This window comes from Sphingomonas sediminicola (genome assembly GCF_049991885.1).
In the GTDB taxonomy this organism is placed as follows: Bacteria; Pseudomonadota; Alphaproteobacteria; order Sphingomonadales; family Sphingomonadaceae; genus Sphingomicrobium; species Sphingomicrobium sediminicola.
Genome location: NZ_CP178916.1, coordinates 445,770 through 554,045, shown reverse-complemented (window position 1 = coordinate 554,045; position 108,276 = coordinate 445,770). Strand labels below are relative to the sequence as shown.

115 protein-coding genes, 2 tRNA genes, 1 other RNA gene and 2 pseudogenes (2 of these 120 running past the window's edge) are annotated in these 108,276 nt (G+C 63.1%); 55 read left to right on the top strand and 65 right to left on the bottom strand.

Features of this window, described 5'->3' with window-relative positions:
* Positions 1 to 444 carry the 5' portion of a hypothetical protein gene (locus tag ACMC5O_RS02950; protein WP_187707778.1) on the bottom strand. 87 nt of this gene lie to the left of the window's left edge, so the window shows 444 of its 531 coding nt (coding positions 1-444); its start codon is at positions 442 to 444; its stop codon lies off the left edge, out of view.
* A 36-nt stretch (positions 445 to 480) separates the two neighbouring features.
* The gene (locus ACMC5O_RS02945) at positions 481 to 1,044 is read right to left on the bottom strand and encodes a DJ-1/PfpI/YhbO family deglycase/protease (RefSeq protein WP_187707779.1); all 564 of its coding nucleotides are present in this window, start codon (positions 1,042 to 1,044) and stop codon (positions 481 to 483) included.
* A 75-nt stretch (positions 1,045 to 1,119) separates the two neighbouring features.
* Here ACMC5O_RS02945 and ACMC5O_RS02940 point away from each other — a divergent pair, with 75 nt between their 5' ends.
* Positions 1,120 to 2,145 (top strand): DNA topoisomerase IB, encoded by a 1,026-nt coding sequence (locus ACMC5O_RS02940; protein WP_187709928.1) that lies wholly within the window; start codon positions 1,120 to 1,122, stop codon positions 2,143 to 2,145.
* A complete protein-coding gene (locus ACMC5O_RS02935; RefSeq protein WP_187707780.1) occupies positions 2,142 to 3,356 on the top strand; it encodes a mechanosensitive ion channel family protein in 1,215 nt (404 codons plus the stop codon). Before ACMC5O_RS02940 ends, ACMC5O_RS02935 begins: the two co-directional genes overlap by 4 nt.
* A 3-nt stretch (positions 3,357 to 3,359) precedes the next feature.
* On the opposite strand, the gene ACMC5O_RS02930 is transcribed toward ACMC5O_RS02935, so the two are convergent.
* Positions 3,360 to 3,866 (bottom strand): hypothetical protein, encoded by a 507-nt coding sequence (locus ACMC5O_RS02930; protein WP_426693235.1) that lies wholly within the window; start codon positions 3,864 to 3,866, stop codon positions 3,360 to 3,362.
* A gap of 58 nt (positions 3,867 to 3,924) precedes the next feature.
* Here ACMC5O_RS02930 and ACMC5O_RS02925 point away from each other — a divergent pair, with 58 nt between their 5' ends.
* Both ACMC5O_RS02925 and ACMC5O_RS02920 read left to right on the top strand, forming a co-directional pair.
* Positions 3,925 to 4,380: a MaoC family dehydratase gene (locus ACMC5O_RS02925; RefSeq protein ID WP_187707783.1), complete on the top strand. Its 456-nt coding sequence runs from the start codon at positions 3,925 to 3,927 to the stop codon at positions 4,378 to 4,380.
* 10 nt (positions 4,381 to 4,390) lie between these two features.
* The gene (locus tag ACMC5O_RS02920; RefSeq protein WP_426693234.1) at positions 4,391 to 5,575 is read left to right on the top strand and encodes an acetyl-CoA C-acyltransferase; all 1,185 of its coding nucleotides are present in this window, start codon (positions 4,391 to 4,393) and stop codon (positions 5,573 to 5,575) included.
* Here the strand turns inward: ACMC5O_RS02920 and ACMC5O_RS02915 are convergent.
* Entirely contained in the window at positions 5,572 to 6,051 is a 480-nt protein-coding gene (locus ACMC5O_RS02915; RefSeq protein WP_187707784.1) for a hypothetical protein, read from the bottom strand. The two genes, ACMC5O_RS02920 and ACMC5O_RS02915, sit on opposite strands and share 4 nt — an antisense overlap.
* A 103-nt stretch (positions 6,052 to 6,154) precedes the next feature.
* On the opposite strand from ACMC5O_RS02915, the gene ACMC5O_RS02910 reads away from it, so the two are divergent.
* Genes ACMC5O_RS02910 through ACMC5O_RS02900 form a run of 3 tightly spaced genes read left to right on the top strand, consistent with a single transcriptional unit; the run spans position 6,155 to position 8,437 of the window.
* Complete coding sequence (locus ACMC5O_RS02910; protein WP_187707785.1) at positions 6,155 to 6,769, top strand: DUF4126 domain-containing protein; 615 nt, start codon at positions 6,155 to 6,157, stop codon at positions 6,767 to 6,769.
* A gap of 22 nt (positions 6,770 to 6,791) precedes the next feature.
* On the top strand, positions 6,792 to 7,052 hold the full coding sequence (locus ACMC5O_RS02905; protein WP_187707786.1) for a hypothetical protein: 261 nt from the start codon (positions 6,792 to 6,794) through the stop codon (positions 7,050 to 7,052).
* On the top strand, positions 7,049 to 8,437 hold the full coding sequence (locus ACMC5O_RS02900; RefSeq protein ID WP_426693233.1) for a DHA2 family efflux MFS transporter permease subunit: 1,389 nt from the start codon (positions 7,049 to 7,051) through the stop codon (positions 8,435 to 8,437). Before ACMC5O_RS02905 ends, ACMC5O_RS02900 begins: the two co-directional genes overlap by 4 nt.
* Before the next feature lie 7 nt (positions 8,438 to 8,444).
* On the opposite strand, the gene ACMC5O_RS02895 is transcribed toward ACMC5O_RS02900, so the two are convergent.
* Positions 8,445 to 9,677 carry a polyhydroxyalkanoate depolymerase gene (locus tag ACMC5O_RS02895; RefSeq protein WP_187707789.1) on the bottom strand — a complete coding sequence of 411 codons (1,233 nt, stop codon included), beginning with the start codon at positions 9,675 to 9,677 and terminating at the stop codon, positions 8,445 to 8,447.
* Between the two features lie 131 nt (positions 9,678 to 9,808).
* Here ACMC5O_RS02895 and ACMC5O_RS02890 point away from each other — a divergent pair, with 131 nt between their 5' ends.
* Positions 9,809 to 11,587: an ABC transporter transmembrane domain-containing protein gene (locus ACMC5O_RS02890; protein WP_426693232.1), complete on the top strand. Its 1,779-nt coding sequence runs from the start codon at positions 9,809 to 9,811 to the stop codon at positions 11,585 to 11,587.
* 3 nt (positions 11,588 to 11,590) lie between these two features.
* Here ACMC5O_RS02890 and ACMC5O_RS02885 read toward each other — a convergent pair whose 3' ends face one another.
* The 3 genes from ACMC5O_RS02885 to phaR form a co-directional block, all read right to left on the bottom strand.
* Positions 11,591 to 12,136 (bottom strand): hypothetical protein, encoded by a 546-nt coding sequence (locus ACMC5O_RS02885; protein WP_426693231.1) that lies wholly within the window; start codon positions 12,134 to 12,136, stop codon positions 11,591 to 11,593.
* Positions 12,137 to 12,492: 356 nt separating this feature from the next.
* Positions 12,493 to 12,981 (bottom strand): hypothetical protein, encoded by a 489-nt coding sequence (locus ACMC5O_RS02880; protein WP_426693230.1) that lies wholly within the window; start codon positions 12,979 to 12,981, stop codon positions 12,493 to 12,495.
* An 11-nt stretch (positions 12,982 to 12,992) separates the two neighbouring features.
* Positions 12,993 to 13,532 (bottom strand): polyhydroxyalkanoate synthesis repressor PhaR, encoded by a 540-nt coding sequence (gene phaR / locus ACMC5O_RS02875; RefSeq protein WP_187707792.1) that lies wholly within the window; start codon positions 13,530 to 13,532, stop codon positions 12,993 to 12,995.
* A 94-nt stretch (positions 13,533 to 13,626) separates the two neighbouring features.
* Here phaR and ACMC5O_RS02870 point away from each other — a divergent pair, with 94 nt between their 5' ends.
* Together ACMC5O_RS02870 and ACMC5O_RS02865 are read left to right on the top strand one after the other, a co-directional pair.
* The gene (locus ACMC5O_RS02870; protein ID WP_187707793.1) at positions 13,627 to 14,613 is read left to right on the top strand and encodes an alpha/beta hydrolase; all 987 of its coding nucleotides are present in this window, start codon (positions 13,627 to 13,629) and stop codon (positions 14,611 to 14,613) included.
* Positions 14,614 to 14,633: 20 nt separating this feature from the next.
* Positions 14,634 to 14,710: transfer RNA gene (locus ACMC5O_RS02865), tRNA-Arg, on the top strand.
* A 70-nt stretch (positions 14,711 to 14,780) separates the two neighbouring features.
* Here the strand turns inward: ACMC5O_RS02865 and ACMC5O_RS02860 are convergent.
* Positions 14,781 to 15,263 (bottom strand): hypothetical protein, encoded by a 483-nt coding sequence (locus tag ACMC5O_RS02860; RefSeq protein WP_187707794.1) that lies wholly within the window; start codon positions 15,261 to 15,263, stop codon positions 14,781 to 14,783.
* Positions 15,264 to 15,275: 12 nt separating this feature from the next.
* Entirely contained in the window at positions 15,276 to 17,390 is a 2,115-nt protein-coding gene (locus ACMC5O_RS02855; RefSeq protein WP_426693229.1) for a TIR domain-containing protein, read from the bottom strand.
* A 203-nt stretch (positions 17,391 to 17,593) separates the two neighbouring features.
* Between ACMC5O_RS02855 and ACMC5O_RS02850 the strand changes: the two genes are divergently transcribed.
* The 4 genes from ACMC5O_RS02850 (at position 17,594) to ACMC5O_RS02835 (ending at position 20,979) form a co-directional block, all read left to right on the top strand.
* Entirely contained in the window at positions 17,594 to 18,562 is a 969-nt protein-coding gene (locus ACMC5O_RS02850) for a hypothetical protein (protein ID WP_426693228.1), read from the top strand.
* Positions 18,563 to 18,581: 19 nt separating this feature from the next.
* Positions 18,582 to 19,415, top strand: coding sequence for a hypothetical protein (locus tag ACMC5O_RS02845; protein WP_187707799.1), 834 nt, complete (start codon positions 18,582 to 18,584; stop codon positions 19,413 to 19,415).
* 72 nt (positions 19,416 to 19,487) lie between these two features.
* Positions 19,488 to 20,267, top strand: a complete 780-nt coding sequence (locus tag ACMC5O_RS02840; RefSeq protein ID WP_187707800.1) for a hypothetical protein — start codon at positions 19,488 to 19,490, stop codon at positions 20,265 to 20,267.
* On the top strand, positions 20,254 to 20,979 hold the full coding sequence (locus ACMC5O_RS02835; protein ID WP_187707801.1) for a metallophosphoesterase family protein: 726 nt from the start codon (positions 20,254 to 20,256) through the stop codon (positions 20,977 to 20,979). Before ACMC5O_RS02840 ends, ACMC5O_RS02835 begins: the two co-directional genes overlap by 14 nt.
* Here ACMC5O_RS02835 and ACMC5O_RS02830 read toward each other — a convergent pair.
* The 10 genes from ACMC5O_RS02830 to paaI form a co-directional block, all read right to left on the bottom strand.
* Entirely contained in the window at positions 20,976 to 22,028 is a 1,053-nt protein-coding gene (locus ACMC5O_RS02830; protein WP_187707802.1) for an AI-2E family transporter, read from the bottom strand. The genes ACMC5O_RS02835 and ACMC5O_RS02830 overlap by 4 nt on opposite strands.
* Positions 22,028 to 23,215, bottom strand: coding sequence for a dihydrolipoamide acetyltransferase family protein (locus ACMC5O_RS02825; protein ID WP_187707803.1), 1,188 nt, complete (start codon positions 23,213 to 23,215; stop codon positions 22,028 to 22,030). The genes ACMC5O_RS02830 and ACMC5O_RS02825 overlap by 1 nt, the downstream gene beginning before the upstream one ends.
* Position 23,216: 1 nt before the next feature.
* Positions 23,217 to 25,274: an alpha-ketoacid dehydrogenase subunit alpha/beta gene (locus ACMC5O_RS02820; protein ID WP_426693227.1), complete on the bottom strand. Its 2,058-nt coding sequence runs from the start codon at positions 25,272 to 25,274 to the stop codon at positions 23,217 to 23,219.
* A gap of 6 nt (positions 25,275 to 25,280) precedes the next feature.
* Positions 25,281 to 26,480 carry an aromatic amino acid transaminase gene (locus tag ACMC5O_RS02815; RefSeq protein ID WP_187707804.1) on the bottom strand — a complete coding sequence of 400 codons (1,200 nt, stop codon included), beginning with the start codon at positions 26,478 to 26,480 and terminating at the stop codon, positions 25,281 to 25,283.
* An 18-nt stretch (positions 26,481 to 26,498) separates the two neighbouring features.
* Positions 26,499 to 27,572, bottom strand: coding sequence for a 2Fe-2S iron-sulfur cluster-binding protein (locus ACMC5O_RS02810; RefSeq protein WP_187707805.1), 1,074 nt, complete (start codon positions 27,570 to 27,572; stop codon positions 26,499 to 26,501).
* Positions 27,572 to 28,339, bottom strand: coding sequence for a 1,2-phenylacetyl-CoA epoxidase subunit PaaC (gene paaC, locus ACMC5O_RS02805; RefSeq protein ID WP_187707806.1), 768 nt, complete (start codon positions 28,337 to 28,339; stop codon positions 27,572 to 27,574). Before paaC ends, ACMC5O_RS02810 begins: the two co-directional genes overlap by 1 nt.
* Complete coding sequence (gene paaB, locus ACMC5O_RS02800) at positions 28,339 to 28,623, bottom strand: 1,2-phenylacetyl-CoA epoxidase subunit PaaB (protein ID WP_187707807.1); 285 nt, start codon at positions 28,621 to 28,623, stop codon at positions 28,339 to 28,341. Before paaB ends, paaC begins: the two co-directional genes overlap by 1 nt.
* Positions 28,620 to 29,600: a 1,2-phenylacetyl-CoA epoxidase subunit PaaA gene (gene paaA, locus ACMC5O_RS02795; RefSeq protein WP_187707808.1), complete on the bottom strand. Its 981-nt coding sequence runs from the start codon at positions 29,598 to 29,600 to the stop codon at positions 28,620 to 28,622. Before paaA ends, paaB begins: the two co-directional genes overlap by 4 nt.
* A 49-nt stretch (positions 29,601 to 29,649) precedes the next feature.
* On the bottom strand, positions 29,650 to 30,108 hold the full coding sequence (locus ACMC5O_RS02790; RefSeq protein WP_426693226.1) for a hypothetical protein: 459 nt from the start codon (positions 30,106 to 30,108) through the stop codon (positions 29,650 to 29,652).
* 72 nt (positions 30,109 to 30,180) lie between these two features.
* Positions 30,181 to 30,618 carry a hydroxyphenylacetyl-CoA thioesterase PaaI gene (gene paaI, locus ACMC5O_RS02785; RefSeq protein WP_187707810.1) on the bottom strand — a complete coding sequence of 146 codons (438 nt, stop codon included), beginning with the start codon at positions 30,616 to 30,618 and terminating at the stop codon, positions 30,181 to 30,183.
* 65 nt (positions 30,619 to 30,683) lie between these two features.
* On the opposite strand from paaI, the gene paaG reads away from it, so the two are divergent.
* A complete protein-coding gene (gene paaG, locus ACMC5O_RS02780; RefSeq protein ID WP_187707811.1) occupies positions 30,684 to 31,469 on the top strand; it encodes a 2-(1,2-epoxy-1,2-dihydrophenyl)acetyl-CoA isomerase PaaG in 786 nt (261 codons plus the stop codon).
* 7 nt (positions 31,470 to 31,476) lie between these two features.
* Here the strand turns inward: paaG and ACMC5O_RS02775 are convergent, their stop codons facing one another.
* Positions 31,477 to 32,049, bottom strand: coding sequence for a L,D-transpeptidase family protein (locus tag ACMC5O_RS02775; RefSeq protein ID WP_187707812.1), 573 nt, complete (start codon positions 32,047 to 32,049; stop codon positions 31,477 to 31,479).
* A gap of 74 nt (positions 32,050 to 32,123) precedes the next feature.
* Complete coding sequence (locus ACMC5O_RS02770) at positions 32,124 to 32,486, bottom strand: hypothetical protein (protein ID WP_187707813.1); 363 nt, start codon at positions 32,484 to 32,486, stop codon at positions 32,124 to 32,126.
* A gap of 59 nt (positions 32,487 to 32,545) precedes the next feature.
* Here ACMC5O_RS02770 and paaZ point away from each other — a divergent pair, with 59 nt between their 5' ends.
* Complete coding sequence (gene paaZ / locus ACMC5O_RS02765; protein ID WP_426693225.1) at positions 32,546 to 34,567, top strand: phenylacetic acid degradation bifunctional protein PaaZ; 2,022 nt, start codon at positions 32,546 to 32,548, stop codon at positions 34,565 to 34,567.
* A 60-nt stretch (positions 34,568 to 34,627) separates the two neighbouring features.
* Positions 34,628 to 35,056: a CBS domain-containing protein gene (locus ACMC5O_RS02760; protein ID WP_187707814.1), complete on the top strand. Its 429-nt coding sequence runs from the start codon at positions 34,628 to 34,630 to the stop codon at positions 35,054 to 35,056.
* 3 nt (positions 35,057 to 35,059) lie between these two features.
* Here the strand turns inward: ACMC5O_RS02760 and ACMC5O_RS02755 are convergent, their stop codons facing one another.
* Positions 35,060 to 35,626, bottom strand: coding sequence for a helix-turn-helix domain-containing protein (locus ACMC5O_RS02755; protein WP_187707815.1), 567 nt, complete (start codon positions 35,624 to 35,626; stop codon positions 35,060 to 35,062).
* 142 nt (positions 35,627 to 35,768) lie between these two features.
* Here ACMC5O_RS02755 and ACMC5O_RS02750 point away from each other — a divergent pair.
* Positions 35,769 to 36,226: pseudogene (locus tag ACMC5O_RS02750) on the top strand (DUF6456 domain-containing protein).
* Here the strand turns inward: ACMC5O_RS02750 and ACMC5O_RS02745 are convergent.
* Entirely contained in the window at positions 36,223 to 36,387 is a 165-nt protein-coding gene (locus ACMC5O_RS02745) for a hypothetical protein (protein ID WP_426693224.1), read from the bottom strand. The pseudogene ACMC5O_RS02750 and the gene ACMC5O_RS02745 sit on opposite strands and share 4 nt — an antisense overlap.
* 86 nt (positions 36,388 to 36,473) lie before the next feature.
* Here ACMC5O_RS02745 and ACMC5O_RS02740 point away from each other — a divergent pair, with 86 nt between their 5' ends.
* Positions 36,474 to 37,133 carry a glutathione S-transferase family protein gene (locus tag ACMC5O_RS02740; RefSeq protein ID WP_187707816.1) on the top strand — a complete coding sequence of 220 codons (660 nt, stop codon included), beginning with the start codon at positions 36,474 to 36,476 and terminating at the stop codon, positions 37,131 to 37,133.
* A 61-nt stretch (positions 37,134 to 37,194) separates the two neighbouring features.
* Here the strand turns inward: ACMC5O_RS02740 and ACMC5O_RS02735 are convergent, their stop codons facing one another.
* The 5 genes from ACMC5O_RS02735 to ACMC5O_RS02715 form a co-directional block, all read right to left on the bottom strand.
* Positions 37,195 to 37,560 (bottom strand): hypothetical protein, encoded by a 366-nt coding sequence (locus ACMC5O_RS02735; RefSeq protein WP_187707817.1) that lies wholly within the window; start codon positions 37,558 to 37,560, stop codon positions 37,195 to 37,197.
* A 200-nt stretch (positions 37,561 to 37,760) separates the two neighbouring features.
* The gene (gene rplI / locus ACMC5O_RS02730) at positions 37,761 to 38,378 is read right to left on the bottom strand and encodes a 50S ribosomal protein L9 (RefSeq protein WP_187707818.1); all 618 of its coding nucleotides are present in this window, start codon (positions 38,376 to 38,378) and stop codon (positions 37,761 to 37,763) included.
* A 12-nt stretch (positions 38,379 to 38,390) separates the two neighbouring features.
* Entirely contained in the window at positions 38,391 to 38,615 is a 225-nt protein-coding gene (gene rpsR / locus ACMC5O_RS02725; protein WP_187707819.1) for a 30S ribosomal protein S18, read from the bottom strand.
* Between the two features lie 3 nt (positions 38,616 to 38,618).
* Positions 38,619 to 39,068: a 30S ribosomal protein S6 gene (gene rpsF / locus ACMC5O_RS02720; protein ID WP_187707820.1), complete on the bottom strand. Its 450-nt coding sequence runs from the start codon at positions 39,066 to 39,068 to the stop codon at positions 38,619 to 38,621.
* 152 nt (positions 39,069 to 39,220) lie between these two features.
* Positions 39,221 to 39,691 (bottom strand): MarR family winged helix-turn-helix transcriptional regulator, encoded by a 471-nt coding sequence (locus tag ACMC5O_RS02715; RefSeq protein ID WP_426693223.1) that lies wholly within the window; start codon positions 39,689 to 39,691, stop codon positions 39,221 to 39,223.
* A gap of 99 nt (positions 39,692 to 39,790) precedes the next feature.
* On the opposite strand from ACMC5O_RS02715, the gene ACMC5O_RS02710 reads away from it, so the two are divergent.
* Positions 39,791 to 40,486 carry a glutathione S-transferase family protein gene (locus ACMC5O_RS02710; RefSeq protein ID WP_426693222.1) on the top strand — a complete coding sequence of 232 codons (696 nt, stop codon included), beginning with the start codon at positions 39,791 to 39,793 and terminating at the stop codon, positions 40,484 to 40,486.
* A gap of 101 nt (positions 40,487 to 40,587) precedes the next feature.
* Positions 40,588 to 41,760: an aromatic ring-hydroxylating oxygenase subunit alpha gene (locus ACMC5O_RS02705; RefSeq protein ID WP_187707821.1), complete on the top strand. Its 1,173-nt coding sequence runs from the start codon at positions 40,588 to 40,590 to the stop codon at positions 41,758 to 41,760.
* Here ACMC5O_RS02705 and ACMC5O_RS02700 read toward each other — a convergent pair.
* Together ACMC5O_RS02700 and ACMC5O_RS02695 are read right to left on the bottom strand one after the other, a co-directional pair.
* Complete coding sequence (locus tag ACMC5O_RS02700) at positions 41,690 to 43,018, bottom strand: APC family permease (protein ID WP_187707822.1); 1,329 nt, start codon at positions 43,016 to 43,018, stop codon at positions 41,690 to 41,692. The genes ACMC5O_RS02705 and ACMC5O_RS02700 overlap by 71 nt on opposite strands.
* A gap of 54 nt (positions 43,019 to 43,072) precedes the next feature.
* Positions 43,073 to 44,395: an amino acid permease gene (locus ACMC5O_RS02695; RefSeq protein ID WP_187707823.1), complete on the bottom strand. Its 1,323-nt coding sequence runs from the start codon at positions 44,393 to 44,395 to the stop codon at positions 43,073 to 43,075.
* 70 nt (positions 44,396 to 44,465) lie between these two features.
* Here ACMC5O_RS02695 and fabD point away from each other — a divergent pair, with 70 nt between their 5' ends.
* The gene (fabD, locus tag ACMC5O_RS02690; RefSeq protein ID WP_426693221.1) at positions 44,466 to 45,404 is read left to right on the top strand and encodes an ACP S-malonyltransferase; all 939 of its coding nucleotides are present in this window, start codon (positions 44,466 to 44,468) and stop codon (positions 45,402 to 45,404) included.
* A complete protein-coding gene (gene fabG, locus ACMC5O_RS02685) occupies positions 45,404 to 46,141 on the top strand; it encodes a 3-oxoacyl-[acyl-carrier-protein] reductase (protein WP_426693220.1) in 738 nt (245 codons plus the stop codon). Before fabD ends, fabG begins: the two co-directional genes overlap by 1 nt.
* On the opposite strand, the gene ACMC5O_RS02680 is transcribed toward fabG, so the two are convergent.
* Entirely contained in the window at positions 46,090 to 47,043 is a 954-nt protein-coding gene (locus ACMC5O_RS02680; protein ID WP_187707825.1) for a phosphatase PAP2 family protein, read from the bottom strand. The two genes, fabG and ACMC5O_RS02680, sit on opposite strands and share 52 nt — an antisense overlap.
* Positions 47,040 to 48,281 (bottom strand): glycosyltransferase family 87 protein, encoded by a 1,242-nt coding sequence (locus tag ACMC5O_RS02675; protein ID WP_426693219.1) that lies wholly within the window; start codon positions 48,279 to 48,281, stop codon positions 47,040 to 47,042. The genes ACMC5O_RS02680 and ACMC5O_RS02675 overlap by 4 nt, the downstream gene beginning before the upstream one ends.
* Before the next feature lie 159 nt (positions 48,282 to 48,440).
* Here ACMC5O_RS02675 and dnaK point away from each other — a divergent pair, with 159 nt between their 5' ends.
* Both dnaK and dnaJ read left to right on the top strand, forming a co-directional pair.
* The gene (gene dnaK, locus ACMC5O_RS02670; RefSeq protein WP_426693218.1) at positions 48,441 to 50,375 is read left to right on the top strand and encodes a molecular chaperone DnaK; all 1,935 of its coding nucleotides are present in this window, start codon (positions 48,441 to 48,443) and stop codon (positions 50,373 to 50,375) included.
* Between the two features lie 57 nt (positions 50,376 to 50,432).
* Positions 50,433 to 51,548: a molecular chaperone DnaJ gene (gene dnaJ / locus ACMC5O_RS02665; RefSeq protein WP_246444026.1), complete on the top strand. Its 1,116-nt coding sequence runs from the start codon at positions 50,433 to 50,435 to the stop codon at positions 51,546 to 51,548.
* A 61-nt stretch (positions 51,549 to 51,609) separates the two neighbouring features.
* Here the strand turns inward: dnaJ and purB are convergent, their stop codons facing one another.
* On the bottom strand, positions 51,610 to 52,938 hold the full coding sequence (gene purB / locus ACMC5O_RS02660) for an adenylosuccinate lyase (RefSeq protein WP_426693217.1): 1,329 nt from the start codon (positions 52,936 to 52,938) through the stop codon (positions 51,610 to 51,612).
* A gap of 88 nt (positions 52,939 to 53,026) precedes the next feature.
* Here purB and ACMC5O_RS02655 point away from each other — a divergent pair, with 88 nt between their 5' ends.
* The gene (locus ACMC5O_RS02655) at positions 53,027 to 53,281 is read left to right on the top strand and encodes a hypothetical protein (RefSeq protein WP_187707827.1); all 255 of its coding nucleotides are present in this window, start codon (positions 53,027 to 53,029) and stop codon (positions 53,279 to 53,281) included.
* Between the two features lie 13 nt (positions 53,282 to 53,294).
* Here the strand turns inward: ACMC5O_RS02655 and ACMC5O_RS02650 are convergent.
* Positions 53,295 to 53,949: pseudogene (locus tag ACMC5O_RS02650) on the bottom strand (JAB domain-containing protein); the annotation flags it as partial.
* A 165-nt stretch (positions 53,950 to 54,114) separates the two neighbouring features.
* On the opposite strand from ACMC5O_RS02650, the gene ACMC5O_RS02645 reads away from it, so the two are divergent.
* Genes ACMC5O_RS02645 through ACMC5O_RS02635 form a run of 3 tightly spaced genes read left to right on the top strand, consistent with a single transcriptional unit; the run spans position 54,115 to position 57,897 of the window.
* Positions 54,115 to 57,300 (top strand): intermembrane phospholipid transport protein YdbH family protein, encoded by a 3,186-nt coding sequence (locus ACMC5O_RS02645; RefSeq protein ID WP_222949798.1) that lies wholly within the window; start codon positions 54,115 to 54,117, stop codon positions 57,298 to 57,300.
* Between the two features lie 10 nt (positions 57,301 to 57,310).
* Positions 57,311 to 57,520, top strand: a complete 210-nt coding sequence (locus ACMC5O_RS02640; protein WP_187709932.1) for a YnbE family lipoprotein — start codon at positions 57,311 to 57,313, stop codon at positions 57,518 to 57,520.
* Positions 57,520 to 57,897: a YdbL family protein gene (locus ACMC5O_RS02635; protein ID WP_246444590.1), complete on the top strand. Its 378-nt coding sequence runs from the start codon at positions 57,520 to 57,522 to the stop codon at positions 57,895 to 57,897. Before ACMC5O_RS02640 ends, ACMC5O_RS02635 begins: the two co-directional genes overlap by 1 nt.
* A gap of 1 nt (position 57,898) precedes the next feature.
* Here ACMC5O_RS02635 and ACMC5O_RS02630 read toward each other — a convergent pair whose 3' ends face one another.
* On the bottom strand, positions 57,899 to 58,714 hold the full coding sequence (locus ACMC5O_RS02630) for a PdaC/SigV domain-containing protein (RefSeq protein WP_426693216.1): 816 nt from the start codon (positions 58,712 to 58,714) through the stop codon (positions 57,899 to 57,901).
* Between the two features lie 169 nt (positions 58,715 to 58,883).
* Here ACMC5O_RS02630 and ACMC5O_RS02625 point away from each other — a divergent pair, with 169 nt between their 5' ends.
* The 6 genes from ACMC5O_RS02625 (at position 58,884) to ACMC5O_RS02600 (ending at position 61,481) form a co-directional block, all read left to right on the top strand.
* Positions 58,884 to 59,219: an AtpZ/AtpI family protein gene (locus tag ACMC5O_RS02625; RefSeq protein ID WP_426693215.1), complete on the top strand. Its 336-nt coding sequence runs from the start codon at positions 58,884 to 58,886 to the stop codon at positions 59,217 to 59,219.
* A gap of 42 nt (positions 59,220 to 59,261) precedes the next feature.
* Positions 59,262 to 60,011 (top strand): F0F1 ATP synthase subunit A, encoded by a 750-nt coding sequence (locus ACMC5O_RS02620; RefSeq protein WP_187707832.1) that lies wholly within the window; start codon positions 59,262 to 59,264, stop codon positions 60,009 to 60,011.
* A gap of 23 nt (positions 60,012 to 60,034) precedes the next feature.
* A complete protein-coding gene (locus ACMC5O_RS02615; RefSeq protein WP_187480483.1) occupies positions 60,035 to 60,262 on the top strand; it encodes a F0F1 ATP synthase subunit C in 228 nt (75 codons plus the stop codon).
* Between the two features lie 43 nt (positions 60,263 to 60,305).
* On the top strand, positions 60,306 to 60,797 hold the full coding sequence (locus ACMC5O_RS02610) for an ATPase (RefSeq protein WP_187707833.1): 492 nt from the start codon (positions 60,306 to 60,308) through the stop codon (positions 60,795 to 60,797).
* Positions 60,790 to 61,350: a F0F1 ATP synthase subunit B gene (locus ACMC5O_RS02605; RefSeq protein WP_187707834.1), complete on the top strand. Its 561-nt coding sequence runs from the start codon at positions 60,790 to 60,792 to the stop codon at positions 61,348 to 61,350. Before ACMC5O_RS02610 ends, ACMC5O_RS02605 begins: the two co-directional genes overlap by 8 nt.
* Before the next feature lie 55 nt (positions 61,351 to 61,405).
* Positions 61,406 to 61,481, top strand: a tRNA-Val gene (locus ACMC5O_RS02600).
* A gap of 3 nt (positions 61,482 to 61,484) precedes the next feature.
* On the opposite strand, the gene ACMC5O_RS02595 is transcribed toward ACMC5O_RS02600, so the two are convergent.
* The 8 genes from ACMC5O_RS02595 to ACMC5O_RS02560 all read right to left on the bottom strand — a co-directional run bounded on the left by ACMC5O_RS02595 (position 61,485) and on the right by ACMC5O_RS02560 (position 69,013).
* The gene (locus tag ACMC5O_RS02595; RefSeq protein WP_187707835.1) at positions 61,485 to 61,817 is read right to left on the bottom strand and encodes a hypothetical protein; all 333 of its coding nucleotides are present in this window, start codon (positions 61,815 to 61,817) and stop codon (positions 61,485 to 61,487) included.
* A gap of 117 nt (positions 61,818 to 61,934) precedes the next feature.
* A complete protein-coding gene (gene cysQ / locus ACMC5O_RS02590) occupies positions 61,935 to 62,759 on the bottom strand; it encodes a 3'(2'),5'-bisphosphate nucleotidase CysQ (RefSeq protein ID WP_187707836.1) in 825 nt (274 codons plus the stop codon).
* 39 nt (positions 62,760 to 62,798) lie between these two features.
* Positions 62,799 to 63,578 (bottom strand): SDR family NAD(P)-dependent oxidoreductase, encoded by a 780-nt coding sequence (locus tag ACMC5O_RS02585; protein WP_426693214.1) that lies wholly within the window; start codon positions 63,576 to 63,578, stop codon positions 62,799 to 62,801.
* A gap of 71 nt (positions 63,579 to 63,649) precedes the next feature.
* Positions 63,650 to 64,042 carry a GFA family protein gene (locus ACMC5O_RS02580; protein WP_187707837.1) on the bottom strand — a complete coding sequence of 131 codons (393 nt, stop codon included), beginning with the start codon at positions 64,040 to 64,042 and terminating at the stop codon, positions 63,650 to 63,652.
* A 42-nt stretch (positions 64,043 to 64,084) separates the two neighbouring features.
* Positions 64,085 to 65,959 carry an acetyl/propionyl/methylcrotonyl-CoA carboxylase subunit alpha gene (locus ACMC5O_RS02575; protein ID WP_426693213.1) on the bottom strand — a complete coding sequence of 625 codons (1,875 nt, stop codon included), beginning with the start codon at positions 65,957 to 65,959 and terminating at the stop codon, positions 64,085 to 64,087.
* On the bottom strand, positions 65,956 to 66,939 hold the full coding sequence (gene bioB / locus ACMC5O_RS02570; protein WP_426693212.1) for a biotin synthase BioB: 984 nt from the start codon (positions 66,937 to 66,939) through the stop codon (positions 65,956 to 65,958). Before bioB ends, ACMC5O_RS02575 begins: the two co-directional genes overlap by 4 nt.
* Positions 66,936 to 67,403, bottom strand: a complete 468-nt coding sequence (locus ACMC5O_RS02565) for a nuclear transport factor 2 family protein (protein ID WP_187707838.1) — start codon at positions 67,401 to 67,403, stop codon at positions 66,936 to 66,938. The genes bioB and ACMC5O_RS02565 overlap by 4 nt, the downstream gene beginning before the upstream one ends.
* A gap of 8 nt (positions 67,404 to 67,411) precedes the next feature.
* Positions 67,412 to 69,013 carry a carboxyl transferase domain-containing protein gene (locus tag ACMC5O_RS02560; RefSeq protein WP_187707839.1) on the bottom strand — a complete coding sequence of 534 codons (1,602 nt, stop codon included), beginning with the start codon at positions 69,011 to 69,013 and terminating at the stop codon, positions 67,412 to 67,414.
* A gap of 88 nt (positions 69,014 to 69,101) precedes the next feature.
* Here ACMC5O_RS02560 and ACMC5O_RS02555 point away from each other — a divergent pair, with 88 nt between their 5' ends.
* Positions 69,102 to 71,180 carry a M13 family metallopeptidase gene (locus ACMC5O_RS02555; protein WP_187707840.1) on the top strand — a complete coding sequence of 693 codons (2,079 nt, stop codon included), beginning with the start codon at positions 69,102 to 69,104 and terminating at the stop codon, positions 71,178 to 71,180.
* 369 nt (positions 71,181 to 71,549) lie between these two features.
* On the opposite strand, the gene ACMC5O_RS02550 is transcribed toward ACMC5O_RS02555, so the two are convergent.
* Complete coding sequence (locus tag ACMC5O_RS02550) at positions 71,550 to 72,701, bottom strand: isovaleryl-CoA dehydrogenase (protein ID WP_426693211.1); 1,152 nt, start codon at positions 72,699 to 72,701, stop codon at positions 71,550 to 71,552.
* A 105-nt stretch (positions 72,702 to 72,806) separates the two neighbouring features.
* Between ACMC5O_RS02550 and ACMC5O_RS02545 the strand changes: the two genes are divergently transcribed.
* On the top strand, positions 72,807 to 74,000 hold the full coding sequence (locus ACMC5O_RS02545) for an acetyl-CoA C-acyltransferase (RefSeq protein WP_187707841.1): 1,194 nt from the start codon (positions 72,807 to 72,809) through the stop codon (positions 73,998 to 74,000).
* Between the two features lie 65 nt (positions 74,001 to 74,065).
* Complete coding sequence (locus tag ACMC5O_RS02540) at positions 74,066 to 74,500, top strand: hypothetical protein (protein ID WP_187707842.1); 435 nt, start codon at positions 74,066 to 74,068, stop codon at positions 74,498 to 74,500.
* 25 nt (positions 74,501 to 74,525) lie between these two features.
* Here the strand turns inward: ACMC5O_RS02540 and ACMC5O_RS02535 are convergent, their stop codons facing one another.
* The 6 genes from ACMC5O_RS02535 to ACMC5O_RS02510 all read right to left on the bottom strand — a co-directional run bounded on the left by ACMC5O_RS02535 (position 74,526) and on the right by ACMC5O_RS02510 (position 79,443).
* A complete protein-coding gene (locus ACMC5O_RS02535) occupies positions 74,526 to 74,978 on the bottom strand; it encodes a RidA family protein (RefSeq protein ID WP_187707843.1) in 453 nt (150 codons plus the stop codon).
* A 14-nt stretch (positions 74,979 to 74,992) separates the two neighbouring features.
* Positions 74,993 to 75,466: an SH3 domain-containing protein gene (locus tag ACMC5O_RS02530; RefSeq protein ID WP_426693210.1), complete on the bottom strand. Its 474-nt coding sequence runs from the start codon at positions 75,464 to 75,466 to the stop codon at positions 74,993 to 74,995.
* Positions 75,467 to 75,471: 5 nt separating this feature from the next.
* Entirely contained in the window at positions 75,472 to 76,878 is a 1,407-nt protein-coding gene (locus tag ACMC5O_RS02525) for an NAD(P)H-dependent flavin oxidoreductase (RefSeq protein ID WP_187707844.1), read from the bottom strand.
* Between the two features lie 135 nt (positions 76,879 to 77,013).
* Positions 77,014 to 77,604 (bottom strand): glycine zipper 2TM domain-containing protein, encoded by a 591-nt coding sequence (locus tag ACMC5O_RS02520; protein ID WP_187707845.1) that lies wholly within the window; start codon positions 77,602 to 77,604, stop codon positions 77,014 to 77,016.
* A gap of 97 nt (positions 77,605 to 77,701) precedes the next feature.
* Complete coding sequence (nadC, locus tag ACMC5O_RS02515; RefSeq protein ID WP_187707846.1) at positions 77,702 to 78,559, bottom strand: carboxylating nicotinate-nucleotide diphosphorylase; 858 nt, start codon at positions 78,557 to 78,559, stop codon at positions 77,702 to 77,704.
* Positions 78,560 to 78,591: 32 nt separating this feature from the next.
* Positions 78,592 to 79,443 (bottom strand): metallophosphoesterase family protein, encoded by an 852-nt coding sequence (locus ACMC5O_RS02510; RefSeq protein WP_187707847.1) that lies wholly within the window; start codon positions 79,441 to 79,443, stop codon positions 78,592 to 78,594.
* Positions 79,444 to 79,493: 50 nt separating this feature from the next.
* On the opposite strand from ACMC5O_RS02510, the gene ACMC5O_RS02505 reads away from it, so the two are divergent.
* Positions 79,494 to 80,570, top strand: a complete 1,077-nt coding sequence (locus ACMC5O_RS02505) for a phosphotransferase family protein (protein ID WP_187707848.1) — start codon at positions 79,494 to 79,496, stop codon at positions 80,568 to 80,570.
* A gap of 61 nt (positions 80,571 to 80,631) precedes the next feature.
* Here ACMC5O_RS02505 and ACMC5O_RS02500 read toward each other — a convergent pair whose 3' ends face one another.
* Complete coding sequence (locus tag ACMC5O_RS02500) at positions 80,632 to 81,456, bottom strand: hypothetical protein (RefSeq protein ID WP_222949799.1); 825 nt, start codon at positions 81,454 to 81,456, stop codon at positions 80,632 to 80,634.
* Between the two features lie 212 nt (positions 81,457 to 81,668).
* Between ACMC5O_RS02500 and ACMC5O_RS02495 the strand changes: the two genes are divergently transcribed.
* The 9 genes from ACMC5O_RS02495 to ACMC5O_RS02455 all read left to right on the top strand — a co-directional run bounded on the left by ACMC5O_RS02495 (position 81,669) and on the right by ACMC5O_RS02455 (position 90,708).
* Positions 81,669 to 82,019: a DUF3147 family protein gene (locus ACMC5O_RS02495; RefSeq protein WP_187707850.1), complete on the top strand. Its 351-nt coding sequence runs from the start codon at positions 81,669 to 81,671 to the stop codon at positions 82,017 to 82,019.
* An 82-nt stretch (positions 82,020 to 82,101) separates the two neighbouring features.
* Entirely contained in the window at positions 82,102 to 82,704 is a 603-nt protein-coding gene (locus tag ACMC5O_RS02490) for an RNA polymerase sigma factor (RefSeq protein WP_187707851.1), read from the top strand.
* Positions 82,701 to 83,639, top strand: coding sequence for a FecR family protein (locus ACMC5O_RS02485; protein ID WP_426693209.1), 939 nt, complete (start codon positions 82,701 to 82,703; stop codon positions 83,637 to 83,639). The genes ACMC5O_RS02490 and ACMC5O_RS02485 overlap by 4 nt, the downstream gene beginning before the upstream one ends.
* A 151-nt stretch (positions 83,640 to 83,790) precedes the next feature.
* Positions 83,791 to 85,923, top strand: a complete 2,133-nt coding sequence (locus ACMC5O_RS02480) for a TonB-dependent receptor (protein WP_426693208.1) — start codon at positions 83,791 to 83,793, stop codon at positions 85,921 to 85,923.
* 83 nt (positions 85,924 to 86,006) lie between these two features.
* Positions 86,007 to 86,561, top strand: a complete 555-nt coding sequence (locus ACMC5O_RS02475) for a thermostable hemolysin (protein WP_187707853.1) — start codon at positions 86,007 to 86,009, stop codon at positions 86,559 to 86,561.
* A complete protein-coding gene (locus tag ACMC5O_RS02470; RefSeq protein WP_426693207.1) occupies positions 86,558 to 88,642 on the top strand; it encodes an AMP-binding protein in 2,085 nt (694 codons plus the stop codon). The genes ACMC5O_RS02475 and ACMC5O_RS02470 overlap by 4 nt, the downstream gene beginning before the upstream one ends.
* A complete protein-coding gene (locus tag ACMC5O_RS02465) occupies positions 88,632 to 89,387 on the top strand; it encodes an SDR family NAD(P)-dependent oxidoreductase (protein WP_426693206.1) in 756 nt (251 codons plus the stop codon). Before ACMC5O_RS02470 ends, ACMC5O_RS02465 begins: the two co-directional genes overlap by 11 nt.
* A gap of 20 nt (positions 89,388 to 89,407) precedes the next feature.
* Entirely contained in the window at positions 89,408 to 90,061 is a 654-nt protein-coding gene (locus tag ACMC5O_RS02460; protein WP_426693205.1) for a tetratricopeptide repeat protein, read from the top strand.
* The gene (locus tag ACMC5O_RS02455) at positions 90,058 to 90,708 is read left to right on the top strand and encodes a class I SAM-dependent methyltransferase (protein WP_426693204.1); all 651 of its coding nucleotides are present in this window, start codon (positions 90,058 to 90,060) and stop codon (positions 90,706 to 90,708) included. Before ACMC5O_RS02460 ends, ACMC5O_RS02455 begins: the two co-directional genes overlap by 4 nt.
* A 6-nt stretch (positions 90,709 to 90,714) precedes the next feature.
* On the opposite strand, the gene ACMC5O_RS02450 is transcribed toward ACMC5O_RS02455, so the two are convergent.
* Both ACMC5O_RS02450 and ACMC5O_RS02445 read right to left on the bottom strand, forming a co-directional pair.
* A complete protein-coding gene (locus ACMC5O_RS02450; protein ID WP_187707855.1) occupies positions 90,715 to 91,242 on the bottom strand; it encodes a superoxide dismutase family protein in 528 nt (175 codons plus the stop codon).
* A gap of 43 nt (positions 91,243 to 91,285) precedes the next feature.
* Positions 91,286 to 91,444, bottom strand: coding sequence for a hypothetical protein (locus ACMC5O_RS02445; protein ID WP_187707856.1), 159 nt, complete (start codon positions 91,442 to 91,444; stop codon positions 91,286 to 91,288).
* Positions 91,445 to 91,679: 235 nt separating this feature from the next.
* Here ACMC5O_RS02445 and asnB point away from each other — a divergent pair, with 235 nt between their 5' ends.
* Together asnB and ACMC5O_RS02435 are read left to right on the top strand one after the other, a co-directional pair.
* Complete coding sequence (asnB, locus tag ACMC5O_RS02440; RefSeq protein WP_426693203.1) at positions 91,680 to 93,602, top strand: asparagine synthase (glutamine-hydrolyzing); 1,923 nt, start codon at positions 91,680 to 91,682, stop codon at positions 93,600 to 93,602.
* Positions 93,595 to 95,688: an ELM1/GtrOC1 family putative glycosyltransferase gene (locus ACMC5O_RS02435; protein ID WP_426693202.1), complete on the top strand. Its 2,094-nt coding sequence runs from the start codon at positions 93,595 to 93,597 to the stop codon at positions 95,686 to 95,688. Before asnB ends, ACMC5O_RS02435 begins: the two co-directional genes overlap by 8 nt.
* Before the next feature lie 12 nt (positions 95,689 to 95,700).
* On the opposite strand, the gene ACMC5O_RS02430 is transcribed toward ACMC5O_RS02435, so the two are convergent.
* The 5 genes from ACMC5O_RS02430 to ACMC5O_RS02410 form a co-directional block, all read right to left on the bottom strand.
* Positions 95,701 to 97,866: a M3 family metallopeptidase gene (locus ACMC5O_RS02430; protein ID WP_246444041.1), complete on the bottom strand. Its 2,166-nt coding sequence runs from the start codon at positions 97,864 to 97,866 to the stop codon at positions 95,701 to 95,703.
* A 125-nt stretch (positions 97,867 to 97,991) separates the two neighbouring features.
* A complete protein-coding gene (locus tag ACMC5O_RS02425; protein WP_187707859.1) occupies positions 97,992 to 98,507 on the bottom strand; it encodes an NUDIX hydrolase in 516 nt (171 codons plus the stop codon).
* Positions 98,504 to 99,178: a TPM domain-containing protein gene (locus ACMC5O_RS02420; RefSeq protein WP_426693201.1), complete on the bottom strand. Its 675-nt coding sequence runs from the start codon at positions 99,176 to 99,178 to the stop codon at positions 98,504 to 98,506. The genes ACMC5O_RS02425 and ACMC5O_RS02420 overlap by 4 nt, the downstream gene beginning before the upstream one ends.
* Positions 99,178 to 99,999 carry a TPM domain-containing protein gene (locus ACMC5O_RS02415; RefSeq protein WP_426693200.1) on the bottom strand — a complete coding sequence of 274 codons (822 nt, stop codon included), beginning with the start codon at positions 99,997 to 99,999 and terminating at the stop codon, positions 99,178 to 99,180. Before ACMC5O_RS02415 ends, ACMC5O_RS02420 begins: the two co-directional genes overlap by 1 nt.
* A 1-nt stretch (position 100,000) precedes the next feature.
* Positions 100,001 to 100,597, bottom strand: a complete 597-nt coding sequence (locus ACMC5O_RS02410; protein WP_187707860.1) for a LemA family protein — start codon at positions 100,595 to 100,597, stop codon at positions 100,001 to 100,003.
* A gap of 141 nt (positions 100,598 to 100,738) precedes the next feature.
* Between ACMC5O_RS02410 and mscL the strand changes: the two genes are divergently transcribed.
* On the top strand, positions 100,739 to 101,158 hold the full coding sequence (gene mscL / locus ACMC5O_RS02405) for a large conductance mechanosensitive channel protein MscL (protein WP_187707861.1): 420 nt from the start codon (positions 100,739 to 100,741) through the stop codon (positions 101,156 to 101,158).
* A gap of 4 nt (positions 101,159 to 101,162) precedes the next feature.
* Positions 101,163 to 101,609 carry a hypothetical protein gene (locus tag ACMC5O_RS02400; protein ID WP_187707862.1) on the top strand — a complete coding sequence of 149 codons (447 nt, stop codon included), beginning with the start codon at positions 101,163 to 101,165 and terminating at the stop codon, positions 101,607 to 101,609.
* On the opposite strand, the gene ACMC5O_RS02395 is transcribed toward ACMC5O_RS02400, so the two are convergent.
* The 3 genes from ACMC5O_RS02395 to ssrA form a co-directional block, all read right to left on the bottom strand.
* The gene (locus tag ACMC5O_RS02395; RefSeq protein WP_187707863.1) at positions 101,610 to 103,643 is read right to left on the bottom strand and encodes an amidohydrolase family protein; all 2,034 of its coding nucleotides are present in this window, start codon (positions 103,641 to 103,643) and stop codon (positions 101,610 to 101,612) included.
* 79 nt (positions 103,644 to 103,722) lie between these two features.
* The gene (locus ACMC5O_RS02390) at positions 103,723 to 104,580 is read right to left on the bottom strand and encodes a hypothetical protein (protein ID WP_426693199.1); all 858 of its coding nucleotides are present in this window, start codon (positions 104,578 to 104,580) and stop codon (positions 103,723 to 103,725) included.
* A gap of 85 nt (positions 104,581 to 104,665) precedes the next feature.
* Positions 104,666 to 105,021: a transfer-messenger RNA gene (gene ssrA, locus ACMC5O_RS02385) on the bottom strand.
* A gap of 61 nt (positions 105,022 to 105,082) precedes the next feature.
* On the opposite strand from ssrA, the gene ACMC5O_RS02380 reads away from it, so the two are divergent.
* Complete coding sequence (locus ACMC5O_RS02380) at positions 105,083 to 105,361, top strand: hypothetical protein (protein WP_187707865.1); 279 nt, start codon at positions 105,083 to 105,085, stop codon at positions 105,359 to 105,361.
* Positions 105,362 to 105,448: 87 nt separating this feature from the next.
* Positions 105,449 to 106,195 carry an NUDIX hydrolase gene (locus ACMC5O_RS02375; protein WP_187707866.1) on the top strand — a complete coding sequence of 249 codons (747 nt, stop codon included), beginning with the start codon at positions 105,449 to 105,451 and terminating at the stop codon, positions 106,193 to 106,195.
* A gap of 195 nt (positions 106,196 to 106,390) precedes the next feature.
* Here ACMC5O_RS02375 and ACMC5O_RS02370 read toward each other — a convergent pair whose 3' ends face one another.
* The 3 genes from ACMC5O_RS02370 to ACMC5O_RS02360 all read right to left on the bottom strand — a co-directional run bounded on the left by ACMC5O_RS02370 (position 106,391) and on the right by ACMC5O_RS02360 (position 107,551).
* Complete coding sequence (locus tag ACMC5O_RS02370; RefSeq protein ID WP_187707867.1) at positions 106,391 to 106,666, bottom strand: SWIB/MDM2 domain-containing protein; 276 nt, start codon at positions 106,664 to 106,666, stop codon at positions 106,391 to 106,393.
* Between the two features lie 82 nt (positions 106,667 to 106,748).
* Positions 106,749 to 107,174: a hypothetical protein gene (locus tag ACMC5O_RS02365; protein ID WP_426693198.1), complete on the bottom strand. Its 426-nt coding sequence runs from the start codon at positions 107,172 to 107,174 to the stop codon at positions 106,749 to 106,751.
* Positions 107,123 to 107,551 (bottom strand): LD-carboxypeptidase, encoded by a 429-nt coding sequence (locus ACMC5O_RS02360; RefSeq protein ID WP_426693197.1) that lies wholly within the window; start codon positions 107,549 to 107,551, stop codon positions 107,123 to 107,125. The genes ACMC5O_RS02365 and ACMC5O_RS02360 overlap by 52 nt, the downstream gene beginning before the upstream one ends.
* 74 nt (positions 107,552 to 107,625) lie before the next feature.
* Between ACMC5O_RS02360 and ACMC5O_RS02355 the strand changes: the two genes are divergently transcribed.
* Positions 107,626 to 108,276: the 5' portion of an N-acyl-D-amino-acid deacylase family protein gene (locus tag ACMC5O_RS02355; protein WP_426693196.1), read on the top strand. Its footprint extends 1,068 nt past the window's final position; the window shows 651 of its 1,719 coding nt (coding positions 1-651); its start codon is at positions 107,626 to 107,628; its stop codon lies beyond the right edge, outside the window.

Genomic DNA, 108,276 nt, shown 5'->3' with positions numbered 1-108,276 from the left:
GTGGTCTTCAATGCGTGCGTGCATCTCTCCGGCCGTGTCGCTCGGCTCGAAGAGCCTGACGACCCGGGAGTCCTCCTCTACGGCGGCAAGCACATCGTCCAGGACGAGTTCTTCGGTGGACGTTTTGTCTCCAGAAGCACCGAGTTGCTCGACGATTCCGGCGACATCGGCTTGCTCGAGAAGCTCACCCAGAGAGGAGAGTTCGTACTCGACCGGAGTTTGCTCGAAGTCCGTGAGAGCGAATTGGCGCCTGGGCGATCCGAACTTGCCAAGTGCAAGCCAGATCCCGCCGAGTGCGGCAGCGCCTGCCGCAATTGGGGCGACGCTTACAGGCGGCTGGGCGAGATAGGTCGCGGAAGCAAAGGCTACCGCGCTTCCGAAGATCGCCGCCGGCACAAACTCGAATGCCAGTGCCCAGCCGATGCTTTCGTTCTCTCGCTGCATGAGGAAGAGATGTAAGCGAAAATCCTTTCCAGCCGGTTAGGCAGTTGCCTCGCTGGTTGCCTTCGCCTTTTCGACCAGCGCGATTACCGCCTCGGTAAAGGCAGCCACGTCGCCCGGATTGCGACTTGTGACGATGTTCCCGTCGGTCACCGCCGCCTGTTCGACCACATTCGCGCCGGCATTCTTGAGGTCGGTGCGAATCGACGGCCAGCTCGTCGCAGACTTTCCGCGCAGCAGATCCGCTTCCACGAGCAGCCACGGGCCATGGCAAATCGCCGCGACCGGCTTTCCTGAATCCGCGAAGGCGCGGATCAGGTCGATGGCGGCCTTGTTCGTGCGAAGCTGGTCGGGATTGCGGACCCCGCCAGGGAGGATCAGCGCGTCGAAGTCGTCCGCATGCGCCTGCTCGATCGTCATGTCGGGCCGGATCGTCTTGCCCGGATCGTCGTGGACCGTCGCCTGGATCGGCTTCAGGTCCGGCGATGCAAGCTTTACGTCCGCGCCGCGTTCCAGAAGGATTTCGCGGGGGCCGAAAAGCTCCGACTCCTCGAAGCCATCAGTCGCGACGATCAGGACGCTGGAGTTTGAAATTTCAGACACAGGCACCTCCTTTGGGCCTAATCAGGAACCCGCCCGCTTTCCGCTCGCTTAGTCGTGCCAATGAGCGAAGCAAAGATGAACGGCGGCAGGCTGAGGCACAGCAGCGACAGCGAGCCCGGCTACACGCGAAAGAAGCAGGGCCGCTACTGGGCCTATTTCGACGAGAAAGGGAAACGCGTCACCGACCGCGACACGATCGACCGGTTGAACTCGATCGCCTTGCCTCCAGCCTATGTCGACGCCTGGTTCTGCAAGGACGAGAACGGTCACCTGCAGGCGACCGGGACCGACGCGCGCGGCCGCAAGCAATATCGCTACCACCGGGCGTTTCGGGCCCGGCGCGACAAGAAGAAGTATAGCGGGACGCAGGAGTTTGGAGCTGCTCTTCCCAAGATCAGACGAAAGGTCGCGGCCGATCTCAAGACACGCGCCTTGAGCCGTGATGCAGTAATCGCGGCGGTCGTTCGCCTGCTCGACAGAGGGCATATGCGCGTCGGCAATGAGCAATATGCGCGGGACAACAAGAGCTTCGGCGCGACCACCCTTCGTTCCAGGCACGTGAAGCGGAACGGCAGTAAGCTCCTGATGCGCTTCACCGGCAAGCACGGAATCGTTCACGAGGTGCCGATCACGGATTCAAACCTCAAGCGGATCGTGTCCAAGTGCGACGACCTGCCGGGTCAACATCTGTTCCAGTATATCTCTGATGATGGCGAACCTTGTCCGATCACCTCCGCCGATGTGAACGACTATATCCGGGAAGCTTCGGGCGGTGATTTCACTGCCAAGAACTTCCGCACCTGGGGCGCGAGCGTCATCGCCTTCGAGCAGATGCTGACGGCATCCGAGCACGAGAAGGCGCGCATCAGTTTGAAAACGGTGCTCGAGCCGGTTGCCGAAGCGCTCGGCAACACTCCCGCGATCAGCCGCAAGTCCTACGTACACCCCAAGCTGATCGAGGCGGCCCGTGACAGGCCGCGCAACCCGTTGAACGGCCTTGAGCGTCCTCGCGAACGCAAGTGGCTCTCGTCTGGGGAAGTTGGGCTTCTCAAATTCCTCGCAGGCCGCAAACGAAGCTCTTCGCCTGACGCCACGGCTTGATCAGCCGTACCGGCGTCGCCACAAGCGGAGCGATGAAGCCGAACATCGACCCAATCCGGCCAACGCAGAGCGTTGTGGCTTGGCTAATCGACAATCGTGACGGCGTGGTCCTCGGCGCGGCCGTCGCGGGAGCGATTGTCGCGGTCATGCTAGTCGCCAAATTGATCGGTCAGCGCATAATCGCCCGCGAGACAGATGAGCAGCATCTGGGCTGGCGAAGCGTCGTTGGGCGCGTGCTCGCAAAGACGAGCATCTTCTTCATGGTCATGGCCGCGATCGACATCGTCGCGACCTATGCGCAGCCGCCGGCGCGGGCCCAGCACCTGGTCGATGTAGGTTTCACGATCGCCTTCGCCCTTCAGGGCGCGATATGGGCGCGAGAACTGATCCTTGCACTGATCGCCCGGCGCGTCGGCGACGGCACGACAGAGTCCGCGCTCGGCAATGCCAACGCAATCATTCGCGTGCTGGTCAGCGTCGCGCTCTTCGCCCTCGCGATCGTCGTCATCCTCGACAACCTCGGCGTCAACGTCACAGCGCTTGTCGCCGGCCTCGGCATCGGCGGCATCGCGATCGGCCTCGCCGCCCAGGGCATCTTCTCCGACCTGTTCGCGGCGCTCGCCATCCTGTTCGACAAGCCATTCCGGCGGGGCGACATCGTCCGCTACGGGACGACCACTGGAACCGTCGAGAAGATCGGCCTCAAGACCACCCGCCTGCGCGGCGTTGGCGGCGAGCAGGTCATCATGGCCAACACCAAGCTGCTCGAGCAGGAAGTGCATAACGTCACCGACGCACGCGTGCGGCGCACGTGGCTAACGTTCGGCCTGACCTACCAAACTCCATCGGAAACGATCGAGCGGCTGCCGGACGTGATCACGGAGCCGATTGAGGCGATCAAGAACTGCAAGCTGGTCCGCTGCTCCGCGACCGCATTCGGATCGAGCTCAATCGAATGTGAACTCGTCTATGACGATCGCAGCCGAGACCCCGACACGCTGGCGCGGCACAAGTCGGCGGTCATCCTCGCTGTGAAGCGAGCTTTCGAACGCGAAGGCATCGACTTCGCCTATCCGACCCAGACGACCTTCACCGCGGCGCCCGACGGCACGATGGTGATGCCCTATCCGCAGATCCAGCCTGTCGTCGCATTAGACAAACCTGTCGTCGCATTAGACAAAAAGGCGAAGGAGTCGCGTAAGGATCGCTGAATCTTAGGCGGCTACCGCGCCGTCGAGGGACTCTCCCTCCGGAGTAAGCTTCCAGACATTGGCCAGCATTGCCCGGAATCCGTCCGGCGTCACCGACCGCTGGTATTGCGCCTGCATTTCAGGCGTTAGCATTTCGACCATCTGAGCATTGTCGACCCAGAATTCGATCACGCGGAAGGGGCCACGATTGCACAGGATGGTGTGACAGCCATAGCGGCGGCCAATTTCTTCGACTTCCTCGATCGATAGGGGCGTTCCCACGGCGGCATGGAACGGACCATGGCGCGACACGGGCTCATTACGTTGATGCCCTTCTCCCGACTCATTGGGATAGAAGGCGAGATCGCGGGGATAGACCTCGATTGTCGTCCGCCGGTCGTCGCCTGCATGGGCGATCCAGCTGCCCTTTCCGACCATTGGAAAGTAGAAGACCTGGCCGCGCCAAAGCTCGGCGAACATGGTTGCGGTCCGCTTGGGATCGTCAGCGCTGATCGAGAAATGAAAGATCATTTGGAGTCCTCAGCTACGCGACTCTTGCCGCGCGTGCCGCGCCCGCTACAGCAGTTGCATGCCGGTCGCCAGTCTCGACGCAATCCGCTCTCGAATAGGCTCCGAAGTGGGCGTTTCGAGCTGGCTGACGATGGACCAGGAGCGGATCAACGAGTTCGCTGACGCAACCGAGGACCGGCAGTTCATCCACATCGATCCAGAGGCTGCCGCGCGCACTCCGTTCGGCGGAACTATCGGCCACGGCTTCCTGACCCTGTCGATGCTATCGCGGATGGCGGCGGAAGCCATGCTCGTTCCCGGCAGCATCAAGATGGCCGTGAACTACGGGCTCGACCGGGTGCGCTTCATTGCGCCGGTGCGAAGCGGCAAGCGAATCCGCGGCCGCTTCCGCCTTGACTCGGTCGACGAGAAAGCGCCGGGACAATTGTTATTGCGGCACACCGTGACCGTTGAAATCGAAGGCGAGGAAAAGCCCGCACTGACGGCCGAATGGCTCGGCCTTCTGTTCGTTTGAGGAGAGAAGAATGTCCGTCCGCGACGCCGTGATCGTTTCGACCGCGCGAACCCCGATCGGAAGAGCCTACAAGGGCGCCTTCAATGCGACTCCTGGCGCGACGCTGGGCGCGCTGTCGCTTGCTCCGGCAATCGAACGCGCGGGGATCGATGCGGGCGAGATCGACGACGTAGTCTGGGGCTGCGTCCTCACCCAAGGCGTTCAGGCGGGCAATATCGGCAGGCAGGTCGCACTGCGCGCGGGCTGTCCGGTTACCGTCAGCGCCCAGACGATCGATCGCCAGTGCGCCTCTGGGCTTATGGCCATCGCCACGGCGGCGAAGCAGGTGATCATCGACCGGATGGATATCGTCGCCGCAGGGGGCCAGGATTCGATCAGCCTCGTGCAGACCCCGGAAATGCGTATCGGTGGTGACACTTCGCTCATCGCCATGCACAAGGACGTGTACATGCCCATGCTCGGCACAGCGGAGACGGTTGCCCAGCGCTACAAGATCAGCCGCGAGGCGCAGGACGAATATGCGCTGCAGTCGCAGCAGCGCACCGCCGCCGCTCAGGCCGAAGGGCGGTTCGATGCAGAGATCGTCCCGGCGACCGTAACGATGACCATCAAGGACAAGGAAACCGGCGAGGTCTCGAAGAAGGAGATCACGCTTGCCAAGGACGAGGGCAACCGCGCGGATACGACGATCGAGGGCCTGGCTTCCCTTCAGCCCGTCCTTGGTCCCGGCACCCACATCACCGCGGGCAATGCCAGCCAGCTCAGCGACGGCTCGTCCGCCTGCGTCATCATGGATTCTTCCGTCGCCGAAAAGCGCGGCATCGAGCCGCTCGGCCGCTACATCGGCATGGCGGTTGCTGGAACGGAGCCGGACGAAATGGGAATCGGCCCTGTGTTCGCCGTGCCGAAGCTGCTCGAGAAGTTCGGCCTCAAGATGCAAGACATCGGGCTGTGGGAGCTTAACGAGGCGTTTGCAGTGCAGGTGCTCTACTGCCGCGACAAGCTCGGCATTCCCAACGACCTTCTCAACGTCGACGGCGGCGCGATATCGATCGGCCACCCCTACGGCATGTCGGGCGCGCGCCTGACCGGGCATGCGCTGATCGAAGGCAAGCGCCGTGGTGCAAGATATATCGTCACTACCATGTGCATCGGCGGCGGCATGGGCGCCGCCGGCCTGTTCGAGGTGTTCTAGGGAACGCGATTGAACTGGTTGGTTGTGATCTCCGGCTTGCCGTTGATGTTCAACCAGACAATCGTCTCGCTCATCGTCTTGCCGTCGCCGGAGACGGTGTAGATTCGCGTAGTGCGCGGCATGCCTTCCTTGTAGAATGCCATAACCAGCACGTTCGGCGCGGGCACCTTCGCAGCGACAGTGTCTACGTTGTTGTAGCCGGTGCTGGGCGCGGGTGAGCCGTCGAGCGGATAGGTGCCGGTCGCGTGGATTTCGCCGCTGCCGCTGCCGATGACGTCGACCTTCGAGTTCCACTTTCCGCCGCCCACGTCGCTGTAGGTGATGTTGACGCTCTTCGGCCGCTGGTCAGGCGGGATCTGCGAATGCTCCAGATCGAGTGTCCAGGTGCCAAGCAAGGGAGCCGCCGGCTCAGCGGCGAATGCCGGCGCGCCCGGAGCAAACGATGCCATCAGCCCAAGCAACACCAAGTACTTCATAAGACGCCTCCGATCCTTTTCAATCAAGACGTGTAATATTATCACATGCACGTCAAACGAAACTGATGTTGCGAAGGGCTGCGTTCTGCCTAGTCTGCCGCCCATGAGCGCCGCAGAAATTGTCGCGCTGGCTGCATCGGTCAGCCTGCTCGCCGGGTGGCGGCTTTATCTCGTCGTCTTCGCGACCGGGCTCGGGATGAAGTACGGCTGGGTCGCACTCCCCGACCAGCTCCGGGCGCTCGACGTTCTGGCGAACAACTGGATCGTCGGCATCGCAGGCGTTGGCGCCATCGCCGAATTCTTCGCGGACAAGATTGCGTGGGTCGATAGCGCCTGGGACGCGATCCACTCGGTCATCCGGCCGCTGGGCGGGGCGATGCTCAGCCTGGCTATCGTCGATTCCGCAGACCCCACCTGGCAGGTTGCGAGCTTCCTTCTTGGCGGAGGCGCAGCCTTCTTCGCTCATGCGGGCAAGGCCGGAGCACGCACGCTCGTCAACGCCAGTCCGGAGCCGTTTTCCAACGTCGTCGTGTCCGCCGGAGAAGATGTCGCGACAGCCGGGCTACTGGCGCTTGCCATCGCGAACCCGATTGCCGCCGCCCTGATCGCGCTGATCCTTGTGATCCTGTCGCTCTGGCTCGTGATTGCGGCGCGGCGGGCCTTGAAGCGGCTATTCAACCGTGTCGGAATGCAACCGAAGTCCGGCGGAACGGGTTGAATTCGCGAACAGGAGAAAGCCGATGCCCGTTTCCGATCAACCTCTCGTCGAACGCATTGCGCGCGTGCTTGCAGCGGCGTCGTTCAGCTCGAACGCGGAGGGCAGCGATCCCTCGGCTTCCGAAAAGGTTGATCGCACCTGGCCTGAGCATCTGAACCAGGCGCTCGCCGTGCTCCACACGGCGCGCGAGCCCGACACGCAGATGGCGACGGCCGGCGATGCAGAAATCTGGAAGCGGATGGTGGAAATCGCCATCGAGGAGGCGGAAGCAACCGCCGCATGAACGCTCGAGCGCGCGAAAAACCGCGCGCCGATCCGCGATGGACGCTCGCCGCCTGCGTCCTCGCTTCGAGCCTGTCGTTCGTCGAAGGCTCCGTCCTAAACGTCGCGCTTCCCGCTCTTCGCGCGAGCTACGGAGCCGGTGCTGCGGAAGTGCAGTGGGTCGTCAACGCTTACCTTCTCCCGCTATCTGCGCTGCTCCTTCTTGGAGGCGCGCTAGGCGATCACTTCGGACGACGCCGCCTGCTGCTCTTCGGTACCAGCCTGTTCACGGTCGCTTCGGTCCTTTGCGCGCTCGCACCCAGCCTCGGCCTGCTGTTCGCGGCCCGCGCAGCTCAAGGGATCGGCGCGGCGCTGCTGCTTCCCAACAGCCTCGCGCTTTTGAATGCCGCTTACGAGGGTGAGAAGCGTGGCCAGGCCGTCGGGATCTGGGCGGCAGCGGGTGCCGCAGCCGCTGCGGTCGCGCCCCTGATCGGCGGATGGCTGGTCGACAATGTCGGCTGGCCCGCAATCTTCTACATCAACATCCCGCTCGGGCTTGGCGCAATCCTGCTTGCGTTCATATTCGTAAGTGAGAGTAGCGACGCGAGCGCAGGCAGGACCGATTATAAAGGAGCGTTCCTCGCAACCGCCGGCCTCGGCGGAACCACCTATGGACTGACCCGATGGTCGTCCTCCGGCGAAGTAGACCTGGTGGTCGGCGCGACCGTCATCGCGGGGTTTGCGATGCTCGCGCTGTTCCTGTGGGTCGAAAGAGCACGCAGGGACCGCGCGATGATGCCGCTCGGCATGTTCGGTGATCGGTGTTTCATCGGCCTCAACCTGCTCACATTTCTCCTCTACGGGGCGTTCGGCGCGGCCATGCTGCTCGTACCTTATGTTCTGATCGAAGCGGGCGGTTACTCGCCCGTGCAGGCGGGATTGGCGCTCCTTCCGCTCCCGATCCTGATTTCGATCGGCTCGCCGATCATGGGTCAGCTAGCGATGCGCATCGGGCCGCGGACGCCGCTGGCGATCGGCCCGCTCGTCGTAGGCGCGGGCATGCTGCTCGGCCTGCGGATTGTGGATGACAGCCCCTATTGGACCGTCGTCATGCCCGCGATCGCCGTCATGGCGCTTGGAATGGCAATCGCGGTTGCCCCGCTCACCGCTTCCGTCCTTGGCTCGGTCGACCCGAAACACACAGGGATGGCATCAGGCTTCAACAGCGCCGTCGCCCGGATCGGCGGGCTCATCGCAACGGCGCTGCTCGGCGTGGTGCTGTCACGCCAGGGCGATCAATTGATCGACGGATTTCATTCCGCGCTGGTCGCATCGGCAATCGTCGGCGGCGCGGCGAGTCTCACCGCGATCACTCTGCTGGGCAGTGTGAAGATGCGCGAAAGCTGAGTGCCGTTTAGGCGTTCTTCGCGATCCAATCCTCAACGACCGGAGCGATCTTATCGCGCCACTTGCGGCCGTTGAAGATGCCGTAATGGCCGACGCCCTTGGCCATGAAATACTTCTTCTTCGCGTGCGGAACGCCGCTTGAGATATCGAGCGCCGCCTTGGTCTGGCCAATACCGGAGATGTCGTCGCGCTCACCCTCGATCGCAAGCAGTGCGGTGTCCTTGATGGCCTTCGGATCGACCTTGCTTCCGCGATGCATCAGCTGACCCTTGGGCAGAAGGTGGCGCTGGAAAACCACGTCGACGGTCTGAAGGTAGAATTCGGAGGTCATGTCCGCGACCGACCGATATTCGTCGTAGAACTTCTGGGTTGACGTCGCGCTCTCCTCGTCGCCCTCGACGAGGTGCTTGAACATCTCCCAATGGCTGACGAGGTGGCTGCCGAGGTTCATGGTCATGAAGCCGGCGAGCTGCAGGAAACCGGGATAAACCTTCCGGCCGGCACCGGGATAGTAGAGCGGAACGGTGGCGACTGCGTTCTTCTGGAACCAGCCAAGCGGCCGCTCCGTCGCCAGCGTGTTCACCGCCGTAGGCGCTTCGCGGCTGTCGACCGGTCCGCCCATCATCGTGAGCGTCTTGGGTCGCCACCGGTTGCGCGTGGAGTTCATCAGCGCGGTTGCAGCGTAGGCTGGAACCGACGGCTGACAGACGGCGAGGACGTGCGGGCGTTCGCCCCTTAGCTCGCCGATCGCCTCCATGAATTCAATCAAATAGTCGATGTAATCGTCGAGATCGAACGTGCCCTCGGTGAGCGGCACCGACTTCGCGTCTCGCCAGTCGGTGATGTAGACGTCGTGCTTCGGAAGCATCCGCTCGACGGTGCCGCGAAGAAGCGTGGCGTAGTGACCCGACATCGGAGCGACGATCAGAAGCGGCGGATCCTTGTCGGCCATTCCGGCGCGGACGAATCGCTTCAGCTGGCCGAATGGCTCGCGAACAAGGATTTCCTCGTGAACCTTGACCTTGCGGCCCTTCACAACCGTCTGGTGAAGGCCGAACTCCGGCTTTCCTCGCGGCGCTGCAGCATGAGCGAAGACGTCGAGCGCGGCGGCAATCAGAGGGCTACCAGACGCGTAAGCAACTGGGTTTGCTGGATTATTCAGCCATCCTGCACTCATGCCCGCCAATTTGCTCGCGCCCGCGAGAAACGAGCGCTGAACTTCATAGGCGTCATACAGCATTTAGGGGCACCCTCATCACCACGTACCAACTGATGTGGACCCCATTTGGTCCAACGGCAAGGGCCGTTGTTGCACCGCACTCATTGCGGTGCGCAATTGAGGGACAGGCCTACGGCTGCTAGTCGACGGGCATGGCTAATGCCCCGAACCGCCCGCCGGGCCGCTCCCTCAAGAACCTGCGGATGATCTGGAGCTTCGCCTCGCATTACCGGGGGCACATCCTGGGCGCGGCCGCGGCGCTGCTCGTTGCGGCTGGCGCGACGTCCGGCGTGCCCTATGCGTTCAAGCTGATAATTGACAAAGGCTTCGCCGCCGGCAGTTCCACGCAGGATATCGCCCGCTGGTTCGAATATCTGCTGATGCTGGTCGGCGTGATGGCGCTTGCGACGGCGTTCCGCTTCTTCTTCGTATCGTGGTTGGGCGAACGGACCGTGGCGGACATCCGTCTTGCGGTGCATCGGAACCTGCTTCGCTTATCGCCCGGTTTCTTCGAAGAGAATCGGCCGGCGGAGATTACGTCGCGCATCACCGTCGACACGACGATCATCGAGCAGGTCGTCGGCACGACGGTCTCGGTTGCCCTGCGCAACGTCGTCCTTGCGGTCGCTTGCATCGTCATTCTCTTCGTCCTGTCGCCCAAGCTCGCAGGAATGATGCTGCTCGGCCTCCCGGTCGCACTCGGGCCGATCATCATCCTCGGCCGCAAGGTGCGAGCGATTTCCACGCGCAGCCAGGACCGCATCGCCGACGTCGGCGCGGTGACCAGCGAAGTGCTCGGCGCGATGAAGATCGTGCAGGCATTCGGACAGCAGGATCGCGAGACCGGCCGCTTTTCCGACGCCGTCGCCAAGGTGTTTGCAACCGCACGGACGCGCATCCTCCTGCGCGCGTTCATGACCGCCATCGCGATCTTCCTGATGTTCGGAGCGATCATCTTGATCATCTGGCAGGGCGCCGTGGACGTCGCGGCCGGCCGGATGACGGGCGGCACAATCGCGGCCTTCGTTCTTTATGGCGGATTGCTCGCCGGAGCATTCGGCGCCTTGTCCGAAGTTTATGGCGACTTCCTGCGCGCGGCCGGGGCATCGGAACGCCTGACCGAGCTCCTCGAGGCCGAGCCCGACATCCGCGCACCGGCCAATCCGAAGGAGCTGCCCGATCCCGCGCGCGGCGAGCTCGAGTTCGACAACGTCACCTTCCACTACCCGACGCGCCGCGACGTCTCCGCGCTCGAAGGCTTCAGCCTCACCGTGAAACCGCGCGAACGGCTTGCTCTGGTGGGTCCGTCCGGGGCGGGCAAGACGACCATCTTCCAGCTCGCGGAGCGCTTTTACGATCCGCAGTCGGGGAGAGTTCTACTGGACGGCGTCGACCTTCGCGATGCCGATCCCGCCGACGTCCGCCAGCGGATCGCGCTCGTTCCGCAGGAAACAGTCATGTTCGCAGCGACCGCGCGCGACAACCTGCGGTATGGCAACTGGAACGCGACCGAAGACGAGATCTGGCAGGCCGCAAGCGATGCGCATGCGGAGGAATTCCTGCGCAAGCTTCCGGAAGGCCTCGACACTTACATGGGAGAAGGCGGCGCTCGCCTTTCCGGCGGACAGCGTCAGCGCATTGCAATCGCGCGTGCGTTACTGCGCAACGCTCCCTTACTGCTGCTCGACGAAGCGACGTCGGCCCTGGACGCTGAAAGCGAGCGGCTGGTGCAGGATGCGCTCGACCGGCTGATGGCCGACCGCACGACGATCGTCATCGCTCACCGCCTCGCGACGGTTCGCGCGGCCGACCGCATTGTCGTCATGGATCACGGAACGATCGTCGAAGAAGGCACGCACGCGACGCTGACACGCCACGGCGGCCTTTACGCGCGGTTGGCGCGGCTTCAGTTCGAAGACCGCGCCGCCTGAACCTTAGGCACCGGCGCCGCTTGGCGTCGTTGTTCCGGAGGTCCCCTTCCCACGGCGGGACGCACCCTTGCGCGCAGTCGTCGACCGCTTGCGGGTCGCGGGCTTGCGAGCTGCAGTCCCAGTCGAAGCCTTGCGCGTCGCTGCCGGCTTGGAAGCCTTTGCGCGAGTGGTCGTCTTCTTTGCAGTCGAGCGCTTGGCAGCGGGCTTCTTTGCGCTCGAGCGCTTCGTCGCAGCGGCCTGCGGAGTGCCCTCATCCGTCCATTTGCCGGACAGGACACGCTGCGCCGCATCGGCGACCGCCTCTGCAATCAGCGAGCCCAATTTGGATGCGCTCGAGACCATCGTGCTTGCCGCGGCCTGGGCAGTGTCAGCCGCGTCGAGTCCCGCATCGCGGATCTTGCGCCGCGCGGCAGGACTTGCGCTGATTGCGGCTGCAGCAGCGGCCAGGCCTGCTGCCAACATTTCACGGCTCATCGCCGCCTTGGCGAGCTTGTCGACAGTGCTTTCACCGCCCGAAGACGATTTCTTCCGCGTTGTGGATTTGGCCATCGTAAACCTCTCTTTCGGTCTTGCCCCAAAGACACTTCAACTGCTGAACGGTTCCGTTTCGGTAACGAACCGTGCCTGTAATTCCGAAGATTTCGATTGTCCAAAAACGTTAAAGGGGACCGCTGCTCAAGCAACGATCCCCTCGAACATGGTCAGCGGCCGGAAGTGATTGGCCGTCCGTCCAGCTTTACGGCCGACGAACACCCCTTTCCGACCTCTGTGCTGAACCATGAGACATCGGATCACCTCCTTTCGCTGCGTTGAAGCTGAGGTGAGAATGATTCGTCCGGGCGCAAATCACAAGACTTGTAATGCGCTACAAATCTGCAATCTTTGGGAATTCGCGTGTCGAAATCCTACGCGCGGCAATCCTCGACAACATGAGCGATTTCGGTTCCCGCCGGCATGACCAGCGCTGGTGATCCGGGCATCGAGACCGCGAACCGGCCGCGGCTGAATGCGATTGCGTCGAGCAGCGGATCCATCCCCCCGACCTGCGCGATGATTCGTCCAGAAGGCTGGTCGAACCGCGATGCAAGATTGCGAGAATCCGAGCTGGTCCAGAACGACAGACTGGATGCAGGCGCCGCGCTGATTCGCGACAATGTCACTAGCCGAGTGAGCTTTCCGCAGGCGATGACCATGCGCGTCGCGCCCGCGCCGTCGACGAACGCGGCTTCGCTCCCGCCAGTGACGGCACGATAGGTCCAGGCGCCGGGACTGACCGGCCAGTAGCTGAAATCCATTTGCGCGGGCTGCGTCGTAACCTGAGCCTCGGCTAGCTGATTCAATTGGGGGCCAAACGCCAGCGCGCCGGCCATCGCGACGAACGCGATCCTCCTCACTTTCACTCCTGTCACTTGCCGAGGCGGTCGATCTTGTCTCGGAGCGCGGAAAGCTCCGCGCGCAGCTGCTCGAGCTCGGACTCGCCCGACGGCTTCTTGTCTTCTGTCGGCTTCGTCTTGGACGCTGCCGAGGCGGTGAACGCGCGGCTGGTGCTTTCGAACATTTCCATGTTGCGCTTGGCGAGATCAGCGAAGACCTTGCCGCCGAACGCATCGCGCATCGCGCTTTGGTTGCGCTGGAAGGCGTCCATCGCCGCTTCGAGATATTGCGGAACCATGCCCTGCATCGAATTCCCGTAGAGCCCGATGAGCTGCTTCAGGAAATTCACCGGAAGCATGGTCGACCCGCGCGCTTCCTCGTCGACGATGATTTGCGTCAACACCTGACGAGTGATGTCCTCGCCTGTCTTTGCATCGACAACTTCGAACTCGCGGCCTTCGCGCACCATTTCGGCGAGACGGTCCAATGTGATGTAGGACGAGCTTTCCGTGTCGTAGAGACGACGGTTAGCATATTTCTTGATAGTCACCTTGTCCGAAGACTTGGCCATGAACCGCTCCCGAGAACCGATGGACCACCTACTACCGGACCAGTGTGCACCGCAACATGAACACGCTCCGCGTCCGCTTCCGCTATTTCTCGAAATGGTACGGATGGTCGGCGAGCGCGATCCCGAGACCGCGCGCGCAGCGCTCGACGGGCTGGCGAAATACGAGAATGCGCCGAGGCCACGAACGCGTGTCCCGCTTCCGGTTGTAGCGAAGGTCGGTCCCGCGGTGCTCCGCGATCATGGCGGCGAAGGTCCGTGCGCAATCCTTGTCCCGTCGCTGATCAATCCGCCGGACGTGCTCGATCTCGATAAAGAGGTTTCGCTTGCCGCTGCGGTCTCGAACATGGGCCGCCGAGGTCTTCTTCTCGATTGGGGTGCTGCCCGGGATCGCGCGGATCTCGACGTTGCGGGGCATGTCGAAGAGCTGCTGGTGCCATTGATGTCGGAGCTGAACGAACCGCCGGCACTGATCGGCTACTGCCTCGGCGGGACGATGACGATTGCGGCAGCCAATCTCGCTCCGGTCGAGCGGGTTGCAACGATCGCCGCGCCGTGGCGTTTTTCGGACTATCCCGAAGACTCACGCAAGTCGCTGCTGGACTTGTGGATGCACGCGCGGCGGGCGGCTGCGGCTCTCAAGGTTCTTCCGATGGAAGTGCTGCAGGCGGCGTTCTGGTCGCTCGATCCGTCGCGGACCGTCTCCAAGTTCGCGCATCTTTCATCGCTCGATCCGACAGGCCCGCAGGCGCTACGCTTCATCGTGCTCGAGGACTGGGCGAACGAGGGCGAGCCCCTGCCCCTCCCCGCCGCGCGCGAGTTGATCGAGGATTTCTTCGGCGCGGACCTGCCCGGGACCGGAGGATGGAAAATTGGCGGCAAGACCATGACCGACGCCGTCCCTGTTCCGATGCTCCACTGCACCGCCGCGCACGACCGGATTACTCCGGCCCGGAGCGCACCTCATGGTGCGGTGCGCGAAATCGCCTCCGGTCACGTCGGAATGGTGGTCGGCTCGGCGCGCGGGAAGCTTCACGATGCGTTGTCGCGTTTCCTGGACCCGGCTTGCCGCTCCCAACCCTAAACGCTAACGACCGCCGGAACGCACCCGTAGCTCAGCTGGATAGAGCGCTGCCCTCCGAAGGCAGAGGCCACAGGTTCGAATCCTGTCGGGTGCGCCATTCTTCGAAATTTTCGTACTTGCAGGCGAAGCCCGCCGCCGAGCCCGGCGGGCTTGCCATCGGCATCGACCTATCTGTTCACGATCGTGGGATCGAGCGGGCAGGTTGGAATGCCATCGGCAGAGATCATGTTCGGCTCGACAGTCAGGCAATAGGTGTAGTCCTGGCCGTCCGAATTGGCATCATCGAGAAAAAGGGCTGTGCTCGACTGGAGAGATGGAACGAACTCCCCGGCGGTCGGAGCGCCGCCATTCTGCTTCTGCAGGCTGATCGCCTGGCTAACGTCGTTCGGGAACTGAGCGGTGTAACTGTTGCCCGAATTGTCGGTAATGGTCCCGGACAACATGAACGTGATGTCCGTCTGGTTGCTGTACTGATTTCCAGGGTCGCTCATCTGGGTCAGGTCGATATTGCCATCGGAACTGACGACATTGGTGCTGGCCGGAATGCTCGCACCTTGCGAGTAACTCTTCTGGCTCACCGTCAAGACATTGCCGTTCAACTGGCCGGTGATGTCTACATTCACTGTAAGCGACATATCTGGCTTGGGCATAGGTCATCCCCTCTAGCTGTTGAGTAGCGCCCCCACGTCGTACCGAACACGGCTTGCCGTCGCGGGCGCGACTTGAGGCAGGCCAGCAATTCCCTGGTTGCGATTGAGATAAGAAGCGACGGCGAGCAGCCGAGGATCATTGAGGTGATCGGTGGGCAGCCGACTGGCGGCCCGAGCGAAGCTTTCCCGTGCTTTTGAATTTTCCCCGGCTGAGCGCCAGTGGACGCCCTCGAGCACGTCAACCATTACCCAGGCGAAGCGCTCTTCCTCGCTCGCCTTCCCGGCTGGGTCCCAGGAAAAATTCCGATCGAATTGCGCAATCTGCTGGCGGACCGCAGGCTGGTCCTTCGCACCGCTACTTATTGCGATCTGCATCCACCGGGCGGGGAGGAGACAATCGGTCCGCCAATTGGTGACGGTGCTGTCCAGTCGGACGAGCTTGGTGGCATTGTCGAGTGCCCAGCGGTTCGCTTGCCGCGCTTCCGCCCATTCGCGGGCAATAATGAGCGCCTCAGTTCGAATGTTCGCGGCCTTGATCGCAATCTCTTGCCACAGGCGATTTGATGCGTCCTGCGTCTGAAGCTTGCGGATTGTCTCGAAGCTTTGCCCTGCAGTTGCCGCCGCTTGCCGTGAAGACCCTGTCTCGAGCTGCAACTGAGCCAGCCGATATTGAGCGACAGCGAGCCCCTCTTTCGCCTTGCTGTCATTCCCGTCGGCGATGAGCATCTCGCGGTAAACCTGAATCTCCCGGCGCCGTTCTTCGAGTGCTCCCGAGAGGTCCAGCAGCTCGCGCCGTGCATCGGCTTTCCAGGCGATGGCCTGCGCACGAAAATAAGTCGGTTCGCGCTTGTCGGCCGATCGCTCTGCAATCTTGGCCCAGACCCGTTCTGTCAGGTCAAACTCGCGCAGCGCCTGCGATGCGCGATCGTCATCGAGCTCGACAATGCCCAGATTCTGGCTCGCGTAACCGATCTCCGCTGCCCAGGAGTCGTTGCCAGGGTCAAGCTTAACCAGCTTCTGGGCCTGCGTTAGATATTCCGTGAATGCTTGGCGTCCCGTCTTCAGGTCACCCCGCTGCCAAGCGATGTAGCCGACCCAGAAGACGCTTTGCGCGTGGTCGAAGATGCGCTGCCCGTTGTTCGGGTCGCGTGCTAGCAATTCCCGGGTTGTTCCAGCCGCCTGCCGGAAAGCCGCCAGCGCACCTTCGCTGTCGCCACGCAGATTGCGAATCTCGGCCACGAGCTGAAGCGCCCTGGCTCGCCTTCCCAACGCGTCGGGATCGAGCTTCGTCGGATCCTGTCGCGAATAATAGGCGAGCGCGCGACGGCCGACGGTGTCCATCACGTCCAGGCGACCGACTGGCTCCAGCTTCTTCCGCAGGTCCGTGAGCATGAACTCGACGAGACCGTCCGCCTGCGTTCGCTGCAGTTGCGCCTCGTTGCGCTGCTGTCGTGCTTCGTCGCGGGCCACGACCGCCGTAATCGCAAGACCGCTGGTCACGGTCATTCCCCCGAGCGACGCCGCGACGGCGTAGCGAAGCCGCCTCTGCCGCCGCTGCGCCTCACGGCGGACTAGTTCGTCAAGGCCGACACCGATCAGTCCGGCAACGACCTTCAGCTTGCCGACCCTCTTGCCGTCTCCTTCCGGCCGCAGGTCGGCAGCGATGGGCTCGGCAGGGACATCAGTGATCGTACCGTCGGGAGCGACCACAAAGCGCATCGCCGGGGGGAAGCATTCCTGCTCCTCCTGGCCGGGGATGCGGCTGGCCCAGGGCTCGCCTCCCGCAATGACCGCGAAGACACGCGCGTCGCCGTTGAGCTGCTTGAAATTCCTGATCTCTTCATTGACCCAGGGCGACGCCGCCGACGCGGGCGAGCAGACGACGATCAGGGCCGAAGCGCTGCCGAGCGCGTTCTTTATGGCTGCGTTGAGGCTTCCGGCGGCCGAAAGCTCCTCGCGATCCTTGAAGATGGGATGCAGACGGGCGGGCACGGGACCGAGTGGCGTGGCCGTACCGATCATGCGTTTGGGGACGCGATAGGTCTCCAGCTCACGGTGCAGCCATTCGGCGATCTGTCGATCCCGATGGCTGTAGCTCAGGAACGCAATGTACCGGAACTCCGCCATCGCGAATCGCCCCCGGGTCGTACAAGCGCGTAAACGCAAAATTAATAACATACAGAAGGAAGGCGGACCAACCTGCGCCTCTGGGATTGCCCGCCTGCGCGGCACAAAACCCTTCCGTCGTTGGTCGAGGAACAGCTGCTAGGCCCTTGACTCGAAGGATTAATCCGGTCCCCATGACAACATTCCGGAAATAGGGGAATTCGGTGAAACGGGGCTCGACCATGCAGCAGGGCTTTCGCGTCCAAGTCGTCGCGATGACCCTAGCGTTGCTCGCATCCGGTTGCGCCACGACGACGAACCCGTCCGCGCCGGTCAACGAGACGGTACTGGACGCAAATTCACAATATCTAGTCCAGGCCGAGGCCCGCGGCCGGTCGCTCAAGCTGAAGGTCGATCCAGGAGCGCCATACTTCGTCCTTCTCAACGACAAGGTCGCGAAGGAGCTGCGGCTGGTCGGCACCAAGGCTGCGACGCTCGCCGTTGGACCTATGCGCCTCAAAGGTAGCACCCGGTCAGAAAAGCTCACCATCGGCGGCGTTACAGCGTCGAAGCCAGTCATGTGGGTGAAGGGGCAGGCAATCGGGGACGCGGACGGGGTCATCAATCCCGCCAACCTTCCGGGCGATCGCGTAACCCTGCGCCTGCAGGCACCTCAGCCGGGCGAGCAGATCATCGAACTACCGATGCGCTTCGACCGACAGCGCGGCCTCTATCACGAGTTCGATTATGGCGGGCAGTTGATCCTTACCCGCTTCACCCTCGAGGATAGGCTGACGACGGCGACCGGCGCGGCCGCCTCGGTGATTGCAAAAAGGCGTACCGGCCTTTGGGAGGGCGGCCCATTCGTGCACCAGGTGCGCTTCGGGGTCTCGCGGCCCGTCCGCCGGATGGTCCTCGGTCAGACATTGTCGATAAAGGGCTTTCCGCTCAACGAATTCGCCGTGCGCATCATGGACGACCGCGGGAGCTATCTGCTTCCCGAAAAGGAAGTCCCGACGGCGGCAGCAGAAGACGAGGAAGGCGTTGTCGTCACCGGCAAGAATCGGCGCAGTTACGGCGCGGCGCACTTCTGGCTGATGATCGGCGGCAAGGACCTCTCCCGTTGCAGCACCATCAGCTACGACAGGCGTTCCAAGCGCATGGTCATGAGCTGCTCCATCACGACCTCATAGTTCGAAGAAAGGGACGCATATGAAGAGTACCATCATGCTTGCCGCCGCGGCTACGGCGGTCTTTGCGTTTCCCGTCAACGCGAGCGCCCCTCAGCCCACTGTCGCTTCGGTCGAGCAGTTCGCAAAGTGCGCCACCGCCAATTACGAAGGCGCAGAGCTGCTTGCGACCCAGCCCGGCTCTGCCGAAGAGCAGGAGGTGCTGTCGGAGTACAACCGGCTCGGCTGTCACGCGCCTGCGATCGGCGCCGGCATTCTGCGAGGCGCAGTCGCGGAGCAACTGTTCAGGTCGGACTTCGGGAGCATCGGCGCCCGGGCGCGGCGTGACAACATCGAGGTTTTCACCGTCGACATGAGCGAACTCGAAGCATTGAGCGACGAGGCCAAGAAGCGCATCGACTATGTTGCATTCGGAACCTGTGTTGCGGCGTCCGACCCGCAGGCTTCGTCCAGTGTGCTGAGCACGGCAGTAGAAAGCGCAGAAGAACGCGCCAGGCTGACGGCGCTTGTCCCGCAATTCGCTTCATGCCTGAACGAAGGAGAGCGCTTCACCTTCTCCCGCGCCGACCTCAGGAGCGCACTCGCGGAAGGTGCCTATCGGCTCGCACTTGCCCAAACCCTTTCCCAGGAAGTCGTCGTCACCGGCACTCGTGATCCGTCGAAAACCGTCCAGTGCAAGCTTCAGGATGTCGCGGGAACACGCATCCGCAGGAACATCTGCCGTACTGAAGCACAGTGGAAGGATCAGGACCGGGCCAAGGAATATAGTGCGGAAGAGATCAAGCGCCGGGCCCATGAATTCGAAGAAATCCAAACGACGATCGAGACAAGGACCCGGTTTCCCAGCGGAACGTGATCGAGCACCGGCTGAACTCTTGATCATAAGCTAAATTGGAACCCCGCCCGCAGCGCTCCCGTTGGGCGGGCAATGATCCATCTGCCACTTACCCCGCCCGAGGACTTCGAGCCCCCGAACTCATCCGAGGATTTCTATGCCGAAGTCATCAGGCTGATGGCGGAATCGGAAATCCCGTTCCTCCTGTCCGGCACTTACGCCTTGGCCTGCTACACCGGCATCAAGCGCCCGACGAAGGATGTCGACGTTTTCGCCAAGGCCGGTGACGCACTACGGATGCTCTCGTTCTTCAAAGACAAGGGCTTCGACGTGGAAATCGTCGACGACCGCTGGCTCGCCCGAGTGACCCGGGGCGAACAGTTCGTCGACATCATCACCAACATGCCAACCTCGGCCACGCATGTGACGGACGAGTGGTTCCAGGACGCTCCGGAAGCGCGCCTGTTCGATACAAAGGTGCACCTAGTTCCGCCAACCCAATTCGTCTGGTCGAAGATTTATGTGCAGGACCGCTACCGCTACGACGGCGCAGACGTCGCGCACATGATTCTCAAGCGCTCAGAGGACATCGACTGGACGCAGCTCATTTCAAGCATGGAGTTGCACTGGGAGGTGCTGCTCGTCGCTGTCCTCAATTTCCGCTTCATCTATCCCAGCGAGCGTCATCTGATCCCGCGCTGGGTGATGGACGAGCTCCTTGAACGGCTGCACGCCCAGCTGGCGATGCCTTCGGCGGGAAAGAAGGTCTGCCGCGGCCGGATCTTCAGCCCGCGCGACTACCAGATCGACATCGGTGAATGGGGCTTCTCCGAAGCGGTTGGCAACCTCGAAGAAGATTATGCCAAGCACTGAAACCATTACGATTGCCGCCATCGGCGACCTCCACGTCGCCGAGAACAGCACCGCCCCGTATCGCGAGATGTTCGCGGAGATCTCTCGCGTCGCGGATGTGCTCGTTCTCTGCGGCGACCTCACAAATTTCGGGAAGACGAGCGAGGCCGAAATCCTGGCGGAGGATATCCAAACCTCGGCGATCCCAGTCATTGGCGTGCTCGGCAACCACGATTACGAATGCGGGCAGCCCGAAGTCGTCGCCGAGATTCTTCATGAGGCGGGAATGACCGTGCTCGACGAGCAGGCAATCGAGATCAAGGGCGTCGGTTTTGCCGGCGTCAAAGGCTTCATGGGCGGATACGGGCGCGGCGAGCTCGCCCCGTTCGGTGAGCCCATCGCTAAAGCGTTCGTCGACGAGGCGATGAACGAGGCTCGCAAGCTCGAGAATGGGTTGCGCTCATTGCGCACCGAACGCAGCGTTGCGGTGCTTCATTACTCCCCGATCATCGACACGCTCGAAGGCGAACCGATCGAGATTTTTCAGTACCTGGGGTCGGCGCGTCTGGCGGATGCGATCGACCGCTTCGACCATGTGAAGGCTGTCGTTCACGGCCATGCACATCACGGAAAATATGAAGGCCAGACGGTGCGCGGGGTTCCCGTCTACAACGTCGCGCAATTCGTGGTCCGCGAGCAATTCAAGCGCCCCTACGCGCTGCTCGAAATCTAGTCCTTGCCCTTGCCCGGGATGCTGGTGGGCGTGTGCAGCGTTTCGATGACGTAGAGCCGCTTCACGAGGACGTAGCAAACGACGGTGAGAGGGGCCGCAAGGATTACTCCCAACGTCCCGAACAGAGCGCCGAAAGCGATGAGCGAGAAGAGTAGAACGACACCGGGAAGGTCGACCGCATATTGCTGGACCAGTGGGGTCAGCACGTAGCCCTCGAACTGCTGAACCGCGAAATAGAGGAGTAGCACCCAGAGCGCGATCTCAGGGCTCACCGCAAGCGCGAGCAGGATTGCCGGCACGGCCGAAAGGATCGGCCCAGCGAACGGAATGAACTCCAGAATCCCCGCCAGCAGGCCAAGCGTCAGCGCCGACGGCATAGCAAGTGCCCAAAGCCCAAGGCCCGTGAGCAATCCGACGACGATCATCGCAATGAGCTGGCCGCGAAGCCAAAGGCGCATGGCCTGCTCGGATTCCATGATCGATTCCAGCGCGAGCGCGCGCTTCGTCGGCGGGATAAGCTTGACGGCGCCCGTGAGATAGAAACGCGGCTGGGTAGCCAGGAAGATGCCCGCCACGATGACCACGAGGACGTCGGCGATGCCGCTGCCGATCGACAGGATGGTCTTGCCGAAAGCGGAGAAGCTGCTTCCTCCTGGAGCACGGATGCTCTGCGCGAGGGTCTTGATCTGCTCGCCCAAGCCAAGGTCGCCCATTCGCGCTTCGAATGCCCGCCACGCCGCGGGGATCGCCTCGCGCAGAGTCTGAACCTGCGCCGCCACGTGCGAACCGAAGAGCGCGACCAGCCCGATCGCGACCCCGAGAATGATCGTGATCGACAGTGCGACGGCTATGCCGGGCTTGCAGCCGATCAGCTTTTCCAGCCGGTCGCCGAGGGCACGAAACACCGTCGCCACGACGACCGCGCCGAAGAACATGAGGAGGAGCGTCCTGAGTTGCCACGCAATCAGGAAGAGCGCGGTCAGACCGAGGACGATCAAGACCCGATGGACGAACTGGCGGTCGCTCTTTTCGTCCACCTTGCGCGCCATCAGGCTGCCGGCCAGCTTTCGAGGATCTGCACGAAGCGGCTGAGCCAGGCGTTCGTCTGGTGACCGTCGACTACGCGATGGTCGATGGTCAGCGTGACGTAAGCCATCGGACGAACGAGGATGGCGTCCTGCCCGCCCACTTCCCGAACGATCACGCGTTTCTCGAGCTTGCCGACGCCGAGGATTGCTGCCTGCCCCTGATGCAGGATGATCGGCGCCGCGAGTAGCGAGCCGGACACGCCGTGGTTGGAGATGGTGAAGCTGCCGCCGGACACGTCCGAGCGGTCGAGCTTCCCTTCCCGGGCTCGTCGGGTGAGGTCTTCGAGCTCTGCGCCTACCTGCTCCAGCGAAAGTGAACCCGCGTCTTTCACGACGGGGACGACGAGCCCCTTCTCGCCGAGCGCAGTGCCGACGCCGATGTCGATCGTTGGCGAGATGGCGATGCGGTCCTTTTCCCAGCGCCCGTTGATCGCAGGCGCGACCGCCATGGCCTCGGCCGCCGCCCTCACGATGTAGGCGGTGTAACTGAGCTTCGTGCCTCTCGCGGCCATCGCGGTCTTGTGCGCGGCGATCGCCGAGAAGTCCGCTTCGAAGACCGCAGTGACATGCGGCGCTTCGCTGACCGCGCGGACCATGTTCTCCGCGATCGTCATCCGCATGCGATCGTGCGGAATGTCCTGGGCCAAGAAATTGCGCGGCTGGGCGGTGGCCCGCTCGCCGACACTAACGACGGTTGCCGACGCAACGAGGCGATCGACGTCCTCGCGGGTGATGCGTCCGTTGCGTCCCGTACCGCTGACCCGCGACGGGTCGATCCCGTGCTGCAGGCAAGCGCGCCGGACCGACGGCGATAGCCTCGTCTCGATCTCGCTGACGGGCTGTTGCAGCGGAGCTGCTTGCGAACGGACCGAAGGTTGATCCGCCTTCGCCGGGGTGGCCTGTTCGGAAGGAGCATCCTTCGTGCTGATTCGACCAAGCAGCGCTCCCGGAACCGCTTCGGCATCCGTGTTCAGGACGATCTCAGTCAGGACCCCGGCTGCCGGCGACGGCACTTCCTGAGTGACCTTGTCGGTCTCTAGCTCGACCAAAGGATCGTTCTCGGCGACCGCATCGCCAATCTGCTTGAGCCAGGCGCGGACGACCGCCTTTGTGCCTTCCTGCTCGTCGGGAACGCGGATCTCGATCAATTCAGAACCCTACCAGCCGGTCAATCTCGGAACGAATGCGCTCGACCGTCGGAAGCGCCCATTCCATCAGCTTGGGATGGTGGGGGCTCGGGATGTCCGGCATGGTTACCCGAGCAACCGGCGCGTCGAGGTCGAGGAAGGCTTCGTCGGCGACGACCGCGGCAATCTCCGCGCCGAAGCCGCCGGTCCGAAGATCCTCATGCACGATCAGGCAGCGCCTCGTGCGGCGAATGCTCTCAAGCACCATCTCGCGGTCCCAAGGCATGAGCGTGCGCAAATCGATGACGTCGGCGGAGTTGCCATCAGCGGCAGCTTCGCAGCGCGGTACCATCGCACCCCAGGTGACGATCGTAATCCGATCTCCCTCGCGGGTCTTCTTCGCCCGCCCGAACGGCAGGACGTAATCGTCGCCCGGCCACGGCCGCCGCGCCCAGCTGTCGTCGAGCATCGCGCGATGTTCGAAGAAGAGCACCGGATCATTGCCGCGAAGCGAGCCGCGCAACAGTCCGACCGCGTCCTCGGCATTCGAAGGAACAGCGACCTTCCAGCCCGGATTGTGGACGAACTGAACTTCGTTCGTCTGGCTGTGCCACGGGTCGCCGCACTTGAAGAAGCCACCCGGCACTCGAAGCACCATCGGCGCCGCGTAACGGTTGTGGGTCCGCCAGCGCATCGTCCCGCAGTCGTTGATCTGCTCAGTCGCGGGCTCGGCATATTTTCGAAACTGGATTTCTGGCACGGGCATCAGGCCGGCCAGCGCCATTCCGACGGCCCGGCCAACGATGCCTTCCTCGTTAAGCGACGTGTCGAAGACCCGATCGCGGCCGAACTTCTCCTGAAGTCCAAGTGTCACGGCGTGGACGCCGCCCTTCGGTCCAACGTCTTCGCCAAACACGCAAACGCGCGGATTGGTGCTGAGCTCCTGGTCCAGCACCCGGCGGATCGCCGTGACCATGTTGATGCGCTGACCTTCAGGCTTCGGCTCGTCCGTCGACGGCGGGGCCTTGTAGCCGGCGTTCCAAAGCCCGCCGACCTGCTGCATCTCGCCATCGAAAAAGACATGGTCGGTGACGACTTCCGGCTTGGAGATCCCGCGGCTCTCCGCATCTGCACGAGCAGCGCCGACTTCCCAGGCGACCTCGCTTTCGATCCGCTCCCAGTCGTCGTCGCCGATCTGGAATGAAGAACAATGCGCCTTGAGCCTGGGCAGCGGATCGCGTGCCCACTCGGCCTCGATTTCCGCTTCGGACTTGTAGCTTTGTGTGTCCTGGAAGCTGTGCCCCTCGAGACGCGGTACCGTCAGCCGTAACATTACCGGTGCCCGCTTGGTCCGAACGTGCCTGACCGCTTCCCTCACCAGCCGCTCCGCCTCGATCGGGTCGGTGCCGTCGCCGTTGAAAATTGTCAGACCCGAGAAGCTCGCGAGGTTCGCCGCAATATCCTTGCCAGGTGTTTGATATTCCGACGGAACGGAGATTCCATAGCCGTTGTCCTCGACGTAAATTAGCAGCGGCAATTGTTGCGTCGTCGCAATGGTTAACGCAGACCAAAATCCACCGGTAGCGCAGCTCGCGTCTCCGCCGAGCACCAAAGCAATGGCATCGTCGGGCCCTTCGTTCAGGACCTTGGTCTTGTAGTCGATGGCCTGCGCCCAACCGGTCGCGGGCGTGTACTGGGCCCCTACCCCGCCGCTCATCGGCAGGGCATGAGCGCCACCGAGGTTCGGGTAATTGAAGACCACGCCGATATCGCGGCCATCGGAATAACCGCCGGCCAGGCCCATCCCGGAGCCGAGCGCATCGGCAAGCGGAACTCCCAGCGCCAACAGCAAAGGCCGCGAGCGGTAGTAACCGCACGCCGCATCGCCATCCTTAAGCTGGAGACCGAGCAGCACCTGCGCCATGTCGTGGCCGCGTGCCGAAAACTGGTAGAGGACCTTCTTGGCGGGGACGAGCTCCTGCTCTTCCAGACGGTCCATTTCCCGGCTGGTCAAAACCAGCCTCGCGACCTCGCGCCAATTCACGTCAGCGGAAACCTTGCCCGGGTCGCGGTCAGCCATGGCGAGTTACGCGTCCAGCGCCTCGACCACGGCGGCGGTAAATCGATCGATCTGATCGTCACCGAGGCCGACGACGTTGAAGCGGCCGCTATCGGCCATGTAGATCGCATGCTTCTCCCTCAGCGCGAGCACCTTCTCCCTGCTTAGTGGGAGCATGGAGAACATTCCGAACTGATTGCCGATGTACGCGAGACGCGGATCGACGGACGCAATGCGCTTCCGGACCGCATTGATCCGGTCGCGCATCGCGGCGAGCTCGCCCGGCCAACGGTCGCGGAGCTCCGGCGTGTCGAGCACTAGCCGGACAGCGGCCGCGCCGTGGTCGGGCGGCATCGACCACATCTCGCGAGCCCGCTGGAAGACGTGTCCCATCGCCCGCGCAGTCGTTTCTTCCGAGCCCGTTTTCAGGAACAGGGAACCGACGCGGTCGCGATAGACGCTAAAATTCTTGTCGCAGCTCTGCGCGACGATCACCTCGCTGCACGAGCGAAGCATCAGCCGGACGCCTGCGGCATCCTCTTCGAGCCCGCGCCCGAAGCCCTGGTAGGCGATGTCCACCAACGGAAGCAGCTTCCGCTCGGCGCAGACGCTCGCGACTGCGGCCCACTCGTCCGGGCTCAAGTCCGCTCCAGTCGGATTGTGGCAGCAGCCGTGGAGCAGGACGACGTCCCCGGCCCGGGCGTTCTCGAGCGCCCCCATCATGCTGTCGAACAGAACGGCGGAATTCTCGCGGTCGTAATAGGGATATTCGACGATCTGGAGACCGACGGCGCGAATGATCGGTGGATGGTTCGGCCAGGTCGGAGTGCCGACGTGAACGCGCGCCTGCGGATTGACCGTCGCGATCAGCTCGAAGCCGAGCCGGAGCGCGCCGCAGCCGCCCGGGGTCTGCACGCCTGCAATCTTGTTATCGTCGGCATGGTCGCCGAGGAGAATCGGACGGATCAGCTCGGCAAAACGCTTGTCGCCTGCGCTCCCGAGATAGGACTTGGTCTCCTGGGTCTCGAGCAGGATGCGCTCGGCATCCTTGATCACCGGGAGGATGGGTGTGCGACCGACACCGTCGCGAAAGACGCCGACGCCGACGTCGATCTTCTCCTGCCGGGGATCGGCATTGCAGAGCGCAATCAGTTGGAGAAGCGAATCGCTCTCGACCGGTGGAAGATCAGCCAGTCCCCTGGCGCGCGCGTCGGTTTCGCTCAGCATGAAGCGCGTCTAGCGCGCCTAAGCGTCGTAATCCACTGCGACCCCATCGCCGACCGGAACCGACTGGCAGGTCAGCACGTAACCGGCCGCGACTTCCTCGTCGGTAAGGCCATAGCGGGCCGCCATCTCGACCTTGCCGCTGGTGACTTTCGCCCGGCAGGTCGCGCAGACGCCCGCCTTGCAAGCGAAGGGCGCAGGCAGACCGGAAGCGCGCGCGCTGTCGAGGATGTTCGCTTCGGTGAAGGCGACGCGGCGGGTGCGTCCGTCGAGCGTCACAGACATGGTCGCGCCGGCAGCCTTGGTCTGCAGCTGCGCCATCTCCGCCGCGAGCGCAGCCGAAGGCCGGTCGGCGGTGAAGCGTTCAATGTGGATGCGCTCGTTGTCGACGTTGCGCTCGAGCAAAGTGCCTTCCGCCGCATCCATCATCGGACCAGGACCGCAGATGAACCAGGCATCGACGCTTGCCGGATCGCCGATCAGAGCAGTGATCGCTTCGTCGCAGCGCGTCCGGTCAAGCATTCCGTTGAAAAGGTCGATGTCACCCTCTTCCTCTGCGAGGAAATGGTGGAGCGACAACCGACCCAGGTAGCGATCCTTCAGATCGGCCAGCTTTTCGAGGAAGATGATCGAGCTGCTGTCGCGATTGCCGTAGAGCAAGGTGAACTGGCTGTCCGGTTCTTCCTTCAGCGTGGTTCGCAAAAGCGACAGGACCGGCGTGATGCCCGAGCCGCCAGCAATCCCAACAATGTGGCGTTTGGCGGCAGGCGCGAATTCGGTCGTGAAGCTGCCATGCGGAGGCATGACTTCGACCGTGTCGCCGGCCTTAAGGCTATCGCCGACCCAGTTCGAAAAAACGCCGCCGGCGATGCGCTTAACCGTGACCATCCAGTCCTGCTCTGCCGGCGCAGTGCACAGTGAGTAGTTCCGGCGAACTTCTTCACCGCCGATGGTCGCTTTCAACGTCAGATGCTGTCCGGCTTTGAAGGCGAAAGCGTCGCCAAGCTCCGTTGGGATTTCGAAGCGGATCGAATTGGCTTCGGCGGTCTCGGGAATAATCTCCGCGACCTTCAGCGGGTAGAAGTGCGCGCTCATTACCAGGTCGCGTCGGGGTATGTGCGCGGCAGGAACTGCATGACCGCGAGGACGTGACCGAGATGCTCGCTGTGATGCCCGCGCCGGCCACCTAGGATCGGGCGCTGGTCGGCGGGACCCTCAAGCTTCGCTTCCGCGAGAACGGCCGCGATCGCCGAACGATATTCGTCTTCGAACTCGCGCGGGTCGGGAGCAATGCGGCGATCGATCAGCGCTTGCAGCGTCTCGTCGACCTCGAACAGCTCCGGCACAAAGCGCCAGTTCCAGTCGAGCCCCTCGGTCATCCGCTGGGCGCTCTCTTCGGTGCCGTCACCGAGGCGGATCACCCACTCGGATGACAGCTCGCGATGGTAGGCAACTTCCTTCACCGCCTTCGATGCGAACTCAACGAGGAAGCGATCGCTTGACCGTGCCAGCCGCTGGAAGAGCATATGCTGCCAGGTCGAGAACAGCAGGTGACGCGCCATCGTCCGGGCGAAGTCGCCGTTCGGCTGCTCGACCAGCAAGCAATTGCGGAAATCGAGAACGTCCCGGTGGAACGCCAGTTTGTCGCCGTCGCCAGCGCCCGCCTCTTCCAGCAAATGCGTCGCCTGCCCGATCAGGTCGAGCGACAGGTTCGCGAGGCTGAGATCGACCTCCAGTACCGGCGCGTGTCCGCACCATTCGCCCAGGCGCTGGCCGAGGATCAGCGAGTCATCGCCAAGACGAAGCAGATAATCGTGACGAGCGTCGACCGGTGGGGCGTCGACTGGCGAAGCGGTCGCCATCAGATGTGCTTCACCTCGTCCGGGATGTCGTAGAAGGTCGGGTGCCGGTAGATCTTGTCGGCTGCCGGTTCGAACAATTCGCCCGCCTGCTCGGGGTCCGACGCGACGATCGCCGCCGAAGGCACCACCCAGATGCTCACGCCTTCCTGGCGCCGCGTATACGTGTCTCGCGCGTGGCGGAGCGCGAGCTCCGCGTCAGGAGCATGAACGCTGCCAAAGTGGCGATGCGAAAGACCGCCCTTGGTGCGGACGAAAACTTCCCAGAGCGGCCAGTCATGGCTCATGCCGCCTTCCTTGCCCGACGCTTCTCTTCATGCGCCGCGGCAGCATCCCGGACCCAGGCGCCGTCCTCCCAAGCCTTGCGGCGAGCCTCCATTCGTTCCTTCGCAACCGGGCCCTCACCGCGGACGACCGAGTAGAATTCCTCCCAGTCGATCTCGCCGAAGTCGTAGCCGCCCTTGCTCTCGTTCCACTCGAGCGCCTGGTCGGGGACCTTGAGGCCGAGGAAATCCGCCTGAGGGACAGTGATGTCGACGAACTTCTGGCGAAGCTCGTCATTGGTCTCGCGCTTGATCCGCCAGCGCATCGACTGCGCGGTGTTCGGGCTGTCGGCGTCGGGCGGGCCAAACATCATCAGCGACGGCCACCACCAGCGGTTGAGAGCGTCCTGCGCCATTCGCTTCTGCTCGGGCGTGCCGTTTGCCATGGTGATCATGATCTCGTAGCCCTGGCGCTGGTGGAAGCTTTCTTCCTTGCAAACGCGGACCATAGCACGGGCATAGGGTCCGTAGCTCGTCCGCTGCAGCGGCACCTGGTTCATGATTGCCGCACCATCGACGAGCCAGCCGATCGCGCCGATGTCCGCCCAGGTCAGCGTCGGATAATTGAAGATCGTCGAGTACTTAGCCTTGCCGCAGTGCAGAGCCTCGATCATCTCCTCGCGGCTCGTTCCGAGTGTCTCCGCCGCGCAATAAAGGTAGAGGCCGTGGCCGGCCTCATCCTGCACCTTGGCGAGCAGGATCGCCTTGCGACGCAGCGACGGCGCACGCGTGATCCAGTTCCCTTCCGGAAGCATGCCGACGATTTCGCTGTGCGCATGCTGCGAGATCTGCCGCGTCAGGGTGCGGCGATAGGCCTCTGGCATCCAGTCCTTCGGCTCGATGAACTCGTCAGCCGCAACGCGCGCCTCGAACGCTTCGAGGAGCTTGGGGTCCTCGAGGTTCTGGATCTTCGCCGTCTTCGAAAGCTCGGTCGTGTACATGGGCAGCGATGTAGCGCTTGTCGGTCAGCGCTTCAAACGCCGCGAAACGTTACGGAGCGACCTTCCACCCGTCATTCGGTCCGACCCACTTCATTGTGTAGTCCAGGATCGGCAGGCGCTGACCCGAAATGCTGGCTTCGACGGTCTGAAGTCCGTCCTCATCGGGAACGACGGATGTGCAAATCGCCCTACCCGCAATCGGCGCAAACTTCTCCTTGATGTTTGCGCGATATCGAGCCCTTTCCGCAGACGTGGCGGGCTTGCCATTGATGAAGATCGCGAACTTGTCGATTTCAGCCAAGCGTACAGTTTCGCAAAGCTTATTGCCCTGAACCGTTGCGATCGCGCGCTCGAGTAGGATCACCGGGCCGTCCGCATCAATCAGTATCTCATTCTCGAAACGATAGCTGCCAGACGACACCTGCGTGACTCGCGAGATCGAATCACAAGTCTTTGTCGAGTCAATTGGCGACTGACACTGGAGCAGGCCCTTTTTGGCGGGTGCCATTTGCTCTGCGACTGACGTAGCCAGGAATGCAAATGCGATACTAAGCATGCACTCAATTAAAGTTGCGTCAGATTAAGATTCGGTATCGGCTTCCATGATCGGTCCGCCGATGGTTCTCGAATAACCGGTAAATTCGGCGATCGGCCGTCCGTCGGCGGTGCGGACGTGAACGCGGGTCACGCCTCCCCGGCCGACGCGGCTCATCTCCTCGCCTTCGGCAATAAGCGTTTCACCTTCCTTCGCCGCATCCAGGAAGACGATCGAGGCCTGCGCCGCGACGGTCCGCTCATTGTTGCCGTTGCAGACATAGGCGAAAGCCGTGTCGGCAAGGCTGAACACCATGCCGCCATGCGCGATGCGATGGCCGTTGAGCATGTCTTCGCGAAGCACCATTCGCAGCCTCACATATCCAGCGCGCGCTTCCTCGATGACGATCCCCCAGGACGGCCCAGTTCCTTCGGAGGCGAGCATCTCCTGCGCGACGCGATTGGCCAGTTCGTCTGCGTCCACTGTCCCTCCTCTTGACCCGGCCCTCGGCTTGCTTCTTCTCCTGCCGTCAAATCGGGGAGAGCGCCATGGCCGAATTCGAGAGCATCATCGTCGACCATCACGGTTCGATCGCGCGGATCACGCTCAACCGGCCCGACCGCCTCAACAGCTTCACCGCTGCGATGCACGAGGAACTGAAGAATGCGATCGACGAGATTGGAGACGCCAAGGTCGTCGTCCTGACTGGCGCCGGCCGCGGCTTTTGTGCTGGCCAGGATTTGAACGATCGCGCCGTTTCCAGCGGAGGGCATCCGGTCGATCTCGGGATGACCGTCGAGACGTCCTGGAACCCCCTGATCCGGAAGCTCACGAACCTGCGGCAGCCGGTCATTGCCCGGGTCAATGGTGTTGCGGCGGGAGCGGGAGCCAATGTGGCGCTCGCCTGCGACATGGTGGTCGCTGCGCGGTCGGCGAAATTCATCCAGAGTTTCTCGGCGATCGGCCTCATCCCGGACAGCGGAGGCACCTGGGTTCTTCCGCGCCTCGTCGGTCAGGCCCGCGCGATGGGACTAGCGCTCACCGGCGAGCCGCTTTCGGCAGAAAAGGCCGAGGAATGGGGCCTGATCTGGAAATGCGTCGACGATGAAGCGCTTGATTCAGAGGTCGACGCAATCGCGCAGAAGCTCGCCTCGCTACCGCCGTTGGGGCTGACGGCGATCAAGAAGATGATCCGCGAAAGCTGGTCTCACACGCTCGACCAGGAATTGAACCATCAGCGCGATGCAATGCGCCGGCTTGGGTTCAGCGAAGACTATCGCGAAGGCGTTTCCGCCTTCCTTGAAAAGAGGCAGCCGAATTTCGTCGGAAGGTGATCGGAAGCTAGCCCTCGATCACAACCTCGGTGCCAAGCTTGGTCAGGCCGAACAGCTTCTCGGCGAACACCATCGGCATTCGGACACAGCCATGGCTGGCAGGATAGCCCGGGTTCACGCCGCCATGCAGCGCAATGCCATATTCGTCGATGCGCTGCATGAAGGGCATGGAAGCGTTGTTGTACTTCTTCGACCGGTACTGCTTCCGCTTCTCGAGCACCTTCCAATAGCCCAGCGGGGTGACCATTCCGGTCCGGGCGCTGGAAACGGATGCTGCGCCGACGAGCACGTCGCCCTTGTAGGCGTAGGCGGTCTGCGTGAGCAGATCGATGATGATCTTGGGGTCGCCTTCCGCCGGCAAGGTCTCGGCCCAGACGAACTGCCCGGGAGCAAGACCCGCACGGCTGAAGGTCGCGATCATGGCCTTGTGCGCCTTCTCGGCATTTCCGACCGTCCACTTGTACGGCATGGCTTGGCCGACCGGCTGCGCAACCTTCGGCGCAGGCGCGATTGGGGCGGTTTCGCAGCCTGCCAGGGCGATCGCGCTAACAATCGCTAAACCCTTGAGTAGTTTATGCATTCTTAACCCCAAGATGACCCGATAGCGAACGATTGCCGCAAGTTTAAGCGACGCACAAGCGTGGATCATAGGGATTAAGAATTGCCTCGCGTCTTCGCCCTCAGCCAATGCAGGAAGATTAGCACCAAAGCGGCCGCCGCAGTGTCGGCAACCCAGTCGATCGGGTCGCTGTCTCGGTGGAGCGCCGGGATGTACTGGACCAGTTCGATGAACGCTCCGAATAGCGAAAGCCCGGTCCCCAGGTAGACTGGGCTGGTTCGGGGATAAGCGAACGTCGCGAGGCCGCCCAGGACGACAAACGCCGCGATGTGCTGGATCTTGTCGGAAGGCGCGCCGGGCAATTGGGGCGGCTGCGGAATCACCGCCATCGTGAACGCAAGCACGACGGCGGCCCAAAAGGCGAAACGAAGAATCGCGAGGCGGCGCTCTGAGGTCATGTCCCTCTATTGCTTCGCGGCACGGCTGCTCGCAATGACGCGGCGCAAGAGGTGACCCGATGAAGACCGCGCAACTGCTGAACTATGCTTTCGACCGCTGGACTCCGGGGGAGGGCAATCTCGCCGAGCTCACCTGCGCGATCGACGGCGCACCCGTTGCGACGGCCGGCTCGGGCGGGCTCGATTTCGGGGCGATGCTCAAGCACGCACGCGAGGTTGGCGGGCCGGCGCTTCGCAAGCTGACCTTTCACGAGCGGGCGCGGATGCTGAAGGCGCTCGGCCAAGCGATCATGGCGCGGAAGGAAGAGCTGTACGAGCTCAACTATCTGACCGGCGCGACCCGCAAGGACGGATGGATCGACATCGAAGGCGGCGCGGGCACGCTCTTCTCCTTCTCGTCCAAGGGCCGGCGCGAGTTGCCGGACGCTCACGTGCTGATGGACGGCGCGTTGGAACCCTTGTCGAAGGAAGGAACCTTCGTCGGCCAGCACATCTACACGCCGCTCCAGGGAGCGGCGCTGCACATCAACGCCTTCAATTTCCCGGTCTGGGGAATGCTGGAGAAGCTGGCCCCGACCCTGCTCGCCGGAATGCCGGCGATCGTGAAGCCGGCTTCGGCGACCTCCTATCTCACCGAAGCGGCATTCCGGATAATGATTGAGTCCGGTGTGCTTCCAACCGGAGCGGTGCAGCTGATCGTTGGCGGAGTCGGTGACCTGTTCGACCATCTCGGCGGCCAGGACGTGGTGAGCTTCACCGGCTCAGCCTCCACGGCGCTCAAGTTGCGCACGCATCCGGTGGTCATGCGCGAGTCCGTTCGGTTCATCGCCGAGCAGGACAGCCTCAATGCCTCGGTCCTCGGACCCGACGCCGCGCCTGGGACGCCGGAATTCGACTTGTTCGTTCGGGAGGTCGCGACGGAGATGACGGTAAAGGCGGGCCAGAAGTGCACCGCTATCCGTCGCGCAATGGCTCCGGCCGATTACCTCGATGCCGTTCAGGAAGCGCTGGCGGAGCGTCTCGCAGGCACGAAGGTCGGCGATCCCCGTGCCGACGACACGGGCATGGGCGCGCTCGTAAGCCTCTCCCAGCGCGACGACGTTCGGCAGAAAATCGCTGAACTAGAAGCGGCCGGCGCAAAAATCGTATCGGGCGATCCTTCGGCCGATTCGCCCATCGCCGGCGGCGCCTTTCTTTCACCGGTCCTCCTTCGCGCAGACGATCCCTGGAAGTCCTCCGCAGTGCACGATGTCGAGCCGTTCGGCCCCGTCTCCACGATCATGCCGTACAAGAACATGGACGACGCCATCGCCCTGGCGAACCGCGGGATGGGCAGTCTTGCCCTCTCGCTGTTCACCCATTCGGCTGATGCTGCGCGCGACTTCATCGGCGGCGCGGCTGCCTATCACGGCCGGATGCTCGTCATCGACCGCACCAATTCGAAGGAATCGACGGGTCACGGCTCACCCCTTCCCGTCCTCGTCCACGGGGGGCCCGGCCGCGCGGGCGGCGGCGAAGAAATGGGCGGCATCCGCGGCGTGAAGCACTACATGCAGCGCACCGCGATCCAGTCATCGCCGACGATGATCGCCGCGATCACCAGCCAGTACATTCCCGGAGCGCCCAAGCGCATCATCGACCTACATCCCTTCCGTCTCCGGATGTCGGAATTGAACGTCGGCGACACGTGGAAGACCGACAGCCGCACCGTGAGCATCGAAGACATCGAGCATTTCGCGGAATTCACGGGCGACAAGTTCTACGCCCACATGGACGAGGAAGCGGCCAAGGCTTCCCCGATCTTCGAGGGTCGCGTTGCGCACGGCTATCTCATCCTGAGCTTCGCTGCAGGCCTGTTCGTCGACCCCGATCCGGGTCCCGTGCTCGCTAACACCGGCCTTGAGAACCTGCGCTTCCTGACACCGCTCTACCCCGGGGATTCCATGCGAGTGGAGCTCAGCGTCCGCTCCAAGTCGCTGAAGAGCGAGGAAACGGGCGTGGTTCGCTGGGCGGTAGAGATCTTCAACCAGAAGGACGAACTCGTCGCGACCTATGACCTCCTGACCGAGAACGTTCCTTAAGGCGCAGGAACGCCGCGGCTCTGAGTTCGTTACTCGGGCTCAACGGAATAGGAGGCGGCAATGAAGGTTTCGGAAGTCATGACCAAGGACATCGAAACGGTGCGGCCGGACCAGCAGGCCCGGGATGCGGCGCGCTTCATGCTGCAGGCGGATGCCGGATCGATCCCGGTGACGGACGGAGATCGGCTGGTCGGCATGATCACCGACCGCGACATCGCGGTGCGCGGGGTTGCGCTGGGATATGGCCCGGAGACGCTCGTCAGTGAGCTGATGACCAGCGGCGTGGTCTCTGCGCATGCCGACGAGCCGGTCGAGGAAGCCGCGCGGAAGATGGGTGAGGCGCAGGTCCGCCGTCTACCGGTCATCGACGATCAGGAAAGGCTGGTAGGTATCGTGAGCCTTGGCGATCTGGCTCGGGAAACCGACGAAGACACAGCGGGACAGGCGCTCGAGGGGGTGAGCGCGCCCGGAAGCCAGCACCAGCAGTAGGCGCTACAGGCCTCTGACGAGCTTGGTCGCGACCGCGATCCAAGGTGGGTTCGCCACAATCTGCTGACGTCCGCCTGCTCCGGGTGGAAGTAGTTGCAGCCGTTCGTCGTCGCGGTCGATCAGTCGCCCGAAAAGGAAGCGGCCGGCTGGCCGCGGCACCAGCACATCCCGATTGAGCGCTGCGGCGAAGCCGTCCGCTTCGACCGTATCGCACCAGATCTCGTCTCCGGCGCGGTAATCGCCATTGCTCGCGAACACGGTGATCGCGACCTGCCCCGGCTTGGGGCGAGGGGCCACCACAACGCCTGTCCGCTTCGGGGCTGACGCTCCCGCTGTACCGAGCACCGCGACGACAGGTAGCTCCGCCTTTTCGCCACCGCCTTCGACCAGGTCGGCGGCGTCCACACCCAATGCGTCGGCAATGCGATTCAGCCAGACAATCGAAACGGTCCGAGTGCCCGTTTCGAGGCGCCCGATCGTCTGCGGGGTGGTAGGTGGACTGCACGCCTTCGCAACATCGTCGAGCGTCATTCCGCGAGCGCGTCGAACATCCCGAATGCGCGTAATCATACCGTGCTCCCAACCGATCGAACGAACCAGTATGGTTTTCTCTCTGTCCTACAGTTTCTCCATTGTGGCAAGCCCAAGGGCAATAGACAGCGGAGGCGGAATGTAGAAGTGCACAAATGGTCGGTTGCTGGTCGAACGGCCGATCGACGACGAGGAAGCGCCGGAAGCAAAGTCTCGCCGGGGCTGGCCGGCCCTTTCCGTGACCGTCAATCTGGCAGAATCCCCTCTCGGTTGGCTTCATTCGCGCGGTTTGGTCACGCGAAGGCAATTCGACGCAGGCGAGCGGCTGCGCGGTGACTGAAAGCGAGCCCAGCTTTCGGCTCGCGTAACGATGGCCTGGGACGCAGCGCCAATTTCCGGCCGGCGAGGAGGATCGGGCGGTGATGTTGATCTCAAGGGTTCGCAGATCGATGCGAAGCGCCGCTTTCACCCGGCGATCGATGCCGCCGGGCCCGGTTTTCCGATATCTTGTGGCGCGTGGTCTGCTCAGGCGAAGGGATGCGCGAGGCAGAAACGGCGCTTGGCTGGCCAGCGCGAGCGGGCAAGCTGGTGCTCACGCTCGCGCTGGATCGCGTCGCGGATTGCTACCGGATCAGCTAGCGGTGGCCGCCGGCACCTTTCTGGCCGCTCTTCCGCGCGTGCGAACCCATTTCGTTCGTTCGCCCGGTGATCGAAGCCTTTTTATGCTCCAACTGCCGTTCCCGGACAGTCGGGTCATGCATGTTGTTCCGGGCTTTGTCCTTGCCGCTGTGGCTGCGCATTGCATTTCTCCCATGCTATGTGCGCGACCAACGAATCCGCGGAGGGGAATGTCCGCGGTTCAACCTGCAGCGGGAGGCAGTTCGTCATGATTCTCTTCGGATCTACTTTGTCGCCCTTCGTTCGGAAGTGCGTCGCCTTCGCGAACGAAAAAGATATAGAGCTCGAGGTCAGGCCGACGCGGATCGCCGATGCCGATCCGGACTTCTGCGCGGCGAGCCCGTTCCGGAAGATGCCCGCCCTGAAGGACGGAGATTATTGCCTCGCCGACTCCAGCGCGATTTGCCACTATCTCGATGCGAAATTCCCGGAAACGCAACTCATCCCGTCCGAGCCAAGAGCTCGCGGCACGACAGTCTGGTTCGACGAGTTTGCGGATACCGTCCTATTTGGTTGCGGGCAGAAAGTGTTCTTCAACCGGGTGGTCGCGCCGCGCTTCCTCAACCGGCCGGGCGACGAAGCAGCGGCTGAGACCGCACTTCGCGATGAGCTCCCGCCGATCCTCGACTATCTCGAAAGCGTCGTGCCGGATGATGGCGGTTATCTGGTTGGCAATTCGCTGACGCTCGCGGACATTTCCGTCGCGAGCCCGTTTGTGAATTTCATCCACCTGGGCGTGGAGTTCGACTCCGCCAAGCATCCGCGCACCAAGCGCTACGTTGAGCGCATCCTTGCTCGCCCAAGCTTCAGCCCGCTGATCGAGCGCGAAGCGGCGTTCCTCGAACGCACGGCAGTACCCGCCGAATAAGAAAGGCGCCGTGGCCGTGGCCGTGGGCAACGGGCGCGGCGCCTTCCCGGAAGTTTAAGCGTCAGCTGTTGTCGCTCGACCCTTCGATGTCGCTGTCGCTATCCTGCGAGCGCTCGGTTCCGCGCTCGATGTCGCCTTGTTCGGGCGCGCCCTGCCCCTGTTCGGCAAAGCCGCTTTCGGGGTTTCCGTCCTTTTGCAGATATTCTCCCGAGTCCTGGCCCTGACTGCCGACAAATCCGCCTGAGCTTTGACCTGGCTGCTGGCTCGACTGCTGGCCTTCCGGTTGGAGATCCTGCTCCTGCCGATCGGCTTTATCGAGCTCCTGTTCCGCGCTTTTGCCCTCAGATTGCTGACGGGACTCATTTTCCTGCTGCTGGCTGATCGGGGGCTGTTGGCCACTACCTTCGTTCTGATCACGCTCCGCCATACTGTCCTCCATTCGCGGCCCCGATTGCTCTCAAGATTCAGAACATGAGCGGAGGCGCTGCCGTTCCCGCTGTGGGAGCCGGATTGCGACGAACTGACGCGCCGGACTTCTTTTCGCGACGAATAGAAAGAGTAGGCAAAGAAAAAGGCCGCCGGATCGCTCCAGCGGCCTCAATCTTCAGTCGAGCCTGAAGTGCGAGCTTATTGCTCGTCTTCAGTTGCCTCAGCCGGCGCGGATGCTTCCGCTTCGGTTTCAGCCGGAGCAGCGGCTTCCACGGCTGCCTCGGGAGCGAGCTCCTCGGCGGCCGGCGCGGCTTCTTCCTCGAACATCTGGGCAAGGACGTCGACGCCCTGCGCCTGCAGGTCTGCCTCTTCCGGCGAGCGCGCGACGTTGACCTTGACGGTCACCGCGACTTCCGGGTGCAGTGCGACCTTCACGTCGTGGACGCCGATGTTCTTGATCGGGCGATCGAGAACGACCTGGCTCTTGGTGACCTTGGCGCCTTCGGCTTCCAGCGCCTCGACGATGTCGCGGGCCGAAACCGAACCATAGAGCTGGCCGGTGTTCGACGCCTGGCGGATGAGCTTGACGGTCTTGCCGTCGACGCCCTTCGCGGCCTTCTCGGCATCCGTGCGACGTTCGGCGTTATCGGCCTCGATCTTCGCGCGATTGGCTTCGAAAACCTTGCGGTTCGACTCGTTGGCGCGGAGCGCCTTCTTGTTCGGCAGCAGGTAGTTGCGGGCGAAACCGTTCTTGACGTTCACGACATCGCCGATGCCGCCAAGCTTTTCGACACGCTCGAGCAGGATGACTTCCATGTCTCTTGCTCCTTATTTCACGATGTAGGGAAGCAGGCCGATGTGGCGGGCGCGCTTGATAGCCTTCGCCAGCTCACGCTGCTTCTTGGTGGAAACCGCAGTGATGCGGCTGGGAACGATCTTGCCACGCTCGGACATGAAGCCCTGCAGCAGGCGAACGTCCTTGTAATCGATCTTGGGGGCGTCCTTGCCGGAGAAGGGGCAGCTCTTGCGGCGGCGGAAAAATGCACGTGCCATCGCTTAGGCCTCCATCTCTTCGCCACGGGGGGCGCGGTCACCACGATCGCCACGGTCGCCACGGTCGCCGCGGTCACCACGGAAGCCGCCACGGTCTCCATCGCCGCGCGGACCGCGCTCACGATCGCGCTCGCCACGGCGCATCATTGCGGACGGGCCGCTCTCATGCTCGTCGACGCGAATGGTGAGGAAACGGATCACGTCCTCGTTGATGTTCGTCTGACGCTCAAGCTCGGCAATGGCCGGCGCCGGCGCATCGATGTCGAGCGCGACGTAGTGGGCCTTGCGGTTCTTGGCGATGCGATAGGAAAGGTTGCGAAGACCCCAAGTCTCCGTCTTGACGACCTTACCGCCATTGTCGGTAACGATCTTGGTAGCGTTTTCCGCCAACGCATCGACCTGAGCCTGGGCCAGATCCTGACGCGCGAGGAAAACATGCTCGTAGAGCGGCATGCTTTGCTTCTCACTGTTGGCCGATCGCTGACGTACCCCAGTGGCACGCCCCTCCGGCTGTCTTCCAAAAACAACGGGCGCGTAGGGAGCCCCTCCGCGCCAGCGCCGCGCCTATGGCTTAATGGCGGTGAAAAGGCAAGCCGCGGCGGTGGTTAGCCGCAGGTAGCCGGGCAGGAGCTCAGGCGCTCAAGCAAATCGCCGATCTGGCGCGCCTGCGACGGTGTCAGCTTCGATTGAACCGCTTCCCGGATCGCGCCGGCGTAGATCGGCCACATCGACTTTCGCAAAGCCTCGCCCTTCGGCGTCGCTCGCACCCATTGGCATCGTGCGTCCTCCGAACAGCGTTCGCGCTCGACCACGCCCGCCGAGGCCATGCGATCGATCAGCCGGGATAGATTATATTGGGCGAGCAGCAGCCGGTCCTGAAGGTCGCGGGGCCGCAGCGGCCCGCCCCGCTCCAGCTCCAAGAGCACGTCATACCACTCCAACGGCGGCAGATCGGCAGCTCTTAGCGCGCGCTCCACCTTGGAAAGCGTGCTCCGGTGCGCGCGAATCAGCTGAACCCAGGCGCGTTCCGCAACCTCGGTGCAGGCGTTCGTCCGGTCTTCCGTGCAAATCTCCATGGGTCGGAATTCTAGCCAATTCATGCACTTGCATCAATCTTGACGATTCAATGCGATTGCATATAAATATATATGCACTTGCATTGAATGGAGTCGAGAATGCCGAAACACCTTCGCCTGATCAGTCACAAGCTTTGCCCCTACGTCCAGCGGGCCGTTATCGTCGCGAAGGAGAAGGGCATCGAGTACCAGCGGGTCGACATTGATCTCGCGGACAAGCCCGACTGGTTCCTGGCGATTTCGCCGACCGGCAAGGTCCCGGTCCTCGAAGTGACTCACGACGACGGAACACAGGACATCCTGTTCGAGAGCGCCGTCATTGCCGAATATCTCGACGAGATTTTAGAGGACCGCCTACTTCCCGCCGATCCCATTGCACGTGCCCGTGAGCGCGCCTGGGTGGAGTTCGCTTCGGCAACCCTCGGCGACATCTACCAGCTCTATGTCGCGCAGGACCGCGCGCAGTTCGAAAAGGCTCTGGCCTCCATCGACAGCAAGCTGGCGCAGGTTGAGCCCGAGCTTGCCGGCACCTATTTCGCCGGGGGGCATTTCGGCCTCGTCGACGCGGCTTTCGCGCCGGTATTCCGCTACTTCGACGTCTTCGAACGCCGGGCGGAGTTGAACGTCCTCGAGCGGCGCCCGAAGGTTCGCGCCTGGGCCAACGTCCTGCTCAAGCGGCCCTCGGTCATCGAAGCCGTCCCAGGCAACTATTCCGACCTCCTCGTCGAATTCATCAAGGCCAAGAAATCCCATCTCGCAGGCCTGATCGATTCCGATCTCCTCGTAGCGGCCTAGCACGCAGCCGCTACGTTCGGCGCCGCGGGACACTCCCCCTCGCCCGCGGCGCCAACCCCCTTCTCGTTGTGCGAGAGCACGCGCCGTGGCACATGGGTGCCATGGCGACGCACCTGAAATCGATTGAGCCGACGAAGGACCCGCTGGAGGACCTCAGCCTCCCCGGCTGGCTATACTTCGACCCGGAATTTTTCGATGCCGAGAAGCGCGCGTTCCTTCGCGCTGCGCCGCAAATCGTTTGCCACGAGAGCGAGATCGCCCAGCCGGGCGATTGGCGCACGCTCGAATATCTCGGCGAAAGCATCATCGTCATTCGCGGCGACGACGGCGAGATCCGTGCTTTCTCGAACATCTGCCGGCATCGCGGGTCCCGGCTGGTCGATGGCGAAAGGGGATGCTCGAAGGTCCTGACCTGTCCCTATCACGCGTGGAGCTTTTCGCGTGACGGGCGCCTCGTCGGCATTCCGCACCGGCAGGAGTATCCTGGGCTGCAGACGGAGAAGCTCGGACTTTTCCCGGTCGCACTCGAGAACTGGCGCGGCTTCCTGTTCATCACGCTCGAGCCAGGCGTGCCGGCGGTCGCCGAGATCATGGCGCCCTACGAGGAAGAGATTGAGCCCTACCGCTTCAGGGAATTGAGGGCGCTTCAACAGGTTCGCCTGCGGCCGCGGTCGCTCAACTGGAAGACGATCGCCGACAATTATTCCGACCACTTGCATATCCCGGTCGGCCATCCGGGCCTGACCCGCCTATTCGGCCGGAGTTACCGGATCGAAGCGCAGGAATGGGTCGACAAGATGGAAGGCGACCTGGTCGATAAGGAGTCGACCAATCCGTCGGAGCGCATCTACCAGCACCATCTTCCGTCGGTAGATCACCTGCCGGAGAGTCACCAGCGCAAGTGGCTCTATTACAAGCTATTCCCCAACGTCGCGTTCGACATCTATCCTGACCAAGTCGACTTCATGCAGTTCCTGCCGATCAGCGCAACCGAGAGCGTCATCCGAGAGATCAGCTATGCGCTTCCCGACGACCGCCGCGAGATGAAGGCGGTGCGCTACCTCAACTGGCGCATCAACCGCCGCGTCAATGCCGAGGACACCGAGCTGATCACTCGAGTGCAGCTCGGCATGCAGTCGCCGGCCTATGTCGCGGGGCCGCTGGGAACCAGCGAAGTCTGCCTGCGCAGCTTTGCCAGCAAGCTCAGGCGGATGATCCCGGAGGCGCGACTGGAATCGCCACCGCCGGCAGGTTGGTCTCGGCACTCGAATTAAAGCGGCGCATCGCAGCCCGGATTGCCAACCCGACTGCCAATAGTGCGATGCACCAGAGATCGGCTTCAAGACCGGTCCCGTAAGTTCCGAAGGCCAGGAACAGGATCGCCACCACGACAACAGACCGGGAGCCGACGGTCGAGCTTGCCTTCCACGCCACGAATGCGCCGGCAAAATACAAGAGGACGATAGCCGCCGTCGAAAGCAGGATGATGAAGGTATAAAGGTCGGCGGTAGAGCGGCTGCTGTTGGCGAAAACGAGCAGGATGCAAAGCACCGACCCGACGATTTGCGAGAAGTAAGGCGTGTTCGCTCCGCGCGTCCGGGTCATCACCGACGGAAGGTCTCCTCGCAGAGCCATCGAGTAGCCCAGCTCACCCGTGACCAGGATCAGGCCGTTCAGGCAGCCGATCGCGCTGACCGCGATCGCGAGCGCCGCAAGAGACGCAGCGCCGTGGCCCCAGCGGGACGCAAGGGCGTCGGCAAACGGCGCTGGAGATGCCACGATGACGTCCACCGGCAGGAGCAGCTGAATGCCGGTGCCCGCGAGCATGTAAAGCAGCACCACGAAGACGGTCCCGCCGAAGATCGCTCGCGGAAGCGTCCGCTCGGGATCCCGGACCTTGCACACGGGAGCGGTTGCGGATTCGAACCCGGTCAAAGCGTAAAACGTCATGGCGGTGGCCGCGGCGATGTTCGCGAACGTAACCGCTGCCGGCGCGAGGGCTTGGTAGCCGGCCCCGCTCGCGCCGCGCTCGAACAGCAGGGAGATTACCGCGAGGAGCGGCAACACCTTGATCGCTACGGTCAGGATTTGCAGGCCGCCGACGGCCCGTGCCCCGATCGCATTGTAGGCCGTCAAGATGACGACCGAGGTAATCGCTACCGGAACGACCGAGGCGGGTCCGCCGAACGGCGGTCCGATGAACGAGAGGGTCGAGCCAACTGCAATCGCGAGCGACGCAAGCGCGACCCAGTTGGACACCCAGAAACTCCACGCGACCAGAAATCCGACCGTGGGCCCGAATTGCCGCTCGATATTGGCCTGGATCCCGTCGCCCCCGCACTGCGAAAGCCGGGCAAGCGCGAAGGCCACGCAGAGCATTCCAAAGCCGCTGACAAGCCAGCCGATCACGGCATTCCTGCCGAGAGGCGCAAGGCTAACCGGAAGCATGAAAATGGCCGCGCCGATGATCGTCCCGACTACCAAGGCAGAGGTCATCCAGATGCCCATCTTGCCGTCGTCACTGTCTGCCATCGACCTGCTCCCCCGCAGTTTCGAGCGACGCTGATTACATACGCAAACGCTACACTATTCCGGGACCCTCGCCCGCTTCATCAGGAAATAGACCGGAATGCCGGTCGCGAGCAGTCCCGCGCCCCAGGCGGTCGCCTGCCCGCCCGCGCCGTAGAATGTCCAGAGAGCGTAAGTCGCGCCGACAAGCGCTGCGGCCGTGACCGTAGCTCCCTTCGCCTGTCCCCGCTTCAGCAGGGCAAGCATCGTCAGGGCCCCAGCGAGGTACAGTACCAGCGTCGCCGCCGTCGCTAGCAAGATGATGAAGGAGTAGATTTCGATCATTCCACTACTGAGGTTGGTCGCAATCAGCGCGACGCTGAGGCCGCAACCGAGGATTTGCGCGTAAACCGGCGCGCCCTTTTCGTTCACCCTGGCAAAGAATCTCGGGAAGACTCCGCGCTCGGCAAGCACCAGCGGAACTTCCGCCTGGAGGAACACCCAGCCATTGAGCGCGCCCAATGCGCTGATCGCCGCGAAGGCCGCGATCACCTTGCCAGCCTCTGAGCCCCAGACGCGGCTCATCAGATCCGCGAGCGGGGCGGTCGACTTTGCCGCAACTTCCGACGGCAAGAGCAGAAAAACCGCGAAGGTCACCAGCACATAGATGATCCCGACGAACAAGGTCCCGATCAGCGTCGCCCGGGCAATGGTCCGCCCTGGATCGATCACTCGGCCGGCGGGAACCGTCCCCGCTTCGAAACCCTGCATGGCCCAAAGCGCAAGCGCGGCTGAGCCGGCAATTGCTGCACCCCCGACGGGCATGGGCGCGATGTTCATTGTGCCTGCCGCGGATGTCCCGCCGCCACCGCCGAAAACCACGGCTGCCAGCAAAATTACCGCAAGAAGCGGTATGATCTTGAGCACCGTCGTGACGATCTGCACTGAACCGGACGCCCTGACGCCGCGCAGAGCGACGGCGGTCATCGCTATGACCAATGCGATTGCGGTCAACGGACCGGCGGCGGGCCGGGCAAAGAATTCCGGGGCGAAGGGCTCCAGATAGCTCACCAGCCCGATGCCGATGGCGGCATTGGTGACCCACTGCGAAATCCAATAGGCCCACATGACGAAGAATCCGGCCATGGGACCGAATGCGCTGGCGATATAATCATACGGCCCGCCCGCGTTCGGGATCGTCCGGGCAAGCTCCGCGAAGACATATGCCAGGCAAAGCGCGCCGCCGACGGTGATTGCCCAGCCGTAGAGCGCATTCCAGCCGAACGGGGCGAGCGCCGCCGGTAGCAGGAAAATCCCGGTCCCGATGGTATTGCCGATGACGAGAGCGAGGCAGGTCCAGAAGCCGATCTGACGCGGCGGGGCCTGTATCTCGTGTGTCATTGCCGCAAGGTGTTGCAGCTTCACCGCCCCTGTGCAATCGGCGCGGCCTTCAAGAAACGACGGGGCTCCAATGCGCGCATTCCTTTTTCCAGGTCAGGGCAGCCAGGCAGTCGGCATGGGCGCTGCGCTCGCCGAGGCAAGCCAGGCCGCGCGCGACACCTTCGCCGAGGTCGACGAGGCGCTCGGCCAGAACCTCTTCCGCCTGATGCGCGAAGGCCCGGAGGAGGAGCTCAAGCTCACCGAAAATGCTCAGCCCGCGATCATGGCCAATTCGCTCGCGGTGTTTGCGGCGCTGACGAAGGAAGGCGGCGTCGATTTCGCGAAAGCCGCGAATTTCGTCGCCGGTCACAGCCTGGGCGAATATTCCGCGCTCGCTGCGGCCGGTTCGTTCGACCTGCCGACCACGGCGAAGCTGCTAAAGTTGCGCGGTCAGGCAATGCAGCGGGCCGTTCCCGTCGGACAGGGCGCGATGGCCGCACTTCTCGGCGCCGATCTCGAACTCGCACGTCGCATCGCCGAAGCCGCCGCGCGGGGCGAAGTCTGCACCGTCGCAAACGATAATGACCCGACCCAGGTTGTCCTGTCCGGTCACAAAGGCGCCATCGACCGCGTCGTCGAGATCGCGAAGGAAATGGGCGCCAAGCGCGCCATTCCCCTGCCCGTCTCAGCCCCCTTCCACTGCCCGCTGATGCAGCCTGCCGCCGAAGCGATGCGCGATGCGCTCAGCTACGTAATGGTCGGCGATCCCGTTGTACCGGTCTTCGCCAACGTCACCGCCCAGCCGGAAAGTGATCCCGACACGATCCGCAACCTGCTGGTCGAGCAGGTCACTGGAATGGTCCGCTGGCGTGAAAGCGTCGCCAACATGGGCGAAGCCGGCGTCGAGGAATTCGTCGAGCTTGGCGGCAAGGTGCTTGGGACGATGGTCAAGCGAATCCTGCCCGACGTGAAAGTCACGAGCGTCGTGTCAATCGAGGACCTCGAAGCGCTCGCGAAGGAGATTGCATAATGTTCGACCTGGCCGGCATGACCGCGCTGGTGACCGGCGCTTCGGGCGGGCTCGGCAGCTCCATCGCCAAGGCGCTTTCGGCGCAAGGCGCTCGCCTCGCGGTTTCGGGCAGCAATGTCGAAAAGCTTGAGAGCTTTCGCGCCGGTCTGGGTAGCGATCACGTCGCCCTTCCCTGCAATCTCTCCGACGGCGCGGCGGTCGACCAGCTCGTCCCGCAGGCCCTCGAAGCGCTTGGGAAGCTTGACATCCTCGTCAACAATGCGGGCGTGACCAGGGACAACCTCCTCATGCGCATGAAGGATGAAGAGTTCGAGGACGTCATCCGCATCAATCTCGAAGCTGCGTTTCGCCTGATGCGCGCGGCCGCCAAGCCGATGATGAAGGCCCGCTTCGGCCGCATCATCTCGATCACCTCCGTCGTCGGCGTGACCGGAAATCCCGGACAGGCAAACTACGTCGCGTCAAAGGCCGGACTGATCGGCATGACTAAATCGGTCGCTCTGGAACTCGCAAGCCGTGGGATCACGGTCAACGCAATTGCCCTTGGCTTCATGACGTCCGCGATGACGGACGCGCTCAACGACCAGCAGCGTGAGGGCATTCTCTCCCGAATACCGCTCGGTCAGATGGGAAGCGGCGAGGATATCGGAGCCGCCGTTGTCTATCTAGCCAGCAAGGAAGCCGGTTACGTGACCGGCCAGACCCTCAACGTGAATGGCGGGATGGTCATGCCGTAAGGAGCGCCGACGCTCCTCCTCCACCATGCTGCCGCGAATGCCCAGCAGGCCGCTCCGGCCACCAAATCGATCGCATAATGTCCGCCGATCGGAATCGTCGAGACAATCACCAGCGCCTGCCAGCCCAGCATCGGTATCCACATCCATTTGACGTCTCGCCATGCGGCCGCGGTCATCAAGGCCAGCGCCGTGTGGAAAGACGGGAATGTCGCGACGCCCTGAAGCTGGGACGGGTCGATGACGAACTGTTTCGCCTCGCGAAGGGCAAACAGGTGGCTCAAATGATAGGTGCCCGATCCGGCCGGCAATAGTTGCTGAACCCCGACCGGAATCGGGAGAACGTAAAATGGCCCGGCCGCAGGGACCAGAGCTGAGCACACGGTCGCGACCAGCAGGCACAGATTAAACATCGTACACAATTCCCATGCGCGCTCGAACTTCCGCATATGAGCAAGCGAAAGTGCAGTGATGAACACCAGAGGAAAGGACGAATTGTAGGCGAACGCCAGGACCTCCGGCAGACCGCGGACGCCCGCAATCACCCGAATGATCGCCTCGAGATCGATTCCCATCGAGAGGTCGGCACGATGCAACGCGGGATCGACGAACGGAAGCCCGAACGTCTGCCCCACGAGGCAAATCAGACCGCTGCCTAAACCGCCGCAGAATAGGATCATGACGACCCCCGTCCCTGCCGCGAGCCGTTCGTCGCCATCCTCACGTTCGTGCCGGCGCCGCGCGGCGAAGAGCGCGCCAAGGATCAAGGTCGTCAGAGCGATCGGGACCGGCGCAAACCTCAGCTTCAGTCCCGTTAGCCCGGCAAGGAGAAGGAAAAGTGCCGCCGTCCCCAAGCCGAAGCATGCGCTTATGTTCGCGAGGCGCACTGGTTTTGGGCTGCTCATGGCTCGCCCTTGCCACGGGTCGCCGTTGCCAACGCAAGGCCAGATGAAGCATTCCCTGCGCAACGAGATGGAAGCCCGGACCGTGCAAGGACCGCCCTGCGAAAGACCAAGACCGCCAACAGAACCATCGAAATCGGTAAGAGCGGAAGATGGACAACTTCAGCGACCTGGCGAGCGAACCAAGGCGTGGCCCAAATGTAGGCCAGGGCCGTTCGTTCGTACTCTAGGAACGAGGTTCGCCGCCCTTCCGCGAAAAGAAATACGGCACCGAGACCGACAAGGGCGATGTCGTAGTCGAGCAGGTAGGGTGTCGATAGCGCGATGGCGACGCACGCGGCCGCGCCCAGGACGAAGGGTGGAGCGTGGCGCGCCTTCCACAGCAGCGCGAGGCCGCTAAGCGCGCTCAGAGCCTGGATGAGGTAGGCAGGTCCTACGGGTGCACCCCACATCCGGGCCAGGGAGAACAGGCTAGCGCTTTTGTGAAGGCCGACCGCGCCCTCTTCCATGAAGTGCCTTGTGGCGCTCGCGCTCGCAGCAAAGGCGAGCCAGGCTTCGGTTCCCCAAAGGAGCCATGACAATGCGATCACGAGCGCAGCGACAGTGAAAGCCACGCCCAGCGCTCGCCAGTTCTTCGTGAACAGCAGAAACGGAGCGAGCTGGAGTGCGAGCTGCGGTTTGTAGGCCAATCCGCCGAAATAGCCGGCGCCCGTTCCTCTTCCGACCGCTAGTGAGGCCAGGCCGGCACCGAGAAGCGCTGCTGTCAGGAATGCGTTCTGGCCATGCGCAAGGACGAGAGGGGTCAACGGAGACGCCAGGCAGACCGCGACGCTCTTCCAATCAGTCAGGATCGCCTTCAATGCCGCTGCGAGCAGCAGAACGCTGACGGCCTGCCAGATCGCAAGCGCATGGAGATAGGGAAGCATCGCTAGCGGACTCGCGATCAACAGGAAGACCGGCGGATAGACCCAGGCAGTCGCAAATTCCGAACCCGGGTGGGTCACGCGGACTTCTGCATTGAGGGCCGTCACGTCCCAGGCGGAGGGAGCGCTGCCGTCATTCGCCAGGCGGCCGGCATGCCAGAACGCCGAGAAATCCGTGCCGATCGGTTGACCGAACGGATCGAGCGTCCCCTGCCCTCCGAAATAGAGGAATAATAGCATCGCCAGGCCGGCAATGCCGCTGACAAGCGCGACCATACGCACGCGCTCGGGCGTGAGCCACGCCCCGCTGGACAACATACGCAACGCAACTCCGGTTCATACATCCGAAACCGAGCGGCGCACCCTTATCCGAACAATCCTTGTCGTTCCCTAAACGCCACCTATATCGCCCCCGAAATCAACACTTCGGCTGCCTGTTCGGGGCCGAAGAGGGGCTTTGGAGAGAGGGACTTAGATATGGCCAAGGTCATTGGCATCGACTTGGGCACGACCAACAGCTGTGTTGCCGTAATGGAAGGCGGCAAGCCCAAGGTCATCGAGAATAGCGAGGGCGCACGCACTACCCCGTCGGTAGTCGCATTCACCAAGGACGGCGAGCGCCTCGTTGGACAGCCGGCCAAGCGCCAGGCTGTCACGAACCCGGACAACACGGTTTTCGCGGTGAAGCGCCTAATCGGCCGCCGCTTCGACGATCCGATCACCAAGAAGGATACGGAGCTAGTCCCCTACAAGATCGTCAAGGGCAACAATGGCGATGCGTGGGTCCAGGCCGGCGGCAAGGATTACTCGCCGTCGCAGATTTCGGCCTTCATCCTGCAGAAGATGAAGGAAACCGCCGAGGCCTATCTCGGCGAGACCGTCACCCAGGCGGTCATCACCGTTCCCGCTTACTTCAACGACGCGCAGCGCCAGGCGACCAAGGACGCCGGCCAGATCGCGGGTCTTGAAGTGCTTCGCATCATCAACGAACCGACCGCGGCCGCGCTGGCCTATGGCCTCGAGAAAGAGGAGGGCAAGACGATTGCCGTCTATGACCTTGGCGGCGGCACGTTCGATATCTCGGTCCTCGAGATCGGCGACGGCGTGTTCGAGGTGAAGTCGACCAACGGCGACACCTTTCTCGGCGGTGAGGACTTCGACGCTCGCATCGTCAATTTCCTCGCTGACAAGTTCAAGGCGAAGGAAAACATCGACCTTCGCACCGACCGTCTCGCGCTTCAGCGCCTGAAGGAAGCGGCCGAGAAGGCGAAGATCGAACTGTCTTCGGCCCAGTCGACCGAGATCAACCAGCCGTTCATCACCGCCCGCATGGAAGGCGGTGCGACGACGCCGCTCCACCTGGTGGAGACGATCACCCGTGCCGATCTCGAAAAGCTGGTCGACGACCTGATCCAGCGCACCATCGAGCCCTGCAAGAAGGCGCTCAAGGACGCCGGACTCGAGGCAAAAGATATCGCTGACGTCGTGCTCGTCGGCGGCATGACCCGCATGCCCCGCGTGCGTGAGAAGGTGAAGGAATTCTTCGGCCGTGAGCCGCACACCGGCGTGAACCCGGACGAAGTCGTCGCAATGGGCGCGGCGATCCAGGCCGGCGTCCTGCAGGGTGACGTCAAGGACGTTCTTCTGCTCGACGTGACCCCGCTGTCGCTTGGCATTGAGACCCTTGGCGGCGTGTTCACCCGGATGATCGACCGCAACACGACCATTCCGACCAAGAAGGGCCAGGTCTTCTCGACCGCCGAGGACAATCAGAACGCGGTGACGATCCGCGTCTTCCAGGGCGAGCGCGAGATGGCCGCGGACAACAAGATGCTCGGCCAGTTCGACCTGGTCGGCATTCCGCCTGCTCCGCGCGGAGTTCCCCAGATCGAGGTGACGTTCGACATTGACGCCAACGGCATCGTGCACGTGACCGCGAAGGATAAGGGCACGGGCAAGGAGCAGCAGATCCGCATCCAGGCGTCAGGCGGCCTTTCGGATTCCGACATCGACAAGATGGTGCAGGAAGCCGAGCAGTTCGCCGAGGACGACAAGAAGCGGCGTGCGGCAGCCGAGGCCAAAAACCAGGCCGAAAGCCTCATCCACACAACTGAGCAGCAGCTGCGTGAGCATGGCGATAAGGTCGATGCATCCGTGAAGACCGAAATCGAAACTGCGCTCACTGAGGCGAAGACCGCGGTCGAGAGCGGCGATTCCGAGCAGATGACGCAAAAGACGCAAGCGCTCGCGCAGGCCGCGATGAAGCTAGGCGAGGCCATGTACAAGGCCCAGCAGGAGCAAGGTGCGACCGGCGGTGAGGCCGGTGCAGAAGCCGGCGAGTCTTCGGCGCAGCCTGACGAAGAAGTCGTCGACGCGGAATTCTCCGAGGTCGACGAAGAGAATAAGGGCTAAAGGGCGATGCCGGCTGTAGCTCAGCCGGTGTCAGCCGCGCGTACCGGGGGCGTGTAAGTGGTGGATCAGGATTATTACTCTGTTCTTGGCGTGCAGCGCACGGCGGACCCTGAGACGATCAAGGCCGCCTATCGCAAGCTCGCCAAGGAGCATCATCCTGACCGTCACAACGGCTGCAGCGAGCGCGAGGCCCAGTTCAAGGCGATCAGCGAAGCCTATGAGTGCCTGAAAGACCCGCAGAAGCGCGCAGCCTACGATCGCTTCGGCAAGGCTGCGTTCCACAATGGCGGCGGCGGCGGCGATCCCTTCGGCGGTGCTGGTGGCTTCGAGAGCTTCTCCGACATCTTCTCGTCGATCTTCGGCGAGTTCGCCGATCGGCAGCATGGACGGCAGAACCCGGCACGCGGCGCGGACCTGCGCTACGACCTGGAATTGTCGCTAGAGGATGCGTTTGCAGGCACCGAAGCCAACATCTCGATCGAAGCGCTTGCCCAGTGCGAGAATTGCGAGGGCCGCGGCTGCAACGCTGAAGATTGCGCGAAGACTTGCGGCACCTGCGGCGGCGCGGGCCGCGTTCGCGCGCAACAGGGTTTCTTCATGGTCGAGCGCGGCTGCCCGACCTGCCGTGGAAGCGGCGAGGTCATCGCCGATCCCTGCCACGCCTGCGAAGGCGAAGGGCGCTCGCTCAAGCGACGCAAGCTCTCGGTCAAGATCCCGGCGGGAGTGGACGAAGGCACGCGCATCCGCGTTGCCGGCGAAGGTGAAGCGGGCGTTCGCAACGGACCCGGCGGCGACCTCTACATCTTCGTCCACATGAAGCGGCATCCGATCTACGCTCGCGAGGGCACGACTCTGGTCGCGGAATGCCCGGTCACGTTCACGACGGCGGCGCTCGGCGGAACGATCAGTCTGCCTGGCATCGACGGAAACTCCATCGATCTGAAGATTCCTGCCGGCATCCAGTCCGGCGAACAGCTTCGCCAGCGCGGGTCAGGCATGAGTGTTCTGAACGGGCGCGGACGCGGCGATCTCGTCGCGCGCGTGCTGGTCGAGACGCCGACCAAGCTCAATTCCAAGCAGAAGAAGATCCTGGAAGAATTCCGCGAAACCGAGACCGGAGACGAATGCCCGGCCTCGAAAGGCTTCTTCAGCCGTATCCGGGATAAGCTCTAGAGGACTTCCGGCAGCCGCCGGGACAGCCTTTCAAGCGTTTAGGGCTTCTGCAGCCGGGCGCTCAAGCCTTCGCGCCTCCGAAAACTCGCTCGAAGATCGCGTCTACTTCCTTCAGGTGATAGTCGAGGTCGAACAGGCTCTCGAGTTGCTCGGCGCTGAGCTTCGCGCTTACCTCAGGGTCGTTCTTCAGCAGGTGGATCAACGACAGCTGGCCGTCGGACTCCCACACCTTCATCGCGTTGCGCTGGACCAAGGCGTAGGAGTCTTCGCGGCTGAGCCCGGCCTGGGTCAATGCCAGCAACACGCGCTGCGAGTGGATAAGTCCGCCCATGCGGTTGAGGTTCTTCTCCATCCTCTCCGGATAGACGAGCAGCTTGTCGACAACGCTGGTGAGCCGCGCGAGAGCGAAATCCAGCGTGATCGTCGCGTCCGGGCCAATGAAGCGCTCGACCGACGAATGGGAGATGTCCCGCTCATGCCAAAGCGCGACGTTCTCCATTGCCGGGACGACGGCGCTTCGGACGACGCGCGCAAGGCCCGTTAGGTTCTCCGTCAGAACCGGATTGCGCTTGTGCGGCATTGCCGAGCTGCCCTTCTGGCCCGGCGAGAAATATTCCTCGGCCTCAAGCACCTCGGTGCGCTGGAGATGACGGATCTCGGTCGCGAGGCGCTCGATTGACGAAGCAATGACACCCAGTGTCGCGAAAAACATGGCATGGCGGTCGCGCGGGATGACCTGGGTCGAGATCGGCTCGGGCGTCAGGCCCAGCTCCCTGGCGACATGCGCCTCGATTTCCGGCGGGACGTTGGCGAACGTCCCGACCGCCCCCGAGATGGCGCAGGTCGCGATGTCGTCGCGAGCCGCTACGAGGCGCGAGCGACCGCGATCGAACTCGGCATAGGCCTGCGCCAGCTTGAGCCCGAACGTCGTAGGCTCGGCGTGAATTCCGTGGCTGCGTCCAATCGTCGGCGTCATCTTGTGTTCGAACGCACGCTTCTTCAGCGCAGCCAGCAACGCGTCGAGGTCCTGGATCAGGAGATCGGTCGCTTGCTTAAGCTGCACAGCAAATGCCGTGTCCAGCACGTCCGAGCTGGTCATACCCTGGTGCAGCCAGCGCCTCTCGGGTCCAAGCTTGTCCCCCGCCCAGGTCAGGAAGGCGATCACGTCATGCTTGGTGACCGCTTCGATCTCGTCGATGGCCGCGACATCGATCTCGCCCAGCACGTCCCGGTCGTACGCGGCGCGGATTTTCGCTGCGTCTTCGGCCGGGATCATCCCGACCTTCCCCATCGCCTCGGCAGCGAAGACTTCGATGGCGAACCAGATGCGGTAGCGATTTTCGGACGACCAGATGGCCGTCATGTCGGGGCGGGAATAGCGGGGAACCATGGCCGGGGCGGCTAGCAGAGCCGCCCGAATGCATCAAATGTCGGAGACAAGCGCTATAAGGGGCGGGCCAGCGTCAAGGAGAACCGACATGGCACGAAAAGCACTGATCGTTGCACTCAGCGTGATCGCCACCGCCTCGCCGGCATTCGCTACAAATCGGGACACAACACCAACAACGACCGCTCCGGCAGGGACGCCCGAAACCAAATATTGCATGCATATCGAGGCCATCACCGGCAGCCGCCTCGAGAAAACCAAATGCTGGACCCGTGAAGAGTGGGCCGAGCAAGGCGTCGATGTCGATCTGGATTGGGCCAAGGAAGGCGTGCGCACCATCGGCTGATCGCGCGCGAATGCTACATCAGTCCCATCGCGCGTAGGCTCGACTGTCCCTGCACGCCGACGATGACACGATCGTGCACCGCCACCTTCATGTACCGCCCTGCTTCCACAAGCTCGCGTGTCAGCTTCACGTCCGCCTGACTCGGCGCCGGGTCGCCGCTTGGGTGATTGTGGACGATGAGATCGCGGTCGCGCCGTGCGGCATTGCCCGCTTCATCACCTCGCGAACGTGCATCGACGCTTCGTCGACCGACCCACGCCACATCGCCTCGATTGCGATCAGCATGTTCTTGGCGTTGAAAAACAGGACGCGGACTTCCTCGACCGGCGAATGCGCCATAGCCGCGCGCAGATAATCCTGCAGGGCATTCAGCTGGAAAGCACCGGCCGTCCCTCCAGCCGCGTCTCCAGCAGCCTCAGGGCAGTCGCCTCGGCGATCTTGAGCGCCGCGACCACCCCTTCGGTCAGGCCTTCGCGCTTGAGGGTCTCCGCGTCCGCGGAAAGGAGCGGGTCAATTCCACCAAACTGGGCGATCAGCGCCTGCGCCTTCGTATCGCGGCGCGGGATCGCGAGCGCGAGGAGGTATTCGACCAGCTCGTGGTCGAGCAATGCCTTCCACCCGCCTTCGGAAAGGCGCTGGCGAAGGCGGGCCCTATGCCCAGACGCGTTACCCGGAGTGTCCCCCGTCCGGTGTGACTGCTAGGCGACATCGTCGGCTGCTTGCAACGGTCCGTTCGTGCCGCCAACGGAACGTGCCTGTATCGGGAGGGTTACTAAACGCCGATGGCTGCGCGGCAGAGTGACGAAGGCGAGTTCTCCAGTGGTACCGTAGTGGTGCGTCGGCGCCGCTGGCGGCGCGTCACCGCGATCGCGTCGCTGGCCCTCCTGGTCCTGTTTGTGGTGTTGATCACAGGCGTCTGGATCGCGCGCCGGCCGATCGCGACGCGGGTTCTACAGGACCAGTTCGAGCAGAAGGGGGTGCGGGCGACCTACAAGCTCGACCGTGTCGGACTGCGCACGCAGCAAGTCAGCAACCTCGTTATCGGCGACCCCAAAAATCCCGATCTCGTCGCCCGGTACGCGCTCATCCAGGTCCGGTGGAAGCTGAGCGGGGGCGTTCGAGTCTACCGCATCGTCGCGCGCGGCGTTCGGCTGAAGGGCAAGGTCATCGACGGCAAGGTCAATTGGGGCGAAGTCAGCAAGCTGCTGCCGCCGCCGACCGGCAAGCCGTTCTCGCTTCCCAATGTCGTTCTCGACATCGCCGACAGCAGCATCAGTCTGCAGACCCCGTTCGGGACGCTCGGGTTCGCGCTCGCTGGTTCGGGCAATTTGACGGGAGGATTCCGCGGCAATCTGGCGGCAGTCAGCCCGAAGCTCGACATGGGCCGGTGCAGCCTCGACGGGATGCGCGCCTATACGGCGATCCGCGTAATTGCCCGGCGGCCGCGGGTCGAAGGTCCGTTCATCGCGGACAGGTTCGCCTGCCCCGTCAGCAATTTGCTGATGGATGCCCCGAGGTTCGACCTCGACACCAACTTCAGCGAAAGCTTCACCACCTTCGATGGAAGCGCCCGGGTCACGACCCAGCGGGTCATCGCCGGCGCGAACGGGCTTGCGGCGATGACCGGCAATGTCCGGTTCACGGGTACGCCCAAGTCCGCCTACGGCAAGATCGACGTCGCAGCTCAGCGATCGCGGCTTGGCCCGATCTATGCAGACCGCACGCGAATCAATGGGAAATACCTGATCGGCGCCAGCGCGGGCACGCTGGCACTGGTCGCCGATTACTCGGCCGAGAATGCCGACCTCGCTTCCTCGGTGATGGCGAACGTGACCGAACCGCTTTCGGCGGCCCGCAACACCCCGATCGGGCCGATCGCCGTCGCCATCAGCAATGCGATCAGCAAGTCGGCCAAGTCGTTCGACGCGTCGGGCTCGATCCGGATGGTCAACTTCCCGGGTGGCGGAGCAGCGCGGATCGAGACTGCCAACGTCCGCGCCGACTCAGGGGCGCAGGTGCAGGTCTCCGGGGGCGATGGCGTGACCTACTACTGGCCGTCCGCGAAGCTCCGCGTCGACGGGCTGATCAAGATGGCTGGCGGCGAACTGCCGCAGGGCCAGGTCCTGCTTCGTCAGCCGCGCAGCGGAGCGCCTATGAAGGGCCTGGCCCGTTTCGCGCCTTACCAGGCAGGCGCATCCCGGCTCGCCTTGAATCCAATCCGCTTCCAGGCAAGTGCGAACGGGGCGACCAACTTCGATACCGTCGCACTACTCGATGGACCGTTTCCGGACGGCCGGGTCCAGGCTTTCCGCCTCCCGCTCAACGGCCGCCTCGGCCCAGCCGGCGCATTCTCGGTCGGGCGCGGCTGCATCGTCGCGAGCTGGCGCTATTTCCGGATGCGGGAGATCCAATTCGGGCCGACGAGGTTGCCCGTCTGCGCCATCGGCCCAGCGATCGTTTCGAAACCTGCCGGCGGCGACCTTCGAGTGGCGGCAAAGCTCAACGATCCGAGACTTGCCGGACGCTTGGGCAAAGCGCCGCTGCAGCTTCGCGCCGACGGCGCGCAGATTATCGGCAAGCAATTCTCAGCCGCCGATCTCGCCGTCCGTCTTGGCAGAATCGAAGCGCCTTTCGCATTCGACGCGGCGCGGTTGCGTGGCACGTTCAGCGGAAGCGGAATCAGCGGCACGTTCGGCGGGGCAAAGTCGACGATCGGCAATGTCCCACTGCTGATCACCGACGCCGACGGGCGCTGGCGCTATTTCAGGAAAGACCTGACCGTCAACGGCGCGCTCAACCTGTCCGACCGAAGCGAGACGCCACGCTTCTACACGCTTCGAAGCAACGACTTCCAGGTCAAGCTTTCGGGCGACAACATCAACGCCGGCGGAACGCTCGTCCACCCCGCAAGCGGGACGAAGATCACCGACGTGACCATCCGCCACGAGCTGTCGAGCGGCAGCGGGCAGGCAACCCTCGATGTGCCCGGCATCACCTTTGGCGAAGGTCTGCAGCCGGAAGAGATCACCCGGCTCACGGAAGGCGTGATCGCACTCGTCCAAGGCAAACTGAGCGGCCGCGGCGTGATCAACTGGGACGGCGAGGGCAAGGTCACGTCGACCGGCGACTTCTCAACAGCAGGCATGGACCTAGCGGCACCATTCGGGCCAGTGACCGGTCTTTCGGGCAACGTGCATTTCACCGACCTCCTCGGCCTGGAAACGGCTCCCGGCCAGACCGCGACGGTCGCGACCATCAACCCCGGCATTCTCGTCGAGAACGGCGTGATCCGGTATCAATTGCTGCCCGGTCAGCTGGTGAAAGTCGAGCGCGGCGAGTGGCCATTCATGGGCGGCCGCCTGATCCTCCGGGAAACGATCCTGAACTTCAGCCGGCCGACCGCCAAGCGCCTGACATTCGAGGTTGTCGGCTTCGATGCGAAGCGCTTCATCGACACCTTCGGATTCCAGGGAATCGAGATTACCGGCACGTTCGACGGCGTCCTGCCGATGATCTTCGACGAGAATGGCGGGCGGGTTGTCGGCGGACGGCTAGATTCAAGGGAGCCGGGCGGTCAGTTCAATTACAACGGGACCAAGCCCAAGGCGGGAATTGCAGTCGGGCTCGCCTTCGACCTGCTCAGCAACATGCGGTATCACCAGATGACCATCCGACTGGATGGCGACTTGGCAGGCGAATTCGCGTCACGCTTCGAAATTGGCGAGGTATCCCTCGGAAACCGCGGAGGCTTCGTAGCGGGACTCGTGCGAAACGCCTTCAAGAAGGTCCCGCTGAAGGTGAACCTCAACGTCAAGGGCCCCTTCCGGGCGCTGGTTCAAATGGCCAAGGGCTTCAAGGACCCGTCGGCGGTCATCCAGCCCGTCCTTCCCTTCCCTCTAGATGCGCCGGGTCTCGCGACCGAGATCCGCGTCCTGAAGAAGGAAGAAGAACAGCAGTCAAACGTTCCACCCATCCAGGAGCAGGTGGATGTTTCCACAAAACCCCAGCCAAGCGAGTAAGCCGATGACCATGAAACGGAGACCGAAACTGCGGTTGATTGCCGGCACGGCCCTGGCCGCTTCGTTGACCGGCTGCGTAACGGTGAAGACGCCGGACAAGCCGATCGAGATCAACCTCAATGTCGAAATCCGGCAGGAAGTCCTCGTTCGTCTCCAGCAGGATGCTCAGCAACTCATCCAGCAGAACCCGGACGCCTTCCCGCAGCCGCCGAAGCAGTGATGCGCTGGATCTTGCTCCTGGCGATCGGCGCATCCGCCGCAGCCATCCCTGCAGCAGCGCCATCACAGGCATACGCCGAGCTCGCGGGTGCTCGTCGGGCTGGGCAGGTTGGCGAACGGTATGACGGCTATCTGGGGTTCGCCGCGCCATCGACCCCTGTCGTGCAGAGACAGGTCAGCGCCATCAACATCCGCAGGCGCTCGCTCTACGTCGATCTTGCGAGGCGTCGCGGGGTCACTCCACAGGTGGCCGGGCTCGCGACCGGCTGTGAATTGCTGACGCGCGTGCAGGTTGGGGAGGTCTATCTGCTCCAGGATGGCGTCTGGCGCCGCCGCCAGCCGGGACAGGTCATCGCGCAGCCGAGCTATTGCGGCTGAGCTATTTCACCGGCGGGCGGGGTTCGAACGACGATCGATATTCGGGTTTCAACCGCTCCATCATCCCGGCGGTGATCGGAAGCGAAATCTCGTAATTCCCTTCGGCATAAGGCCCAGCAACATATTGATCGACGATCACAACGAGATGGTCGAAGCGTCCGTTCTTGTCGCTGTCGCTCAAGAGGACGGTGACCTCCTTATACTCGGGGCAATTGCCGAACAGGTCGTCCTTCTTAACCGGCTCGCCGCGCCGTTTCTCGCGTTCGCGGTCGAGAAGAACGCAGAAAGGCTGACGGATCGCGCCGGTCCAGCTTGTGCCGGGCTGGAGCAAATCCTGAATGGATACCTCTCGAGCAAGCTTGCGGTCCCACAGCAGCGATCCGGAACCGCTTGAGCCATGCGCTCCGCCCGTGAACCCGTAGATGCTGCTCTCCAGGCTCAATAGCTGGTCCGACTGCCCGGCAGTCTCATAGGATCGCTGCACCTCGTGGGTATGATAGTCGAACTTTTGCTTGAGCCGCTCGTCGCGATCTTCTTTCGCCCCCGCGATCATCTCGGATTTCACTTTCTCCATGTCCTTGGTGAACCGCTCGACAAGCTGCGGCACGGCAGCTGCTTCGGCTGACCAGCTGTAGGAGAAATTGTAGAGGCTGGACTCTTCTTCGACCTTGAAGGGCTTAGCCGCCGGAGCTGGAGTTGCCTTCGGGCTCTCCGCCTGATTTGCGACGGCTGTTGGAGCTTCGTCGTTCGCAGGGAACACCGCCGACCGCTGACCGCACGCGGACAACATGACGGCCATCAATATGGCAGCTCTCATGCGGCGGAGACTGACATGCCTCAGGCAACTCGCCAACAGGCCGCTCGCAGTGGTTGACTTGCCCCCGCCCCCTTCATAAAGGGGCGGCGCCTAGGCGGCCTCGGTCGCCGCCATGTTTCTCGCCCTTAATACACCCCAATCAAGGCGGGGCGACGCACAGGGAAAGATCATGGCGACGGACGAGACCGGGCAGGACCCAAAGCTTCCACCAGACGCAAGGCTCGAATCGCTCGAACAGCGGCTCGACCAACTGCAGGAGGCAGAAGCGAAGAGGGTCCACAAGGCAGAGCCAAATCCGACCAATCGGATCTGGCAGCTGATGTTCAGTCACCTGGTCGGCGCGCCGGTCGGTGGCGGGATCATCGGATGGGGCCTCGACACCTTGTTCGGGACCTTTCCGACGTTCTTCCTGGTGATGCTGTTCGTCGGTTTCGGCGTCGGCGTGGTGAACGTGATGCGCATTTCGAAAACACCGTCGGGCGGAACGCCCGGTCCGAAGTCGTAAGAGGGTAAGACCGAAGTGGCCGAAGCAGGCAAGATCGATCCGATGCACCAGTTCACGGTGGAACCGATCGTTCCGCTGCATCTGGGACCCTACGACATCAGCTTCACGAACAGCTCTCTGTGGTTGCTGATCGCGCTCGCGCTGATCACCGGCTTCATGATGATGGGCATGAAGCGTCAGCTCGTCCCCGGCCGCTGGCAGATGGCAGTCGAAGGTCTGACTGGCTTCATCGACGACATGGTCAAGGTGAACATCGGACCTGAGGGCAAGAAGTTCATGCCCTACATCTTCTCGCTGTTCGTCTTCATCCTGACCGCGAACCTGCTCGGCCTGTTCCCGCTGAGCATTTTTCCTGGCGCGCACCAGTTCACCACGACCAGTCATTTCAGCATCACCGGTGTCCTGGCCGTATTGAGCTTCTCGATCGTTCTGATCGTCGGCTTCGCCCGTCATGGCCTCCACTTCTTCTCGCTGTTCGTGCCGCACGGCACACCAAAGATCATGGTCCCGCTGATCGCGGGCATCGAGTTCATCTCGTTCATGGTCCGCCCCTTCAGCCTCGGCCTCCGATTGTTCGTCGCGATGATCGCCGGCCACATCCTGATGGAAGTGTTCGGAAGCTTCATCGTGAACGGCTTTAACGGCGGCCCGCTCGGCTGGGGCGTCGGCGCAATCAGCTTCCTGTTCATCATCGGCGTGACCGCGCTTGAGCTGCTGGTCTGTGCCATCCAGGCTTACGTCTTTGCGCTGCTGACGACGCTGTACCTCAACGACGCAGTCAATCTTCACTAAGAGTTCGACAAAAGGAGTTTCAAATGGATTTCGCTTCCGCACAGGTGATCGGTGCTGGTCTGGCCGCAATCGGCGTTGGCGCCGCCGCGATAGGCGTGGGCAACGTTTTCGGCTCGTTCCTTGAGAGCGCGCTTCGCAACCCGGCAGCCGCCGACGGGCAGCAGGGCCGCCTGTTCATCGGCTTCGCCGCCGCCGAGCTTCTGGGCCTGATCGCGTTCGCGGTCGCCATGATCATTCTCTACGCGCGTTGATCATCCTCCGGCCGGTTCGCCGGCCGGGTAATTGGGACCTTCGATGCCTCAGATAAATCAGCTTCCCGACATCTTTATCAGCCAGCTGTTCTGGTTGGCGGTGGTGTTCGGCATCATCTACTTCTGGATCGGTCGCGGCCTCGTGCCGAAGATTCAGTCGGTCGTGGAAGACCGCGACAAGAAGATCGCCGACGACCTCGCGGCCGCCCAGCGCGCCCGCGAGCAGGCGGAAGCGTCTGAGGAAGCTTATCGCGAGCGGATCGATGCAAGCCGTAGCGAGGCCATGAAGGTCGCACAGGAGGCCAAGCATCAGGCCGCCCTCGACACCGAGAAGCGCCTGAAGGCGGTCGATGCGAAGATCGGCAAGAAGGTTGCGGAAGCGGAGGGGAAGATTCGGACCGCGGCCGATGCCGCCCGCCGGGAACTGGAGCCGGTTGCGGCCGAGGCTGCTAGCGAGCTGGTCTCCAAGCTGACCGGTCAGAAGATCTCAGCGAAAGATGCGGAAACTACGGTGAAAGCGGTGCTCCATGGCTAATCCGCACGGAGAGACCACGGCAACCGTCGAGCAACCCGCCGGCGGAGCCGAGCACGGGGAAGCCGCCGCATTCGGTGTGATTACCGCGCCGATGTTCATCGCTCTAGCGATGATCGTCGTCATCGCGCTCATAGTCTGGAAGAAGGTTCCGGCGGCGATTGGCAAGGCGCTGGACAGCAAGATCGATGTGATCCGTAACCAGCTCGCCGAGGCGGAATCGCTGCGCAAGGATGCTGAAGCGCTTAAGGCCGAGTATGAGGCGAAGTCGAAGGCGGCCGACAAGGAAGCCGCGACCATTGTCGAGCGCGCTCGTCACGAGGCCGAGACTATCGTCAGCCAAGCCAAGGAAAGCGCCGAAGCCCTGGTCGAGCGCCGTCAGCGCATGGCCGAGGACAAGATCGCTGCCGAAGAGCGCCATGCGATCGAGCAGCTTCGCGCAACCGCTGCCGAAGCCGCGCGCGAAGCTGCGGCCCGCCTGATCCGCGACCGCGTCGACGAAAAGGCTGATGAGGCTTTGGTTGGCGACGCCATCCGGAGCATCGGTAGCCGCTAAGGCAGCTGCGCCACCCTTGCCGCAATGATCGCGGCATGGCACTCGGCGCAATATTGGGCGGTTAGCTCAGTTGGTAGAGCATCTCGTTTACACCGAGAGGGTCGGCGGTTCGAGCCCGTCACCGCCCACCATCCTCACGCGCAGACCATCCGGGCGATGGCCGAGCATGGGGCCCACGCCGCGCGAAGCGTGTCCAAGTCAAACTGCCGCGACTGGCCCGACCTCCGCGAAATAGCGCGCATTGCAGCGCTTGCGTCGAGCGCCAGCTCCACGAACACACGCCGGCCGTTATGCGGGTCGGCACGACGCACGAAAATGCCCTTGTCAGTCATCGTCTTCAGCCAGCGAAGCACCGTCGTGGCGGGCACCGCGGCCGCAATGCACAGGCTTGAAACGGGTACCCGAAGCTGCGCGATCTCGGCCCGCACCAGATCGAGAAGCCTGTCAGAGGCCGGATCCGTGAACATATTCCCCCTCGGAGAACCGGCTGCGAAGGCGGCGGGCACGGCTACAATGCGCCGGCGCTGGAGCTTTACGTCCGGCCGGACTCCGTTCGCGCCGAAGTGGAAGCCATGCGGCGGCTATCAAACGCCTTCGGGAATCTCGCCTCCGCCGGAGAATGGTTCGAGAAATGAACCGATCTGGGCGGCTTTCCAGCCCCCGGTCGCGACGAAACCGCGATTCAGGAAAGCGCGCTTGCCGTATGCTAGAGGCTGCCCGTCCGGCCCGTCGACACGCCCGCCCGCTGCCAACAGCACGGCATGCCCGGCGGCCGTGTCCCATTCGCTGGTTGGCGACAGGCGCGGGTAGATGTCCGCCCTGCCCTCGGCAACGATGCAGAACTTGAGCGAGGATCCGATGGCGACATAGCCGCATTCGCCAACCGCCTCGGCGAGATAGTCGGCGGTTGGCTGGTTGAAGTGCGACTTGGAGGCTACGGCAACCAGCTCGTCGTTCGGCGACCTGGTCTGGATCGCGATACGGCCGCTCAGGTCCTCGAGCCACGCTCCCTCGCCGACCAGTCCGCCGTGAAGCCTTCCGGTTGCCGGCGCGTAGACTGCGCCAAGCCGCGGGACGCCGTCGAGGATCAGCCCGATATTGACGGTGTAATCATCGCCTCCACGGACGAATTCCTTCGTTCCGTCGAGCGGATCAACGAGGAAGTAGGTGTCGCCGTGCGCGGGGATTCGGCCGGCGGCGACTTCTTCTTCGGCAATGACCGGAACACCCGGCGCCGCTTTCGCCAAAGCCGCGAGGATGATCAGCTCGGCCGCGCGATCCGCCTCCGTGACTGGCGACGAATCCTGCTTGTGCTCGATGTCGTAACCGCGGCGGACGATCTCCAGGATCGCCTCGCCCGCCTCACGCGCTGCAACAGCAATGTCTTCGAGAAGCCGACGCTCGTCCATGGCTATCTGTGGCGGCCCACCCAAGCCAACCGAGGCCGCTTAGCGCGGCGCCATCCGGATGCCGCCGTCGAGGCGGATCGACTCCGCGTTCAGGTACGGCGTCTCGACGATGAAGGCGGCCAGCTCGGCATATTCCTCGGCCTTGCCGAGACGCTTCGGGAACGGGACCTGCGCGCCGAGCGCTTCCTGAACGTTTGGTGGCATCATCGCGACCATCGGCGTCTTGAACACGCCCGGAAGGATGGTGTTCACGCGGATGCCGTCGTTCATGAGGTCGCGTGCGATTGGCAGCGCCATGGCCAGAACGCCGCCCTTCGACGCCGAATAGGCTGCCTGGCCGATCTGGCCGTCCTCAGCCGCGACTGACGCGGTGTTGATGATGCAGCCGCGCTCGCCGTCTTCCAGCGGGTCGAGCCCGACCATTCCGAATGCCGAGTTTGCGATGCAGCGGAACGTGCCGATCAGGTTGATCTGGATGGCCAGCTCGAACTGGATCATCGGGTAGAATTTCGGTTCCTTGGTGTCCTTGTCGCGCCCGACGGTCTTGGCGGCGTTGGCGACGCCGGCGCAATTGACAAGCACCCGTTCCTGCCCGTGAGCCTCACGGGCCCTGGCGAATGCCGCAGCGACCTTTTCGTCGCTGGTCACGTCGACTTCGCAGAAGACACCGCCGATCTCGGCCGCAACCTCCTCGCCCTTCTCGACGTCGCGGTCGAACACGGCGACTTTCGCCCCCCGCTTCGCAAGCTCCCGAGCCGTCGCTCCGCCGAGGCCCGAGGCGCCGCCGGTCACGACCGCGGCAATGCCCTCAATCTTCATGCCCTATTCCCCTTGAATGTCGCTGGGCTGCACTTCACGAAATCGACCACTGAAACAAGCTTTCGTCGCAGCTATTCCTCAAACCGTCCGGTGGACTCCCGATCGCGGTCGTAACGCCTCTTGAGCGGAAACTCCGGAAGCCAATGTTCGCGGCGGATCGTCCAGAGTTCGTAGGTCGGCATCAGCTGATCAGGAGCATCCAGCGAGCCAAGGCTCACTTCTACCTCGTCCCCGCTTCGCCCGAAAATGGATGAGCCGCAGCGAGGGCAGAAGAAGCGCCCCGCATAATCGCGTGTCTCGCCTTCGATCGTGACCGCATCCTCCGGGAAGATCGCGGAAGAATGAAAGAGCGCGCCGTGATGCTTGCGGCAGTCGAGGCAGTGGCAAATGCCAACCCTGTACGGTGCTCCGGACGCGGTGATCCGGACATCTCCACAAAGGCAACCACCGGTGTATCGGTCCATGCTGTGTCCCCTGAGTTCCAGGACGACGGCCTGCGGGGGCGATCAGCCCTCCGCGGCTTCAACCCTCGCCAGGATTGCACCCTCGGTGACTTGAGAGCCAGCCTGCGCTCCCAATTCGGTGACCTTGCCGTCGAAAGGCGCGGTCAATCCGTGCTCCATTTTCATGGCTTCGAGGGTCAACAAACGTTGCCCTTTTGTAACTGTTTCACCCTGTGAAACTTCGACCGCCGTGACCTTACCGGGCATGGGTGCGGTGATCACACCGTCGGCGACACCATGCCCGCCAACGCTTCCCCGGGCGGTCAGCTCGAACTCGTAGGCATTGCCCTCATAGAAAGCGACGACGCGCTCATCGTCACGAAAGCCCGACACCGCCGCGAACTCGCCCTCGTCCGGCGATGCGGTCCGGAACTCGCCGTGGCGGCCAAGCGCCACCCCGGTGTGCGCTGGCGCATTGAGGCGGAAGCCGACGAGACCACCGATCGACTCTTTTCCTTCGTCGATCGCTAGGGCAATTGCCGCGGCTCCGCGGCGGATCGCGTCGTCCGGCTCGGCATCCGGAACCAGATCTTCGAGGTGACGCTCGATAAAGCCGGTATCGATGTCGGCCGCGCCGAATTCCGGCTGAAGCAGCGCGTTGAACAAGAAGCCGGCGTTGGTCCTGACGGGCCAGACCTCGACCTCATCAAGGATCGCGGCGAGCTCAGCGATTGCTTCCGCGCGGTCATCGCCGCGCGCGACCAATTTGGCAATCATCGGATCGTAGAATGGCGAGATCGCATCGCCTTCCTCGACGCCGGTCTCGATCCGGCCTTCGTCACCGAGATCGAAATGATCGAGCGAGCCCACACTTGGCAGGAAACTCTTCGCGGGATCCTCCGCATAGAGCCGCGCTTCGATCGCCCAGCCGTTGATCGACAGCTCGTCCTGGCTTTTTGGAAGCTTCTCGCCCGACGCAACGCGGAGCTGCCATTCGACCAGGTCCTGCCCGGTGATCTCCTCGGTCACAGGATGCTCGACCTGCAGCCGCGTGTTCATTTCCATGAACCAGATGCGATCGCCCTTCAGGCCCTCGCTGGCGTCGGCGATGAACTCGATCGTCCCGGCGCCTTCGTAATTCACGGCCTTGGCCGCGCGAACCGCCGCGCCGCAGACCGCCTCCCGCGTCGCTTCGTCCATGCCGGGCGCGGGCGCTTCCTCAATCACCTTCTGGTGGCGGCGCTGGAGCGAGCAGTCGCGCTCGAACAGGTGGACGACATTGCCCTTGCTGTCGCCGAACACCTGCACCTCGATGTGGCGCGGCGAGAGGATGTATTTCTCGATCAGCACGCGGTCGTCGCCGAACGAACTGGCCGCCTCGCGCTTGCAGCTTTCGAGCGCGTCGTCGAAGTCCTTAGCCGCGTCGACACGGCGCATGCCTTTGCCGCCGCCGCCCGCGACCGCCTTGATCAGCACAGGATAGCCGATCGCACTGGCTTCCATCTTGAGGACGTCCGGCGACTGATCCTCGCCGTGATAGCCGGGTGTCACCGGAACGCCCGCGTTCGCCATCAAGGTCTTGGCGGCGTCCTTCAGACCCATGGCGCGAATGCTGTCCGGCTTCGGCCCGACCCAAATGAAGCCGGCATCGATGACTGCCTGCGCGAAATCGGCATTCTCGGAGAGAAAGCCATACCCCGGATGGATTGCCTTCGCCTTGGTCGCCATGGCCGCTGCGATGATCTTCTCGCCAACGAGGTAGCTCTCACGCGCCGGGCTTGGCCCAATGTGCACCGCCTCGTCGGCCATGCGCACGTGCAGCGCCTTGGCATCCGCGTCCGAATAAATCGCGACGGTACGGATCCCGAGCCGCCGCGCAGTCCGGATGATGCGGCAGGCGATCTCGCCGCGGTTGGCGATGAGCAGCGACTTGATCACTCGGCGGCCACCCGCATCGGCTCTTCCGCTTCGAGTGGCTTGAGGCCCAACTTGGCGAACAATGCCGCGTCGGAATCATCGCCCGCATTTGGCGTCGTCAGCAGCCGGTCGCCGGTGAAGATGCTATTCGCGCCGGCGAGGAAGCAGAGCGCCTGCGTGCTCTCAGACATGCTCTCACGGCCGGCCGAGAGGCGAACCATCGACTTCGGCATGGTGATGCGCGCGACGGCGACCGTGCGGACGAACTCGATGTCATCGATCGGCTTCTCGTCGCCCCACATGTCGCCGAGCACCGTACCCTTTACCGGTACCAAGGCATTGACCGGGACGCTCTCCGGATGACGCGGGAGGGTCGCGAGCGCGTGGATGAAGCCGACACGGTCCTCACGGGTCTCACCCATGCCGACGATCCCGCCGCAGCAGACCGCCATGCCCGCCTTGCGCACTTCCTCCAGCGTATCGAGCCGCTCCTGGAACGTCCGCGTCGTGATGATGTCGCCGTAATGCTCCGGCGAGGTGTCGATGTTGTGGTTGTAATAATCGAGGCCGGCGTTCTTCAGCGCCCTCGCTTGGTCGCCGGTCAGCATGCCGAGCGTCATGCAGGTCTCGAGACCCATCGCCTTAACTTCGCCGACCATTTGCAGAAGCGCGGGCATGTCGCGGTCCTTGGGCTCCCGCCACGCCGCGCCCATGCAGAAGCGCTGCGACCCATGCGCCTTCGCCTCGCGGGCGGCAGCGATGACCGCGTCGGCATCCATCAGCTTCTCGGCCTTGAGCCCGGTGTCCGCGTGCGCGGACTGCGAACAGTATCCGCAATCCTCGGGGCACCCGCCGGTCTTGATCGACAGCAAGGTGCACAGCTGCACCTCACCCGCCGCATGATGGTGCCGGTGCACGTCCGCCGCGCGGAACACGAGTTCCGTGAATGGAAGATCGAAAAGCTCCGCGATCTCGGCGCGGGTCCAGTCGTTGCGGGTCATTGGTCCGGACAATCCGTGGTTCGAGAGGAGAAAGTCACGTTCATGATCTTCCACGTGCCGTTATCACGAACGAGGTCGAAGAGGTCGTATCCGCAATTGCTCACCTTGCCGCCGACACGAACGACGAACGGAGCCCAGACCATGGCCACATCGCCATCGATCTCGATGGCAGGGTCGCTGATCCGCTCCTGAAAGCCGGCACCAAGCTGCAAGCGCTGTGAAAACTCAGTCCAGCTTTGCTGCCGAAGTCCGCTGGAATTCGCTCGCGTTCCAGTCGCCGTGACGCGGCCGGCGGGATAAACGTAACGAAGCATTGCCGCGGCGTCGCCACGTTCGAATGCGGCGAACACGGAATTGATTGGAGCGAGGACAGCCGCAGCGTCGCTCTCGGGCGGCGGCAAGGCCTTGGCTGGCGGCAACCCCTGAGCTGCAGCTGCGGCAAGAAATGGAAGAAGTATGGCCATGCTTTGCATCACATCCTGAAGACGCCGAACAGCGGCCGTTCGGGGATCGGCGCGTTCAAACAAGCCGCGAACGCCAATCCGAGCACGTCGCGTGTCTGTGCGGGGTCGATAATCCCGTCGTCCCACAGCCGCGCGGTTGCGTGCCATGGATTGCCCTGCGCTTCGTAATCGTCGCGGATCGGCTGCTTGAAGGCTTCGGCCTCCTCCGGCGTCCATTTGTCGGCGTCGCGGTGGACGGTGGCCAGCACGCTCGCCGCCTGCTCGCCGCCCATCACGCTGATGCGCGAGTTGGGCCAGGTGAAGAGGAAGCGCGGCGAGTAAGCGCGGCCGGACATGCCGTAATTGCCGGCCCCGAAGCTTCCGCCGATCAGCACAGTGATCTTAGGCACGCTCGCGGTGGCGACAGCGGTGACGAGCTTCGCGCCATGCTTGGCGATGCCTTCCGCCTCATATTTCCCGCCAACCATGAAGCCGCTGATGTTCTGCAGGAACAGCAAGGGCGTGCGGCGTTGGCAGGCCAGCTCGATGAAGTGCGCACCCTTCACGGCGCTCTCGCTGAACAGGATGCCGTTGTTGGCGAGGATCGCGACCGGCATGCCCCAGATATGCGCGAACCCGCAGACGAGCGTCGAGCCGTAGAGCGGCTTGAACTCGTGGAATTCGGAGCCGTCCACGATCCGCGCTATGATCTCGTGCACGTCGTAGGGCGCGCGGACATCCTCGGGAATGACGCCGTACAGCTCTTCCGGGTCGTAGGCCGGCGGACGCGGCTCGCGGAGCTCGATGCCTGCGCCCGCTTCCGACTGAAGCGTCGAAACGATGTCGCGAACGATGGTCAGCGCATGCTCGTCATTCTCGGCGAGATGGTCGACTACGCCCGACTTGCGCGCATGGAGGTCGCCGCCCCCGAGATCCTCGGCGCTGATTTCCTCGCCGGTGGCAGCCTTCACTAGCGGCGGGCCGCCGAGGAAGATGGTGCCCTGGTTGCGGACGATGACGCTTTCGTCGCTCATCGCGGGGACGTAGGCGCCGCCCGCGGTGCAGCTGCCCATGACGCAGGCGATCTGGGCGATACCCTTCGAGCTCATCTGCGCCTGGTTGAAGAAGATGCGGCCGAAATGGTCACGGTCGGGGAACACCTCGGCCTGGTGCGGCAGGTTCGCTCCGCCTGAATCGACGAGATAGACGCACGGCAGTCGGTTCTCGAGCGCGATTTCCTGCGCTCGCAGGTGCTTCTTCACCGTCAGCGGATAATAGGTCCCGCCCTTCACCGTCGCGTCGTTGCAGACGATCATCACCTGCCTGCCGGACACGCGCCCGATGCCGGCAATTATGCCCGCGCCAGGGACCTCGTGATGATAGAGATCGAACGCGGCAAGCTGCCCAATCTCAAGGAAAGGCGAGCCCGGATCGAGCAGCCGCTCCACGCGGTCGCGCGGAAGCAATTTGCCGCGCTCGACATGGCGCTTGCGGTGCTTTTCCGGCCCGCCCTTGGCCGCTTCGGCAACGTCCGCGCGCAACTTTTCGACGAGAGCGCGGTTATGCGCACGCCGTGCGCGAAACTCGTCATTGTCCGGGCTGATGCTGGTTTGAAGCTTTGGTGCGCTCATGCCTTGTGAAAGCCCGTTGGTCGAATTTCCCCTGCCGCTCGCCTAGCTGCTGCGGCAGCGCTTGGCAAAACCCCACGAAAGGCCTGGAATGAACCGTACTAAGTTGCTTCTCGTCGCGTCCGCGCTCGCTTTCTCGATTTCCGCCTGCCAGCAAGCGGGCACCGGCACCGAACAATCCGCGCAAGCCCCGGGTACGGAGCTCGGCATCGTCCCGGCGTCGATGGACACGTCGGTAAAGCCGGGCGACGATTTCTTCGCCTTCACCAACGGGAGCTGGGTCAAGAACACGCCGATCCCCGAGGACCGCTCGAACATCGGCGCCTTCTACATCGCCGATCAGGAGCGCGAGCGTCAGACAAAGGAGCTAATCGCCGGAATCCTGAAGTCGAGCCCGGCTGCAGACAGCAACGAAGGTAAGATCGCCAACTACTACAATGCCTTCCTGAACACCGATGCGATCGATAAGGCTGGCCTGAACCCGGCCAAGGCCGATCTCGACGCAATCGGGCGCATTGCCGATAAGAAGCAGCTGAGCGCTGCCATCGGCGGCACGCTTCGCGCCGACACCGACCCGCTGAACGCGACGAACTTCAGGACCGAGAACCTGTTCGGCATCTTCGTGACGCAGGGCCTGAACACGCCGGGCGAGACCCTGCCCTACATCATGCAGGGCGGCATCGGCCTTCCGGAGCGCGAATATTATCTCAGCGGCGACGCCAAGATGGCGGACTTGCGCAACAAGTATCGCGCCTACGTCCAGCAGATCTTGACGCTTGCGAACTATCCGGACCCGCAGGGTTCGGCGCAGCGGATCATGGATCTTGAGACGAAGATCGCCCGCGCCCACGCCACGCGTGAGGAGAGTGAGGACTTCGCCAAGGGCGCCAAGGTCTGGACCCGCGCGGAGCTGGAGAAGAACGCCCCGGGCCTTGACTGGGCAGCGCTCCTCGACGCCGCGCAGCTCGGGTCGGCCCCGAAATTCCAGGCCTATCACTCGACCGCGATTCCGAAGCTGTCGGCTTTGGTCGGTTCCGAGCCGATCCAGGCATGGAAGGACTGGCTGGCGTTCCACACATTGAACCAGCAGGCGGCCGTGCTTCCGAAGGCGTTCCGCGATGCCAGCTTCACCTTCAACGGCACTGCGCTTTCCGGCACGCCGAAGGAGCGTCCTCGCGACCAGTTGGCGATGAACGCGGTCAGCAATGAACTGCCGGACGCGGTCGGCAAGGTTTATGTCGACAAGTATTTCCCGGTCTCTTCGAAAGCCGAAATCCAGAAGATGGTCGAGGAGATCAAGGCTGCCTTCGCCCGCCGGGTCGAAGCGCTCGACTGGATGGCGCCCTCGACGAAGGAAGAAGCGCTGAAGAAGGTGAAGTCGATCGTCGTCGGCGTCGGCTATCCCGACACCTGGCGCGACTATTCTTCGCTAACCATCGGCAGCGACGCCTACGCCAACCAGAAGAATGCGCGCCTGGCAGAATATCGGCACCAGATCGCGAAGATCGGGAAGCCGATGGACCGCGCCGAATGGTGGATGCCGCCCCAGCTGGTGAATGCGGTCAACCTGCCGGTGCAGAACGCACTCAACTTCCCGGCGGCGATCCTTCAGCGCCCCTTCTTCGACCCGAAGGCGGACCCGGCGTTCAACTATGGCGCGATCGGCTCTGTGATCGGGCACGAAATCAGCCACAGCTTCGACAATAACGGCGCCCTGTTCGATTCGACTGGTGCGCTTCGCAATTGGTGGACCCCGGCGGACTTCAAGCGCTTCCAGCAGGCCGGCGACGCGCTCGCCGCGCAGTACGACGCCTACGAGGCGCTTCCGGGCCTGCACGTGAATGGCAAGCTGACGCTCGGCGAGAACATCGCCGACGTGGCGGGACTCTCAGCGGCGTACGATGCCTACAAGCATTCGCTGAACGGCAAGGAAGCACCCGTCATTCAGGGTTACTCCGGCGACCAGCGCTTCTTCATCGCCTACGGCCAGGCCTGGGCGACCAAGATGCGTGACGAGCAACTTCGCCAGCGGATCGCAACCGATGGTCACGCCCCGGGCAATTTCCGCGCGCAAACCGTCCGCAACCTCGACCCGTGGTACACTGCGTTCAAGGTCGGGCCGGGCCAAAAGCTCTACCTCGCGCCCGAAAAGCGCGTGAAGGTCTGGTAGGCAAAGCTATCGGGCTCAAGCGGAGCCCGTACGACGTCGCGGAATATATTCTCGTGACGGCTTCTCATGCTTTCGACCCATTGCGGGCATTCGTGCTGATGGCTCGGAGGCTCAGATTCTTCGATCAGGCGTCGAGCTCGTTGCAAAGCGGGAGTTCATCATAAGGCGGCTTGTATCCGTGGCGATCGTATAAGCTCCGCGGAACGGTGGAGAGCCCGCTAGTTCCGAAATCGACGCGGGCGTATTCTGCCCCGGTCTCTCCGGTCTTCGTCCGGCATATGCCTCTAGCCACGGCGGCCTCCATGCTTTGCGCAAAGCATATAGGAGACACAGGCCAATGTCCGCTTTCCACCCAAAGCAGACATTAGCTCAGGCGCCGACCAACTCCCGTCCGATGAGCATGCGCCGAACCTCGTTGGTGCCGGCGCCGATGTCGAGCAGCTTCGCGTCGCGATAGTAGCGTTCGACGGGCCAGTCCTTGGTGTAACCCGCGCCGCCAAGTGCCTGCACCGCCTCGTTGGCCACCTTCACAGCATTCTCGGACGCGAGCAGGATTGCTCCGGCTGCATCGAAACGAGTCGTCTTGCCCGCATCACACGCCTTCGCGACCTGGTAAGCGTAGGCGCGCGAGCTGTTGAGCGCGACGTACATGTCGGCGACTTTCGCCTGCATCAGCTGAAACGTGCCGATCGGCTTGCCGAACTGCTTGCGCTCGCGGACGTAGGGCAGGACGACGTCGAGGCAGGCCTGCATAATCCCGATCTGGATTCCGGCGAGAACGGTCCGCTCGTAATCGAGGCCGCTCATCAACACCTCGACGCCCTTGTTCTCCTCGCCGAGCACGTTCTCCGGCGGGACAAAGCAGTCGTCGAACACCAGCTCGCTGGTCGGCGAGCCGCGCATTCCCAGCTTGTCCATCTTCTGGCCGATCGAGAAGCCTTCCATGTCCTTTTCGATCAGGAAAGCGGTGATGCCGCGGCTGCCCTCGCCCGTCTTGCCGTAAACGACGAGCGTATCGGCGTAGGCGCCGTTGGTGATCCAGAATTTGGTGCCGTTTAGGCGATAGCCGTTGCCGACCTTCTCGGCCTTCAGCTTCATGCCGACGACGTCGCTGCCCGCGGTCGCCTCGCTCATTGCAAGTGCACCGACATGGTCGCCGCTGATCAGCTTGGGCAGATAGCGCTTCTTCTGCTCGTCATTGCCCCAGCGGCGGATCTGGTTGACGCAGAGGTTCGAGTGGGCGCCGTAGCTGAGCCCTACCGACGCCGAAGCCCGCGCAATTTCCTCCTGCGCGATAACATGTTCGAGATAGCCAAGACCGAGTCCGCCATATTCTTCCTCGACGGTTATTCCGTGAAGCCCGAGCTCGCCCATCTGCGGCCAGAGGTCCTTCGGAAATTCGTCTTTCTCGTCGATTTCCGCGGCGATCGGCGCGATCTTGTCGCTGGCGAAGCGCTGCGTCGTCTCACGGATCGTGTCCGCCATTTCGCCCAGGTCGAATTCGAGCCCGCCTTCGGACATGCTTCTCTCCTCTTGGGGCGAGCGCCTAGCACCCGCATTGAGGTTTGAACAAGGAAGCCCGCAGTCTTATGTGCAGCGCAACAATCCGACTCCGGAGCAAATTCCATGGCCACCACCGCAGACGATCCGACCGTAATCCTCTCGATTGCACGCACGCCGATGGGCTCAATGCAGGGCGCTCTCGCCGATGCCTCGGCGACCGATCTCGGAGCGACGGCAGTGAAGGCGGCAGTGGAGCGCGCCGGCGTGTCCGGCGAGGACATCGATCGCATCTACATGGGCTGCGTGCTTCCTGCCGGCCTCGGCCAGGCTCCCGCCCGCCAGGCAGCGATCAAGGCCGGCCTTCCGAAGTCGGTCCAGGCGACGACGGTCAATAAGGTCTGCGGCTCTGGCATGCAGACAGTGATCATGGGCGACGAGGCCCTGTCGGCCGGCAACGCCAACTTCATCATCGCGGGCGGCATGGAGTCGATGACCAACGCCCCGTACCTGCTGAAGAAGCACCGCTCGGGCGCGCGCATCGGCCACGACACGGCCTATGACCACATGTTCCTCGACGGCCTCGAGGATGCGTACGAGGAAGGCCGCGCGATGGGCAGCTTCGCCCAGTGCACCGCCGACGAATATCAGCTGACGCGCGAGCAGATGGACAATTACGCCATCGAGAGCCTCAGCCGCGCCAAGGCCGCTATCGACAATGGCGGCTTCAAGGACGAGATCGTCCCGGTCACCATCAAGAGCCGGGCCGGCGAGACGATCGTCGACACCGACGAGGCTCCTGGCCGCGGCCGTCCGGACAAGATTCCTCAGCTGAAGCCGGCCTTCTCAAAGGAAGGCACGATCACCGCGGCGACAAGCTCGTCGATTTCCGACGGCGCGGCAGCGGTCGTCCTTACGCGTGAGAGCGTCGCCAATGCCAAGGGCCTCGAACCGGTCGCGCGCATTGTCGCCACCGCCGCCCATGCCCAGGAGCCGGCGCAGTTCACCGTCGCACCGATCGGCGCGATCGAGAAGGTGCTCGCCAAGGCCGGCTGGAAGGCCTCCGACGTCGACCTGTGGGAAGTGAACGAGGCGTTCGCCTGCGTCGCCATGTTCGCGATGAAGGACCTCGGAATCCCGCACGAGAAGATCAACGTCCACGGCGGCGCGACCGCTCTCGGCCACCCGATCGGAGCCAGCGGCACGCGCATTCTCGTGACCCTCGTGAACGCGCTGAAGGGCAAGGGTCTGAAGCGGGGCGTTGCGAGCCTCTGCATCGGCGGCGGCGAAGCGACCGCCGTTGCGGTGGAACTGGTCTAAGCAGAAGACTCGCTGCGGGCTCTCGCAACTGGTAAGTCGCGCCCTACATCAAGGGGAGAGAAGCCGTGAAGAAACTCGTGTTGATCGTCGGCATCGCAGCACTCGCAGCTTGCGGTCAGAAGGAAGCTGCGCCCGCAGAGAACGCGGATATGAACGCCGCTGAGGCCAATATGGAAGCGCCGGCTGCGACTCCGGCCGCGTTCCAGCTCAACGAGACGACCTGGACGTTCACCGACAAGGACGGGCAGAAAATTCAGGAATCGGTGGACGCCAACGGCAATTACATCGCCAATTCTGGCGACAAACACGTCGATCACGGCACTGCGGTCATGAAGGACGACAAGGCCTGCTTCACCAGCGCCATGAACAAGGACGGCGAGACCTGCTGGACGACGAAGCCCCTAGAAATCGGACAGTCGTTCGAAACGACCAGCGACAAGGGCGAGAAGCTGACCGTTACGCGGGTCGCTTACACCCCGCTGACGATGCCGGCGGGCTAAATACTCGAGATGGCGAAACGCGGGCCTATTTCGGGCCCGCGTAAGCCATGCACTCCAGCTCCAGCTCCGCGCCGAGGGCGAGACCGTTCGCACCGAACGCGCTGCGCGCCGGCAGCTTTCCGGCAGGGAAGTAAGGCACGTAAACGGCGTTGAACGCCGGCCAGTTCTTCATGTCGGCGATCATCACCGTGCACTTGAACACGTCGCTCCAGCCGAGGCCCCTGGCCTTCAGCGCGCCGCCGATATTCTCCATAGTCTGCTTGGCCTGGCCCTCGAAGGTCGGTGGCAGCTTGCCGTCAGCCTGGATGCCGATCTGACCGGAAAGGTAAAGTACGTCGCCCACGCGAACCGCGGTCGAAAATGGCGCAGGACGCCCGTTCAGTTCCGGCGCGGGGAAATATTCGACGGCGGGGCGCTGGGCCCGAGCATTCACAGCCGTGGCGCCGAGCAGCGCAACCAAGGCAATCGCATATTTCATTCCCGCCTCCCCGTTCAGTCGATGACTTCGCCCTCGCTCACGCCCCAGATGTCTGAGACGCGGATATAGCCTTCGCGCTTTCCGACCGCGATGTGACACCAGCCGTTGCCGCAATGCTCGATGTGTCCGACCACGCCCTGTTCGGCGTTGAAGCGCACGCGGCTCGCCCCATCCGCCTTCGCGTGAATCGGACGCGGATCGCCGGGCTTCACGATCGCCGTGCGGCGGTCGCTGAGCAGCGACACGAGCATCCAGCCCTGTGTGCCCTCGGGGTCCTCGATCATGCGCCAGTTCGGATAGGTCTTCACGACGCGGATCGGCAGGTCGCGACGCTTGTAGAGCCAGATACCGGGATAATTGCGCCCCGGGCCGGTGCGCATCATCGCTTCGCCCGACGCGATCGAGGCCCAGTAGGGCGGTTTCTTGTCCTGCGCGACGGCCGGGACGGCCAGACTCAACGCGACTAACGCCAACAGCCCCCGTCTCACGAAGATCACGCTCCCGTCAGGATCCTGTCCACCAACTGCTTCACCGTGGGGACGAAGCCGTTGGAATAGAACGGGTCGGTCTTGAAGCGGAAGGCCGCGTGACCCGCGAACATCAGATTTTTCTCGACAGGACCGCCATGTGCGATGTCCTGCAGCGTCTTCTGGATGCAGAAGCTGCGCGGATCGGCGAGCCGACCGGTCGAGTTCTTCTCATTGTCCGCCCAGGACGAGAAAGAGCACTGGCTGAGGCAGCCCATGCACTCCGCCTGGTCGTGGCGGATCTGGTTCTTCTCATCCGTCGTGACGAAGATCAGCGTCTCGTCGGGCGTCTTCAGCGCCTCGGTATAGCCGGCGGCAAACCACTCGCGCGCGTGCTGCAGGTCGCCCTTGGTGACCCAGTAACCGCGCTTCTTGCCGACGCCGACATCGAGCTCGAAATGATGGTCGCCGAGCGGCTCCTTGGTGAAAGCGATCTGGCGATGCGAGCGCTCCTCGAGCGCCCGCAGGAATGGGTTGCGGACGGCCGACGAATAGAAGCCGGTCGGCGAGAAGCGGTGAAGAAGGACATCGCCCTCTTCCAGGTTCATCAGCCGCGCCTTCCACTCCGGCGGGATCGGGCTTTCCTGCGTCAGCAGCGGGCGCGTTCCGAACTGGAAAGCGACCTGGCCGAGTTCCGGATTGTCGATCCAGTTCTCCCATTCGTCGAGACGCCAGACCCCGCCGGCCATGACGATCGGGACGCTGTCGGCGATGCCATTCTCACGCATTGTCGCGCGCAAGGCCGCGACGCGCGGATACGGGTCCTGCGGAGCGCGCGGGTCCTCGGCGTTCGAAAGCCCATTGTGCCCGCCTGCCAGCCACGGATCCTCGTAAACCACTGCCGCGAGCCAATCCGCAGCCTTGTGATAGGCGCGCTTCCACAGCGCGCTGAACGCACGCGCGGAGCTGATGATCGGAAGATAGTTCACACCGTAGGACGCTGCGATCTCGCTCAGCTTGTACGGCATGCCCGCGCCGCAGGTGACGCCGGTGACGAGACCCTTCGTGCGCTCCAGGACGCCATGAAGGACGCGCTGTGCGCCGCCCATTTCCCAAAGGACGTTGATATTGATCGCGCCCTTGCCGCCGGCGAGATCGTAGGCGCGCTGCACCTGCGCGACCGCGCCGTCGATGGCGAACTTGATCAGCTCCTCGTGGCGTTCCCGCCGGGTCATACCCTTGTAGATTTGCGGGATTATCCGGCCTTCGGGATCATAGCTGTCGGCATTGACCGCTGAGACCGTTCCGACTCCGCCGGCAGCCGCCCATGCGCCCGAGCTCGCGTGATTGGTCGCCGAAACGCCCTTGCCGCCCTCGATCAGTGGCCAAACCTCGCGGCCACCGTAAAGAATGGGCTGCAGCCCCTTGAACAACTCGTCTCTCCCGTTTCGCGCGCTATATAGGCCCTGTTGCGGACATTTCTGCAAAAATCCACCGATTCACGGACATAACGAAACGGGCCGGGAATCGCTTCCCGGCCCGCCTTGCTTGTCATTCTGGGATTTGGCTTAGCAGCGGCCCTTGGCAACCTGGCTGCCGACGACCGCGCCGAGAGCGCCGCCGATCAGAGCACCGGTCGTGCGATCGCCGGTCCGATAACCGTAGCGATCGCGCCCGCTTGCAACCTGCGATCCGACGACCGCACCCAGCGCACCGCCGACGAGCGCGCCGGTGGTCGAGTTACCGCAGCGGTATCGGCTGCCGTAGTAGTTGTTGCTGTAGTAGCCGTTGTTGTAGCCGCCGCCATAGTAAGGCGAACCGTACGAGCTGTACCCACCGTAATAGGGCGATCCGCCGTAGTAGCTGCTGCCGTAGTACGGCGAGCCGCCATAGTAGCTCGAACCATAATAAGGGGAGCCCGAGTAACGCGACCCATAGTAGCGCGTGCCCGAATAGCGCGACCCGTAATAAGGCGACGACGATACGTAACGCGTGCGGACAGGCGCGCCACCGTAGTAGGACGAGCCGTAATAGCGCGCCTTCTGGGCTCGCTTCTGCGCCTTCTTCCACGACTTCTGGCCATGATCCTTGGCCGACGCGACGGTCGGAGTGACAACCATGGATGCCGCGGCAAGCGCGAGCAGGGAATTCCTCAACATCGAAATACTCCTCGAATACGCGGCCACGCTCAAAAGGCGCGGCGTCTTGACGCCACCTGCTGCGCGTTATGGGCTGTCTGCGTCCTGAATGAGGTTGTCAGGAATTCGGCAGCTGGAGCGAGTAGTCGAGGCCGATGTCGACGGATGGGGCAGATTGAGTGATCCGTCCGACGGAAATGTAATTCACTCCAGTCTCGGCGATGGCGCGGATGGTGTCGAGATTGACCCCGCCCGACGCCTCCAGCGGCACGCGCCCGGCCACCAGCGCCACTGCTTCGCGAAGGACCTGCGGAGACATATTGTCCAGCAGCAGCCGGTCCGCGCCCGCCTCGAGCGCTGGCTCGATCTGGTCGATCCGGTCGACCTCGACCTGGACCGGAAAGCCGGTATCCGCGGCCTTTGCAGCACGCACGGCCTGCGCGACGCCACCGGCGACTGCAACGTGATTGTCCTTGATCAGAAGCCCGTCATCGAGCCGCATCCGGTGGTTCTCGGCGCCGCCCATCCGCGCTGCATATTTCTCGAGAAGGCGGAGGCCAGGAATGGTTTTCCGCGTGTCGAGGAGGATTGCGCCGGTCCCTGCGATCCTGTCGACATATTGGCGCGTCAGCGTCGCAATCCCCGATAGATGCTGAAGCGTGTTGAGCGCCGATCGCTCGGCGCCGAGCATTGCGCGGGCATTGCCCTCGAGACGAAGCAGGTCGTTGCCCTTCTCGACGCTGTCCCCGTCCTTCACGAGCTTCTCGAAACGCACGTCGCGGTCGAGTGCCCGGAAGAAGGCAATCGCAATGTCGAGACCGGCAATGGTGATCGGCTGACGGCAGTTCATTTCCGCAGTGAAGCGAGCTTCAGCACCGATCGTCGCGGCCGATGTGATGTCGCCGCCCGAGCCCATATCTTCGGCAAGCACGCGGCGGACGAACTCGGTCACATCGAATTGGGGATCAACGGCCATGAGGCGGCTCTAAGCGAGCAGCCGCCACGTCGCTAGTGCGCGGGCTCGTCGTGCGTCGTTTCCGCGCCCGCCAAGCGCCAATGGTCGCCGTCCAGCTCGAATCTCTGGGCCGTGCTGGACTCGAACTTTTCGCCGCTCCAGGTCTGAAGCGTCAGCGTGACGCCTTCCGCCTCGATATCGATCCGGTTGAAGCTTTGTTCTTCGTCGCGCAACCGGGTCGACGTCGCCGTTCCCGCCTGGACGACAAGCGCTGGGCCAGCGCGAGTAACGAGGTCGCGAGCGCTGTGGGTCGACGCAGTGTGATGATGGCCCGCAAGCAGCATGTCGACGCCGGCGTCCGCCGCTGCGTCAAGTGCGAGTTCGCTTCTCCCGGCGGCTCGCTCCACGTCGCCCGTCTCGCCCACCGGCAAGGCGAACAACGGGTGGTGGGTAACGAGCACTCGCAGCGAATTGGGATTGCTGCGGTCGAACGTCTCCCGAATGAACTTCAGCTGCTCGTGACTGATCCGGCCGTCCTTGAACGTCAGCGACCGCGCCGTGTTGATCCCGAGCAGGCTGACTCCGGGAAGCTCGTGAAACGGGCAAAGCGTCTCGTCGATGAACCGCCTGTAGCGCGTCAGCGGGGACAGGAATCGGCGGAAGACGTCGTACAGCGGCACGTCGTGATTGCCGGGCACCGCGAGCACGTCATGGCCGGCCTCGCGCAGTCGGTCGAGAAATTCGCAAGCTTCCTTGAACTGCTCGATCCGCGCGCGTTGGGTGAAGTCCCCGCTGATGACGACGAGGTCGGGCTTCTCCTCGTCAACGCGCTGCGCGACGGCCTCGACAAGTTTCGGGTCATGCGCACCGAAGTGCAGGTCAGACAAATGGATTAGGCGAGCCATTGAACAGCAACGCGCTGGCGACGCCACGGTTCACCGCTTAAACGACAGTCATGGATCGGACCGAGGCGAACAGCGGCACACGGGAAGTTTCCGAGCGGCTTCGCTTCGACGAAGCTGCCCTGGATCGCTGGCTATCCGAGCATATCCCCAATGGCGCGCACGGCGGACCAATAAAGGTCAGCCAGTTCAAGGGCGGGCAATCCAATCCAACCTACCGGATCGACACGTTCCGATCCGCATTCGTCCTCCGGCGGAAACCACCGGGCACGCTCCTGCCTGGCGCTCATGCTGTTGAGCGCGAATACCGCGTGCTTGCAGCGCTCGGAGCGCAGGGTTTTCCGGTCCCGAAAGTCTACGGGCTGTGCGAAGACGAGAGCGTAATCGGCACGGCTTTCTACGTCATGGACATGGTGCCGGGACGGATCGTCTGGGAAGCGCATTTCCCCGGCATGAGCCGCGAGGAGCGCGCCGCGCACTTCGATGCGATGAATGCAACCATTGCACAACTCCACGGCTACGATCCTGAAGCGGTCGGGCTGGGCGACTATGGCAAGGCGACCGGCTTCGTCGAACGCCAGGTCGCGCGCTGGTCGAAGCAATACCTCGGCGACACGGACGCGGGGCGCGTCCCCGCCATGGACAGGCTTGTAGACTGGCTCGGCAAGCATTTGCCGCCTGACAGCGGCCGCTCCAGCGTCGTCCACGGCGACTATCGCTGCGACAACATGATCTTCGATGCGGAGACACCAGTGGTCCGCGCGGTGCTCGACTGGGAGCTGTCGACGCTCGGCGATCCGGCGGCCGACTTCACCTACCACCTGCTCATGTACCGAATGCCCGGCGGGCCGAACTTCAGCGGGCTTGCCGGTCTCGACCTCGAAGCGCTCGGCATCCCGTCGGAGAACGATTACGTCGCCGCCTACTGCCGCCGGACCGGTCGCGATCATTTGCCCAACAAGGATTATCTGATCGTCTTCTGCCTGTTCCGGCTCGCCGCCATTCTCCACGGCATCAAAGGCCGCCTCGCGCGCGGCAATGCGTCGTCAGCGCATGCGGCGCAGATGGTGGAGCGGCTGGAACCGCTGGCCGAACTCGCTCTGTCGGAAACGCGGAATGCTCGGCTTTAGGGGGCGGCGCGAATGTCCGCTTTCGACCCAAAGCTGACCCGAGCCGTTGGCAGCGTGAAGATCAAACGCCCATTAACTGCCGCGCCGTCGCGTGCCACCACGGTGTGTCCCACAGCAGGTTGATCAGGACTGCCGTCGGCACATAGACCGCCAGCCAGATCCCGTAGGCCTCGTGCACCCGCCGATTCCGGATCACATCCCAGACGAACATCGGGGATGCCGCGAGCAGCACATAAAGCTGCAGGGAAATCGGACTCCCGGGCATCGTTTCCGGCAGCGCCGTGATCCTTACAATCCCCGCGGCCAGCGGAATTGCCGTGGCGAGAAACATCATCCGCTTGTGAAGCCCCGCATTGCTCAGGCGAGCCTTGAAGGCGATGGCCAGGAAAAGCGGAAACAGCAAACCAACCTGAATCTGCATCAGCATGATGTCGTCCAGCTCCGATGCGCGCTCCAGCAACCTCTCACGCATCGCGGGCGGCCCGAAGTGCGCGCCCTGCCACACCTGGTGATAGATCGTCGGGACGAGCACCAGACCTACGGCCACCAGGAGAGTCGCTAGCAAGAACCCGAGCACGCCAAGCCGCATGTGATATTCGCGCCGACCCGTCGCCATCAGCCAGGACTGCGCCAACAGCGTCAGCAGGAAAGACCCCATCACCACCGCATGCATGTGCAGCACCAGCGGGAACGGCGGGCGAGCCCCCGCCTGGACCATGCCCACCTTCATGATCGAATCCGGGATGAACCCCGTGAGTACGATCGCGATGAACCAGCCCGCCATGACCACGAAGATCCAGCGGTCCAGCGCATGCGCCCGCGGCGTCCCGGACAATAGGTCCGGCCGGCGCTCCTTAAGCGAAAAGCGGTCTGCAACAGTCGCCATGGCTTGTCCCCCTCGCCTCTCTCGACTGGCCTTGGTCTGTATCACAACATTCGAACGGCGACACGCGCCTTGCCAGTGCCGCTTAGTTCCCCGGTTTGAAGCCATGCACGCGAGGGCTGGCCAACTCTCTCGGTTCGCCCCATTGGTAACATAAGCCGAGTGTCAGCTTTCGACCCATTGCGGACATTAGGGTCGACCGTCATTCTCGCCGCATGCTTTACCTCGCACTCAAAGCGGCACTTTCAGGTGTCCTGATCGCCATAATCTCAGAAGTCTCAAAGCGTTACCCAGGCATAGGCGGTCTGATTGCATCGCTGCCCTTGGTTTCCGTCCTCGGCATGATCTGGCTTTGGCGAGATAAGCCCGACGTTGAGAACATGGCGTCGCACGTCGAGGCGACCTTCTGGTTTGTTCTTCCGTCCCTGCCGATGTTCCTGCTCATTCCGTGGCTCCTGCGGAATGGGACATCGTTCTGGTTGGCGCTGCTAATCGGTTGTGCGGCGACAATCGCTTTCTATTCGGCAATGATTGCCATCGGACCGAAGTTTGGGCTGCGGCTCTGAAACGTCCGCTTTCCATCCGAGGCAGTGGCCCCGATACGAATACGGGTTGCGGAACGGACCCGATCGCTGCTTCTGGGGATGAATGTCGCTGGTCCAACCTGCTGGATTGACCGGAACCCTCGAGGCACGGCGCGGAGACCTTCGCCGGTTCCTGATTGCGAGGACAGGCAGCGAGGCTGATGCAGACGATCTGCTGAGCGAGCTCTGGATCAAGGCCAATTCGGTCCAGCCGGGTCCGGTCTCCAATCCGGGCAGCTACCTTTTCAAGATGGCCAATAATCTCGTACTCGACAGGCTTCGCGAAACCAGTCGCCGCCAGCGGCGCGAAGGCGACTGGATCGCAGAGCAACGCGGCAGCCACGCCCTCGTGGAAGAGCCCGCCGATCCGGCGTCCAGCGCCGAGAAAATGCTCATCGAACGGGACGAGCAGAATCGGCTGACTGAAGCGATCGACCAACTGCCCGCCGGGGCCCGCCGCGTGCTCCGAATGCATAAGCTGGAAGGGCTCGGCCATGCCGAGATCGCCGCTCAACTGGGGATAAGCAAAAGCGCCGTCGAGAAGCATATGGCCTTGGCCATGGCGCATCTCCGCAGAATCCTGACGACTGAGGCGGAGCCCGGTCCGCGGCGTCTAGAAATCAACAAGGGAGGTCCGGCCGAGGGAGGCAAGGACTTGAAATCATGAGCATCGACCGGATCTACGAAGAGGCCGCCGGCTGGCTCGTTCGCCAGCAGGATGACGCCATGGACTGGCAAGGCTTCACCCTTTGGCTGGAAGCCGACCCGCGCCACCGCGCCGCCTATGACGATCTGGCATTGCTCGATGCCGACCTCGATACTTTCGCGCAAAGGTTTGAAGTTAACCGGACGGTGCCAGCGCCCGTCGCCGCAAACGACGCTGAGCCCGTGCGCTGGAAGCGATGGGCGGGCGTAGGCGGTGGCGCTCTGGCTGCTGGCCTGGCGCTAGCCTTGGTGCTCCAGCCAGCGACATCGGACATTCGGGCCCAGGACTATCGGTCGGCTCCGGGCAAGAGCGCCCAGGTCGCTCTGGCTGACGGCGGCCATGTCGTGCTCGCGCCGGACAGCCACCTTCGGGTTCGAGGTGGGGATATTACAATTGAGGGGACGGGATACTTCGACGTTCCACACAGGCCCGGGCGCACGCTCACCGTCAACGCCGGCGATTTCCAAGTCACCGACATCGGAACGCGCTTCTCGGTCGCGAACGAGGTCGAAGGAGTCAGCGTCGAGGTTGAGGAAGGAGCCCTCTCGGTCTCATCGCAACGGCTGGGATCGCCGATAGCTTTGCATGCGGGTCACGGCCTGCATGCCGACCGGTCGAGCGCGACCGTTCAGCTCGTCAGCGTTGAGCCGCAGCGTATCGCGACGTGGCGAAACGGCAAGCTGCAGTTCGATGAGGTACCGCTCGCGCTGGTCGCGCGCGACATCTCAAGATATTCGGGCAGGAAGGTGACGGTCGACCGCGCTATCGCCGGCCAGCCATTCAGCGGAGTGATCGCGATTGACCAAGGTGAGGCCCCTGAACAGACCCTCGCCCAGATCCTGTCGCTCGACATCCAGAGGGTGGACGGCGCTTCTCGCCTTCGGCCTCGTCGCTAGCCAGTTTACGCTCGCTTCCCCCGTTTATGCCGCGACTCAATCAATCAACATCCCGGCCGGCCCGCTCTCGCAGTCCATCCGGAGGCTAGCCGACCAGGCAGACGTCTCGATCGGCTTCGCGGGCAAATTGCCCGGTATCGCGGCACGAACCGTGCGCGGCGCGTCGAGCCCGGCGGACGCGCTACGCCAGATGCTCAAAGGAAGCGGTTACCATGCCGTGCCGACCGGACCATCGAGCTTTCGGATCGAGCGACTACCTCGCGCAGCGCACGCCGCATCAACACCAAGCACGCCGATTGAAGAGCCGTCGCCAGACATCGTCGTGACCGCGCTCAAGCGGCCACAGCTGCTGACAACCCTTCCCGGCACCGTAAGCGTGATATTCGCCGACAACCTCCGTTCCGCCGCGGGCCTGGCGGGCAGCGACGCGATCGGGCGCCAGCTTCCATCGCTCACGACCAGCAGTCTGGGACCCGGCCTCAACCGCCTTTTTCTTCGTGGAATCGGGGACGGGCCACTCAATGGCTTCAACCAGGGAAGCGTGGCCATCCTGCTCGACGAAGCCCGGATCAACTATGACGCCCCAGACCCCGACTGGGCACTCATCGACATTGACCGGGTCGAGGTCCTCGAAGGACCGCAGGGTCCGCTTTACGGAACGGGAGCGCTCGGCGGGATCGTCAAGCTTTCGACGACGGCCCCTGATCTGGGACATTCGTTCGCTCGCGTTTCGACGTCTGGAGCGGTTGTGGAGGGCGGCGGTTTCTCGAACGCGCAATCGTTGACGGCAAATCTGCCGCTTGCATCTCAACGTTTGGGCGTGCGCGCCGTGGCTTATCGCGACCAGCAGGCCGGGTGGATCGACAACGCCGGCGGAGACGGCAACATCAACCGGTTGCAGCTTGTCGGTGGACGGCTCGCCATTCGCTGGATTCCTGCCGGGCACTGGACCGTCGATCTGATCGGCGCGCTCCAAAGTCGAAATACGCGAGACAGCCAGTACGCCGACGGCAACGTCGGTCCGTTACGCCGTCCGGATCGATTGCGGGAGCCTCGCGACCTTGACGCCAAGATCGGCATGTTGACCATAAAGGGTCCGATTGGCAGGGTTGAACTCACCTCGATCACCAGCTTCAGCCGGCAGGAAGCAGCGGCAACCTACGACGCTGCACCGCTTGCACCGATTCTTGGGACTGTAGGGCCAACAAGCGTCGACGACGCTCGGAACTATGATCTGTTCGACCAGGAGGTCAGGATCCAGAACCGGAGCGCAGGCGGACTGGAATGGCTCGCGGGCCTGTCCTTCATCAATGCGACAACTGACACGGATATCGTCGCGAAGGACGCCTCGACCGGCGTTCCCCTACTGAGGTTTCGAAGGTCGATCAGTGAGGCGGCCGCCTTCGGCGAGGCGAGCGCCAAGATCGGCCGCGGTGTGATCCTGGCGGGCGGAGGCCGGGTCTTTTCAGTGGGGATCGACGACGAGGGGCAGGAAGCCAATTCATCAGGAGCGCTCAGTCGACGAAGTATCCGGGCGGCGGCCGATGCAAGCATCACTTGGAAGCCGTCGGCGAATGTCACGGCCTTCCTTCACGCAGCGAGCGGATATCGCCCTGGCGGAATCAACGTCCAACGCGACGCTTCCCAACCGACGTACGAAGCAGATGAGCTGGCAAGCGTCGAGCTCGGATCGCGGATCGAGCTGGGCGAAGATTCTTCGGCAGAAGCCACTGTTTTTGCGTCCAGGTGGCAACATGTTCAGACCGACGAGCTCCTGACCAACGGGTTGGTCGCAACTCGAAACGCAGGCAACGCGCACAATTCCGGCCTCGAAGGGCGCATCCATTTGGCAGTCGGCAAGGCCACGATGCTGACCGGCGGCCTCATCCTTCAGTCCGCGCGACTGGCCTCGTCGAACCAAGGCAGCGAAATCGAAGATCGCCGCTTGCCCGCGGTTCCGCAGCTTGCTGCTCGGGTAGAGCTCGGCCACCGCTTCCATTGGGACTCATGGGATGGCGAGGCGAGCATCGGTGGCCGGTACATCGGAGCGACCCATTTGAGCTTCGATCCTGTACTTGATCGAAGGACCCCCGGACACGCGCTGATGGACGCGCATGTTTCCCTCTCGCGCGATGGCTGGACCGCGGAGCTTCTTGGCGAGAACCTCACCAACAGCACCGCCGACACGTTCGGTTTCGGCAATCCGTACCGCGTCAGGCTGGTGCCGCAGCGCACGCCGGCCAGGCCGCGATCGATCGGCATATCCCTCAGCCGGTCTTTCTGAGTTTCGCATTTTTAGTCAGCCGACCGACTGAGGTGCCGACGATTTCGGGGCGTCTTCACCGGGAATAGCCCGGGGACTTCCTGATGAATGTCGAAGCCGCAAGGCACTTGATTGAACGTCGTTACGCCACCGTCCACGGTGCCGTCCAGGCGGCAGACTATCCCCATTTTTGCATTGTCGATTCCGGTCCGGAGATGGGCCCCACTGCCGCCTTGGGCTTTCGGCTGGCCGGAGAGGAGCGGCTGTTTCTTGAAGACTATCTCGACGATCCCATCGAGAGGGCAGTCAGCGAAAAGATCGGAATTAGAGTCAATCGTGACCGCATCGTCGAGATCGGAGCGCATGCGTCGGCCCAAAGCCGCGCCACCGTGGCGTTGTGGGCCAGAACCGCGCGTCATTTGAACGGGATCGCGGATGTAGCGGTAGCCGTACTGACCGGTCCGCTACGGTTGATGTTCGGAAGGCTTGGGATCGACATTCACGATCTTGGCGCTGCCGATCCGGCCCGGCTTCCGGAAGGCGCTGCGGACTGGGGACGATACTATGACCTGCAGCCGCGAATCTGCGCAGGACTGATCGCACCCGCGCTTCCGAAATTGGCCGGCTTCGACGATGGCGTAACCGGGATCTGCGCATGACTGCGCTGCTCGAAGCCGTCCGAAGCCACGTGCGTGCAGGTCGTTCCAATCCTGCTTTTGATGACGGCCACAAATCGTTGAGCTGGGGTGACAGCGCTCTAGCCATCGAGAACACGATTGGCGAGCTCGAACGATCTGGACTGGGCAGAAGTCCGGTCGGATTGGACATCGATCATTCGACAGGCGCGGCAATTCTTCTCGTCGCACTGATCGAGGCGGAAATCCCGGTCGTCCCGCTCCCACCGTATTTCAACGAGGCGCAGCGGCTCGCTGCACTCGGCAACGCCGGTGCGAGCGCCTGCATCTCGGGCTGCTCCCTTGACGATCTCACCGTTCGGTTCGGAGCGGTCCCCGTCGAAACGGGGGAGGCCGACCTTCCCAACGCAACGGCGGTGATAAGCTTCAGCAGCGGCTCGACCGATGAACCCAAGGGAGTCTGCCTTTCCGCAGATCACCTCATTGCTGTCGCCACGTCGGTTTGCGACTACCTTGGCCGCGATCTTGCGGGCCGGCACCTACCGGTCCTTCCGTTTGGAATCCTGCTCGAACAAGTCGCCGGCCTGTTCGCCTCGCTCATCGCTGGCGGGACCTACCTGCCACTGCCCGGAAGCGCAGTCGGATTGGCAAACCCGCTTCGGCCCGACGGAAAGCAATTACTCGACGCCGTCATTCGGGATGGAGCGACGTCCCTCATCCTCGTTCCCGAATATCTGGCAGCGCTGGTGGCAGCGATGGAAGCATGCTCGACCCGCTTGCCGCAGTTGACCCTCGTCGCCGTTGGCGGCGCTAGCATTTCCCCCGCGTTGCTAAAGCGCGCCAGCCTGGTCGGTCTGCCGGTTCGGCAGGGTTATGGAATGACCGAAGCCGGCTCGGTCATCACGCTTGAGGACGGATCGACCATCTCTCAAGGGGGAGTCGGTCGGTCGGTCGGCAGCCACAAGCTTTGGTTGGCGGACGACGGCGAAATCATCATCGATGGGCCGCTATTCCTCGGTCTCGTCGGTCAGTCTCGAGAGCCCGGCTCCTTTGCCACAGGGGACATCGGTCGCTTCGACCAGCAAGGGTCACTCTGGATCGACGGCCGGAAGTCCAACCTCATCGTTACAGCCTTCGGACGCAACATCTCGCCCGAATGGCTCGAAGCGCTGCTGACGGCTCAGCCCGAGATTGCTCAAGCCATGGTCCGCGGCGACGGAGACGCGATACTCGAGGCCCTGCTCGTCCCCGCAGGACCCGAGGCCGACGTCGAAAGTGCGGTCGAACGCGTCAACGGCGGACTTCCGGAATACGCCCGGATCGGCGCCTGTCGTCTTGTACCCCCCTTCACGCCGGCGAGCGGACTGCTGACGGGCAACGGCCGGATGCGACGCAGCGCGATCAATCGAGCCCATCCCAAGGAGACGGCGGCGGATAAGTTCTTCGACCGGCTAATTTCGGAGACGAAAGGCGACCAGGCGCGCTTTGCGATGACCCCGCAGCTTCTTGCGGGGCTCACCGGCCAGATCAGTCGCAGCGATTACATCGCGTACCTGACGCAAGCCTTTCATCACGTGCGCCACACGGTCCCGCTGATGCGTGAGGCGCGCGCCGCGCTCGCGGAGCGGGGCAACCCAATGCTCGTGGAGGCACTCGACAATTATATTGTGGAGGAGACCGGCCACGAAGAATGGATCCTCGACGATATCGAGACCGCGGGCGGGGATCGGGACGCGGCATCGCGCAGCGACCCCGCGCCGGCGACCAAGGCGATGGTCGACCATGCCTATGCAACAATTCGAGACGGCAATCCGGCCGCGTTCTTCGGGATGGTCTTCGTTCTAGAAGGAACGAGCGTCGCGTTGGCTTCGCATGGCGCTTCCGCGGTCCAGCGGCGACTGGGGCTTCCGAACACCGCCTTCCGCTACCTCAATTCACACGGCGCACTCGATCAGGATCACATGAAATTCTTCGAGAGCCTGATGAACCGCGTCGACGATCCATCGGACCAGTCCGCCATCGTCGAAATGGCGAAGGACATGTTTCGTCTATTCGGCGGAATGTTCGGGGGAATCGAAATCGAAGGCGTTCGTGATGCGGCATGATGGCAAGACGGTTGTGCTCACCGGAGCGGCCGGCGGAATCGGCAGCCTCCTTTGTCGCGAGTTGAAGAGAGAGGGTGCGACCGTCGTCGGTGTCGATCGCGTCGATTGTCCCGAGGCCGACGAGACGATCATGGCCGATCTCGCGACCCAAAGCGGCCTTGCCGACATCTGCAACCTGCTTTCGTCGAGGCGGGTCGACCTGCTCGTGAACCTCGCCGGGATGCAATATTTCGGTCTGTTCGACCGGCAGGAGCCCGATCAGATCTGGACCGGATACGTCGTCAACCTGATCGCACCCGCAACCTTGATGCGCTGCGTCCTTCCGCAAATGCAGGCACGCGGAGACGGACAGATCGTAAATATCGGTTCGGTCCTTGGCGCGGTGAACTATCCCTATTTCGCCACCTATTCGAGCAGCAAGGCAGGCTTGCGGGGTCTGTCCGAGGCTCTTCGCCGGGAGCTCGGCAAGTCGCCCATCGCAATCACCTACATCGCCCCCCGAGCAGTCCGCACAGCCTTCAACGGAGCGGAGGTCAATCGCTTCCTCGAAATCGCGAAGATGCATCCCGACGATCCCGCGCTGGTCGCGCGGCGCATCGCCCGGGCAATCGGTGGACGCCGCAAGGAGGTCACGCTCGGCATCGCCGAACATTTCTACACCCGCCTGAACGGCCTCTGCCCCCGCCTAGTCGATGCGGGCCTCGCAGGCACGACCGCCAAGGCACGCGAGCTTTTCGCCAACTGATCCAGGAGAAGGAGCAATTCATGGATTTTGGCCGCTACATTCAAGTTTTGGCTGCATTGAGCCTGACGGTGCTGGCCGCTCCGGCGTTTGCTTCGGACAATCCGGCAATGGATTCCGATGTCATGCGCATCAACAATGCCTGGGCGCACATTCGCTACCAGGTGAAGGACCGCAACGCGCAATACAATCAGCTGGCCGCGCTTGAGGGGCAGGCGCTCCAGGTCGTCCAGAAATATCCGGGCAAGGCCGAGCCGCTGCTTTGGGAAGGCATCGTGGTCAGCGAGGAGGCTGCGAGGGCGTCCACCTTCAAGCAACTCGGCCTTGCGACCCGTGCACGCGACATTCTGGCGAAGGCCTATGCAATCAATCCGCGCGTGGCGGACGGAGGCGCCGCGATGAGCCTTGGCGTGCTGTACTACAAGGTTCCGGGCTGGCCGATCGGCTTCGGAAGCACGGCCAAGGCTCGCACATATTTCCAGCGGGCACTACTGCAGGACCCGAAGGGGTTGGATAACAACTATTTCTACGGCGACTTCCTAGCCCAGGAAGGCGACAAGGCGTCGGCGCGGCAATATCTGCAGCGAGCGCTTCAGGCCCCAACGAACCCGGACAGGCCCGTCTGGGATTCGGGACGGCGGGCGGAAGTCCGGGCGCTCCTCGCCAAGCTCGGATGAGCAGCCGAACGTTCGTCGACCGTGCGGCCTTGGCCGTCGGTCGGCAACTTGCGAACCCTTCCGGCTCGGGCGGCTTCCTGCTCGCCGTGATGATGCGGGTTTTCAATCGCCGCCCGACGCGCGCGCTGATCGAAGCGCTCGATATTCGTCCAGGCCACCACGTCCTCGACATCGGGTGCGGGGACGGAATGGCCTTGTCTGCCGTCCCGCAGACCACTTGGCGGTACGGTGTCGATCAGTCGGAGACGATGCTTTCGATCGCAAGGCACCGATTGAATCGAGACCTGAAGGCGGGGCGGGTCAGGCTTCGCCACGGTGACATGCTGGCGTTGCCCTTCGGCGCAAATGCGTTCGACCGGATCCTTGCCTCCAATGTACTCTATTTTTGTACCGACATTCCTGCCCTCGTGCAGGAGTGCCGGCGGGTCGCGCGGCCGGACGCAAGCCTGGGAATCTACGTCACCTCCGCCCGGTCGATGGCGAAGTGGCCGTTCGCCGGTCCCCGAACCCATCGCCACTTTTCGCGCGAGCAACTCGAAGCGGAATTGGAAGCGGCGGGAGTGATGCAAGGAGAACGGGAAATCCGGCACCTCGCGCTGCCGGGTGAAATGGAAGGGCTGATCGCCCTCGTGCGGCTGGTGAGCTAGCCGCCGTCACTGAATTGGGGCGCAGGCGATCCTTGCTCCGGCGCCGCCAATGGGCTGGCTGACGTGATCGTCGGGCGATGCGTGGATGACAAGCGCCGATCCGTCGGCATCGAGCAGGTTCAAGCGTCCGACGGCTTCGCCAAGCGAGAGATTGGGCGCGAACACTTCGGCAAAGGCCTTGCCGTCGGGACCGACGAATAGGTTCGGAAGATCGCCGAGGTCGGTTGCATTCTCATTGAGCAGGCCGTGGACCGACGCCGCGGCCGAGCCGTGGACGTGTCCGCCGGACGCCTTGAAGCCTGGATCTCCGCACGTGGCGACAGAATGTATGTGCATTCCGTGCCATCCTTCCGATAGGCCCGATGCTTCCACCTTCAAAAGAACCCCGCGTGGAGCTTGCGACAAGGTCACCGTCCCAATCACCTTGTTCCCATCGCCGATAATCGACGCCGTCCTGGCCAGGCCATCCGCAGAGCACGGAGAGGCAAGGAGGGTGCAGGCGAATCCCAGGGTAATCAGCGCGCGGCGGGTCATCGTGAAGTCCCTTTTCGGATGAGATGCAGTAATGACGCCGCCATCATGATCCGACCGCAGGCTGGTCGTTCGAATTAGGCAATCCAAGAGCCGGAGCAGTCATCGAAAACGGCGGCGTCGACTGCGGTACGTGCAGGTCGGCGGCGTCATGGAGGGACTCTTTCTCAAGCGAAGGGATGTCCTTGATGATGCGCGCCTCCATCTTCGGACTCGCACCGATTTCGAACGAAAGGACGTCCAGCCTGCTCGGTCCGGACTTGCTCCGCGAGCGGCCGTGTTCATGTTCGTCGAACGTTTCCGAGCTAGCCTTCGACGCGCAAAATTACTCGCAGATTAAACTTCTGCAATCTTTCGATTCTTTCCTTCCCCTTCCCCAATTCGGTCCTCATTTGGTTGTCCCGTGCGGACCGGTTCCGCTCGCTTTTTGTGGGTGAGCCATGTGCGGGATTGCCGGCTGGTACAGAAGGATGGGTCGCCCGGTCGGGCGGAACGTCGTCGTCCGTCAGTGCGAGCAACTGGTCCATCGCGGCCCGGACGACGCTGGCTATTTAATCGACGGCGACTTCGGTTTCGGGATGCGTCGCCTCAGCATCATCGACATCGCTAACGGACAGCAGCCGATCACGAGCGCGGACGGCCGATATTCGATCATCTGCAACGGCGAGATCGTCAATCATCTCGAGCTTAGGCGGGAACTTCAGGGCTACGCGTTCCGAACGCACAGCGACATCGAGACGCTTTTGGCGAGCTACGTGCGATGGGGCGACGATGCCTGGCTTCGGCTTGAGGGCATGTATGCGGCCGCCATCTGGGACCATTTCACGAAGATGCTGACTCTGGTGCGCGACCCATTGGGGATCAAGCCACTGTTCGTCTCGGAGCAAAACGGCGGCTTCGCCTTCGCATCCGAGATCTCCGCGTTACGTGTCGTTCCCGATTTCCAGTTCGACGTCGATGAAGGCGGCATCCGGGACTTCTTCCGTTTCGGGCACGTGCTCGGTCCCCGATCGATTTTCCGTCAGGTGAGCGCACTTCAGCCCGGTCACGTGATGAAGATCGGAGCGCTTGGAAGTGCCACATGGCCATTCTGGAAACCCCAGGTACGGCCGATGAGCGGGCTAAGTGAGAAGCAGTGGATCGAAGAGACGCGCGAGCGCGTCTTAGCGACGGTCAGGAAGCACATGCTGTCCGACGTTCCCGTCGGCGTATTCCTTTCAGGCGGCGTGGATTCGAGCGCGATTGCGGCAAGCATGGCGCATTCTTCAACCGCTCAATTCAAGGCGTTCACCGCGGCATTCCCAGGATCGAAGATCGACGAATCCTCGGCGGCCTCCGAGATCGCGCGTCATCTCGGATTCGAACACGTCTTGCTGCCGATCGTGCCCGAGACTGCGGCAGACGTCCTTCCGGCCGTACAGCGATCCTTCGACGAGCCGACGGCTGCCAATTCCGCGATTCCGCTTTGGTATCTTTCACGCTCCGCGGCCGAGCACGTGAAGGTCGTTCTTTGCGGCGAAGGCGGTGATGAGTTGTTCCTAGGATACAATCGCCAGCGTTGGGCGCAACGTATGGCCCGTTGGTCGCCGCTTTTCCGGGCGTTTGGCGGACTTGAGATGATCGGCCGCATGCCCGAGTCGCGGGCACGCAAGCTCAACTACCTCAGGGATCATGCCAGCCGGTTTCGGCACGGAGCGCTGCTCGCCAATGGATACGAGCGCTTCTTCGCCGCCGTCACGATCACGCCTGACGCCGTTCGCCGGCGCATCCTTGATCGAGAATTCTATCAGTTGTGGGACGAGCCGGCTTCGGAAGCGACGATGGCGGAGAGATATTTCACGACTGCGCAGCCAGGCTTGTCCGAACTCGACCAACTCGCTCTCGGGGACCTCACGGTGCATATGCCGGCCTCGCTCCTCCAGCGACTGGACCGTTCATCGATGGCCTCGTCGCTCGAGGCGCGGGTCCCCTTCCTTTCGCATCAATTCGTCGACTGGGCGCTGACAGTGCCTACGGAGATGAAACTCCGTAACGGCGTCGGGAAACATGTACTGAGGCGTGCGATCGAACCGTTGCTACCGCGGGGTGCGGTCGGAACGCGAAAGCTGGGATTCCAGATGCCGCTCGCAGACTGGTTCGTCGGAGGCTTCAACGATTTCGCGCGGGACGCTTGGCAATCGTCCGGGCTGGCCAGTGCGGGATTCCTCGACCCGCGGGGCGTAGATCAGATGTTCGACGAACATCGCAGGGGACTTAGCAACCATGGGCGGCTCCTTTATGCGATAGCCATGTTGAGTTGCTGGTGGCGCGAGCAGCGACCCATGCCCGCCAGCGTCTCGCTACCGGAACGGCAAATTGCCTGACGGAGCTCTTAGACAGGGTCTCTCGACGGCGGCGATTCGCGGACCGACGCAGCGCGATCCAACGGTCTGGATCTTGCTTGGCAATCGAACGGGCGATGACAATCAATTGAGCGCCCTGGCCGTGGCGCTCGGCTGGCCGTTCGAAACGAAGACACTCCGCTACAACAGCCTGCGCCACTTTCCCTTTCTGCGCGACGAGCGCCTGCTGCATCTCATAGGGGAAACACGTTCAACCCTGCTTCCGCCCTGGCCCGACCTGGTGATCGGACTTGGCTACGAGAGCCTCCCGGCCGCTCGTTTCATCCGAAGGCAGTCCCGGGGGCACACGCGGTTGATCCAGATCGGCAACCCGCGCTGCGCAATCGACGACATCGACCTCGTCATCGCCACACCTCAATATCCCCTGCCGGACGCCACGAACCTTCTCAAGATTCCGCTGCCAATCGGCAACCCGGCGCGCGCCGTTACGGCGACGCAGGAGGAAGAGGATTGGTTGCAATCCATGCCAAGTCCCCGCCGCCTGGTGGCTGTCGGCGGGTCGACCAGGCAATGGAAGGTAGACGAGAGGCGGCTGAATCTAGCCATCCGGCATCTCAAGGAGGCGCGCGCACGTTCGGGAGGTAGCGTCATCGCCGTGACCAGCAGGCGCACGCCCCCAGAGATCAAGCGCTCACTGGAAGACCAGCTGACCGGCGATGCGGAGGCTTGCGTTCACGATTTCCCGCGTTTCGCCACGCTTCTTGCGCGGTGCGACGAATTCCATGTCACTGCAGACAGCGTTTCAATGCTTTCAGAGGCGATCCTCACTGGAAGACCGGTTGGAATGATCCCCATCCGGCGTTCCCTGCGCGGCCAAGTCGGCCATTTCCTGCGCAGACTTGGGATCCCACTCCAGGCCAGAGCGGACCTGTCGGGCTTCTGGCGCTATCTCACCGAAAACGGACTCGTCGGAACGGTCGAGCTACCCGTAGCATCGGCAGTTCCAGACACGACCCAAGTGGCGGTCGAGGCTGTTCGCGACATTCTGAAAAGACCGCGAACGCCAAGGATCTGGGCGCTGCTGGGGGCTAGGAAGGGCGACAACAATCAGGTCCTGGCGCTCGCCGAGGCGCTGGGCCTTCCATTCGTATGCAAGCAGCTGACCTACAATCACTGGCGTCATTTGGGTCCCCATCTCCTTGGCGCGACCCTCCGCAGCCTGACACCGGGGTCGCGGGCCTTATTGTCCGGCGATCTCCCTGACCTGACCATCTCGACGGGCCATCGAAGCGTTGCGGTGGTGCAGTCCCTGCGCCGGCGGTCCGGCGGCAGGACTCGTTCGATCCATGTCGGCTATCCCAGGATCTCGCCGGACAAGTTCGACCTCGTGATCGCAACCCCGGAATATCCCATCCGCGAGCATCCGAACCTCATTCGGATCCCTATCGCTCTCAGCCGCGGTACACGTCGCGCGGAGCATCACGAGGACTTCTGGCAATCCTATCCGGCTCCGCGCCGCCTACTGATCCTGGGCGGCCCAACTCTATACTGGCGGCTCAGTCCGCAGACCGTGGGGAGAGCACTGGACGACCTCTTGGCGAAGGCTAAAGCCCATGGCGGTTCTGTCGTTGTGATCGGAAGCCCGCGCACCCCCCGACGCCTCCTACTCAAGGCGCAGGAGCGTGTCCGCAGCGTGCAGGTACCGGCCACATTGGTTCCGGTGGGAGGTAGTCCGCCCTACGCGGAACTTCTCGAATGGGCCGACACGATTTCCGTCACGGCGGATAGCGTCGCAATGGTCTCGGACGCCATCTCGACCGGCAAGCCCGTGGAACTCGTTCCCATCCAGCCGACCGGCGCGGGATGGGCCGTCATGGCGCTGATGGATCGCGTTCGGCCCTCAGAACACGCGCCGCCTCACGATCTTCGTGCTTTCTGGAGGGCTCTCAAGGAACGGGGTTTGGTTGGATCCGCCAGCGAGGGCGTAGAACCGGTGCCCGACCTGACCTGCTCGGCAGTATCGCGCGCCAAGGCGATCGTCGGGGGGTCTGGTAAGTCGCGCTCAATGAAAGGCCCTCCCCGATCCCTCGGGAAGGGGCTTCCATAATCGCCTCGCTGCTTACTTGCCGGTCGCGGTCTCGCTTATCGGGAAGCCGCGCTTCTTGAGCAGCGCGTTCACGTCCGGATCGCGACCGCGGAACTGGCGGTAGGCCTCGGCACGATCGGTCTCGTTGCCGGTCGACAGCAGGTACTTCTTGAAGTTCCCCGCGACCTTCTTGTCCCACGGGCTTCCTGCCTCCTGGAACGCCGCCCAGGTGTCGGCGTCCATCGTCTCCGACCAGAGGTAGGAATAGTAACCCGCCGAGTAGGCGTCGGACGAAAAGAGGTGATTGAACTGCGGCAGTCGGTGCCGCATCACGATCTCCTTTGGCATGCCGATCTCGGCCAGCGCCTTCTTCTCGAACGCGTCCGGGTCCTCAACGCCGGTCGGGTCCATGTGCATCTTCATGTCGACGATCGCCGACGACAGGTATTCGACCGTGGCGAAGCCCTGGTTGAACGTCTGCGCCTTCTGGATCTTGTCGACCAGGGCCTGCGGCATCGGCTGACCGGTCTTGTAATGCTTGGCGAAGCGCTGGAGCACCTCCGGCGTCATCAGCCAATTCTCGTTCACCTGGCTCGGATATTCCACGAAGTCGCGCTGCGACCCGCCGAGGCTCGGATACTTCACGTTCGACAGAAAGTAATGGATCGCGTGGCCGAACTCATGGAACAGGGTCTCGGCATCGTCGGCGCTGATAAGCACCGGCTCGCCCGGCCCCGGCTTCACGAAATTGTTGTTGTTCGAGCCAAGGACGATGTCGTCGCCGAGCAGGCTCGCGCGGCTACGATAGGTCGTCGCCCAGGCGCCGGAGCGCTTGCCCTCCGCCGCGAAGTCGTCGCGGTAGAAGACGCCGACCTGCTTGCCAGTCACGCGGTCGGTCACCGAATAGACGCGGATGTCCTGCTTCCAGGTCGGTACGGTGCCGGTGATTTCCTTGAAATCGAGGCCATAGAGCTCGCCCGCTGCCCAGAATGAGCCGCTGATGATGTTGTCGAGAGAGAAGTAGGGTTTGATCTCGTCCTGCGAGAGATCATACTTCTCCTTGCGGACCTTCTCCTGGAAGTAGCGATAGTCCCACGGCTCGATCGTGATGTTCTGGCCGAGCTTCTTCGCCAGTGACTGCTGGTCGGCAACCTCTTCCTTCACGCGCGCAACGGCGGCCGGCCAGACGCGATTCATCAGGTCCATCGCCCGCGCGGGGGTCTTGGCCATCGTGTCCTGCATCCGCCATTCGGCGTGGTTCTTGAACCCGAGCAGCTTGGCGCGGTCCGCACGCAGCTTCACGATCTTCGCGATCACCTCGTTCGTGTCGTTGACACCGCCATTGTCGCCGCGGTTGACGAACGCGCGCCACACCTTCTCGCGGAGAGCGCGGTTGTCGGCGAAGGTCAGCACAGGATCGACCGCCGAGCGTATGTTCTTGATCGCGAAGGTGCCTGCGGGCTTGCCCAGCGCTTTGGCGGCGGCGGCGAGCGAGGCCTTCACGTCGGCCGGAACGCCTTTCAGTTCGGCTTCGGTCGCAGTGATGTAGGTGCTTTCGTCGGCAAGGACCTTCTCCGAAAAGGTAGCGAACTGCTGCGCGAGTTGCTGGTTCATCGCCGAGAGCTGCTGCTTTTGCGCATCGTTCAGGTTCGCGCCGCGACGGGCGAAGCTATCGTAGATGCGCGTCAGCAGGCGATCCTGCTTGGCATCAAGGCCGAGTGACGCCTTCCGGTCGTAGAGCGACTTGATACGCTGGAAGAGCTTCGGGTTGAGCGTGATCTCGTCTGACGCCGCCGACAGCTTCGGCGACCATTCCTTGTCGAGCGCCTGATATTCCGGCGTCGCCATGTTGTTGGTCATCACACCGAATATTGCGTCGACGCGGTCGAGGCGCTGGCCGGATTTCTCGTAAGCCTCGATCGTATTGGCGAAGGTCGGCCCTTCCGGATTGTTGGCGATCGCCTCCACCTCACGGCGGCGCTCGGCGATTGCGAACTCGAACGCCTGCGGGAACAGAGCCGGAGTAACCTTGTCGAAGGGCGGAACGCCGTCATAAGGCCCCGTCCAGTCGGCGAGCAGGATGTTGTTCGGAACTGCCGTGGCGGCGGCCGCGACCGGAGTTGCGGCTCCCTGAGCCTGCGCAGCCGTGCCAATCGCGGTCATTGAAAGAATGGCCGTGGTGGCCAGCAGCATCTTCATATTACCCCTCAAGAAAGGATTTGCCCGAGCAAGCGCATTGCGGACGGACCGAACCGCGGCAAGCGACACTTCGACGAACGGCACGTATCGAACCGCAAGTGAACGGCCACTGACAGGCCGAACGGCTAGAAGTTCATGAAAAGCAACAGCTTGACGTCGATTGCCATGCCTTCGGCCCGCCTCTCCGCGACAAAGGCGGGGATATCCTCCCGGGCCACCAGATGGACATTGATGTCCTCGTGATCGGTGCCGCCCCCCTCCCCGACTTTCCGCAAGCCGTGCGCGCGGACCAGCGCGAAGCTTTCGGACAGCATGCCGGGCGACGACTGGAACTCGCCCAGCCGCTCGATCCGCTCCGCAGTGTAGCCGGTCTCTTCCTCCAGCTCCTTGACCGCCGTTCCCTCGACGGTCGCATGCTCATCCTCGTCACCGACGAGGCCGGCCGGAAGCTCGAGGCAGCGCTTGCCGACCGGCACCCGATACTGGTCGATGATGAGGACCTTGCCCTCATGTTCGGCGATGATCACGACCGCGTTCACGCTTCCGGTGCGCGAGACATATTCCCAGCGGCCGCGCTTCAATGCGCGGACGAACTTGCCCTCCCACATAACTTCCAGAGGAGCGTCGCGATCGACCGTCATAGCTCGATAAGTTTATCGGGAATTTCGTTCGTGTTCGTCGACGAGCGCGGGAAATGCTCGGCGAGGACTTTGCCCACTTGCTCCACGGCCGCGACGATTCCGTCCGCGGGCCGGCCTGCCTTTACCTCAACCAGCAGCGCAGCCATCGCCTCGCCCCAGGTCTCGGGCGTGGTCACTTTGGTAATTGCCTCGTCGGCAACGATCTCGGCACGGCGCTCGGCCATCGAGAGATAGATGAGCACTCCGGTGCGGCCGACCGTCCGCCGCTCCGCGCCGGCCTTGAAGGTCGCGATCGCCCGCCTACGCACGCGCCGCTCTTTGGTGGCCGACGGCGTCAGCAGCAGCCTCAGCGGCATGTATTTCAGGATCAGAAGCACGACCGTGAACTTCAGCACGGCGAGGATCATTAGGAAGGTCAGCAGTTCCCGAATCGTCGTTTCGGGCCGCCAGCTGCCGAGGAAAAGATTGAGCCACCATTCGAGGCACGACGGGCAGATCGCAGCCCACGCAAGCACGGCGATGAGGGCAAGGACAGCCCAGTGCAGGGCGACGTCGTGATACGGATCGCTGATCGGAGTCGCGACTGCGATGATCTCGCCATCGCTGTGCGATTCAGCCGCCGCGATCGCGGCGCTGACCTTTGCGTGATCCTCGTCGCTTAGCCGAAGCATCACCAGCTCCCCCCGGCCCCGCCGCCACCGAAGCCACCACCGCCTCCGGAAAAGCCGCCGCCGCCGCCGCCCCAGCCACCACCGCCAAAGCCGCCGCCTCCACCCCAGCCGCCGCCGCGGGAGCCGCGACTGAGTTCATTGAGGCCCCAAAGCACGATCCACGGATTAATGCCGCCGCGCTGGGTCCGGTATCGCTTGGATCCCGATCGGCGCGACAAGGAGCCGATGATCGAAAAGAAGACGATCATGATCACGATCGCCGGAATGATCGGCAGGCCGCCATTCTTGCGCTCGGATTGCTGCTGCGCCTTGGCGATGTTTGCCTGCGCCTGGTCGGCAGGAAGCTCCATTTGCTGGATGATGGCGTCGGCGCCGGCCGTGATCCCGGCTCCGTAGTCCGGCGGGTTCTTCTTGAACTCGGGGATGATCTTCTCGCGAACGATCACTCCCGACATTGCGTCCGTCAGGAATGCACCCGCGCCGTAGCCGGTCGTGATCCAGACTTTCCGCTCGTTCGGCGCGACGAGAAGGATGACGCCGTCATCCTCCTGCTTCTGCCCGATCCCCCATGCGCGGCCGAGCCGGTAGGCGTAATCCGAGATTTCATATCCCTCGAGGCTCTTGACCGTCGCGACGACGAACTGCCGCTTCGTCTGCGCCTCCAGCGCCGCCGACTTGCTGGAAATGTCGATCTCCTGCTCCGGACGCAGCAGGTCAGCTTGATCGACCACACGGCCGGTCAACGGCGGAAACGTCTGCGCCGAAGCGGGTGCGGCCAGCGCGACCAGCGCCAGCAGCATGACGGCGAGGAAGCGCGTCACCTTAGCTCGCGTTGAAGTCGACCGATGGCGCCTTTTCCGCGCCGGCGGCCGCCTGGAACGGCACCTTCGGCTTCGCGCCGTAGAAGATCTTGGCGCCGATCGCGTCCGGGAAGGTCCGGATCCGCGTGTTATAGGCCTGCACCGCCTCGTTATAGTCGCGCCGCGACGCGTTGATGCGGTTCTCCGTGCCCTCCAGCTGGTCCTGGAGCGCGAGGAAGTTCGCGTTGGACTTGAGGTCAGGATAGGCTTCCTGAAGCCGCTGAAGCGGGATAATTGCCTGAGTCAGCCGGTTCTGCGCGTCATTGAACGCCTGCACCTTGGCCGGATCGCTCAGATCGCTCGCGTTGAGCTGCACTCGACCGGCGTTCGCGCGAGCGTTGGTCACTTCGACGAGCACCGTTTTCTCTTGCTGAGCGTAACCCTTCACGGTCTCGACCAGATTGGGAATCAGGTCGGACCTGCGCTGGTAATCCGCCTGGAGATCACCCCACTTGGCGTTCACGTTCTCCTCTGCGGTGGGAACGCTGTTGAGTCCACAACCGGCGAGGCTGAGCGCTGCCAGCGGAGCGAGAAGGCCAAATCGACGCAGTGCGGTCATGTCGTTTCCCCTGAAGAACGAAACGGCGCGGAGATAGAGTCCCCCAAGCTGTTTTACAAGGGCAACACACGTATGCTTCCCGCGCTTTCAATCAGCAGCAACTGCGCTAGGTTCCATCCCGCGACGCGAAAGGGGGAAATAATGCTGAAACAATTCCGTGACTTCATCGCACGCGGCAACGTGCTCGACCTGGCGGTGGCCGTCATCATCGGCGCAGCCTTCGCGACCATCACCGCCAGCCTGACCGACGACATCATTATGCCGATCGTGGGGAAGATCTTCGGCGGCCTCGATTTCTCCAGCTACTTCACCTTGCTGGGCCCGATCCCGGCCGATTACGCCGGACCGCCGACGGATTATGCAGCGCTCAAGAAAGCCGGCGTGCCGGTGCTTGGCTGGGGACAGTTCATCACCGTGCTGATCAACTTCCTGATCCTGGCGTTCATCATCTTCCTTATTATCCGGTCCGCGAACAAGATTACGCACAAAGGCGAAGAGGCGGCAGGCCCAACCGAAGTCGACCTGCTCACCCAGATCAGGGACGAGCTGAAGAAGCGCTAGGCATATGTTCTGGCTGTCGGTCGCTGCAGCGGTCTTCATTGCATTTCTGATCGCGCTGTTCGCACAGCGGCAGAAGCAGCAGGCGACCGTGGCGGCGTTCCGGTCCCGCTTCCCGCACATCGCCCGGCTGAGGCTCGTCGCTGCCTGTCCGGGGCTGGACGGCGTGCTTCAGGAGACAGAGCTCCGGATGCTGTTCGACTGGATCATGCTGCAGCTCCACGGACGCACGCACACGTCCAGCTACGGCGAGCTGATGCAATGGACGACCGACCACGGCGAGGCCGAGAGCCTGCGCCTGATCGCCGAGGTCACGCGGGATGCGGTCGACCGGCTCCCGGCGCCGGTGCTGGCAGTGATCGACGACTGCCAGGGGCGCATCGTCGCTGGAGTGATCCTCGACCAGTCGCTGAGCGAATCCGGGCGCAGAACGCCCGAACCCGTCGCGGCCTGACTATTTCGGCCGGCCGTTGAAGCCTGCTTCTGAGCGAAGGGCGTCGCCGTCCATAAGAACGCCGTCGCTCATCACCTGATCCACATGGCGAAGGTCGCCGATACGCTTCGACGGATCCCCGTCGACCAGCAGGAGGTCAGCTTCCTTGCCGACCGTGATGGAACCGGTGCGCTTGTCCGCCTTCACGTTGCGCGCGGCGTTGATGGTCGCAGTGGCAAGTGCCTGTCCCGGCGTCATCCCGCCATCGACGTAAAGCTCCAGCTCGCGAACGATCTCCATCCCGAAGCCATCGGTGCCCGCGACGATCGGCGCTCCCGCCGCCCGAAGCTTATTCACGTACACGCCCATCTTCTTGACGCTCGCCTCGGCATCGGCGCGGGTCATTCCTTCGGGATAAGGAATTGGACCGGACTTGAAGCCCCGCTCCGTCGCAGCGGGAAGCGTACCGACATAGGCCGTATAAGCAGGCTGGACCTGTCCGGCGTTGGCCAGGAGAACGCCTTCGACCACAACCAAAGTCGGATCGAGCGCGATCTTCTTCTCGGCCATCGTCTTGATGACGGTCTTCATCGGTTCGGCGTCGAGATCGACGTCCTTGAAGTAGCGGCCTGGTCCGGTCATCCGCGCCGTGGTGTTCGACTTGGCGACGATCTCGTCGGGCATCGCCTGCATCGTTGCGAAATAGATGTGCGTGATCTCGTCGTAGCCGGCGTTGATCGCGTCGAGCGTGCGCATTCCCGCGGGAATGTGACCGTGGACGTGCAGCCCCAGCTCGTGCGCAAGCTTTGCGGCCGGCGGGATCCAGGCGGGATTCATCGACGTGTAGAACTTTACCCCTGTGAGGCCCGCGTCGTGGATCTTGCGAACCGCCGCGAGCGTCTGTTCGAGGCTCCCGACCGCCATGCTCCCCTGCGCTGCAAGCGGACCCTTCTGGTCGACGATGACGGAGTCGAAGCATTCGGGGGCGAGCAGCGTCCCCTTGGCCCGGCGATCGCGCTGCGACACCTCAAGCTCCAGCGGGCCACCGGGGTTGCGGCAGGACGTCACTCCGAGCGCCAATTCGCTGACCGTCGTGAAGTCGTCCGGCACGTGCATGTGACTGTCCCATAGGCCCGGGACGAGCGTCTTCCCGGTACCGTCGATGACGCGCGTTCCGGCCGGCAATGAGGCAGGCGCGGCTCCAACGCTGACGATCTTGCCGTCTGAGGTCAGGACGTTTTGACCGGCGACGAATTTCTCGCTGTCCGTGTCGTAGATCTGGACGTTCTTGAACAGGACCGGCCGCTTGGCATCGGCAGTCAGAAACTTTGCCGCGGTTGCAGGCGCCAGCGCGGCGATCGCCGCGTCCTGAGCCGTCTGCATCTTGTCCATATTGGCTTCGAAGCCCTCGGGCAGGATCGCCAGCCCGACGAGCGCCGCAAAGAACTTGCCGTCCGCTGTCCACACCGGCGTCGGCGTCTGGGTCGTTCCTCGCAGCAATTGCAGCTGCACCGTCTTCTTGCCGCTCGGACCATCGATTTCGAGTTCCGAGATCTTCTGCAGCGTCGCCTTGCCTGATGGCAGGAGCGGCAGACCCGCCTCCCCTGCAGCGAGAATCCGATCGATCTGCGGGGCGAAAGCCAGGAACGTGCCACCCTGCGGCAGGTAATAGGTCCCGTTTTTGTAGGGCGCGCTGCCTTTGTCGACGGGGCTAGTCCAGCTGGCTTGCGTTCCGCTGATTGCGAACGTCTCGCCGGCATCGCCGCTCGGAGTCACGCCGCGGATGACGATCTCGCTCGGCATGTTGTCCGCGCCGAAGCGGAAGGTTTCGTCCGTCTCGAAAATCAGGCCGCGAAGCAGGATCGACTGACGGAAGGCCATGCGCCCGTCCGGCAGCTTCCACGCATATTCGTCGCCGTGCTTCCCCGCCGTCGACATGACCACATAGTGCGCAGCATCCTTCGGCGGGACGAGCAATTGTTCCTTTGGTGTCGGAGCAGCGAGTGCGGCTGGCGCAGACGCGACGAGCAAAGCGGCGAGGATCACATGACGCACGGAAGGCCCCCTTTTTTGAAGGAGCACACCGTGGCGGCGCGAAGCGCGTCACGCAACCGCCCGTTCGACAAACGTCAGGTTACTGCAAGCGAATGAGCGCTTCCGGGATCTTGCTGGACCCCGAACCCACGTCCCAGTGAACCTGCTTTCCCAGCGCGTGCGGCGCCGTTCCGTCTTCGCTGTTGTTGGTCAGGACTTCGCCATTGGTGATGATCGTGAAGCGTCCCTGCGCCTCCGACACCGGCCCCTCCTTCATCGCACCCGCAGCAGCGCCTGCGCGCGCGCCGAGGGGTCCTGCTCCTCCCGTGAATGCAGGCGCGGTGACCAGCACGGACCCATCGGCGCGGCGGCGAATGGCTATGAATGGGATGATGAAATCGTTGTCGGGAAGTGCCGGGAAGACGAAGTCCTGGGTCGCCCGCCCGTCGAAATGATAGTCGACGTCGTAGACGCCCTTCCCGCGATACTGGACCGATCTGTAGCCGGCATATTTGGCGAGCTTGATCGCGAACGCGCGGTTCGACTCTTCATCGAAGCCGGGAAGACCGAACATCCTGGCCATTTGCTCGGCTTCCTCGCGCTTCGATTTCACGCGTTCGGCGGACTGCTTCTCGTAGTCCACCTTCTGCGCAGCGGCTTCGGATGCTTTACAGGGGCGCGCCTTTGGGGGCGCCTCACCAGGCTCCGTGATGACCGCCTGGGTTTGGCTCTTGTTTTCCATTCCTTCGAAGCACTTCGCCATTTCCGGTTTCCACGGCTCTACCTTCGCCTCGGCATCCGGCGGCGTCTGGAGGACGATCTCGCCCCGATAATCGAGGACGAAATTTCCGTCCTTTTTCAACGTTAGGTCCGAAGTGAACTTCCCCGGCCCCCACAGACAGCCGGTAAGCAGCAGCGGCGCGGCCGCGACGAAAGCACGCTTGGCGAATTGATGCATGGCGTCCCCCTTGCGGGAGAGCCTAGCGCAGCCGGCGATGAAGGAAAGTGGGAGGCTTCTGTTGCCCGGCGCCTCCCGTGCCGCTGGAATCCCCTTCTGTTGCCCGGTGGGGTCCGACCGCGCTTTCGTTACTTAACGTCTATCCGTGAGGACTTCAGTTAAGCAGCAATTGCGAGCGCCTCGTTATCGTTGGCACTTGTGTGATTGAGCCGTTGCGGTGGCATCCATACCGATCGGCAACCGCGTCTTTATTGCACTCGTCGATCCTATTTCGCCCCCGTCAGCAACCGCCGAAAATTTTCGGCCTGGCGGCTGGTGGTGGAGGCGCCGGGGTACTGCCCCCCGGGTCCGAAGTGTTTATTCCACGCGACAGTCTACCGACATAGCCGGGTTGCCCCGGCAGGTACCAAGATAGGGATTTGAGGGCTTAAGGACAAGTTTGCATGGCATTTGCGTGATTGCTATGCGTGGCCCGATAAAGCTTATACCTGGGGGTAAGTCGATGAAGAAGCTTGGTTTTCTCCTCGTTGGAGCCGCCGCGCTGGCACTCGGCGCATGCGGCAGCAAGGATTCGGATACGCTGAACGAGTCCGAGGCCCAGAACATTGAGGCCAACTCGCTCAACGATCTGGCGGCCAATGCGGCGAATGCGGAGCTCGAAGCGCTCGGCAACCAGCAACAGCAGCTTGATGCCGAGAACAATGCGACGGCGGTGGCTCCTGAGCCGCCCGAAAATGCGACGAGCCCTTCCGAGGTCGAAGACGACGTCCAGGGCATGTAATCCCCGCGTATTGGAAATCATAAGGTCGTCGCTCGCTCGAGCGGCGGCCTTTTTCTTGTCATCACGAGCGCCTAACTCGCACGAGCGATGAGCGACGACGCAATCCCTGCAGCGACCGTGATCCTGGTCCGCGAACGCAGTTCCGGCGCGCCCGAGCTGTTGATGGTCGAGCGGGCCGTCGACATGGCGTTTGCCGGAGGCGCCTTGGTGTTCCCCGGCGGCCGGATTGACGCCGCCGACGAGCAGCTCGGCAGCCGCATTGGAAGCGCGAATGCAGGCGCACGGGTCGCCGCCGTCCGCGAGGCGCTGGAGGAAACGGCCATCCCGGTCGGCTTGGCTCCCCTCCCTTCGCCGGATGTCGCGGCGTCGCTTCAGGCGCAGCTCCTGGCGGGTGATGAGCTGGAGCACTTGCTGGTCCCGCACGGGATCGAACTCGACCTCGATGCACTGACGCCGCTCGCCCGATGGGTACCGAGGTTCCACGCCAAGCGGCGCTTCGACACGTTGTTCTTTGTCGCTCGTGCGCCTGACGGAGACTGGTTGCCGAATACGGTCGAGAGCGAATGCACGGGCGCGCATTGGGCAAGCGCAAGTGAAGTACTCGAACGGGACCAAGCCGGCGAGGTTCAGCTCATCTTTCCGACGCGAAGGACACTCGAGCGGCTCGCCCAGCACACCAGTTTCGACGAGATTGTTTGCGACGCGCTCGACCACCCGATCGAGCCGATCAGCCCGTGGCTCGACGAAGTGGATGGTGAGCGGTTCATCACCATCCCGGAAGGGATCGGCTATCCCGTCACGCGCGAGAAGCTGGACGGACTCTGGCGCGGCTGACGCGCTCTTTCAGGCGATCCTGTAACCCTATTGCAACGCCGCTTTTGGCGGCCGTTTTGCACCCTGCGGGGAACAGAATGTGGACATGTCGGGTGCGTTACATTTCCAGGACGCGCCGAGTCGCGTCGGCCGGCCAATAAAAAGGGGACCCGCGGAAGCCCGCGAGTCCCCTGTTCGCCTTTAACGGCGACGCTTCTACTTCAGGTGGTTCGAGAGGTGCTTGTTCATCTCGAACATGCTGACGCGGTCTTTTCCGAAGACCTTGCGCAGCTTGTCGTCTGCAACAATTTCCCTCTTGTTCTGCGGGTTTTGCAGGTTGTTCTTGCGAATGTGATCCCACACCTTCGAGACAACCTGGCTGCGCGGAAGCGGATCGCTACCCGTGATTGCAGCGAGTTCTGCCGACGGTTGAACCGGCCTCGCCAGTCCGCCGCCTGCTTTCCTGCCCGACCCCGATGATTTTGATGCCATACGGCCCTCCTGTTGTTCTCTTATCGATAGAGCGCAAAGAAGGGCGCTTGGCAATGCCGTTTCAGAGGGAAAATCGCGGATCTTATCTCCTGAACGGAACGACCCGGTTCAGAACGTCGTGACCGATGTCCGCGCGTCCACCATAAGTTATTCCGGAACGCTCGCACCATTCCTTCACGATCGAGACTTCGTCGCGCCCGAAATCGGGGTCGTTGAACGGGATGTCGCCGACCCTTCCAAGCCTCAGACGGGCAACCTTTCGGACATTCGGGCTGCCGGTCAGATGGAACATCGTCCGGTCAATGCGATAGTGATGTTCGCTCACATCCTCGATGAGCAAATCGACGCCTGACAGATCGGGCTCGAGCACCGTACCAAGCAGCGCCGCCAATACCGTCAAGTTGAACGCCATCGCCGGTTGCCGAAGCTCCGGCTCCAGTGCGGACGGAACGCCTTTCACCAGCCAGTCGAGCGACCGGGCAACCGCTGCCTTCCCGCCCTCCCGCATGAGATCCTGGGCATCGGGCCCCAGGCGACGTTCAACCCTGCCTTGTGCAGCCCAGCATGCAGGAATCCCGCATCGCTGTAGCCGAGGTAGACCTTCGACCGTGCCGCATCCGGCAAGTCCGCCATCGACGCTTCCGCGATCCGGTTCGACCCATAGCCTCCGCGCGCAAACCAGACGGCGTCGATCGCCGGATCGGCCATCACTTCGCGGAGCGCCGACAGCCGCTGCTCGTCGGTCCCGGCAAAATGCCCGTCGGACAGGAAGCATTGCGGATGGATTGAGATCTCGCAATCGCCCCGTTCCGAAACGAGAGACTGAAGCCGGTCCGCCGCCTGATGCGACAGTGTGCAGCTCGGGGCGACAATCGCGATCTTCATCGGACCTTACATTTAGCATGGCGGAGCGCGGCGCAATGGGGCAGCTTCGACGGCCTGCTCAGCAGGGGGATTCAATGATCAAGCGTTCGATGTTCGCCGCCGTTGCCACCGCGTCTCTTCTCGCCTCGTCCGCCATCGCCCAGGCGCAAGCGCCGGAACAGTATGACCTGCTGATCGACAACGGCACGATCTACGACGGGATGGGCGGCGCGCCATTCACCGGCGATGTCGCCATCCGGGGCGACCGCATCGTCTATGTCGGCCCGCAGGCGCCGGGCTCCGCGAAGAAGACAGTCGACGCAACGGGCATGGCCGTGTCTCCCGGCTTCATCAACATGCTGAGCTGGGCGGTCGAGAGCCTGATTGCCGACGGCCGCGGCCTGTCCGACACGACGCAGGGCGTCACCCTCGAAGTCTTCGGCGAAGGCAATTCGATGGGCCCGCTCAATCCGGAGATGAAGAAGCTCGCGGTCAAGCGGCAGGACGACATCAAATATCCGATCAAGTGGACGACGCTAGGCGAATATCTGACCTACCTTACTAAGAAGGGCATCACGCCCAACGTCGCATCCTTCATCGGCGCGACGACCGTCCGCGTACACGAGCTCGGCGAAAAGGACGTCGACCCGACACCGGAGCAGCTAGACCGCATGCGCGCGCTCGTCCGCGACGCGATGAAAGAAGGCGCGCTCGGCGTCGGCTCCTCCATGATCTACGCGCCTGCG

What these genes read in the sequence shown, in the direction of transcription:
- ACMC5O_RS02940 (WP_187709928.1), top strand. Translation starts at nt 1,120, where the DNA reads ATGAACGGCGGCAGGCTGAGGCACAGCAGCGACAGCGAGCCCGGCTAC.
- ACMC5O_RS02930 (WP_426693235.1), bottom strand. Translation starts at nt 3,866, where the DNA reads ATGATCTTTCATTTCTCGATCAGCGCTGACGATCCCAAGCGGACCGCA.
- ACMC5O_RS02925 (WP_187707783.1), top strand. Translation starts at nt 3,925, where the DNA reads ATGCCGGTCGCCAGTCTCGACGCAATCCGCTCTCGAATAGGCTCCGAA.
- ACMC5O_RS02920 (WP_426693234.1), top strand. Translation starts at nt 4,391, where the DNA reads ATGTCCGTCCGCGACGCCGTGATCGTTTCGACCGCGCGAACCCCGATC.
- ACMC5O_RS02915 (WP_187707784.1), bottom strand. Translation starts at nt 6,051, where the DNA reads ATGAAGTACTTGGTGTTGCTTGGGCTGATGGCATCGTTTGCTCCGGGC.
- ACMC5O_RS02910 (WP_187707785.1), top strand. Translation starts at nt 6,155, where the DNA reads ATGAGCGCCGCAGAAATTGTCGCGCTGGCTGCATCGGTCAGCCTGCTC.
- ACMC5O_RS02905 (WP_187707786.1), top strand. Translation starts at nt 6,792, where the DNA reads ATGCCCGTTTCCGATCAACCTCTCGTCGAACGCATTGCGCGCGTGCTT.
- ACMC5O_RS02900 (WP_426693233.1), top strand. Translation starts at nt 7,049, where the DNA reads ATGAACGCTCGAGCGCGCGAAAAACCGCGCGCCGATCCGCGATGGACG.
- ACMC5O_RS02895 (WP_187707789.1), bottom strand. Translation starts at nt 9,677, where the DNA reads ATGCTGTATGACGCCTATGAAGTTCAGCGCTCGTTTCTCGCGGGCGCG.
- ACMC5O_RS02890 (WP_426693232.1), top strand. Translation starts at nt 9,809, where the DNA reads ATGGCTAATGCCCCGAACCGCCCGCCGGGCCGCTCCCTCAAGAACCTG.
- ACMC5O_RS02885 (WP_426693231.1), bottom strand. Translation starts at nt 12,136, where the DNA reads ATGGCCAAATCCACAACGCGGAAGAAATCGTCTTCGGGCGGTGAAAGC.
- phaR (WP_187707792.1), bottom strand. Translation starts at nt 13,532, where the DNA reads ATGGCCAAGTCTTCGGACAAGGTGACTATCAAGAAATATGCTAACCGT.
- ACMC5O_RS02870 (WP_187707793.1), top strand. Translation starts at nt 13,627, where the DNA reads ATGGTACGGATGGTCGGCGAGCGCGATCCCGAGACCGCGCGCGCAGCG.
- ACMC5O_RS02860 (WP_187707794.1), bottom strand. Translation starts at nt 15,263, where the DNA reads ATGCCCAAGCCAGATATGTCGCTTACAGTGAATGTAGACATCACCGGC.
- ACMC5O_RS02855 (WP_426693229.1), bottom strand. Translation starts at nt 17,390, where the DNA reads ATGGCGGAGTTCCGGTACATTGCGTTCCTGAGCTACAGCCATCGGGAT.
- ACMC5O_RS02845 (WP_187707799.1), top strand. Translation starts at nt 18,582, where the DNA reads ATGAAGAGTACCATCATGCTTGCCGCCGCGGCTACGGCGGTCTTTGCG.
- ACMC5O_RS02840 (WP_187707800.1), top strand. Translation starts at nt 19,488, where the DNA reads ATGATCCATCTGCCACTTACCCCGCCCGAGGACTTCGAGCCCCCGAAC.
- ACMC5O_RS02835 (WP_187707801.1), top strand. Translation starts at nt 20,254, where the DNA reads ATGCCAAGCACTGAAACCATTACGATTGCCGCCATCGGCGACCTCCAC.
- ACMC5O_RS02830 (WP_187707802.1), bottom strand. Translation starts at nt 22,028, where the DNA reads ATGGCGCGCAAGGTGGACGAAAAGAGCGACCGCCAGTTCGTCCATCGG.
- ACMC5O_RS02820 (WP_426693227.1), bottom strand. Translation starts at nt 25,274, where the DNA reads ATGGCTGACCGCGACCCGGGCAAGGTTTCCGCTGACGTGAATTGGCGC.
- ACMC5O_RS02815 (WP_187707804.1), bottom strand. Translation starts at nt 26,480, where the DNA reads ATGCTGAGCGAAACCGACGCGCGCGCCAGGGGACTGGCTGATCTTCCA.
- ACMC5O_RS02810 (WP_187707805.1), bottom strand. Translation starts at nt 27,572, where the DNA reads ATGAGCGCGCACTTCTACCCGCTGAAGGTCGCGGAGATTATTCCCGAG.
- paaC (WP_187707806.1), bottom strand. Translation starts at nt 28,339, where the DNA reads ATGGCGACCGCTTCGCCAGTCGACGCCCCACCGGTCGACGCTCGTCAC.
- paaB (WP_187707807.1), bottom strand. Translation starts at nt 28,623, where the DNA reads ATGAGCCATGACTGGCCGCTCTGGGAAGTTTTCGTCCGCACCAAGGGC.
- paaA (WP_187707808.1), bottom strand. Translation starts at nt 29,600, where the DNA reads ATGTACACGACCGAGCTTTCGAAGACGGCGAAGATCCAGAACCTCGAG.
- ACMC5O_RS02790 (WP_426693226.1), bottom strand. Translation starts at nt 30,108, where the DNA reads ATGGCACCCGCCAAAAAGGGCCTGCTCCAGTGTCAGTCGCCAATTGAC.
- paaG (WP_187707811.1), top strand. Translation starts at nt 30,684, where the DNA reads ATGGCCGAATTCGAGAGCATCATCGTCGACCATCACGGTTCGATCGCG.
- ACMC5O_RS02775 (WP_187707812.1), bottom strand. Translation starts at nt 32,049, where the DNA reads ATGCATAAACTACTCAAGGGTTTAGCGATTGTTAGCGCGATCGCCCTG.
- ACMC5O_RS02770 (WP_187707813.1), bottom strand. Translation starts at nt 32,486, where the DNA reads ATGACCTCAGAGCGCCGCCTCGCGATTCTTCGTTTCGCCTTTTGGGCC.
- paaZ (WP_426693225.1), top strand. Translation starts at nt 32,546, where the DNA reads ATGAAGACCGCGCAACTGCTGAACTATGCTTTCGACCGCTGGACTCCG.
- ACMC5O_RS02760 (WP_187707814.1), top strand. Translation starts at nt 34,628, where the DNA reads ATGAAGGTTTCGGAAGTCATGACCAAGGACATCGAAACGGTGCGGCCG.
- ACMC5O_RS02755 (WP_187707815.1), bottom strand. Translation starts at nt 35,626, where the DNA reads ATGATTACGCGCATTCGGGATGTTCGACGCGCTCGCGGAATGACGCTC.
- ACMC5O_RS02745 (WP_426693224.1), bottom strand. Translation starts at nt 36,387, where the DNA reads ATGCGCAGCCACAGCGGCAAGGACAAAGCCCGGAACAACATGCATGAC.
- ACMC5O_RS02740 (WP_187707816.1), top strand. Translation starts at nt 36,474, where the DNA reads ATGATTCTCTTCGGATCTACTTTGTCGCCCTTCGTTCGGAAGTGCGTC.
- ACMC5O_RS02735 (WP_187707817.1), bottom strand. Translation starts at nt 37,560, where the DNA reads ATGGCGGAGCGTGATCAGAACGAAGGTAGTGGCCAACAGCCCCCGATC.
- rplI (WP_187707818.1), bottom strand. Translation starts at nt 38,378, where the DNA reads ATGGAAGTCATCCTGCTCGAGCGTGTCGAAAAGCTTGGCGGCATCGGC.
- rpsR (WP_187707819.1), bottom strand. Translation starts at nt 38,615, where the DNA reads ATGGCACGTGCATTTTTCCGCCGCCGCAAGAGCTGCCCCTTCTCCGGC.
- rpsF (WP_187707820.1), bottom strand. Translation starts at nt 39,068, where the DNA reads ATGCCGCTCTACGAGCATGTTTTCCTCGCGCGTCAGGATCTGGCCCAG.
- ACMC5O_RS02715 (WP_426693223.1), bottom strand. Translation starts at nt 39,691, where the DNA reads ATGGAGATTTGCACGGAAGACCGGACGAACGCCTGCACCGAGGTTGCG.
- ACMC5O_RS02710 (WP_426693222.1), top strand. Translation starts at nt 39,791, where the DNA reads ATGCCGAAACACCTTCGCCTGATCAGTCACAAGCTTTGCCCCTACGTC.
- ACMC5O_RS02705 (WP_187707821.1), top strand. Translation starts at nt 40,588, where the DNA reads ATGGCGACGCACCTGAAATCGATTGAGCCGACGAAGGACCCGCTGGAG.
- ACMC5O_RS02700 (WP_187707822.1), bottom strand. Translation starts at nt 43,018, where the DNA reads ATGGCAGACAGTGACGACGGCAAGATGGGCATCTGGATGACCTCTGCC.
- ACMC5O_RS02695 (WP_187707823.1), bottom strand. Translation starts at nt 44,395, where the DNA reads ATGACACACGAGATACAGGCCCCGCCGCGTCAGATCGGCTTCTGGACC.
- fabD (WP_426693221.1), top strand. Translation starts at nt 44,466, where the DNA reads ATGCGCGCATTCCTTTTTCCAGGTCAGGGCAGCCAGGCAGTCGGCATG.
- fabG (WP_426693220.1), top strand. Translation starts at nt 45,404, where the DNA reads ATGTTCGACCTGGCCGGCATGACCGCGCTGGTGACCGGCGCTTCGGGC.
- ACMC5O_RS02680 (WP_187707825.1), bottom strand. Translation starts at nt 47,043, where the DNA reads ATGAGCAGCCCAAAACCAGTGCGCCTCGCGAACATAAGCGCATGCTTC.
- ACMC5O_RS02675 (WP_426693219.1), bottom strand. Translation starts at nt 48,281, where the DNA reads ATGTTGTCCAGCGGGGCGTGGCTCACGCCCGAGCGCGTGCGTATGGTC.
- dnaK (WP_426693218.1), top strand. Translation starts at nt 48,441, where the DNA reads ATGGCCAAGGTCATTGGCATCGACTTGGGCACGACCAACAGCTGTGTT.
- purB (WP_426693217.1), bottom strand. Translation starts at nt 52,938, where the DNA reads ATGGTTCCCCGCTATTCCCGCCCCGACATGACGGCCATCTGGTCGTCC.
- ACMC5O_RS02655 (WP_187707827.1), top strand. Translation starts at nt 53,027, where the DNA reads ATGGCACGAAAAGCACTGATCGTTGCACTCAGCGTGATCGCCACCGCC.
- ACMC5O_RS02640 (WP_187709932.1), top strand. Translation starts at nt 57,311, where the DNA reads ATGAAACGGAGACCGAAACTGCGGTTGATTGCCGGCACGGCCCTGGCC.
- ACMC5O_RS02635 (WP_246444590.1), top strand. Translation starts at nt 57,520, where the DNA reads ATGCGCTGGATCTTGCTCCTGGCGATCGGCGCATCCGCCGCAGCCATC.
- ACMC5O_RS02630 (WP_426693216.1), bottom strand. Translation starts at nt 58,714, where the DNA reads ATGAGAGCTGCCATATTGATGGCCGTCATGTTGTCCGCGTGCGGTCAG.
- ACMC5O_RS02625 (WP_426693215.1), top strand. Translation starts at nt 58,884, where the DNA reads ATGGCGACGGACGAGACCGGGCAGGACCCAAAGCTTCCACCAGACGCA.
- ACMC5O_RS02620 (WP_187707832.1), top strand. Translation starts at nt 59,262, where the DNA reads ATGCACCAGTTCACGGTGGAACCGATCGTTCCGCTGCATCTGGGACCC.
- ACMC5O_RS02615 (WP_187480483.1), top strand. Translation starts at nt 60,035, where the DNA reads ATGGATTTCGCTTCCGCACAGGTGATCGGTGCTGGTCTGGCCGCAATC.
- ACMC5O_RS02610 (WP_187707833.1), top strand. Translation starts at nt 60,306, where the DNA reads ATGCCTCAGATAAATCAGCTTCCCGACATCTTTATCAGCCAGCTGTTC.
- ACMC5O_RS02605 (WP_187707834.1), top strand. Translation starts at nt 60,790, where the DNA reads ATGGCTAATCCGCACGGAGAGACCACGGCAACCGTCGAGCAACCCGCC.
- ACMC5O_RS02595 (WP_187707835.1), bottom strand. Translation starts at nt 61,817, where the DNA reads ATGTTCACGGATCCGGCCTCTGACAGGCTTCTCGATCTGGTGCGGGCC.
- cysQ (WP_187707836.1), bottom strand. Translation starts at nt 62,759, where the DNA reads ATGGACGAGCGTCGGCTTCTCGAAGACATTGCTGTTGCAGCGCGTGAG.
- ACMC5O_RS02585 (WP_426693214.1), bottom strand. Translation starts at nt 63,578, where the DNA reads ATGAAGATTGAGGGCATTGCCGCGGTCGTGACCGGCGGCGCCTCGGGC.
- ACMC5O_RS02580 (WP_187707837.1), bottom strand. Translation starts at nt 64,042, where the DNA reads ATGGACCGATACACCGGTGGTTGCCTTTGTGGAGATGTCCGGATCACC.
- bioB (WP_426693212.1), bottom strand. Translation starts at nt 66,939, where the DNA reads ATGACCCGCAACGACTGGACCCGCGCCGAGATCGCGGAGCTTTTCGAT.
- ACMC5O_RS02565 (WP_187707838.1), bottom strand. Translation starts at nt 67,403, where the DNA reads ATGGCCATACTTCTTCCATTTCTTGCCGCAGCTGCAGCTCAGGGGTTG.
- ACMC5O_RS02560 (WP_187707839.1), bottom strand. Translation starts at nt 69,013, where the DNA reads ATGAGCGCACCAAAGCTTCAAACCAGCATCAGCCCGGACAATGACGAG.
- ACMC5O_RS02555 (WP_187707840.1), top strand. Translation starts at nt 69,102, where the DNA reads ATGAACCGTACTAAGTTGCTTCTCGTCGCGTCCGCGCTCGCTTTCTCG.
- ACMC5O_RS02550 (WP_426693211.1), bottom strand. Translation starts at nt 72,701, where the DNA reads ATGTCCGAAGGCGGGCTCGAATTCGACCTGGGCGAAATGGCGGACACG.
- ACMC5O_RS02545 (WP_187707841.1), top strand. Translation starts at nt 72,807, where the DNA reads ATGGCCACCACCGCAGACGATCCGACCGTAATCCTCTCGATTGCACGC.
- ACMC5O_RS02535 (WP_187707843.1), bottom strand. Translation starts at nt 74,978, where the DNA reads ATGAAATATGCGATTGCCTTGGTTGCGCTGCTCGGCGCCACGGCTGTG.
- ACMC5O_RS02520 (WP_187707845.1), bottom strand. Translation starts at nt 77,604, where the DNA reads ATGTTGAGGAATTCCCTGCTCGCGCTTGCCGCGGCATCCATGGTTGTC.
- nadC (WP_187707846.1), bottom strand. Translation starts at nt 78,559, where the DNA reads ATGGCCGTTGATCCCCAATTCGATGTGACCGAGTTCGTCCGCCGCGTG.
- ACMC5O_RS02510 (WP_187707847.1), bottom strand. Translation starts at nt 79,443, where the DNA reads ATGGCTCGCCTAATCCATTTGTCTGACCTGCACTTCGGTGCGCATGAC.
- ACMC5O_RS02505 (WP_187707848.1), top strand. Translation starts at nt 79,494, where the DNA reads ATGGATCGGACCGAGGCGAACAGCGGCACACGGGAAGTTTCCGAGCGG.
- ACMC5O_RS02500 (WP_222949799.1), bottom strand. Translation starts at nt 81,456, where the DNA reads ATGGCGACTGTTGCAGACCGCTTTTCGCTTAAGGAGCGCCGGCCGGAC.
- ACMC5O_RS02495 (WP_187707850.1), top strand. Translation starts at nt 81,669, where the DNA reads ATGCTTTACCTCGCACTCAAAGCGGCACTTTCAGGTGTCCTGATCGCC.
- ACMC5O_RS02490 (WP_187707851.1), top strand. Translation starts at nt 82,102, where the DNA reads ATGTCGCTGGTCCAACCTGCTGGATTGACCGGAACCCTCGAGGCACGG.
- ACMC5O_RS02485 (WP_426693209.1), top strand. Translation starts at nt 82,701, where the DNA reads ATGAGCATCGACCGGATCTACGAAGAGGCCGCCGGCTGGCTCGTTCGC.
- ACMC5O_RS02475 (WP_187707853.1), top strand. Translation starts at nt 86,007, where the DNA reads ATGAATGTCGAAGCCGCAAGGCACTTGATTGAACGTCGTTACGCCACC.
- ACMC5O_RS02470 (WP_426693207.1), top strand. Translation starts at nt 86,558, where the DNA reads ATGACTGCGCTGCTCGAAGCCGTCCGAAGCCACGTGCGTGCAGGTCGT.
- ACMC5O_RS02465 (WP_426693206.1), top strand. Translation starts at nt 88,632, where the DNA reads ATGCGGCATGATGGCAAGACGGTTGTGCTCACCGGAGCGGCCGGCGGA.
- ACMC5O_RS02460 (WP_426693205.1), top strand. Translation starts at nt 89,408, where the DNA reads ATGGATTTTGGCCGCTACATTCAAGTTTTGGCTGCATTGAGCCTGACG.
- ACMC5O_RS02455 (WP_426693204.1), top strand. Translation starts at nt 90,058, where the DNA reads ATGAGCAGCCGAACGTTCGTCGACCGTGCGGCCTTGGCCGTCGGTCGG.
- ACMC5O_RS02450 (WP_187707855.1), bottom strand. Translation starts at nt 91,242, where the DNA reads ATGACCCGCCGCGCGCTGATTACCCTGGGATTCGCCTGCACCCTCCTT.
- ACMC5O_RS02445 (WP_187707856.1), bottom strand. Translation starts at nt 91,444, where the DNA reads ATGGAGGCGCGCATCATCAAGGACATCCCTTCGCTTGAGAAAGAGTCC.
- asnB (WP_426693203.1), top strand. Translation starts at nt 91,680, where the DNA reads ATGTGCGGGATTGCCGGCTGGTACAGAAGGATGGGTCGCCCGGTCGGG.
- ACMC5O_RS02430 (WP_246444041.1), bottom strand. Translation starts at nt 97,866, where the DNA reads ATGAAGATGCTGCTGGCCACCACGGCCATTCTTTCAATGACCGCGATT.
- ACMC5O_RS02425 (WP_187707859.1), bottom strand. Translation starts at nt 98,507, where the DNA reads ATGACGGTCGATCGCGACGCTCCTCTGGAAGTTATGTGGGAGGGCAAG.
- ACMC5O_RS02420 (WP_426693201.1), bottom strand. Translation starts at nt 99,178, where the DNA reads ATGCTTCGGCTAAGCGACGAGGATCACGCAAAGGTCAGCGCCGCGATC.
- ACMC5O_RS02410 (WP_187707860.1), bottom strand. Translation starts at nt 100,597, where the DNA reads ATGACCGCACTGCGTCGATTTGGCCTTCTCGCTCCGCTGGCAGCGCTC.
- mscL (WP_187707861.1), top strand. Translation starts at nt 100,739, where the DNA reads ATGCTGAAACAATTCCGTGACTTCATCGCACGCGGCAACGTGCTCGAC.
- ACMC5O_RS02400 (WP_187707862.1), top strand. Translation starts at nt 101,163, where the DNA reads ATGTTCTGGCTGTCGGTCGCTGCAGCGGTCTTCATTGCATTTCTGATC.
- ACMC5O_RS02390 (WP_426693199.1), bottom strand. Translation starts at nt 104,580, where the DNA reads ATGCATCAATTCGCCAAGCGTGCTTTCGTCGCGGCCGCGCCGCTGCTG.
- ACMC5O_RS02380 (WP_187707865.1), top strand. Translation starts at nt 105,083, where the DNA reads ATGAAGAAGCTTGGTTTTCTCCTCGTTGGAGCCGCCGCGCTGGCACTC.
- ACMC5O_RS02375 (WP_187707866.1), top strand. Translation starts at nt 105,449, where the DNA reads ATGAGCGACGACGCAATCCCTGCAGCGACCGTGATCCTGGTCCGCGAA.
- ACMC5O_RS02370 (WP_187707867.1), bottom strand. Translation starts at nt 106,666, where the DNA reads ATGGCATCAAAATCATCGGGGTCGGGCAGGAAAGCAGGCGGCGGACTG.
- ACMC5O_RS02365 (WP_426693198.1), bottom strand. Translation starts at nt 107,174, where the DNA reads ATGCGGGAGGGCGGGAAGGCAGCGGTTGCCCGGTCGCTCGACTGGCTG.
- ACMC5O_RS02360 (WP_426693197.1), bottom strand. Translation starts at nt 107,551, where the DNA reads ATGAAGATCGCGATTGTCGCCCCGAGCTGCACACTGTCGCATCAGGCG.